This is a genomic window from Nocardioides sp. Root682, from assembly GCF_001427795.1.
Lineage (GTDB): Bacteria > Actinomycetota > Actinomycetes > Propionibacteriales > Nocardioidaceae > Nocardioides.
Genome location: NZ_LMHJ01000004.1, coordinates 287,605 through 401,999, shown reverse-complemented (window position 1 = coordinate 401,999; position 114,395 = coordinate 287,605). Strand labels below are relative to the sequence as shown.

Annotated in this window: 104 protein-coding genes (2 of these 104 only partly in view); 24 read left to right on the top strand and 80 right to left on the bottom strand. The window is 67.4% G+C overall.

Annotation, left to right across the window (positions count from 1 at the left end; all coding sequences use genetic code 11):
- The 4 genes in view from ASD84_RS22640 to hemL are tightly spaced (each overlapping or abutting the next) and all read right to left on the bottom strand, a layout consistent with a single transcriptional unit that may run on beyond the window.
- On the bottom strand, positions 1-272 hold the beginning of the coding sequence (locus ASD84_RS22640; RefSeq protein WP_056716011.1) for a cytochrome c biogenesis CcdA family protein. 493 nt of this gene lie to the left of the window's left edge; only the first 272 of its 765 coding nucleotides appear in the window; its start codon is at positions 270-272; its stop codon lies off the left edge, out of view.
- A complete protein-coding gene (locus ASD84_RS22635) occupies positions 272-841 on the bottom strand; it encodes a TlpA disulfide reductase family protein (protein WP_056716009.1) in 570 nt (189 codons plus the stop codon). Before ASD84_RS22635 ends, ASD84_RS22640 begins: the two co-directional genes overlap by 1 nt.
- A complete protein-coding gene (locus ASD84_RS22630) occupies positions 838-1,533 on the bottom strand; it encodes a histidine phosphatase family protein (protein ID WP_056716006.1) in 696 nt (231 codons plus the stop codon). Before ASD84_RS22630 ends, ASD84_RS22635 begins: the two co-directional genes overlap by 4 nt.
- Positions 1,530-2,879, bottom strand: a complete 1,350-nt coding sequence (gene hemL / locus ASD84_RS22625; protein ID WP_235531206.1) for a glutamate-1-semialdehyde 2,1-aminomutase — start codon at positions 2,877-2,879, stop codon at positions 1,530-1,532. The genes ASD84_RS22630 and hemL overlap by 4 nt, the downstream gene beginning before the upstream one ends.
- Before the next feature lie 275 nt (positions 2,880-3,154).
- Here hemL and ASD84_RS22620 point away from each other — a divergent pair, with 275 nt between their 5' ends.
- Positions 3,155-4,375, top strand: a complete 1,221-nt coding sequence (locus ASD84_RS22620; protein WP_056716000.1) for a lytic transglycosylase domain-containing protein — start codon at positions 3,155-3,157, stop codon at positions 4,373-4,375.
- Positions 4,376-4,438: 63 nt separating this feature from the next.
- Here the strand turns inward: ASD84_RS22620 and hemB are convergent, their stop codons facing one another.
- From hemB to ASD84_RS22565, 11 genes are all read right to left on the bottom strand, one after another.
- A complete protein-coding gene (gene hemB / locus ASD84_RS22615) occupies positions 4,439-5,437 on the bottom strand; it encodes a porphobilinogen synthase (protein ID WP_082573991.1) in 999 nt (332 codons plus the stop codon).
- Positions 5,438-5,517: 80 nt separating this feature from the next.
- Positions 5,518-7,194, bottom strand: a complete 1,677-nt coding sequence (locus ASD84_RS22610; protein WP_056715997.1) for a uroporphyrinogen-III synthase — start codon at positions 7,192-7,194, stop codon at positions 5,518-5,520.
- Positions 7,191-8,183, bottom strand: coding sequence for a hydroxymethylbilane synthase (gene hemC, locus ASD84_RS22605; protein ID WP_056715994.1), 993 nt, complete (start codon positions 8,181-8,183; stop codon positions 7,191-7,193). Before hemC ends, ASD84_RS22610 begins: the two co-directional genes overlap by 4 nt.
- Entirely contained in the window at positions 8,180-9,490 is a 1,311-nt protein-coding gene (locus ASD84_RS22600) for a glutamyl-tRNA reductase (protein ID WP_056715991.1), read from the bottom strand. Before ASD84_RS22600 ends, hemC begins: the two co-directional genes overlap by 4 nt.
- Entirely contained in the window at positions 9,487-10,197 is a 711-nt protein-coding gene (locus tag ASD84_RS22595) for a redox-sensing transcriptional repressor Rex (protein ID WP_235531205.1), read from the bottom strand. The genes ASD84_RS22600 and ASD84_RS22595 overlap by 4 nt, the downstream gene beginning before the upstream one ends.
- A 153-nt stretch (positions 10,198-10,350) precedes the next feature.
- Positions 10,351-10,818 carry a GtrA family protein gene (locus ASD84_RS22590; RefSeq protein ID WP_082573989.1) on the bottom strand — a complete coding sequence of 156 codons (468 nt, stop codon included), beginning with the start codon at positions 10,816-10,818 and terminating at the stop codon, positions 10,351-10,353.
- Entirely contained in the window at positions 10,815-11,882 is a 1,068-nt protein-coding gene (locus ASD84_RS22585) for a glycosyltransferase family 2 protein (RefSeq protein WP_056715976.1), read from the bottom strand. Before ASD84_RS22585 ends, ASD84_RS22590 begins: the two co-directional genes overlap by 4 nt.
- A 26-nt stretch (positions 11,883-11,908) precedes the next feature.
- Entirely contained in the window at positions 11,909-13,405 is a 1,497-nt protein-coding gene (locus ASD84_RS22580; protein ID WP_056715973.1) for a hypothetical protein, read from the bottom strand.
- A complete protein-coding gene (locus tag ASD84_RS22575; RefSeq protein ID WP_056715971.1) occupies positions 13,402-13,986 on the bottom strand; it encodes a hypothetical protein in 585 nt (194 codons plus the stop codon). The genes ASD84_RS22580 and ASD84_RS22575 overlap by 4 nt, the downstream gene beginning before the upstream one ends.
- A gap of 17 nt (positions 13,987-14,003) precedes the next feature.
- Positions 14,004-14,246 carry a glutaredoxin family protein gene (locus ASD84_RS22570; RefSeq protein ID WP_056715963.1) on the bottom strand — a complete coding sequence of 81 codons (243 nt, stop codon included), beginning with the start codon at positions 14,244-14,246 and terminating at the stop codon, positions 14,004-14,006.
- Positions 14,243-15,829, bottom strand: a complete 1,587-nt coding sequence (locus ASD84_RS22565; RefSeq protein ID WP_056715961.1) for a class I adenylate-forming enzyme family protein — start codon at positions 15,827-15,829, stop codon at positions 14,243-14,245. Before ASD84_RS22565 ends, ASD84_RS22570 begins: the two co-directional genes overlap by 4 nt.
- 56 nt (positions 15,830-15,885) lie before the next feature.
- On the opposite strand from ASD84_RS22565, the gene ASD84_RS22560 reads away from it, so the two are divergent.
- From ASD84_RS22560 to ASD84_RS22550, 3 genes are all read left to right on the top strand, one after another.
- Positions 15,886-16,773 carry an HAD family hydrolase gene (locus ASD84_RS22560; protein ID WP_056715958.1) on the top strand — a complete coding sequence of 296 codons (888 nt, stop codon included), beginning with the start codon at positions 15,886-15,888 and terminating at the stop codon, positions 16,771-16,773.
- A 145-nt stretch (positions 16,774-16,918) separates the two neighbouring features.
- On the top strand, positions 16,919-17,725 hold the full coding sequence (locus tag ASD84_RS22555; protein ID WP_056715955.1) for a sigma-70 family RNA polymerase sigma factor: 807 nt from the start codon (positions 16,919-16,921) through the stop codon (positions 17,723-17,725).
- A 115-nt stretch (positions 17,726-17,840) separates the two neighbouring features.
- Entirely contained in the window at positions 17,841-18,953 is a 1,113-nt protein-coding gene (locus ASD84_RS22550) for a DUF5667 domain-containing protein (protein WP_156392187.1), read from the top strand.
- Positions 18,954-19,143: 190 nt separating this feature from the next.
- On the opposite strand, the gene ASD84_RS22545 is transcribed toward ASD84_RS22550, so the two are convergent.
- From ASD84_RS22545 to ASD84_RS22535, 4 genes are all read right to left on the bottom strand, one after another.
- Positions 19,144-20,352, bottom strand: coding sequence for a lysophospholipid acyltransferase family protein (locus tag ASD84_RS22545; RefSeq protein ID WP_056715949.1), 1,209 nt, complete (start codon positions 20,350-20,352; stop codon positions 19,144-19,146).
- Positions 20,339-21,406, bottom strand: a complete 1,068-nt coding sequence (locus ASD84_RS22540; protein WP_056715946.1) for an NAD-dependent epimerase/dehydratase family protein — start codon at positions 21,404-21,406, stop codon at positions 20,339-20,341. Before ASD84_RS22540 ends, ASD84_RS22545 begins: the two co-directional genes overlap by 14 nt.
- Positions 21,407-21,471: 65 nt before the next feature.
- Entirely contained in the window at positions 21,472-21,573 is a 102-nt protein-coding gene (locus ASD84_RS24915) for a 30S ribosomal protein bS22 (protein WP_008356322.1), read from the bottom strand.
- Positions 21,574-21,759: 186 nt separating this feature from the next.
- Positions 21,760-21,975, bottom strand: a complete 216-nt coding sequence (locus tag ASD84_RS22535; RefSeq protein WP_056715939.1) for a helix-turn-helix domain-containing protein — start codon at positions 21,973-21,975, stop codon at positions 21,760-21,762.
- A 227-nt stretch (positions 21,976-22,202) separates the two neighbouring features.
- Between ASD84_RS22535 and ASD84_RS22530 the strand changes: the two genes are divergently transcribed.
- Positions 22,203-22,895, top strand: coding sequence for an HAD family hydrolase (locus ASD84_RS22530; protein ID WP_056715938.1), 693 nt, complete (start codon positions 22,203-22,205; stop codon positions 22,893-22,895).
- A 15-nt stretch (positions 22,896-22,910) separates the two neighbouring features.
- Here ASD84_RS22530 and proC read toward each other — a convergent pair whose 3' ends face one another.
- The gene (gene proC, locus ASD84_RS22525) at positions 22,911-23,717 is read right to left on the bottom strand and encodes a pyrroline-5-carboxylate reductase (protein ID WP_056715936.1); all 807 of its coding nucleotides are present in this window, start codon (positions 23,715-23,717) and stop codon (positions 22,911-22,913) included.
- Between the two features lie 176 nt (positions 23,718-23,893).
- Entirely contained in the window at positions 23,894-24,661 is a 768-nt protein-coding gene (locus tag ASD84_RS22520) for a hypothetical protein (protein ID WP_156392185.1), read from the bottom strand.
- Positions 24,662-24,862: 201 nt separating this feature from the next.
- Between ASD84_RS22520 and ASD84_RS22515 the strand changes: the two genes are divergently transcribed.
- From ASD84_RS22515 to ASD84_RS22500, 4 genes are read left to right on the top strand one after another with little or no spacing between them, the layout of a single operon-like run.
- On the top strand, positions 24,863-26,464 hold the full coding sequence (locus ASD84_RS22515) for a DUF3375 domain-containing protein (RefSeq protein WP_082573988.1): 1,602 nt from the start codon (positions 24,863-24,865) through the stop codon (positions 26,462-26,464).
- A complete protein-coding gene (locus ASD84_RS22510) occupies positions 26,464-27,114 on the top strand; it encodes a DUF4194 domain-containing protein (RefSeq protein WP_056715928.1) in 651 nt (216 codons plus the stop codon). Before ASD84_RS22515 ends, ASD84_RS22510 begins: the two co-directional genes overlap by 1 nt.
- A gap of 1 nt (position 27,115) precedes the next feature.
- Positions 27,116-30,535: an ATP-binding protein gene (locus tag ASD84_RS22505; RefSeq protein WP_162251586.1), complete on the top strand. Its 3,420-nt coding sequence runs from the start codon at positions 27,116-27,118 to the stop codon at positions 30,533-30,535.
- Positions 30,532-31,746: a Wadjet anti-phage system protein JetD domain-containing protein gene (locus ASD84_RS22500; RefSeq protein WP_056715919.1), complete on the top strand. Its 1,215-nt coding sequence runs from the start codon at positions 30,532-30,534 to the stop codon at positions 31,744-31,746. The genes ASD84_RS22505 and ASD84_RS22500 overlap by 4 nt, the downstream gene beginning before the upstream one ends.
- 85 nt (positions 31,747-31,831) lie before the next feature.
- Here the strand turns inward: ASD84_RS22500 and ASD84_RS22495 are convergent, their stop codons facing one another.
- The gene (locus ASD84_RS22495; protein WP_056715916.1) at positions 31,832-34,930 is read right to left on the bottom strand and encodes a hypothetical protein; all 3,099 of its coding nucleotides are present in this window, start codon (positions 34,928-34,930) and stop codon (positions 31,832-31,834) included.
- Between the two features lie 426 nt (positions 34,931-35,356).
- Between ASD84_RS22495 and ASD84_RS22490 the strand changes: the two genes are divergently transcribed.
- Genes ASD84_RS22490 through ASD84_RS22480 form a run of 3 tightly spaced genes read left to right on the top strand, consistent with a single transcriptional unit; the run spans position 35,357 to position 40,028 of the window.
- The gene (locus ASD84_RS22490; RefSeq protein WP_056715905.1) at positions 35,357-37,051 is read left to right on the top strand and encodes an SIR2 family protein; all 1,695 of its coding nucleotides are present in this window, start codon (positions 35,357-35,359) and stop codon (positions 37,049-37,051) included.
- Positions 37,051-37,620 (top strand): hypothetical protein, encoded by a 570-nt coding sequence (locus ASD84_RS22485; RefSeq protein ID WP_056715901.1) that lies wholly within the window; start codon positions 37,051-37,053, stop codon positions 37,618-37,620. The genes ASD84_RS22490 and ASD84_RS22485 overlap by 1 nt, the downstream gene beginning before the upstream one ends.
- The gene (locus tag ASD84_RS22480) at positions 37,617-40,028 is read left to right on the top strand and encodes an AAA family ATPase (protein WP_082573974.1); all 2,412 of its coding nucleotides are present in this window, start codon (positions 37,617-37,619) and stop codon (positions 40,026-40,028) included. The genes ASD84_RS22485 and ASD84_RS22480 overlap by 4 nt, the downstream gene beginning before the upstream one ends.
- 259 nt (positions 40,029-40,287) lie before the next feature.
- On the opposite strand, the gene ASD84_RS22475 is transcribed toward ASD84_RS22480, so the two are convergent.
- From ASD84_RS22475 to paaA, 10 genes are read right to left on the bottom strand one after another with little or no spacing between them, the layout of a single operon-like run.
- Entirely contained in the window at positions 40,288-41,067 is a 780-nt protein-coding gene (locus tag ASD84_RS22475; protein WP_056715893.1) for an enoyl-CoA hydratase/isomerase family protein, read from the bottom strand.
- Entirely contained in the window at positions 41,064-41,507 is a 444-nt protein-coding gene (gene paaI, locus ASD84_RS22470) for a hydroxyphenylacetyl-CoA thioesterase PaaI (protein WP_056715891.1), read from the bottom strand. The genes ASD84_RS22475 and paaI overlap by 4 nt, the downstream gene beginning before the upstream one ends.
- Positions 41,501-42,334, bottom strand: a complete 834-nt coding sequence (locus ASD84_RS22465; protein ID WP_056715887.1) for a 3-hydroxyacyl-CoA dehydrogenase family protein — start codon at positions 42,332-42,334, stop codon at positions 41,501-41,503. The genes paaI and ASD84_RS22465 overlap by 7 nt, the downstream gene beginning before the upstream one ends.
- Positions 42,334-43,074, bottom strand: a complete 741-nt coding sequence (locus ASD84_RS22460; protein ID WP_056715884.1) for an enoyl-CoA hydratase/isomerase family protein — start codon at positions 43,072-43,074, stop codon at positions 42,334-42,336. Before ASD84_RS22460 ends, ASD84_RS22465 begins: the two co-directional genes overlap by 1 nt.
- Positions 43,071-44,237, bottom strand: coding sequence for a thiolase family protein (locus ASD84_RS22455; RefSeq protein WP_056715873.1), 1,167 nt, complete (start codon positions 44,235-44,237; stop codon positions 43,071-43,073). Before ASD84_RS22455 ends, ASD84_RS22460 begins: the two co-directional genes overlap by 4 nt.
- 29 nt (positions 44,238-44,266) lie before the next feature.
- Positions 44,267-45,352: a 1,2-phenylacetyl-CoA epoxidase subunit PaaE gene (paaE, locus tag ASD84_RS22450; RefSeq protein WP_056715870.1), complete on the bottom strand. Its 1,086-nt coding sequence runs from the start codon at positions 45,350-45,352 to the stop codon at positions 44,267-44,269.
- 1 nt (position 45,353) lies between these two features.
- Complete coding sequence (paaD, locus tag ASD84_RS22445; protein WP_056715868.1) at positions 45,354-45,878, bottom strand: 1,2-phenylacetyl-CoA epoxidase subunit PaaD; 525 nt, start codon at positions 45,876-45,878, stop codon at positions 45,354-45,356.
- Positions 45,872-46,807, bottom strand: coding sequence for a 1,2-phenylacetyl-CoA epoxidase subunit PaaC (paaC, locus tag ASD84_RS22440; protein WP_056715865.1), 936 nt, complete (start codon positions 46,805-46,807; stop codon positions 45,872-45,874). The genes paaD and paaC overlap by 7 nt, the downstream gene beginning before the upstream one ends.
- Before the next feature lie 16 nt (positions 46,808-46,823).
- Positions 46,824-47,120: a 1,2-phenylacetyl-CoA epoxidase subunit PaaB gene (gene paaB, locus ASD84_RS22435; protein WP_056715861.1), complete on the bottom strand. Its 297-nt coding sequence runs from the start codon at positions 47,118-47,120 to the stop codon at positions 46,824-46,826.
- The gene (gene paaA / locus ASD84_RS22430; protein ID WP_056715859.1) at positions 47,117-48,070 is read right to left on the bottom strand and encodes a 1,2-phenylacetyl-CoA epoxidase subunit PaaA; all 954 of its coding nucleotides are present in this window, start codon (positions 48,068-48,070) and stop codon (positions 47,117-47,119) included. The genes paaB and paaA overlap by 4 nt, the downstream gene beginning before the upstream one ends.
- Positions 48,071-48,212: 142 nt before the next feature.
- Here paaA and paaZ point away from each other — a divergent pair, with 142 nt between their 5' ends.
- The 3 genes from paaZ to ASD84_RS22415 all read left to right on the top strand — a co-directional run bounded on the left by paaZ (position 48,213) and on the right by ASD84_RS22415 (position 51,323).
- Positions 48,213-50,264, top strand: a complete 2,052-nt coding sequence (gene paaZ, locus ASD84_RS22425; protein WP_056715856.1) for a phenylacetic acid degradation bifunctional protein PaaZ — start codon at positions 48,213-48,215, stop codon at positions 50,262-50,264.
- A gap of 12 nt (positions 50,265-50,276) precedes the next feature.
- The gene (locus tag ASD84_RS22420) at positions 50,277-50,576 is read left to right on the top strand and encodes an EthD family reductase (RefSeq protein ID WP_056715854.1); all 300 of its coding nucleotides are present in this window, start codon (positions 50,277-50,279) and stop codon (positions 50,574-50,576) included.
- Positions 50,577-50,702: 126 nt separating this feature from the next.
- The gene (locus tag ASD84_RS22415) at positions 50,703-51,323 is read left to right on the top strand and encodes a TetR/AcrR family transcriptional regulator (RefSeq protein ID WP_056715852.1); all 621 of its coding nucleotides are present in this window, start codon (positions 50,703-50,705) and stop codon (positions 51,321-51,323) included.
- A 6-nt stretch (positions 51,324-51,329) separates the two neighbouring features.
- On the opposite strand, the gene ASD84_RS22410 is transcribed toward ASD84_RS22415, so the two are convergent.
- Positions 51,330-52,865 (bottom strand): GMC family oxidoreductase, encoded by a 1,536-nt coding sequence (locus ASD84_RS22410; RefSeq protein ID WP_056715850.1) that lies wholly within the window; start codon positions 52,863-52,865, stop codon positions 51,330-51,332.
- Between the two features lie 178 nt (positions 52,866-53,043).
- Positions 53,044-54,351 carry a phenylacetate--CoA ligase PaaK gene (gene paaK, locus ASD84_RS22405; RefSeq protein WP_056715848.1) on the bottom strand — a complete coding sequence of 436 codons (1,308 nt, stop codon included), beginning with the start codon at positions 54,349-54,351 and terminating at the stop codon, positions 53,044-53,046.
- A 123-nt stretch (positions 54,352-54,474) separates the two neighbouring features.
- Here paaK and ASD84_RS22400 point away from each other — a divergent pair, with 123 nt between their 5' ends.
- The gene (locus tag ASD84_RS22400) at positions 54,475-55,407 is read left to right on the top strand and encodes a helix-turn-helix domain-containing protein (RefSeq protein WP_056715845.1); all 933 of its coding nucleotides are present in this window, start codon (positions 54,475-54,477) and stop codon (positions 55,405-55,407) included.
- Between the two features lie 58 nt (positions 55,408-55,465).
- Here the strand turns inward: ASD84_RS22400 and styD are convergent, their stop codons facing one another.
- Entirely contained in the window at positions 55,466-56,932 is a 1,467-nt protein-coding gene (gene styD / locus ASD84_RS22395) for a phenylacetaldehyde dehydrogenase StyD (protein WP_056715842.1), read from the bottom strand.
- 201 nt (positions 56,933-57,133) lie between these two features.
- Between styD and ASD84_RS22390 the strand changes: the two genes are divergently transcribed.
- A complete protein-coding gene (locus ASD84_RS22390; protein ID WP_156392181.1) occupies positions 57,134-57,376 on the top strand; it encodes a hypothetical protein in 243 nt (80 codons plus the stop codon).
- A gap of 24 nt (positions 57,377-57,400) precedes the next feature.
- Here the strand turns inward: ASD84_RS22390 and ASD84_RS22385 are convergent, their stop codons facing one another.
- The 25 genes from ASD84_RS22385 to gshB form a co-directional block, all read right to left on the bottom strand.
- The gene (locus ASD84_RS22385) at positions 57,401-57,826 is read right to left on the bottom strand and encodes a PAS domain-containing protein (RefSeq protein ID WP_056715836.1); all 426 of its coding nucleotides are present in this window, start codon (positions 57,824-57,826) and stop codon (positions 57,401-57,403) included.
- A 33-nt stretch (positions 57,827-57,859) separates the two neighbouring features.
- Positions 57,860-59,866: an acetate--CoA ligase gene (gene acs / locus ASD84_RS22380; RefSeq protein ID WP_056715834.1), complete on the bottom strand. Its 2,007-nt coding sequence runs from the start codon at positions 59,864-59,866 to the stop codon at positions 57,860-57,862.
- Positions 59,867-59,899: 33 nt separating this feature from the next.
- Positions 59,900-60,607, bottom strand: coding sequence for an enoyl-CoA hydratase/isomerase family protein (locus ASD84_RS22375; RefSeq protein ID WP_162251585.1), 708 nt, complete (start codon positions 60,605-60,607; stop codon positions 59,900-59,902).
- A gap of 35 nt (positions 60,608-60,642) precedes the next feature.
- The gene (locus ASD84_RS22370) at positions 60,643-61,317 is read right to left on the bottom strand and encodes an enoyl-CoA hydratase/isomerase family protein (RefSeq protein WP_082573970.1); all 675 of its coding nucleotides are present in this window, start codon (positions 61,315-61,317) and stop codon (positions 60,643-60,645) included.
- A gap of 98 nt (positions 61,318-61,415) precedes the next feature.
- Positions 61,416-62,846 (bottom strand): aldehyde dehydrogenase family protein, encoded by a 1,431-nt coding sequence (locus ASD84_RS22365; protein WP_056715825.1) that lies wholly within the window; start codon positions 62,844-62,846, stop codon positions 61,416-61,418.
- Positions 62,847-62,894: 48 nt separating this feature from the next.
- Positions 62,895-63,626 carry a glutathione S-transferase family protein gene (locus tag ASD84_RS22360; protein ID WP_056715822.1) on the bottom strand — a complete coding sequence of 244 codons (732 nt, stop codon included), beginning with the start codon at positions 63,624-63,626 and terminating at the stop codon, positions 62,895-62,897.
- Positions 63,627-63,637: 11 nt separating this feature from the next.
- A complete protein-coding gene (locus ASD84_RS22355; protein ID WP_056715819.1) occupies positions 63,638-64,360 on the bottom strand; it encodes a glutathione S-transferase family protein in 723 nt (240 codons plus the stop codon).
- Between the two features lie 46 nt (positions 64,361-64,406).
- On the bottom strand, positions 64,407-65,105 hold the full coding sequence (locus ASD84_RS22350; protein ID WP_056715814.1) for an SDR family NAD(P)-dependent oxidoreductase: 699 nt from the start codon (positions 65,103-65,105) through the stop codon (positions 64,407-64,409).
- A gap of 1 nt (position 65,106) precedes the next feature.
- Entirely contained in the window at positions 65,107-66,351 is a 1,245-nt protein-coding gene (locus tag ASD84_RS22345) for a CaiB/BaiF CoA transferase family protein (RefSeq protein WP_056715813.1), read from the bottom strand.
- A gap of 92 nt (positions 66,352-66,443) precedes the next feature.
- Positions 66,444-66,989 carry a MarR family winged helix-turn-helix transcriptional regulator gene (locus ASD84_RS22340; RefSeq protein WP_056715809.1) on the bottom strand — a complete coding sequence of 182 codons (546 nt, stop codon included), beginning with the start codon at positions 66,987-66,989 and terminating at the stop codon, positions 66,444-66,446.
- Positions 66,990-67,044: 55 nt separating this feature from the next.
- On the bottom strand, positions 67,045-68,169 hold the full coding sequence (locus tag ASD84_RS22335; RefSeq protein WP_162251584.1) for a peptidyl-prolyl cis-trans isomerase: 1,125 nt from the start codon (positions 68,167-68,169) through the stop codon (positions 67,045-67,047).
- Between the two features lie 29 nt (positions 68,170-68,198).
- Positions 68,199-70,427, bottom strand: coding sequence for a hypothetical protein (locus ASD84_RS22330; protein ID WP_056715802.1), 2,229 nt, complete (start codon positions 70,425-70,427; stop codon positions 68,199-68,201).
- On the bottom strand, positions 70,424-71,725 hold the full coding sequence (locus tag ASD84_RS22325; protein WP_056715799.1) for an MlaD family protein: 1,302 nt from the start codon (positions 71,723-71,725) through the stop codon (positions 70,424-70,426). The genes ASD84_RS22330 and ASD84_RS22325 overlap by 4 nt, the downstream gene beginning before the upstream one ends.
- Positions 71,725-72,960 carry an MlaD family protein gene (locus ASD84_RS22320; RefSeq protein ID WP_056715796.1) on the bottom strand — a complete coding sequence of 412 codons (1,236 nt, stop codon included), beginning with the start codon at positions 72,958-72,960 and terminating at the stop codon, positions 71,725-71,727. Before ASD84_RS22320 ends, ASD84_RS22325 begins: the two co-directional genes overlap by 1 nt.
- 1 nt (position 72,961) lies before the next feature.
- Positions 72,962-74,278 (bottom strand): MlaD family protein, encoded by a 1,317-nt coding sequence (locus ASD84_RS22315; protein WP_056715795.1) that lies wholly within the window; start codon positions 74,276-74,278, stop codon positions 72,962-72,964.
- 2 nt (positions 74,279-74,280) lie between these two features.
- The gene (locus ASD84_RS22310; RefSeq protein ID WP_056715792.1) at positions 74,281-75,540 is read right to left on the bottom strand and encodes an MlaD family protein; all 1,260 of its coding nucleotides are present in this window, start codon (positions 75,538-75,540) and stop codon (positions 74,281-74,283) included.
- Complete coding sequence (locus ASD84_RS22305) at positions 75,537-76,964, bottom strand: MlaD family protein (RefSeq protein ID WP_056715791.1); 1,428 nt, start codon at positions 76,962-76,964, stop codon at positions 75,537-75,539. Before ASD84_RS22305 ends, ASD84_RS22310 begins: the two co-directional genes overlap by 4 nt.
- On the bottom strand, positions 76,961-78,187 hold the full coding sequence (locus ASD84_RS22300) for an MlaD family protein (RefSeq protein WP_200954663.1): 1,227 nt from the start codon (positions 78,185-78,187) through the stop codon (positions 76,961-76,963). Before ASD84_RS22300 ends, ASD84_RS22305 begins: the two co-directional genes overlap by 4 nt.
- 3 nt (positions 78,188-78,190) lie before the next feature.
- Positions 78,191-79,003, bottom strand: a complete 813-nt coding sequence (locus tag ASD84_RS22295; RefSeq protein WP_056715788.1) for an ABC transporter ATP-binding protein — start codon at positions 79,001-79,003, stop codon at positions 78,191-78,193.
- A gap of 72 nt (positions 79,004-79,075) precedes the next feature.
- The gene (locus ASD84_RS22290; RefSeq protein ID WP_056715784.1) at positions 79,076-79,942 is read right to left on the bottom strand and encodes an ABC transporter permease; all 867 of its coding nucleotides are present in this window, start codon (positions 79,940-79,942) and stop codon (positions 79,076-79,078) included.
- 12 nt (positions 79,943-79,954) lie between these two features.
- Positions 79,955-80,698, bottom strand: coding sequence for an MlaE family ABC transporter permease (locus ASD84_RS22285; protein WP_056716186.1), 744 nt, complete (start codon positions 80,696-80,698; stop codon positions 79,955-79,957).
- Positions 80,699-80,819: 121 nt separating this feature from the next.
- A complete protein-coding gene (gene styB / locus ASD84_RS22280) occupies positions 80,820-81,362 on the bottom strand; it encodes a styrene monooxygenase NADH-dependent flavin reductase subunit StyB (protein WP_200954661.1) in 543 nt (180 codons plus the stop codon).
- Positions 81,362-82,588 carry a styrene monooxygenase subunit StyA gene (styA, locus tag ASD84_RS22275; protein WP_056715776.1) on the bottom strand — a complete coding sequence of 409 codons (1,227 nt, stop codon included), beginning with the start codon at positions 82,586-82,588 and terminating at the stop codon, positions 81,362-81,364. Before styA ends, styB begins: the two co-directional genes overlap by 1 nt.
- A gap of 120 nt (positions 82,589-82,708) precedes the next feature.
- Positions 82,709-84,106 carry an FAD-dependent oxidoreductase gene (locus ASD84_RS22270; protein WP_056715774.1) on the bottom strand — a complete coding sequence of 466 codons (1,398 nt, stop codon included), beginning with the start codon at positions 84,104-84,106 and terminating at the stop codon, positions 82,709-82,711.
- On the bottom strand, positions 84,103-85,128 hold the full coding sequence (gene gshB, locus ASD84_RS22265) for a glutathione synthase (RefSeq protein WP_082573968.1): 1,026 nt from the start codon (positions 85,126-85,128) through the stop codon (positions 84,103-84,105). The genes ASD84_RS22270 and gshB overlap by 4 nt, the downstream gene beginning before the upstream one ends.
- 151 nt (positions 85,129-85,279) lie before the next feature.
- On the opposite strand from gshB, the gene ASD84_RS22260 reads away from it, so the two are divergent.
- Positions 85,280-86,560: a glutamate-cysteine ligase family protein gene (locus ASD84_RS22260; RefSeq protein WP_056715772.1), complete on the top strand. Its 1,281-nt coding sequence runs from the start codon at positions 85,280-85,282 to the stop codon at positions 86,558-86,560.
- Between the two features lie 99 nt (positions 86,561-86,659).
- Here the strand turns inward: ASD84_RS22260 and ASD84_RS22255 are convergent, their stop codons facing one another.
- From ASD84_RS22255 to ASD84_RS22195, 15 genes are all read right to left on the bottom strand, one after another.
- On the bottom strand, positions 86,660-87,028 hold the full coding sequence (locus ASD84_RS22255; protein ID WP_200954660.1) for a hypothetical protein: 369 nt from the start codon (positions 87,026-87,028) through the stop codon (positions 86,660-86,662).
- 95 nt (positions 87,029-87,123) lie between these two features.
- The gene (locus ASD84_RS22250; protein WP_056716180.1) at positions 87,124-87,540 is read right to left on the bottom strand and encodes an SCP2 sterol-binding domain-containing protein; all 417 of its coding nucleotides are present in this window, start codon (positions 87,538-87,540) and stop codon (positions 87,124-87,126) included.
- Between the two features lie 397 nt (positions 87,541-87,937).
- Positions 87,938-88,978 (bottom strand): tyrosine-type recombinase/integrase, encoded by a 1,041-nt coding sequence (locus ASD84_RS22245; RefSeq protein WP_156392179.1) that lies wholly within the window; start codon positions 88,976-88,978, stop codon positions 87,938-87,940.
- Positions 88,979-89,079: 101 nt separating this feature from the next.
- Positions 89,080-89,262 carry a helix-turn-helix transcriptional regulator gene (locus ASD84_RS22240; protein ID WP_082574013.1) on the bottom strand — a complete coding sequence of 61 codons (183 nt, stop codon included), beginning with the start codon at positions 89,260-89,262 and terminating at the stop codon, positions 89,080-89,082.
- A 1,174-nt stretch (positions 89,263-90,436) separates the two neighbouring features.
- Complete coding sequence (locus tag ASD84_RS22235; protein ID WP_200954659.1) at positions 90,437-92,791, bottom strand: hypothetical protein; 2,355 nt, start codon at positions 92,789-92,791, stop codon at positions 90,437-90,439.
- An 824-nt stretch (positions 92,792-93,615) separates the two neighbouring features.
- Positions 93,616-93,807, bottom strand: a complete 192-nt coding sequence (locus ASD84_RS26205) for a helix-turn-helix domain-containing protein (RefSeq protein ID WP_082573966.1) — start codon at positions 93,805-93,807, stop codon at positions 93,616-93,618.
- Positions 93,808-96,083: 2,276 nt separating this feature from the next.
- Positions 96,084-96,260 (bottom strand): WhiB family transcriptional regulator, encoded by a 177-nt coding sequence (locus ASD84_RS26200; protein ID WP_162251583.1) that lies wholly within the window; start codon positions 96,258-96,260, stop codon positions 96,084-96,086.
- A 40-nt stretch (positions 96,261-96,300) separates the two neighbouring features.
- Positions 96,301-96,465 carry a helix-turn-helix domain-containing protein gene (locus tag ASD84_RS24900; RefSeq protein WP_082587109.1) on the bottom strand — a complete coding sequence of 55 codons (165 nt, stop codon included), beginning with the start codon at positions 96,463-96,465 and terminating at the stop codon, positions 96,301-96,303.
- Positions 96,466-96,536: 71 nt separating this feature from the next.
- A complete protein-coding gene (locus tag ASD84_RS22225; RefSeq protein WP_056715760.1) occupies positions 96,537-97,136 on the bottom strand; it encodes a hypothetical protein in 600 nt (199 codons plus the stop codon).
- 149 nt (positions 97,137-97,285) lie between these two features.
- Positions 97,286-98,218: a proline dehydrogenase family protein gene (locus ASD84_RS22220; protein WP_056715757.1), complete on the bottom strand. Its 933-nt coding sequence runs from the start codon at positions 98,216-98,218 to the stop codon at positions 97,286-97,288.
- 85 nt (positions 98,219-98,303) lie between these two features.
- The gene (locus ASD84_RS22215; RefSeq protein ID WP_056715755.1) at positions 98,304-99,038 is read right to left on the bottom strand and encodes an ABC transporter permease; all 735 of its coding nucleotides are present in this window, start codon (positions 99,036-99,038) and stop codon (positions 98,304-98,306) included.
- Positions 99,035-99,757: an ABC transporter ATP-binding protein gene (locus tag ASD84_RS22210; protein WP_235531204.1), complete on the bottom strand. Its 723-nt coding sequence runs from the start codon at positions 99,755-99,757 to the stop codon at positions 99,035-99,037. The genes ASD84_RS22215 and ASD84_RS22210 overlap by 4 nt, the downstream gene beginning before the upstream one ends.
- Before the next feature lie 28 nt (positions 99,758-99,785).
- A complete protein-coding gene (locus ASD84_RS22205) occupies positions 99,786-100,400 on the bottom strand; it encodes a TetR/AcrR family transcriptional regulator (RefSeq protein ID WP_056715748.1) in 615 nt (204 codons plus the stop codon).
- On the bottom strand, positions 100,397-101,212 hold the full coding sequence (locus ASD84_RS22200) for a sugar phosphate isomerase/epimerase family protein (protein WP_056715746.1): 816 nt from the start codon (positions 101,210-101,212) through the stop codon (positions 100,397-100,399). The genes ASD84_RS22205 and ASD84_RS22200 overlap by 4 nt, the downstream gene beginning before the upstream one ends.
- Positions 101,209-102,147, bottom strand: a complete 939-nt coding sequence (locus ASD84_RS22195) for an exopolyphosphatase (RefSeq protein ID WP_056715743.1) — start codon at positions 102,145-102,147, stop codon at positions 101,209-101,211. Before ASD84_RS22195 ends, ASD84_RS22200 begins: the two co-directional genes overlap by 4 nt.
- A 58-nt stretch (positions 102,148-102,205) precedes the next feature.
- Here ASD84_RS22195 and ASD84_RS22190 point away from each other — a divergent pair, with 58 nt between their 5' ends.
- The 3 genes from ASD84_RS22190 to ASD84_RS22180 all read left to right on the top strand — a co-directional run bounded on the left by ASD84_RS22190 (position 102,206) and on the right by ASD84_RS22180 (position 104,448).
- Positions 102,206-102,967, top strand: a complete 762-nt coding sequence (locus ASD84_RS22190; protein WP_056715740.1) for a hypothetical protein — start codon at positions 102,206-102,208, stop codon at positions 102,965-102,967.
- 102 nt (positions 102,968-103,069) lie between these two features.
- Complete coding sequence (locus tag ASD84_RS22185) at positions 103,070-103,708, top strand: VOC family protein (RefSeq protein WP_056715736.1); 639 nt, start codon at positions 103,070-103,072, stop codon at positions 103,706-103,708.
- Positions 103,709-103,719: 11 nt separating this feature from the next.
- Positions 103,720-104,448 carry a class I SAM-dependent methyltransferase gene (locus ASD84_RS22180; protein ID WP_235531203.1) on the top strand — a complete coding sequence of 243 codons (729 nt, stop codon included), beginning with the start codon at positions 103,720-103,722 and terminating at the stop codon, positions 104,446-104,448.
- Positions 104,449-104,451: 3 nt separating this feature from the next.
- Here ASD84_RS22180 and ASD84_RS22175 read toward each other — a convergent pair whose 3' ends face one another.
- Both ASD84_RS22175 and ASD84_RS22170 read right to left on the bottom strand, forming a co-directional pair.
- Positions 104,452-105,993 (bottom strand): S8 family peptidase, encoded by a 1,542-nt coding sequence (locus ASD84_RS22175; RefSeq protein ID WP_056715734.1) that lies wholly within the window; start codon positions 105,991-105,993, stop codon positions 104,452-104,454.
- A gap of 95 nt (positions 105,994-106,088) precedes the next feature.
- Complete coding sequence (locus ASD84_RS22170; RefSeq protein ID WP_056715730.1) at positions 106,089-107,123, bottom strand: LacI family DNA-binding transcriptional regulator; 1,035 nt, start codon at positions 107,121-107,123, stop codon at positions 106,089-106,091.
- A 72-nt stretch (positions 107,124-107,195) separates the two neighbouring features.
- Here ASD84_RS22170 and radA point away from each other — a divergent pair, with 72 nt between their 5' ends.
- Positions 107,196-108,632 carry a DNA repair protein RadA gene (gene radA / locus ASD84_RS22165; protein WP_056715728.1) on the top strand — a complete coding sequence of 479 codons (1,437 nt, stop codon included), beginning with the start codon at positions 107,196-107,198 and terminating at the stop codon, positions 108,630-108,632.
- Between the two features lie 110 nt (positions 108,633-108,742).
- Positions 108,743-109,813: a DNA integrity scanning diadenylate cyclase DisA gene (disA, locus tag ASD84_RS22160; RefSeq protein WP_414858607.1), complete on the top strand. Its 1,071-nt coding sequence runs from the start codon at positions 108,743-108,745 to the stop codon at positions 109,811-109,813.
- On the opposite strand, the gene ASD84_RS22155 is transcribed toward disA, so the two are convergent.
- Positions 109,810-110,568 (bottom strand): hypothetical protein, encoded by a 759-nt coding sequence (locus tag ASD84_RS22155; protein WP_056715722.1) that lies wholly within the window; start codon positions 110,566-110,568, stop codon positions 109,810-109,812. The two genes, disA and ASD84_RS22155, sit on opposite strands and share 4 nt — an antisense overlap.
- Positions 110,569-110,645: 77 nt before the next feature.
- Here ASD84_RS22155 and ASD84_RS22150 point away from each other — a divergent pair, with 77 nt between their 5' ends.
- Positions 110,646-111,536 (top strand): A/G-specific adenine glycosylase, encoded by an 891-nt coding sequence (locus ASD84_RS22150; protein ID WP_056715719.1) that lies wholly within the window; start codon positions 110,646-110,648, stop codon positions 111,534-111,536.
- Positions 111,537-111,613: 77 nt separating this feature from the next.
- Here the strand turns inward: ASD84_RS22150 and ASD84_RS22145 are convergent, their stop codons facing one another.
- On the bottom strand, positions 111,614-112,120 hold the full coding sequence (locus ASD84_RS22145; protein ID WP_056715715.1) for a nitroreductase family deazaflavin-dependent oxidoreductase: 507 nt from the start codon (positions 112,118-112,120) through the stop codon (positions 111,614-111,616).
- A 65-nt stretch (positions 112,121-112,185) separates the two neighbouring features.
- On the bottom strand, positions 112,186-114,395 hold the 3' portion of the coding sequence (locus ASD84_RS22140; RefSeq protein ID WP_056715711.1) for an ATP-dependent Clp protease ATP-binding subunit. Its footprint extends 358 nt past the window's final position; the window shows 2,210 of its 2,568 coding nt (coding positions 359-2,568); the start codon falls outside the window, past its right edge; its stop codon occupies positions 112,186-112,188.

The following is a 114,395-nucleotide window of genomic DNA, read 5'->3' as shown; positions in this document are numbered from 1 at the left end:
GCGATCCCGCCGAACGCCGTACCGGCGAAGACGAAGACGACCGCGAAGCCGAGCACGAACAGGACCGAGCCTGCGAGCATCCGGCCGCGGCGCTGTGCGGCCTCACCGCTGGCGAGGTCGGCTCCGGACAGTCCGGTCGCATAGGAGAGGTAGCCCGGCAGTAGCGGCAGCACGCACGGGGAGAAGAAGGAGACCAGACCGGCGATCAGCGCCACCGGCACGGCCAGGCCGAGCGAGCCGACCGCAGCCTGCTCCGTGAACCAGTCGCCCATCAGTCGCTCTCGGCCAGGGTGTCGTCGATCAGCGTGGACAGCGTGCTCTTCGAGGGGATCGGTCCGTTGATCAGCGCGGCGACCCGGCCCTCCTTGTCGAGCAGGATCGTGGCGGGCGTGGCGTGCGGTGAGAACTTGCCCAGGCGCAGCAGGGTCTCGCTGCCCGGGTCGTAGAGGGAGGGGTACTCGACACCACGGTCACGCTCGAACGCCTCGGCGTTCTCGGGCGCCAGGTCGCGGATGTTGATCCCCACGAACGCCACCTCGTCGGCGTCGACCTCGGCCTCGGTGTCGACCAGCATCGGCATCTCGGTGCGGCAGGGGCCGCAGCCGGACCACCAGACGTTGAGGACGACGACCTTGCCGCGGAGGTCGGTCACGTCCAGCGGGTCGCCCTGGACCGTCGTACCGGCGAAGTCGACGGGGTCCTCGCGGTCGGCCTTCGCCACCTCGATGACCTGGCCGTCACCCGGGACGTAGTCGAGGTCGCCGGTGCCGCCGATGTCCGAGCATCCGGCCATCAGCACCAGGGCAGCGAACAACGCCACCGCACGGGCGACAGGTCTCATTCCGGGGGCGTCCCCTCGGGCTTCTTCTCCTCGGGCGCGTCACCGGCCGAGAACGGAGCGGCAATGTCACCGGTCGGGATCAGGTCGATGGCCGGTTCGGCGTAGCTGACCTGGACCAGCTCCTCACCGGCGAAGTGGAACGAGGTGATCGAGCAGAGGGTGCACTGCCGCTTGCGCGGGTCGTGCAGGAAGGAGCGCTTCTCGGCCGCCAGCCGGGTGGTCCAGATCGGGAGCTGGTGGGAGACCAGGACGGCCTCGTGGCCCGTCGCGGCGACACGGGCGTCGTGGACCGCTGCCATCATCCGCTCGACGATGGCCTTGTACGGCTCACCCCACGACGGCTTCAGCGGGTTGTAGAGGTGGCGCCACAGCAGCGGGTTGCGCAGCGCGTTGTTGCCCTTGCCGAAGGTCAGCCCCTCGAACCGGTTGGTCGACTCGAGCACCCGCGGCTCGAGGGTGACCTCGAGGCCGAGCTTCGCGGCCAGCGGCGCGGCCGTCTCCTGGGCCCGCTCGAGCGGCGAGGAGCGGAGCACGGTGATGTCGTTGCCCCCGAGCGCCTCACCGATCCGGTCGGCCATCGCGCGGCCCCGGGTGGAGAGGTGGAACCCGTCGCGGCGGCCGTAGAGAACACCCTCGGGGTTGTGGACCTCCCCGTGGCGGACCAGGTGGACGACGGTGTCAGGCGTGCTCATGAGGTCGCTCCGGGAACGGCCGCGGCTGCCCGGGCAGCGGCGGGAAGGGCATCGAGGACGTGCTGCACGGCACGGTCGTCGTGGGAGGACGACACGAACCAGGCTTCGTAGGCCGACGGAGGCAGGTGCACCCCTCGGTCGAGCATCGCGTGGAAGAAGGCGCCGTACGCCGCCACGTCGGTGCGCTGCGCCTCGGCGTAGTTGGTGACCGGGTCATCGGTGAGGAACACCGAGAACATCGAGCCCGTCGACTGGATCACGTGGGGGATGCCCGCGGCGGTGAATGCCTCGGCCGCACCTGCGCGCAGGGCGTCCGCGACGACGTCGAGGCGTGCGTACACCGCGTCGTCGGCGGCGGCGGTGAGCGTGGCGAGCCCCGCGGCGGTGGCGATCGGGTTCCCGGAGAGGGTGCCGGCCTGGTAGACGGGGCCCTCCGGCGCGAGGTGGGCCATCACGTCGGCGCGACCGCCGAACGCGGCAGCAGGGAAACCTCCGCCCATCACCTTGCCGAAGGTCATCAGGTCGGGAGCCCAGCCCTCCACGGCGCCGTCGGTGCCCCACTGACCGGCGGCGGAGACCCGGAAGCCGGTCATCACCTCGTCGCTGATGAACAGCGCGCCGTTGGCCCGGCACGTCTCGGCGAGGAACTTGTTGAAGCCCGGCGCCGGCGGGACCACGCCCATGTTGCCGGGCGCGGCTTCGGTGATGAGGCAGGCGATCCGGTCGCCGTACTCGGCGAAGACGGCGGTGACCGCGGCCCGGTCGTTGAAGGGCAGCACCAGGGTGAGGTCGGTCGAGCTGGCGGGGACGCCGGGCGTCCCGGGGATGGAGAAGGTGGTCAGGCCCGAACCGGCGGCAGCCAGCAGCGAGTCGACGTGGCCGTGGTAGCAACCGGCGAACTTCACGATGACGTCGCGGCCGGTGAAGCCGCGCGCCAGCCGGATCGCCGACATGGTGGCCTCGGTGCCGGAGGAGACCAGGCGCAGCCGCTCGACAGGGGTGCGCGCGACGATCGCCTCGACCAGCGCCACCTCGCCCTCCGTGGGTGTGCCGTACGACGTCCCGCGACCCACTGCCTCGCGCACGGCATCGACGACGGCCGGGTGCGCGTGGCCCAGGAGCATGGGGCCCCACGAGCAGATCAGGTCGACGTAGGTGTTGCCGTCGACGTCGGTGAGCCACGGCCCGGAGGCCGAGGCGATGAAGCGGGGGGTCCCACCGACCGCGTTGAAGGCGCGGACGGGCGAGTTGACCCCACCGGGAGTCACGGCGCGGGCCCGGGCGAAGAGCGCATCGGAGCCGCTGGTGGAGCCGGTGCTGGGTCCGGTGGTCACGAGGTCGGGCACCGCGCCATTGTCACTGATCGACCCCAGCCGCCCGCCATCGCGGTCCGTTTGGCCCCCGCGAATGGTTCGTGGTGCACATACCATGCCGTCCGCTTTGTGAGCGGGAACATGTGACACCCGTAACTCGGGTGTGTCAAACTTCGTTGTCCAGGTGTCGTGCCATTCGGTTGGCCCACATCGTGGGTCGCCGGACAACGCGTGACGCACGGGTGGGAGCTGAGGGAGCGGCCCACAGGAAACTTGGCTGAGAAGCCTTGGGGAGAGAGACCGAATACATGTCGAGGAAGCGTCTGGGGCGTCTGCAGCGCGTCGCCACCATCATTCCGCTCGCACTGCTTTCGGCAGCGTGGACCGCATCCGTAGCCGGCATCGGCAACGTCGCGGCACCGATCGCGGCAGCCGAGGCACCCGGTCAGGTCTCTGACGGCACCAGCGTGCCCGAGGAGTCGATCGAGGACCCGGCCAGCTTCTCGGACCCGGCCAACGTCGAGGGCCTCAACGGTGGCAACGAGGCGGGCATCATCTCCGCCGCGTCGACCAACGCGATCCCGGCCGCCGCTCTCGCCGCCTACCAGCGCGCTGAGACGGTCATCAACTCCGCGGACGAGTCCTGCAACATCACCTGGCAGCTGATCGCCGCGATCGGCCGTGTGGAGTCCAACCATGGCCGCTTCGGCGGCAACGTCCTCAACGACGACGGTGTGGCGACGCCGGGCATCTACGGCCTCCCGCTCAACGGCACCAACAAGACCCAGGCGATCTCGGACACCGACGCCGGCGTCTACGACAACGACGCCAAGTGGGACCGCGCGGTCGGCCCGATGCAGTTCATCCCCTCGACCTGGCAGGTCGTCGGCGTGGACGCTGACGACGACGCCTCCCGCAACCCGCAGGACATCGACGACGCAGCCCTCGCGGCGGCCGTCTACCTCTGCTCGGGCGACGGTGACCTCTCCACGGTCGTCGGCCAGCGCGCCGCGGTCTACCGCTACAACCACAGCCAGGCGTACGTCGACCTGGTCCTCAAGATCATGAACGCCTACCTCGAGGGCGACTTCACCTCGGTGCCGAACAACTCGACCGCCGCGGGCTACGTCGTCCCCGAGCCGCCGAGCTTCAACTCGGGTGGCCACAAGAACGGCAAGGGCGGCCTCTCCGGCGGTTCCTCGACCGGCGGCTCCTCGACCGGCGGCAGCACGGGTGGCAGCACCGGCGGCACGGGCGGCGGCACAGGTGGTGGCACCGGCGGCGGCGACGGTGGCACCGACACCCCCGTGTCTCCTCCGACCATCCCCAAGACCAACACCCCGCTCGACCCGGTCATCGAGACCGTCGACGACGGTGTGGGCGCCGTGACGTCGAACCTGATCAGCGGCCTCCTCGGACCCCTGGTCAAGGCTGAGGCGGGCCCCGCGTGCAAGGCGGCCTACCCGAAGCTCACCCAGACCGTTCAGCTGCTGAACTGCCTGCTGAGCTACGGCCTCTCGACGCCGTAACAAGACCAACAGCGAAAGCCCGGACCTCGGTCCGGGCTTTCGTCGTTTTGGTCGGGGAGGGGCCTACATGCGGCGCAGCAGGCCCGCGGCCTCGGTCGCCCAGTAGGTCAGGATCATGTCCGCGCCGGCCCGGCGGATCGAGGTCAGCGTCTCCAGGATCGCGGCCTCCCGCTCGATCCAGCCGCGGGCGGCAGCGGCCTCGACCATGGAGTACTCACCGGAGATGTTGTACGCCGCCACGGGGATCCCGAAGTCGGCGGCGGCGTCGGCGACGCGACGCAGCACGTCGAGGTAGGCCAGGGCGGGCTTGACCATCACGATGTCGGCGCCCTGCTCGATGTCCAGGAGCGCCTCACGCACGCCCTCACGGGCGTTGCGGCCGTCCTGCTGGTACGTGCGCCGGTCACCGGTCAGCGAGCTGTCCACGGCCTCGCGGAACGGCCCGTAGAACGCGGAGGCGTACTTCGTCGAGTACGCCAGGATCCCGACGTCGGTGTGCCCGGCGTCGTCGAGGGCGGCGCGGATGACGGCGACCTGTCCGTCCATCATCCCGCTGGGGCCGACCAGCCCGGCGCCGGCCTGCGCCTGCACGACCGCCATGGCGGCGTACTGCTCCAGGGTCGCGTCGTTGTCGACCCGGCCGCGGGCGTCCAGGACCCCGCAGTGGCCGTGGTCGGTGAACTCGTCGAGGCACAGGTCGCTCATCACGACGAGCTCCTCCCCCACCTCGGCCACGACGTCGGCGATCGCGACGTTGAGGATCCCGTCGGGGTCGATCCCGCCGGACCCCGTGGCGTCCTTGTGCTCGGGGATGCCGAACAGCATCACGCCGCGCAGTCCGGCTTCGGCCGCTTCGGCCGCCGCCTTCCGCAGCGAGTCCCGGGTGTGCTGGACGACGCCCGGCATCGAGCTGATCGGCAGCGGCTCCGTTGCGCCCTCGCGAACGAACATCGGCAGCACCAGCTGGGCCGGGGACAGCGACGTCTCCGCGACGAGGTCGCGCATCGCTGCCGTCGTACGAAGGCGGCGGGGGCGGATCACGGGACGCTCGATGTCGGTCACGCCGTCATCCTAGGTTCTGGAAAAACAGTCGTGTGCCCGAGACCCCGCTGTTCGGGGGTCCCGGGCACACGATCCAGCAGCTACTCCGACGCGGTCTTGCGACGGCGAGCCGACGGCTTGCGGTCGCTCGGCTTGGTGACAGGGTCACCGGCCTCGAGCATCGCGACGCGGCGGGAGGCACCGAAGCCGGCGAGGGCCTCGACGAGCAGCTCGACGTCGGGCGCAGGGGCCATCACGTCGACCCGCAGGCCGTGCTCCTCGGCAGTCTTGGCCGTGGCCGGACCGATGACGGCGATGATCGTCGACGGGTGCGGCTTGCCGGCGATGCCGACCAGGTTGCGCACCGTCGAGGACGACGTGAACACGACGGCGTCGAACTTGCCCGTCTTGATCGCGTCGCGCGTCGGCGCCGGCGGCGGGGCCGCGCGGACCGTGCGGTAGGCGGTGACGTCGTCGCACTCCCAGCCGAGGTCGATCAGGCCCGCGACGAGGTTCTCGGTCGCGATGTCGGCACGCGGCAGGAAGACCCGGTTGATCGGGTCCAGCTGCTCGTCGTACTCGGGCCAGTCGGCCAGCAGGCCGGCAGCGGACTGCTCGCCCGAGGGCGTCAGGTCCGCACGCAGGCCCCAGTCGGCGATCGCCTGGGCGGTCTTGTCGCCGACAGCGGCGATCTTGAGGCCCGAGAACGCGCGGGCATCGAGGCCGTACTCCTCGAACTTCTCCCGCACCGCCTTCACGGCGTTGATCGAGGTGAACGCGATCCACTCGTAGCGACCCTCGACGAGACCGCGGACGGCCTTGTCCATCTGCTGCGGGTTGCGCGGCGGCTCGACGGAGATGGTGGGGACCTCTTCCGGCACGCCACCGAACTCGCGCAGCCGGTTGGACAGCGACGCGGACTGCTCCTTGGTGCGGGGCACCAGGACGCGCCAGCCGAACAGCGGCTTGGTCTCGAACCAGGAGAGCTTGTCGCGCAGGTCGACGACGGCACCGATGACGGTGATCGCCGGCGGCGTCATCCGCGCCGTGCGGGCGTCAGCGGCGATCCGCTCGAGCGTGGAGGTGATCGTCTGCTGCTCGGTGGTGGTGCCGACGCGAGTCATCGCGACGGGCGTCTGCGGGGAGCGACCGACGGCGATCAGCGCCTTGGCGATCTCACCGATCTGGCCGACCGCGGACAGCAGGACGAGGGTCGGGGTCTCGGCGTACCGGGACCAGTCGACGGCCTTGTCGCTGCAGGTCACCACGGCCACCTCGCGGTGGTCCTTGGTGGTCAGCGGGATGCCGGCGTACGCCGGAACCGCGCCGACGGAGGAGACGCCGGGGACGATCTCGAAGGGCAGGCCGGCCTTGGCGACCGCCTGCGCCTCCTCGGGGCCCGAGGCGTAGAGGAACGGGTCGCCGGCGAGCAGGCGCACCACGCGCTGCGGGCGCTTGGCCTGCTTGACGACCACCTTCGAGCGGGCGGCGTGCGTCAGCGGCTGGCCGTCCTCGCCGAAGCCACCGTCGACCAGCTCGGGAACGGAGTCCGACGCCAGCTCACCGGTCGCAGCGGCACGGGCCCGCACGACGTCGACGAGCGCGGCGTGGCCGGGCTCCTCGGTGATGATCACGTCGGCTTCCTCGATGAGCCGCACCGCACGCACGGTCAGGAGGTCGGGGTCACCGGGACCGGTGCCGACGAAGGCGACCCCACCGGGGCGGGCCGGGGGGGAGGCGGGAGTCGGGGCAGCCTTGGCTGTCGTGGCTCGCGTCATGCGTTGTGCACCTTTGCGGATCGTGCGGATGGGTCAGGGAGCGGGACCGTCAGTTCGGCCGCGCCGTCTTCGATCATTTCGTTGGCAAGGGCTGCGCCCAACGTTGCCGCGGCGTCGGACCAGGTCGTCGGGTCCTCCCCCAGCGGGGTCGATGCGGAGCGGCGGACCGCGAGCGCACCATCAGTGGACAACGCGACGGCCCGCAACCACAATTCGGGGCCGTCGTCACCTTCTGCTATGTCAGCGAGGGCACCGATCGGCGCCGAGCAGCCACCCTCGAGGGTGGCCAGCGCGGCGCGCTCGGCGGTCACGGCCGCCCGGGTCGCGGCGTCGTCGAGGCCCGCCAGCACGGCGAGCGTCGCGGTGTCGTCGCTGCGGCACTCGACCGCGAGCGCACCCTGCCCGGGCGCCGGCAGCACCTGGATCGGGTCGAGCACCTCGGTCGCCTCGTCCGCGCGGCCGAGCCGGGCCAGCCCGGCGCGAGCGAGGACGACGGCGTCGTACTCACCGGAGGTGACCTTGGCGATCCGCGTGTCCACGTTGCCGCGTACGCCGACGAGGTCGACCCCGAGGCCGAGGGCTTCGATCTGGGCGACCCGGCGGGGGGATCCCGTGCCGACCCGGCTGCCCGGCGGAAGCTCCCCCAGGGTCAGGCCGTCGCGCGCGACCACGACGTCGCGTGGGTCCTCACGCTGGGGAATCGCGGCGAGGGTGATGCCGTCCGCGGGGTAGGTCGGGAGGTCCTTGAGCGAGTGCACCGCGACATCGACCTCGCCAGCCAGGAGCGCGTCGCGCAGGGCACTCACGAAGACGCCGACCGAGGATCCGGGGCCTGACAGCGGCGTACCGGCGGCTTGGCTGCGGTCTCCGTCGGTGCTGATCTCGACGAGCTCGGTGGCGACACCGAAGCGCTCGCGCAGGGCGTCGGCGACGTGGCCCGACTGGGTCGTGGCCAAGGCACTGCGACGGGTGCCGATGCGCAGGGTCATTGCAGACCCTCCTCGACCACGACCGGGCGGGTGACGGCGTCGACGGCGTCGGGGTCGAGCGCGAAGAGCTCGGCCAGCGCGGCGGCGTACGAGACGGCGCCCTGGTCGTTGGCGAGCTCCTTGACCCGGACGGTCGGCTCGTGGAGGAGCTTGTCGGCAACCCGGCGCACCGTGTGGCGGATCTCGTCGCGGGTCAGGTCGTCGAGGTCCGGGAGCCGGCTCTCGAGACGCGTCATCTCGGCGTCCACGACACCGGTGGCCATCGACCGCAGGGCGACCACGGTCGGCGTGACACTGGCCTGGCGCCGCGCGGCGAGGAAGGCGGTGACCTCCTCGGCCAGGATCCGGCGGACCTCCTGGACCTCGCGGCCGGTGGCGCCGCCCTGCAGCACCTTGGCCAGCTCGGCCAGGCCCACCAGGGTGACCTGCGGCAGGGCGAGGACGTCGCGGGCGATGTCGTGGGGCAGGGCAAGGTCGATCAGCGCGAGCGGCCGCTCGGGGTCACCGGCGCGGGCGGCCTCGATCATCGCGCGGTCGATCAGGGCGCCCGAGGAGCCGGTGCAGCTGATCACGATGTCGGCGCGGGCGATCTCCTCGCCGAGCCGGTCGAGCGGGACGGCGTGCGCGCCGTACTGCTCCGCAAGACGGGCGGCGCCGTCGGCAGAGCGGTTGACCACTGCCAGGTGCCCGGCCTGCAGGCGGCTGGCGGTCGCGGTGGCGAGACCCGCCATGGCACCGGCACCGACCACGACGACGTACTTGCCGTCAACGGGACCGACGGCGTCGGCCGTGACGTCCAGGGCAGCACTCACGAGGGAGGGCGCGACCTGGTCGATCTCGGTCTCGGCACGGGTGCGCTTGCCGACGCGGAGCGCCTGCTGGAAGAGGAGGTTGAGCGCGGGACCGACGGTGCCGAGCTCCTGGCCGCGACGCAGCGCATCGCGGGTCTGGCCGAGGATCTGGCCCTCGCCGACCGCCATCGAGTCGAGGCCGGCCGCGACCTGGAAGAGGTGCGAGATCGCGCCGTCGTCGTAGTGGACGTAGAGGTGCGGCAGCATCCCCTCGGTGGACTCACCGGCGCGCTCGACGAGGAGGCGGGAGATCTGCTCGATGCTGCCGTGGAACCGCTCGACCTCGGTGTAGATCTCGAGCCGGTTGCAGGTCGCGATGACCGTGGCCTCGGTGACGTGCTCGCAGGCGGCGGCGTCGGCGACGAGCTTCTGCACGCCGTCGTCGTCGAGGGCGACGCGCTCGAGCAGCGACATCGGCGCGGAGTTGTGGGAGATACCGACGACCAGGACGCTCATGCTGCTCCTCCATCGACGGTCACAGCGGCGGCAGCAGCGGCCGCGGCGTCAGCACCGTTGGCCTTGCGCTGCTCGTGGTAGGCGAGGATCTGCAGCTCGATCGACAGGTCGACCTTGCGCACGTCGACGCCGTCGGGCACGGCCACGACGGCCGGTGCGAAGTTCAGGATGCTGGTGATGCCGATCGCGACCATCCGGTCAGCAACCGACTGCGCAGCGACTGCGGGAGTGGCGATGACGCCGATCGCGACGTCGTGCTCCTGCACGATCGCCTCGAGCTCGTCGAACGCGCGGACGGCGACGCCCGCGACCGTCTGGCCGATCAGCTGGGGGTCGGCGTCGAGCAGCGCGACGACCCGGAAGCCGCGGCTGCGGAAGCCGGAGTAGTTGGCCAGGGCGTGGCCCAGGTTGCCGATGCCGACGATGACGACCGGCCAGTCCTGGGTGACCCCGATCTCGCGGGCGATCTGGTAGCGCAGGTAGTCGACGTCGTACCCGACACCGCGGGTGCCGTAGCTGCCGAGGTGCGAGAGGTCCTTGCGCAGCTTGGCGCTGTTGACGCCCGCTGCGATCGCGAGATCCTCGCTGGAACAGGTGCGGATACCGCTGTCGGCAAGGGCCGTCAACGCCCGCAGGTACACCGGCAGGCGGGCGACCGTGGCCTCCGGGATGACCCGGTTGGCGTCTGTCGAACTCCGTGTGGTCACAGCTCCACTTTCCAGTCACGACCAGCAGAACTAGGTGGGTCGCGGCTCGATCACTGTAGGAGTTTGTGAACGTGAGAACAAAATTGGTGCGACCCCCTGCACGAGGTGCGCGGAGGGGTTTCGGCGTCTCGATACGCCGCTCGTACCTCGCAGCTACTCGACGAGCTTGGGCGCCGGTTCCCCTGGGTGCTCCACAGGCCAGACCACGAACCGGTACGCCGCGAAGTTCAGCACCAGGCAGCACGCGATGGAGGCGAGCTTCGCTCCCCAGATCCGTACGTCGGCAGCGGCCATGCCGGCCAGGGTGATGTCGGGCCCCTGCTCGAGCACCCACAGCCACCCGTGGATCAGCAGCGGCTGCGCGACCCACATGACCACACCGGTCGTGCCGACGAAGAGCGCCGCGTGGCGCAGCGTGAGCTTGTCGGACTTGAAGGTGAACAACCCGTTGACCACGAAGCTGAAGACCATGCCGGCGCTGCTCGAGATGAGGTTGGCGACCGTGATGCCGAGCTGGTCGTGCAGCAGCACGAACAGCACCGCGTCGATCGCGGTGTTGCAGAGTCCGACCGCGCCGAACCGGAGCGCTGTCGCCCGGTGACCCGGCGGATCCGGGCTCAGGACTCGACCCCGGCGTCCATGTCGCGGTGCCGGCGGGGTCCGCCACCCACCGAGGCCGCAGGTCGCGCCGAGGACGCATCCCGCGCCACCATCGCCACGGTGTAGAGCGGCCGGTCCTGCGCCTCGACGTAGATGCGTCCGAGGTAGCTGCCGATCACACCCATCATCACCAGCTGGATGCCGCTGAGCATGAACATGCCGACGCCGAGGAACGCCCAGCCGGGGACGGACTCGTCGGGCTGGAAGATGCGGACGGCCAGCACGTAGAGACCGAGCAGGACGCTGAAGGCGGAGATGGCGAAGCCGAAGCGGGAGATCAGCTTCAGCGGCGTGGTCGAGAAGCCGAGGATGCCGCTCGCGGCGAAGTTGAGCATCTTGCGGAACGGGTAGCCCGTCTCGCCCGCGAAGCGCTCGTCCCGGTCGAACAGGTGCGCCTCCTGGCGGAACCCGACGTGCGCCACGATGCCGCGCAGGAACCGGTCGTGCTCGCGGTAGCGGGAGATCTCGGCGACGACGCGGGCGTCCATCAACCGGAAGTCACCGACGTTGCGGGGGATCTCGATCGACGCGAGCCGGTCGAGCACCCAGTAGAAGCCGAACGCGGTGAACCGCTTGAAGGGCGTGTCCTTGCGGGTGCGGCGCTGCGCGTAGACGACGTCGACGCCGTCCTCCCAGCGCTCGATCATCTCGACGCTGACCCGCGGCGGGTCCTGCAGGTCGGTGTCCATCACGATCACGGCGTCGGCGGACTGCGCCTCGGCGACGAGGTCCAGCCCCGCGGTCACGGCGAGCTGGTGGCCGAAGTTGCGGGAGAACTGGACGACGGTGACCCGTGGGTCCTGGGCGCGCAGCTCGACCAGGCGTTCCAGCGACGCGTCACGGCTGCCGTCGTCGACGTACACGAACTCGAAGGTCAGGTCGGGCCGCTCCGCCGTCGCCTCGACGAGGGCCGCGTGGAAGACCGCGATGCCCTCCTCCTCGTTGTAGACGGGGAGGACGTAGGCGATCCGACGCGGACCGTCCTGCGTCGCGAGGGCGTCCGAGTCGCCGCGTGTGCCTTCCATGGGGCCGAACTCTAGATCAGGGCCAGTCACAGGATCACGGCGCCGAGAAGGACGACGGCCACGATCCCCGTCAGCACGCTCAGCAACACCTGCACCCGACCGAGCCAGGTCACCGCCGTGCCGTCCATCGCGGTGACGACGCCCTCGGGCGGCGGCACGGCCCCCTCCAGCGCCAGCTGGCGCTCGCGGAGGAACGAGAACGCGGCGATGGCCAGGATCGGGCCGGCCGTCGTCCAGTAGCGACCGCCGGCGATGTGCACGAAGGGCTGCACCAGCAGCGCGCCGAGGGCGAGCTTGGTCAGTACGTCGAGCAGCCGGGCCTCGAGGCTGCGCCGGGCATGGAACAGCAACGAGACGGCGCCGAGCAGGACCAGTGGCACGTAGAGGGCCCAGGTGACGGCGTTGGCCACCTGCGCGCCGGCGTTGCCGAAGGTGCCCCTGCCCTCCTCGGGCTCGAGATACCCGGTGAAGTTGTTCGGTTGCAGCGAGTAGGCACCGAGGTTGTGCACGACCTGGTCGAGGTAGTGCGACGGGGTCAGGTCCCGCAGGGCGTAGCCCGACATCTGCTTGAGGACCTCCACCTCGCTGGTGTCGGTCGCCCTCCCCACCTCGCGGGCGTAGCGGAGCGGACGGAACCACTGGGTGCTGTCGGGGTCGCAGTGACCGAAGCAGACGTCGCTGCGGTTGCCGAAGGTGTTGGCCATGACGGTCGGGACCGTCGTGGTCGTCACCACCCGGCCACCGAGCGCGTCCGACGCGAAGTAGGACCACGGCGCGAGGAGCAGCACGAAGACCACGCCGGCCAGCACCGCCGAGCCGACGGCCCGCAACCGCACCCGGCCGCGCAGCATCACGATCGCGGTGGCCAGGGTCGCCACCCCGAGGGCGGCGAGCAGCAACGACGTGCTCGATCGCAGGTAGAGCTCGGCGGTCGCGAGCAGGCCGAGCACCAGCCCTTCCTTGAGGGTCGGCGCCTCGCCCTGACGGAGCCCGCGGTACATCTCCACGAGGTGGACGATCAGCAGCACCAGGACCAGCCCGGCGCACAGGTCGCCCCAGGCGCCGTACGAGAAGACGACGTAGCTGGGGATCAGGCCGGGTACGACGACCAGGACGCACGCCCAGCCGGGGCTGAGCCGACGCGCCACCGAGCGCACCACGATCAGGAAGAGCACCAGCGTGAACAGGCCGAGGTAGGCGCGCACCAGCCACAGCGGCGCGTCCGGGAACAGCAGGTAGATCGGCGCGATCACGACCGGCATGCCGGGCATGAACCACCCCGACGCGACCACGTTGCGCTCGAGCTCGGCCGAGTCCGGGGAGGTGAAGGCGAAGGAGTCGCGCAGCAGGTTGGACAGCGCGCGGCCGCCGTTGAGGTACGCCGACTCGTCACCGACGGGCGCGGCGTGCATCACCAGCGGGAAGATCAGCAGCTTGAGGACGACGTGGGCGACCACGAGCCAGCCGAGGAGGATCTCGGGGCGTGGCAGCCAGGCCGGTCGGGTCAGCAGGAAGCGCGTCACTTGATCGGAGTCCTCCGCTTGTAGCCGGCGTCGGGCCAGCGCTTGGTGGAGGAGGGGAAGTCACAGACCGGGTCGTCCTTGGCCTTCGCCACGACCGGCAGGTCGAGGACGAAGTCGCCCCGGACGAGGTCGTCGGCGGTGGTGTCGACCAGCTCGGTGACAGTGATGCCGACCGCGACATCACCCTTGACCAGCAGGCGTTCGCCGCTGACGACGCCGATGGGCAACTCCGAACTCGACCGCACCTCGCGGAAGCCGACGTTCATGAACGCCTGGATGAGCAGGCCCTCCGCTTCGTCCCGGTCGACCAGGTCGTACTGGCCGTAGAGGTGCCGACGCTTCCCCTCGGGCGTCTCGACGTCCTCGTCCCAGCGCACCTGGTAGGCGAGGCCGTCCAGCCGGGCGTCACCGGGCAGCGGGTAGCAGCCGCTCTCGATCGCGTCGGTGGTGAGCAGCGGCCGGTAGTTGTTGGTGGGCACGGCGCGGCCGAAGCCGTGGCTCAGGAGCAGCAGGACGAGGACGGCGACGACACCGACCGCGACACCGACCCGACGGCGCAGCGGCGAGACGAGTGGGGGCATGGTGGCCCCGAGAATAGTCAGCCGCGCAGAGCGCGTCGCAACCGCTCGGGGTCGACCCGCCAGAAGTCGTGCTGCTTGCCGTCCACGAACGTCACCGGGATCTCGTCGGCGAACCGGTCGCCCAGAGCGGGGTCGTCGTCGATCGAGACCTCCTCGTAGGACTCCCCCGTCTCGGCACAGACCGCCTCGATGACCGTCCGCGCGTCGTCGCAGAGGTGACAGCCGGGGCGGCCGTAGAGCGTGATCCGGGCAGCGCTCACGGTTCGAGGAGGCCCATCGCGAGGCGGCGATGCTCGCCGCGGAGCACGCCCTTGCGGATCTTGCCGGTGATCGTGCGGGGCAGCGCCTCCACGACCTCCACCCGCTCCGGTCGCTTGTACGGCGCCAGCCGCTCGGCACACGACGCGTGGACCGCCGCCACCAGGGCATCGGCACCGAGCGCCGGGTCGCTCGCGACGACGTACGCGATCACGGCCTCGCCGGTGCGCTCGTCGGGGGTGCCGACGACGGCTGCCTGGCGGACGCCGGGGACCTCGTTGATCACCGCCTCGACCTCGCTCGGGTAGACGTTGAAGCCGGACACGATCACCAGCTCCTTGACCCGGTCCACGAGGTACAGGTCGCCGTCACCGTCGAGGAAACCGACGTCGCCGGTGGACCACCAGCCGTCGTCCCCGGGCCCCTCGGAACCGTCGGGCCAGTAGCCGCTGAACAGGTTCGCGCCGCGGATCTGGATCTCGCCCGGGTCGTCAGCCTCGGTGCCGGCGAGCGGGCGACCGTCCTCGTCGACCAGGCGCACGTCGATCCCGTCGAGTGCCGTACCGACCGAACCCGGCTTGGACGCGACGGACAACAAGGTGCTGGTCACCACCGGCGAGGCTTCGGTCAGGCCGTAGCCCTGGTGGACCGGTACGCCGGCCAGCGCGGTGAACTCCTCGACCACCTCCGCCGCCAGGGGGGCCGAGCCGGACAGGATCATCCGGACCGGACCGAGGCGCTCCGCGAGGGCGTCGATGTCGCGCCAGGCCGCGAAGACGGGCGGTGCCACCGGGATCACGCTGCAGGCCTCGTCCTCGATCAGGTCGAGGGTGCCCTCGGGGTCGAAGCGTTCCGCAAGGACCAGCTTGGCCCGGTGCCGGATCACGCCGCCGAGCACCGCGCCGAGGCCGTAGACGTGGAAGAGCGGGAGCACGCCGAGCACGACGTCGTCGGTGTGGATCATCGGCGGCTCGACACCGGCGACCTGCGCGACGTTCGCGAGCAGTGCCCGATGGGTCAGCATCGCGGCGCGCGGGACTCCCGACGTACCACTGGTGAAGAGCAGCACCGCCAGCTTCTCGGGGTCCTGGAGCGGCGGGATCGGTCGACCCGGTTCAGCGCGGAGCGCGTCGTAGAGGGTCTCGCCGCCGCCAGCCGCCGCGCCGACGGCAACGACCTGGGGCACGCGGGTGCCCTCCAGCCGCGCAACGGCCGCCCTGACTGCGTCGAGAGCGGTGCCGTCGGCGACCACCAGCCGTGCTCCGGCGTCGGCGATCATTCGCGCGAGCTCCTCGGCCGTGGAGCCCGGGTTCACCGGGACCGCGACGGCCTGTGCGCGCAGGATGCCGAGATAGGTGGCGACGAACTCGAGACGGTTGCCCATCGCGATCATCACCCGGTGGCCGGCCAGGACGCCCGCAGCACCGAGTCCGGTCGCGACCCGTCCGACCTCGTCGTCCAGCTCGCGCCACGTCAGTCCGCGGCCCCCGGCCTCGACGAGCGCGAGCCGGTCCGGCAGGTCCTCCGCGGCCGCGGTCACCAGCGCGGCGACGTCCGGCGCAGCGGCGGCCTCGGAAAACGACATGGGGGCGATCCTACGACCGGTGGTCGTTCGTAACGATGAATCCCTAAGGTTGGGGCATGACTCCGCCCGCTGAACGTCCGCGCCGGCTGAACCTGCAGCAGCGTTCGACGCTCGCGGGCGAAGCCGCCGCTGCCGCAGCGGAGGTCGAGAACGCCCTGGCCCTCCCGTCGGACACGAAGGCAGCGGCGTTCTTCGACGTCGACAACACGGTCATGCAGGGCGCCAGCATCTTCCACCTGGCGCGCGGCCTGCACCGCCGCAAGTTCTTCACGACCCGCGACATCGTGGGCGCGGCCTGGAAGCAGGCGTACTTCCGGATCACCGGCAACGAGGACCCCGAGCACGTCGCCGAGGCCCGCAACTCGGCCCTGGCGTTCATTGCCGGCCACACCGTCGCGGAGCTGGAGGAGGTCAGTGAGGAGATCTTCGACGAGGGGATGGCCCACCGGATCTGGCCCGGCACCCGCGCGCTCGCCCAGATCCACCTCGACCAGGGCCAGCGCGTCTGGCTGGTGACGGCCGCGCCGATCGAGATCGCGAGCATGATCGCGCGACGCCTCGGACTCACCGGTGCGCTCGGCACGGTCGCCGAGCACGTCGACGGCGTGTACACCGGCAGGCTCGTCGGCGACATGCTGCACGGCCCCGCGAAGGCAGTCGCCGTCCAGGCGATCGCGGACCGCGAGGGCCTGGACCTGTCGGCCTGCTCCGCCTACAGCGACTCCTACAACGACCTTCCCATGTTGAGCCTCGTCGGCGACCCGTGCGCGATCAACCCCGACGCCAAGCTCCGGGCCCACGCCCGCGCCGAGGGCTGGCGCATCCGTGACTACCGGACCGGGCGCAAGGCGGCCCGTGCCGGACTCATCGCCGGGTCGGCCGCGACCGGCGCGGCGATCGCCGGCACCGTCGTACGACGCCAGGCACGTCGCTTCCTCTCCTGACCGAGCCACGATCCGGCGCCCGGACCGCTCGTGGTGACCAGCAGGATTCGTCCGATCGGACGTCTCAACTGTTGCAGGTTTTGGGTAACACTGAGATCGGTTTCACCGTAGGATGCGACGTGGGGGTAAAGGGAGGGGACCGGGGATGACCTGGGAACGTAGTGGCACCGCGCGTGGGCTCGACGCCCTTCGCGCCGCTGTGCTCGCTGCGCTGACCCTCGAACCCGCTCTCGCTGTCGCCGGAACCGGCGGTTCCTCGACCGCTTCACACACGCGTCGGGACAACCCCTGGCTGCTCAGCGAAGCCCACGCCGAGCTCCCGAACGACGACTTCGACCGCACCTCCGGTCCGGCCGGGTACGGCGACGCCACCCTCGCCACGTCGTCGGAGGACTCCCCCGAGGCGCGCGAACGGCTGATCGGCCTCGTCGAGCTCGCCCGCGGCGGCGACTCCGAGGCCTTCGGCATGCTCTACGACCACTACCAGCCCTCGGTCTACCGGTTCCTCTACTACCGCACCCGCTCGGTCGTGGTCGCCGAGGACCTCTGCTCGGAGACCTTCTTCCGGGCCCTGCGCAACATGTCGTCGTTCCGGTGGCAGGGCAAGGACTTCGGCGCCTGGCTGATGACCATCGCCCGCAACCTCGCGACCGACCACTTCAAGGCCGGCCGCACCCGCCTCGAGATGACCACCGAGGACATGGGCCAGCACGACGACTCGACCGAGGGACCCGAGAACGCCGTTCTCGCCGGGCTCACCAACGAGATCCTGCTCCAGTCCCTCACCAAGCTGCCCAACGAACAGCGCGACTGCCTGATCATGCGCTTCCTGCAGGGCATGAGCATCGCGGAGACCGCCACCGCCCTGGGTCGCAGCGACGGCGCGATCAAGCAGCTGCAGCTGCGCGGCGTCCGCAACCTCGCCAAGCTGATGCCGGAGGGCCTGCGATGAACGCCCTCGCCCCGCTCTCCCCCAGCTCCGCCCGCGTAACTTCTGTCGTTGCTCCCTCGTTCACCAGGTGTACGGATGGACGGGTCCGATGGACCCTGCTCGAGCGAGGATGGACATGGTGATGCGCCCGAACGCCTGGTCGCGACGCGCCGAGGAGTTCGATGCCCTGGTGACCGGCAAGACCGGTGACGTCGAGGGACATCGCGAGCTGCTCGACGTGGTGGCTGCGCTGCGCTCCGTGGAGCCCGTCACCGCCCGACCCGACTTCGTCGCGTCCCTGCGCACCCAGCTGATCGCCGCTGCCGAGCGCGAGCCCGCTCGCGTCGACGAGGCCCTCGCTGCCCGACTCACCCCGCGGCAGCGCCGCGGCTCCCGTGAGCGCCGTCTCGCGGCCGTCGTCGGCGGCTTCGCCGTGGTGTCGGCCACCGGTTCGATGGCCATGGCCTCGCAGAGCGCCCTCCCCGGTGACGTGCTCTACCCGGTCAAGCGTGCGATCGAGAACGCCCAGAGCAACCTGCAGCCCGACGAGGCCTCCCGGGCCGAGACGCTGCTGGCCCACGCCGAGGCCCGCCTCGACGAGGTTCGCGAGCTGACCGCCCGCGACGCCGACCCGGACGTGATCTCCTCGACGCTGCAGGACTTCACCGACCAGACCGAGCAGGCCTCCGAGGCCACCCTCGACGACTACGCCACGACGGGCCAGGGCGATCGGATCGCTGACCTGCGGGCCTTCGCCGCCGACAGCATGGACGTCCTGAGCGCCCTCGGACCGGTCGTCCCGGCCGAGAGCCGCTCGATCCTGATCACTGCCACGCAGACCGTCCGCCAGGTCGACGTGGCTGCCTGGGAAGCCTGTGCGACCTGTGCCGACGGCGACCTCACCGAGGTCCCCGGCTTCGCACTGCAGTCCCTCAGCAACGTGCTCAGCGGCACCATCCCTGACACCGCCTCGGTCACCTCACCGGGGACGACGGTCAAGCCGAACGACAAGCCGAGCAAGGCTCCGGTGCTTCCGACCGAGACGCCGACCGGCCCCGCATCGCCCGTCGACCCCACCGAGGTGCCCACCAAGGTCACCGAGGGTGTCGGCGAAGTGATCGACAAGGTCACCGACGGTGTCACGGACGGGCTCAACGGCGACGGCTCGACCCCGTCCACGGGCGACGAGACGCTGACCGGCACGCTGGTCGACGGCCTCGGCGGTCTTCTGGGTGGCTTGCTGAAGTAGTTGCCTCACCGGCAACTGTTGTTCGTAGCCGACCGGCCGCGTTGAGACGCGCTCGGTGACCGGCACAGCTGGCTTGCCGCCATGCCAACTCGGGCTGCACTCGAGGCAACTGCGCCGCCGGCAGCGCGGCGGGAGGCGTCGACGGGCAGCTTGCTGCCCCGGATCTGCGCCGGAGACGCGCTCGGCGAAACTACTTGAAGACGGACTGGCGCTGCATGAGCAGGCTGTAGAGCGTCTGCTGGATCGTCTCGCGCACCTGGTCGGTCACGTTGAAGACCAGCATCGGGTCCTCGGCCGCGCCGGCGTCGTACTCGTCGGTGCGGATCGGCTCGCCGAACTCCAGCAGCCACTTCGAGGGCAGTGGAACCAGGCCGAGCGGGCCGAGCAACGGGAAGAACGGCGTGATCGGGATGTAGGGCACCCCGATCAGGCGCGCCAGCGAGGGGATGTTGCCGACGAGCGGGTAGATCTCCTCGGCGCCGACGACCGAGAGCGGCACGATCGGGACACCGGTGCGCAGGGCTGCGGACACGAAGCCACCGCGGCCGAAGCGCTGCAGCTTGTAGCGGTCCGAGAACGGCTTGCCGATGCCCTTGAAGCCTTCGGGCCACACCCCGACGAGCTCGCCGCCGCGGAGCATCCTCTCGGCGTCCTCGGTGCAGGCCAGCGTGGCGCCACCCTTGCGGGCGAGGGCGCCGACCACCGGCAGGCGGAACACGAGGTCAGCACCGAGCGGCCGCAGGTGGCGCCCGGTCTGGTCGTGGATCGAGACGATGGTCATCAGACCGTCCATCGGGATCGTGCCCGAGTGGTTGGAGACGACCAGGGCGCCGCCGGTGGCGGGGATGTTCTCCGCGCCGCGGACCTCGATCCGGAACCACTTGTCGGCGATCGGACGCAACGCGGCCATGAAGAACCGGGTGGTGACCTCTTCGTCGAAGCCGTACTCGTCGACGGTGTAGTCGCCGGTGAGCCGGCGACGCAGGAAGGCCAGGAACCGGGCCAAGTGGGGCTCCCACTGGTCCCCGAACATCTCGCGGCTGGCGTGCTGGAAGGCAGCGAGCCAGTCGCCGATCGGGATCCCAGCCAGCGGGTTGGTCGAACGCTCGTCGGTGCGCGCCGCCGTCAGACCGGTGGGTACGTCGGCCGCGTCGTCGAGCAGGGACGAGGTCGCGATGACCGGCTGGTCATCGGGCCGCGTGGGGGCGAGGACGTCGTCGGACGACGAAGTGTCGGCCTCGGCGACCGGCTTGTTCGCGGGCGCGGGCTTCGCGGGCGGAGTCTTCTTCGTCGTACCGCCCTTGGGCGCGAGGCCCCGGGCAGCGGAGGAAGGACGGGTACCGGTGCCGCGGCCGGGCTGGCCGCGGGTTCCGATCGGGATGATGTCAGCGTCGGCCATGGTGGTCTCCGGCAAGCGTGAGCTGGGCGGGACGGTCCTCGTCGACCGGGGGCAGGTGATCGGCCAGGGCGCCGAGGACGCGGTCTGCGCGTCCGCCGGCGGGTGGCAGGGTGGCAATGAATTCGGCCAGCGCCTCGGCCGTCGAGTACTGCGGCTCGAACCCGAGCTCGGTGCGCATCCGGGTCGTGTCGACGCCGCGGCCGTAGGTCAGGAACGCGATCAGCTCGGGCGAGAGGTCAGCCACGCGGGCCGATTTGAGGACCGAGCCGAGGCCGCCGAAGGCAATGCCGGGCAGCGGGACGCTGGTGCGTCCCATCCGGCGCAGCGCCTGGGACAGCATGACCAGTCCGTCTCCGGCAACGTTGAACGTGCCGCCCTGGTCGGACAGGACCGCGTGGCGCAGTGCGCGGTTGAGGTCGCTCTCGTGCAGGAACTGCAGGCGCGGGTCGAATCCCAGCACTGTCGGGATGACCGGCATCCGCAGGTAGGAGGCCAGCGGGCTCACCACGCGCGGCCCGAGCACGTTCGCGCACCGCAGCAGGGTCACCTGGACGTCGGGACGGCGACGAGCGAAGCCACGGACGTAGCGCTCGACCTCGTTGACGTCCTTGGCGTAGCCGGTCCGCGGGGGACGCCGCGGCTCCATGTCCTCGGTGAACATCGCGGGGTCGCGGCTGCTGGCGCCGTACGCGATGGTCGAGGACTTCACGACGAGCTGGCGCACCTGCTCGGCCTTCTGGCACGCCGCGAGGAGCTGCATCGTCCCCATGACGTTGAGCTCCTTCATCGTGCCGCGGGCCCCGGCCGAGCCGGGCGTGGCGATGACGCTCATGTGGACGACGGTGTCGACGTCCTCCTTGGCGATCACCTTGGCGATCACCGGGTTGCGGATGTCGGCGCGCACGAAAGTGACGTCGCCGAGATCACCGCGGGGCGGGATCACGTCGACGCCAATGACGCGGTCGACTCCGGGGTCGGTGGCGAGGGTGCGTGCGAACGTGCGTCCGAGGTCACGCGAAACTCCCGTGACCAGGACCGTGCGACCGGTGCTCATACCCGACTCCTTGGTTCAGGCCGGCGCGCAGAGCGCGCGCGGCTTGACCACCAACTGCAGAAGAACTACTTGCCGAGCTTGCGACGCTGCACGCGCGTCTTCTTCAGCAGCTTGCGGTGCTTCTTCTTCGCCATCCGCTTACGGCGCTTCTTGATGACAGAACCCACGTGGAACCTCTCCAGATCGCCGGGCGTCACTGCCCAGCGGAACGTTCGACGCTCCAGGTAGTCCCCGGAGCACCCGGTCAGCCTATCGGTGACCGGGTGACCCCGGTGAATCTGCGTGGGAGATGGGATGAAGAACACGCACGGCCCGGGCGCGTGCCCGGACCGTGAATGAGGAGACAGCCAGGATCAGCCGGCGTCGTAGAAACTCTTTCGGAGGTACTCGTTGACGTTGTCCTCGGTGACCCGGAACGACCGCCCGACCCGCACCGCGGGCAGCTCGCCGTTGTGGACCAGTCGATAGACGGTCATCTTGGACACTCGCATGACCGAGGCGACCTCGGCGATGGTGAGGAATTTCGGGTCCGGAAGGGACTCGGCGCGCTCGCGCGACGAAGGAGCCATGACAACCACCGCTTTCTGCGCGCCCGTCACTGCCTTCCCCAGCAGTGAACTCTGCGGACGCCTGAGCGTGACAATAGGGCCAGATGTGACGCATGGGGAAGAGATTCACCAGTGAAACTTTTGAGGCGGCGGCGTGTCGTCTTGACCAGGCCGGTTAAACGACAGCTGTGTGGTTCGGGTGCGGCCCGCTGCGCGGTGATGTCGGTGGGCTTTGAAAGACTGACGACATGACGATCCAGGCACTGCTCCTCGACCTGGACGACACGCTCGTGGACCACCGCGGCGCGGCCGATCGCGGCCTGCGCGCGTGGCTCACGGGGATGGGCCTGGCGCAGTCACCGGCCGAGCTCGAAGACCACGTGGAGCGGTGGTTCGTGCTCGAGGCGCGCCACTACGAGCGGGCCCAGCGCCGCGAGCTGACCTACACCGAGCAGCGACGGGTACGGATCCGTGCGTTCCTGCCCGGCTGGGACCTGGCCGACGACGCGCTGGCCGACGACGTCTTCGCGGGCTTCCTGGGCTGCTACCAGGCTGCCTGGCGCGCCTTCGACGACGCAGCGGCCGTGATTGACCGCGCCCGTCGGGCCGGCCTCCCCGTCGGCATCCTCACCAACGGCGACGAGACGATCCAGACCAACAAGCTGCGCCGTACCGGCCTGCTCCGCGACGACGTCCCCGTGTTCGCCTCCTCGGCGCTCCCGGCCGCCAAGCCGGACCCGCGTGCCTATCTCACGGCGTGCGACCGACTGGGCGTCTCGCCCGCCGCGACACTGATGGTGGGCGACTCACTGCGCCACGACGTCGTCGGCGCCCAGCGGGCCGGCCTGCAGGCGCGCCTGCTCGACCGCCACGGCCGCTACGACGGCCCCCAGCCAGGAGCGGGAGTGCGCACCGTGCGCAGCCTGGCCGAAGTGGCCTGACGCAGGCTCGTCGAGCTAGGAACCGAGCTCCCGCGAACGGTTCCGGGCAGCTTCCAGGGCGGCCAGGAAGGCCGCCCGCACGCCGTGCACCTCGAGCTCGCGCAGGGCCGCCGCCGTCGTACCACCGGGCGAGGTGACCTGTTCGCGCAGGACGGCGGGGTGTTCGCCCGTCTCGCGCAACATCAGCGCCGAGCCGACCAGGGTCTGCACGGCCAGCTCGTGGGCAGTGGTGCGGGGCAGGCCGAGGTGGACGCCGGCCTCGATCATTGCCTCGACGACGAAGAAGAGGTACGCCGGACCGGAGCCGCTGATCGCGGTGACCGCGTCCTGCTGCTTCTCGGGCACGCGCAGGACCTTGCCGACCGAGCCCATCAGCTCCTCGGCCTCGACGAGGTGGCCCTCGTCGCAGTGGGTGCCCGGCGAGATCGCCGCCATCCCCTCGTCGATCAGTGCCGGCGTGTTCGGCATGACCCGGACGACAGCGATGCCCTCGGGCACCTTCGACTCGATGAAGCCGGTGGTGATGCCGGCCGCGAGCGAGATGAGCAGCTGGCCCGGGCGCAATGCGGGACCGATCTCGGCGAGCACGTCGGCCATGTCCTGCGGCTTGACGACCAGCAGCACCGTGTCCGCCTCCGCAGCCGCCGAGACCTCGGCGACGACCGAGACGCCGTACTTCTCGCTGAGCTCGGCGGCGCGCTCGGCCCGCTTCTCGACGACGACCAGCTGCTCGACCGCACGACCGGAGCGGATCAGGCCCGAGAGCAGGGTCTCCCCCATCACACCGGCACCGATCACGGCAGTCCGCCTGGACTCAGTCATGCGTCACTCACTTCCTGGAGCAGTGAGGACTGCACGGCTCTGACCTGCGGGTTTACGGATGAAACGGTACGCGAGGCCTCACCTCGGCCACAAGTCGGTACGCACGGCAGTCCTGAGATAACGCCCGTTGATCCGGGCTCACTACAACTGCGGCTGGACCGCGGGACGCAAGGCTACTAGTGGGTGACGATCAGTCTGCTCAGCTCGCGCAGGTAGTCCGAGGCCATCACCGCAGTCCCGCCGGGCCTTACCCCGAAGTCGGTGTGCAGCTTCATGTTCGGCCAGTTCGGTCCAGGAGCGCCCGTTTGCACTCCACGCATGACCTCGATGGCGCGGTGAAACTTGCGAAGATCCTGTGACAGCTCGATGTACCTGATCGACTCGTCACCGATGACTGCATGCCGATTGGCCAGTCGCAGAGCGATCGGTTCGTGGCTATCGAACTTCCTGATCTTCTTGGACTTGAACGTTCCGAGGATTCTTTCATCGGAGTGTTCGATTGCATTACGGATGAAGGCAAGTCGCTCCTCCTGGGTCGGGGTGAGCCGGGGCGCGGCCCGTCCATACCCACGCTCGCGCAGGGCTCTGATGATGACGGCGGAGCGACTGGCAGCGCTTATGCAGTTCTCCAGGTGGTCGACGGCCACGACGTAGCCCGTCGTACGCAGTTGCTCGTCCGGCGGACTCAGGTAGTTGATGAGCGCCGCCCGCGAGGCTTCGTACTCGCGGAGGGCCTTGTCGACCAGGCGGGTCAGATTGACGAAGAGACTGACATGTTCGCGAGTGAGGCGCTTGGCTGCGGCAGCCGAGTTAGTGCGCAGGACCGGGCCACCGCCCAATGCGCGGTCAAGCAACACGTTTTGGAAGCCTTTGTTCGACAGGTCGTCGACCGTTGGCATCGCCAAGTCTGCTGCACTGAGGCTGATCCGGCCTGCGTTCGGCATGCACCACATAGTGCCTTCGCACGCCCGCCAGACCCAGAGGACTGACTTCTCGCAAGGTCCCCGTCCAGGAGTGCGAAGGGGGTGCGTTTGGTGCCGGGCTCCGCGACGTCGTCAAGTCCAAGTGTGCCGGGTGGGGCTGGTGACTGACAAGGATCCCGACGGTGGGGTGCGAAGCGGTCACCCAGGCGATCTTGCTGAGCAATGAATGCCGCCGGTCTTCACCAGAACCTCCTCCATCTGTCGGACCGGCGTGGCAACCTGAATCATCCGGAACTGGGAGGGCCGAAGGTGACAACGCGAGAGCGACATGACGAGCTTTTGTCGTTGCGCCAATACAGCCCCGCCTGGCGTCTCCTAGGTGCCGATAACGCTCCGCTCATCATCGGATTTCTCGAAAGCGCGTTCCTGTCTGGCAACGTCCGACGACTCCCCGCGCACCAGATTCGCGACCTCCTCGACGACCACCTCGAAGCAGTGCGCGCGATCTCGTTGGAGGGTGCGTACCCGAAGACGGCCGACGCGTATCTGGCCGACTGGTCCGACGCCCGCGCAGGGTGGCTCCGCCGCTACTACCCAGCAGGCACCGATGTCGCCCACTACGAGCCGACCTCTCCTGTGGAGACTGTCGCGGCATTCGTCCGCGGGCTCGGCCCTCGGGAGTTCCTAGGCACGGCGAGCCGCATTCTGACCGTCCGCGACCTTCTCCGCCAGATCGCCGGCGGAGCCGGCGTCGACCCAGACGTCCGCCTGGCAGCGCTAAAACGGCAGCGCGATGAGCTCGACGAACAGATCGCCGCCGTTAGAGCTGGCGAGGACGTCGGCCTCGACGAGACAGCCGTCCGCGAGCGATACCAACAGGCGCTAGCCACCGCCCGAGAGCTCCTGGGAGACCTCCGTCAGGTCGAAGAAAACTTCCGAGCCCTCGACCGCGACGTTCGCCTCCGGGCAACGACTTGGAACGGTCCCCGCGGCGAGTTTCTGGAGAGCGTCTTCGGAACCACGACCGAAATCGGTGACTCCGACCAAGGTCGTTCCTGGGCTGCGTTCTGGGCACACCTGCTCGCACCCAAGGACCAAGCTGAGCTTGACGAACTCTTGACCGTGCTCGCCGACATTCCAGCACTCAGCGGTGACAGCGGGGCCATCGGCACGGTCTTGAAGACTGACCTCTTTGTCGCCGCTGAGGCAGCCCAGCGCACAGTGGCCTCGCTGTCGTCGCAGCTTCGCAGGTTCTTGGACGAGCAGACGTGGGCTGAGGGCCGCCTCATTCACGCGAGCATCCGCAACACCCTCACGCTGGCGCTCGCCGCACGCGACCAACTGCTCAAAGCCCCGGGGGCCGACATCACCTCGTTGAGGGCCGACATCTCCCTTCCGCTCGAGCGTCCTCTATACACACCCCGCGCCGCTGCCGAACTTCATACAGTCGTTGAGCTTCCGAGCGACACGGAGGAGCTCGACGATCTAGAGGATCTGCTCGAGGTAACCTCAGTGGACCTCGACCACCTCCGCAATCGCATTCACGAAGTCGTAGCTCGGCGCGCCGGGAACGCGACCCTGCGCCAGGTCGTCGACACTCACCCGATTGCCGACGGCCTCGCTGAACTCGTCGGCTATCTGCGCATTGCCGAGACTGAACCCGGCACCTACATCGACCCTGGCCACACCGAACAGGTTTCTTGGGACACAGACCCTGGAGCCACGCGCCGCGCAACCGTGCCGCTGGTCGTGTTCGGTGAGGCTGACGACGCCGAGGAAGACGAACCTGTGACCACGGTGAGACCCGGAGGCGGTGACTCATAATGGCGACACCAGAGATCTCAATCGCGCTCGCGCATCTTCTTCGGGGCCCGATTCACGCCGAAGACCAGCCGGCGGCGTGGACCACCATCTCCACGTTCACTAAGCAGTTGCGCGACCACCTCGATGTCCTTGGCCTGCGGCTCGTCATCGACGACACCGAGCGGTACGCGTACCTGCGAGCACATGACGAGCTGCCTGACGGAATGCCTCGCCTCATTCGCCGACACACGCTTACGTTCAGTTCGAGCGTTCTGCTGGTCATGCTGCGGCAACAACTGGCTACCGCTGAAAGCGATGGGCAGATGCCGCGCCTCGTGATCACCGGTACCGACATGGTCGAGATGCTCCGCCTGTACCGGCACGACGACTTGACCCGGGACCAGATCAACGGCGACATCAGCGTCCTCGACAAGCTCGGCTACATCCGCACACTCCGTGGCCAGGACGACACTTGGGAAGTTCGCCGCATCATCAAGGCCATCGTTACCGGTGAGTGGATCAATACCTACGGTCAGGAACTCCTCGCAGCCATCACAGCCATCGAAGGCAAGGACGAATCGAACGACCACGGCGTTGACGGCGACGATGCACGGGATGGTGCGCCAGCAGACGCGGCGCTGCCCGAAGCATCCGCACCAAAGGGCGCCTGACGTGGCCATCATCGAAAGCGGGCAAACGCAGCTCGACACGGAATCCCTCGAGACCAACGATCTAGAGGGGGTGCGCCTGGCCGAGTTTCAGATCCTCAACTGGGGCACCTTCGACGGACAAGTCGCACGACTCCCGATGTACGGCCAAAACGCTCTCCTGACCGGCCAAGTCGGGTCCGGGAAATCCACCATTGTCGACGCCGTCACCACCCTCTTCGCACAAGCCAGTCGAGTCACTTTCAACCGCGCTGCCGGCGCAGAGTCTCGTGAACGAACTGTCACGAGCTATGTCCTCGGCCACCATCGAAACACTTACGACGAAATCACCGGCACACAGAAGCCGGAAGCACTTCGGACCCCGAAGACCGCGTTCAGCGTCATCCTCGCTCGGTTCACAGGCGTACCGACGAGCGCCACCAACACATGCACAGCAGGCGTCATCTATTGGTTCAGCGACGGCGCCAGCGTGCCCAACCGCTTTTACTTCACCAGTCCGGCCGCCATCGACATCGCGGACCACCTCATCGGTCACCGAACCATGCGCGATGTTCGCGCTGCGCTCCGAGATCTCGACGCCAAGGTCGAAGACACCTTCACCAACTACGCGCGCAACCTGTGCCGCGCGCTCGGCACCAGCCGACCCGCCTTCGATCTCCTCGTCCAAACCATCTCCATGAAGCAGGTCGGCAACCTCACCGAGTTCGTGCGCGACCACATGCTTGAAGCAAGCGACGTCGACGAGCTCATCACCAGAATCCTCGCCCATTACGCGGATCTCGTCAGGTCCCACGAACTCGTACAAGATGCACGCAGGCAGCTCGACAAGCTCGCTCCCGTCGTCGAACACGCCAACCGGTTCGACCGAGCCGACGAACGCATCACCCTGCAGAGCGCAGCGCTGCGCGCCGTCCCCCAAGTTGTCGCCGGCCGACGTATCGATCTTCTGACCATGGAAATCGGAGTTCTCGACGAAGAACTACCGAAGCTCGACCACAGCCTCATCCGGCTGGCGAAGGAGCTCCAGAAGCGCGAAGGCGAGTACCTCCAGCTCGAGATCGCCGTCGCGAACGAAGGGGGTGCCGAGCTCAGCGAAGCGGAGCATGGCATCTCCAACGCCAAAGCGCGCCTCACGAGCACCCGGATCGCAGCGGCCGAGATGCAGGAGTTGGCTGCAACGGCCAGTGTTCAAGCGCCAGAGACTGCCGCTGACCACCCCGCCTTCACCAGGCTGCTCACGCAGCATCTGGAGCAGCTAACAGTCGACGAAGTCGCGGCGAACGAGCAGGTCTTCTCAGCGCGAACCAATCGCGACCACGCCCAGCAAGACGTCGAAGCGCTCGAACGCGAGCTCCAACAGACCGGAACCCGTCCGTCGAATGTCCCGGAGGCCGAAGACCGTATCCGCGAACGCGTCGCGCAGGGCGTCGGGATCGACCCGGCCGAGCTGCCGTTCATTGCCGAACTCGTCATGGTCGCCCCTGAGCACGCCGCCTGGGAACTTGCAGCCGAGCGACTCGTCCGGGGCTTCGCACTCTCCATGCTCGTCCCGACGGAGCACTACCCTGCCGTGGCTTCATGGGTCGACGAGAACAACCTCCGCGGCAAGCTCGATTACTACCCAGTCGCCGATGACGTCCGCACCCCTCGGCCCGCAGCCGAGGGCACCATCGCAGCGTGCCTTCGAGTCAGGCCTGACCACTGGATGGCCGCTTGGGTGGCTGGAGAACTTGCCCGGCGTTTCACCCATCTACTGCTCGAGGACCCCACCCAGCTCCGAACTCACTCCAGAGCAGTCACTGTCGCCGGCCAGATCAAGGAACGCGACCGGCACACCAAGGATGACCGCGGCACCGGCCGCCGAAGCTACGTTCTCGGCTGGGACACAGCCGCCCGCCGCGACGCCATCATCGAAGATCTTGCAGTCAAGAAGCCTCAGTTGGGCGAGCTAGACGCAGAGCTGGGGGAGCGGCACAACCGGGCCCGGAGTCTGCGTGAACGTCAATACGCGACCAAACAGCTCACGGCTCGTTTCAGCGACCCCGACACCATCGACGTCGCATCAGCAGTCAGGGCTCTCGTCGAAGCCGAACAGCTCTTGGCCGACCTCAAGGAGATGGCCAAGGACCTCGCCGCGCTCACGGACAGGCGCGACAAGGCACTGGAACTGGTTGACGCGCTCAAGGAACGCGAAGGTCGACTCCGCGACCGTCGCGGTGGCGCCCGTGAACGTCGAAGCCAATACCAGCGGCAACTCGACGCCGCACACGCCGAGATGACGGGCGCGCTCCGCGTCGCGCTCACCGATGAAGTTCAGGTGGCATTGGACGAGGCCCTCGCGCGCGCCGGCCAAGAACCCGCCCAGGTTGTCGACGTCCAAGCGTGGGCAACAAAACTGACTGCCGACATTCAAGGACGCATCGACTCCGCAACAGCGACGCGTGAACGGTCGGGTCGCGACCTTGTCGGCGCAATGAAGGACTTCGCTGGCTTGTGGGAAGCCCTCGTCACCGAGCTCGATCCAACACAGGTCGTGTCTCGGGACGGGTTCCGGGAGCTGAAGGACCGCATCGAGAACGATGATCTGCCGCGCTTCGAGAAGAACTTCCGGGAGCAACTCGAAACGAACGCAATCCACGAACTCGTCGCGTTCGCCAAGTTCCTCGAGCGTGAGGAGAAAAGCATGACTGGTCGCATCGAGACCATCAACCAGGCGCTCAACGACATCGACTACCACCCCGGCACGTACATCCGGCTCGAACCAGATCCGACCCCAGACCCGACCGTCCGTGAGTTCAGGGGCCAACTCCGGAACATCACCCAAGGCGCCCTGCTCGGCGACGATGACACCTACGCCGAGACCCGATTCCTACTGGTCAAGGATCTTCTCGACCGGTTCGCGGGACGGGAAGGTTCGACCACCCAGGACAAGGCCTGGACCGACCGCGTCACCGACGTCCGCAACTGGTTCACATTCGCTGCCGCCGAGCGCCGCCGAGGCGACGGTGACGCCCTCGTTGAGCACTACACCGACTCCGGCGGTAAGTCCGGCGGCCAGAAGGAGAAACTCGCCTACACCGTCTTGGCTGCGGCGCTGTCGTATCAGTATGGCCTCGCCAGTGGAAACCGCGATGCGTTCCGTTTCGTGATGATTGACGAAGCCTTCGGCCGCGGGTCCGACGAATCGACCAGGTTCGGGCTCGAGCTTTTCACGCGCCTCGGGCTCCAACTCATGGTCGTCACCCCGCTGCAGAAGATCGAGGCGATCGAACCTCATGTGAAGGCCGTCGGGTACGTCCGCGCTGGAGACCCCAGGAGCCGACTCCTTTCGCTGACCATCGAAGAGCTCCGCAAGAAGCGTGAACTTTGGCGTCGAGCCTCCCGTGCCGGCGACGCGTTCACGGTGGTCGCGGAGGACGCGTGAGATCCGACTGGGCAACGCCTGCAACGGTTACCGACGCCGTGCGCCGGAAGTGGGATAGCGGCCAGTTGCTCGCAGCGCTCCACGCCGCCCCGCACGACCAGACTCGGCTGTTCCCGCTGCGAGTTCGGCTCCCACGTCCTGATCGCGACGAACTGTCGAACGACTTCAAGGCTGCCACGGCCTGGGCGAGAAGACTTCAGGACGCTGCCATCGCCAACGGATGGACACTCGACACCCGGCGGACGAACGTCCCTGGGCTCGGTATGCAACCGGTCCCCTACGCCGCCATCGTGCCGAGCGGCGAGGTTGCTCTTGCGCTCCTCAGCAGTGCCGAACGCAAGCAGGCCCAAGTATTCGCATCAGCCATCGCCGTGACCGAGTGCCACCCGGTCATCGCAGACGCGGCCCGTGCAGTTGCGCTCCAGCGCCCGCATGACGTCGTTGCGGCCGGCGACGCCTGGGCTCTTCTCCTCTCGGCCGCCCTATGGGTCGCCGACAACCCTCGCCCCGGCGTATACGTCCGCGAGATACCGGTTGCCGGGATGCACACCAAGGTGGTCGAAACCAACCGAGCCCTCTTCGGCCGGCTCCTCGAAACCACGACCAACCCGGCCTCGGTCCCGGTCGGCGCGAAGACCATGGAGGAGAAGTACGGATTCCGGGTGCCACAGCGACGAGTCCGTATCCGCGGCCCGCGACACGTCCTCGGCATGCAGGCCGGCCCGGGAGACGCAGACGTGACCTGGCCGATCCCCGACCTCGGAGCGTTCATTCCGTCGTCCGACGTCACCGAGGTTGTAGTCGTTGAGAACCAGACATCGTTCCTTGTCGTACCGGACGCACCGAATCGTCTGGTCATCTGGGGCGCGGGGTACGGCGCCGACGAGCTCGTCGCGTCCTTACCGTGGCTAGCGCACGTGCGGCTTCACTACTGGGGCGATATCGACACTCATGGGTTCGCCATTCTGGACGCTGTCCGGTGCGCCGTTGAGCACACGGAGTCAGTTCTCATGGATGTCGAGACGCTGACGGCCCACCGTGACTTCTACGTCACGGAAGCCAGACAGTCCACGCGAGAACTGAACAACCTCACACCGAATGAGCGCAGGGTGCTCGACGGTCTGCGGATCGGGGCATGGGGTCCACGCGTTCGCCTTGAACAGGAGTTCATTCGGTTCGACCGGGTTCGGGCCGCGTTCCAACAACCCTGACCCGCCTCAGAAGCGGTCGCTTACGACGAAGACCTGACAGGCGCATCGACCCGTGCATCGCACGCTGGGCGGCTCGAGTCAGCGCCTAAGAGCCAGCGGCGACCCTTACGCTGAAGCGTGGGTCTGCCTGGAGTTTCGCCAGCAAGATCGCGCGCGTATCGCGACGAACCGCATTCGCCCGGCTCGTCGCGCGATCGCCTCGCCTGGCCGCGTCGTCTCTGGTTTGGCACGCCACCAACTCGGCGGCAAAGGCCCGACGAACCCGCGGATCAGGGTCCGACGCGAGCCGGTCACCTACTGCCACCGGCTCCACCGTGCGAGCCCAAAGGATGGCTGCGAGAGACTTGAAGGCCCAGCCTTGACCGCTGAGAAACCCGATGTCGGGTGTCATCGTGTCGCCCAGCCGCTGGATTGCGCGCGCGGCCCAAACCTCAGCGACCCGGTCGTCACCGATCAGCGCCAAACTCGCTGAACGTGCGCCCTCCTTCTCCCTCTCTGTCTGCGCAAGACCTGCCGCGACGTAAGCGGCCTCGGCACGGCTGTCGGTCTTGCCAGTGATCCTGAAGCCCCCAAGCGGATGGGCAAAGCGTGCGTCGGATGCGTCAGTCACATAGAGGGGCGGCGAGATGGCTAGCGCTAGCGCCTGCTCAAACAACTCCTTGCGGTCCACCCTGGTGGGAGGCGATGCAAGGTTTGACGCGGCGAGCAGGTAGGCGGCGCGGTCCGCCGCGTCAACGTGCAGGTTTGAGGCATTGATCAAGAGCCGCCGGAGCGACGCCTGCTGACGCGACGGCGGCAGCGTGCGGGCGAGGACCGAATCAGAAACCGCGCTCGAACCTGCTCCGATCGTCGTAACCCCAGCGATGATTTTTAGCGGTGCCTCCAAGCGCGCCCGAGCCTCCTGCGCCTCCTCGGCTGTCACTTCGTTCGGGCTGTCGGTGAACAGCACCTCCCGTGCCCACGAGTTGCCACCCTCAGCGAGCGCAGCCAGCAGCGGTCGAGCCATTGTCATCCGGCTTGTGACGGCATCGTGAGCGTAGGTCTTTCGGGACGTCGAGGAACGCGCCAAGAGGGTCACCAGATGGGCAAGTGCCCTGTCCTCCAACGCCTGATGCGTAAGCAGGATGCCCGCGACTGCTCGAGCCTCGTCGTCGTCATGGTGGCGGTAGCGGTTCTCTTCAACAGCGGGCTGGGACTCGAAGAATGCTAGAACATTCTCCGCCTGCACCTCGTTCAAGCGCTCTGACAATCCAGCCACCGCAGCGATCGCACCCAAGAACCTCGAACCTGTGGTCACCGTCATATCGACCAGCGTTCCGGCTCGAGCCGCTCCCAGGTCCCGCACCACAGCATCTGCTACAGCGGACACGTCGGCGTCTGGGACTAGGTCGGCTTGGTTCGTAACGAAGCGGTACGCCGCTCCGACAATCCAATACGGCTTTGCATCTAGATACTCAGTTACGTCGAGGTAGAGGTCGCCCACGTTGCCGGCCAGCCTTTTGAGTCCGTCGACGTCGCCAGCGCGCACTAGGTGATGTGCGGCTTGGCGCGGCTCCCCCGATGCTTGGAGAACCTCGGCTAGAACCCGACGGGCCTGTCCCTCGCCGGCCCAGTCGCTAAGAGTCACAGCATCCCGAAGTGCTCGTTGTCCAGCGATGGCCGCTGAGCGGAGTTTGCGGGTGCTCAGCTGACTGAGCGCCTGCTCGAGGGCATCCTCATCTCGGGGAAGGATCGTCGCGTCGGGCCCCTTCGAAAGAAGTGCCGTCTGGATCGGTAGCAACTCCTCTGTCGCGAAGAGTCTCCACCTCGTTCGGAAGGCGCGGCGGCTGAAGGTCCACCTAGCGGCGTCCGTCCAGTGGTTGGCCAGACATGCGGCTCCGGACGCTTCGTCCCACGCCAAGTCGGCGCCCTCGAAGTTCTGCTGACCTGCGAGGTAGCGTGCATGTCTCGCGTTCACGAGTCCGATGAGCTCGTGTCCCAACATGAGTGTCCTGGCGTCCTTCAAAATCTCGCTCCAGCGGCCCGACCCCTCGGCTGCCAGCAGTCGGAGCCGGACCCGCAAGATGTCCGCGTCAGGCTCTCGGTCGATCTTGAGCCCCAGCCGACGTAGCTTCGCCGAGTTCCCGGCGAGCCAAGCAAGGTTCCCGTCAGCCAGTGCAATCTCTCCGGCTAGGGCTGCCAACCGCGCGCGGTCAGCCGTCTCCCCAATCATGAGTTGCTCGAAAGGGGGAACGTAGGCGACCGGATTTTCGTACAGCTCGAGAGCCGTCTCAGCTGCGTTGGCGTGGTCGCCGGCGGCCTTCTCCTCGACCTGACCTGCCAAGGTGCGGATGTCGTTTCCTGCGATGCTGGCGTGGATACTCTGGCCACGGCCAAGAGCGACCCAGAACTGGTCCAGCCGCCGACGCGTCGCGTCAACACCTCGCCCGACCTCGACCAAGAGCGAAGCGCGAAGCGCATCGTGCTGAGCGGCATGGCCCGCGAACCCGGCCTCCTCCAGAGCCAACTGAGCGCTCTCGACCATCGCTAGGGCGTCAACCGGGTTGGCGTCAGCAATGCGTTTGGCTTCTTCGATCTTGGCGCCCGCACCGGTGGTGACTTCCGGCGTACGTGCTATCGCCTCGCGGATCGCTACGACGTCGTGTCTCGGCACAATCGGGTTTCCAACGACGAACGGCCGGCAGAATGCCTCGGCGACGTGGCTACCGAAGTACTCGATGACGATGTGCGGCGCACCCTTGAGCATCACGGAGAGTTCACGCTTGTCCCACATCACGAGTTCAACTGGCCTGAGCTCTGCGCGGAGCTCCTTGAATCTGTCGACCGCGGGCCTGCTTTTCACCTCGCAACTGACACCGATGATGAACTTCGAGACCGGGAACGGTCGCGTCGTCGAGCGGAAAGCGTCGACGGCTGCAGTGATTCTGGCAGCACCGAACTGCCTGACGTCTTTGCTCTGGAGCGCAACACCGGAACCATCACTTTCCTCCGCGACCATGTCGAGCCCGAGCTGCTTCTGGCCCGGCAGGCCGTAGATCTGGGGGTTCCGGAGACCTTCGACGTCGCGGAGCACACGCCACAGCAAGCCTTCAAAGTCCGTCCAGTGAAGAGCGTCGAGGGGAAGGAGGTCCAGGGTTCCACGAACGGCAACCAGCGGCTTGTCGAGCGGAGCGCGCTCGAGCACCGAGTCGATCCCTACTCGTCCCCAACTACCGGTTCTTGCTGTGGCCATCACGTTCCCGATCTTCGCTTGTTTAAGCAACCAGCGTGGCGAGACGATGATGTCGTGTCGGCAGTGAAAGTTCGCTAAGCAGCGAAAGGCGCATCCCCGCTGATCATGTTGCATCGCCGCACCCGAGGCGACGTATGACACTGAACCTAAGCCGATGTCTGGTTCGGTTCGATCAACCGGCCCAGTCGCGGGTTGGTTCCATTGATCCGATGCGAAGGTCGCTCGAACTCGAGTCGGCTACTCACCGAAACGACTGACGAGGTCGCCCCGCCCCGGTAGGTTTACGCTCGCCGAAGACCCCAGCCCTCGTCCGCCGAAAGCACTCCGTTGCAGACTTCTATGTTCAGCGCTTGGTGCGACCGGACGGTAGGTGCGTAAGTGCCTCTTGAGGATGTTGCACAGGTCGTCGGAGCGCTCGGCTCTGACTTTTCCGACTTCAGCGACGCATTCACCAGCGGCCAGTACGCATTCTGGGTCGGGTCGGCAATCTCCCGAGATGTCGTCCCTGACCTCAAGGTTCTAATGGAGCGCGTTCTCGAAGTTCTGCGCGGAACCATTGACCCGTCGAACGCTGCTTGTCCGTTCCGAGAAGCACTCGAAGAGGTGCTGGAAGTTGCCGGCATCACGAAGGCAGTTCGGGCGACGGTCGACTTCAATGAGCCTGTCAACGCCTGGGCAGCTGCTGAGTCCATCGTCCAGAGCGTCATCAACAAGTACTCCGACGTTCTCAACATCTACCCGAGCGGCCAGGCCGAGGACTTCCTAGTCTGGACCGGGTTGGACGTGCCGAACACGTACGGCGACCCAACTCTCGAGCCCGACGCGGAGCATTACAGCATCGCAATCTTGATGCTCGAAGGCATCGCGCCGTCAGTGCAGACAACGAACTGGGACGGTCTGATCGAGGCCGCGCTCCAAGCGCTGACACCTGAGCCGGACAACATTCTCAAGGTGGTGGTCACTGCTGAGGACCTTCGGAAGCCGACCCGTCGTAGCGAGCTAGTCAAGTTTCACGGTTGCTCGGTTCGCGCCCGCGATGACGAGAACACGTACCGGCCGCTTCTTATCGCGCGTACGGTACAGATCTCGGGTTGGACCACCCAGCATGCATTGATGAAGGACCAGCTTCAGCTCATCTACTCCACCATGCCTGCTCTTCTGGTCGGCCTTTCGGCGCAGGACGCAAATATCCACACCGTCTTCCATCAGGCGATCCAAAACCTCAACAGGAGCTGGCCGTCATCGCCCCCTGCTGTGGTGTTCGCCAACCAGCGGTTGGACTACCACCACAAGCACGTCCTTCAGGTCACGTACGGCGGCGACTTGGCCTCAAATGACGCAGCCATCAAGGCGGCCTCCCTTCTCGGTGCCTACGCCAAGCCGGCTCTTGCCGGCCTGGTGCTGTTCTCCCTCGCCGACAAACTGAGGGCGGTCCTTTGGCAAGTGCCCGAACTCGACGTTGGCGAGATCGCTGCACTGGAGTCAGACCTCATGTCGCTTCGCGACACGATCGCGGCCGCAGCTGGATCTGACGAGCGGACCTTCATCGAGGCCGTTATCGGGGCTGTGCGACTCGGTTCATTCATGTTTCGAAAGGGCAAGTTGCCACCCGGCTTTGTGCCTTACGAACCGATCTCTCCCCGCCCCATTGGCGAGGCCATCCAAGAGATCGACTTCCCGAAGGAAGCACTCGGCCGTGTCGCCCTTGCGCTCGCGCTGCTCTCCCGGGCATGCACAAAGGAAGGGTGGAAACTCAGTCCTGGTACGTGCACGGACCCGGGCTCGGGGGTTCTCACCGTCATCACCAGTACGGGCACGTCGAAGGTGTTTCTCGTGCACGACGCTCGCGAGGAAGCAACCTTCAGGGCGGCCGGGTACGCCGATGCAGATCCGGGGTCTACTGTCCTTATCCTCGCGAACTCCGAGCCGCCTCGCTCGACCAGATCACCACGCCCTCGGTTTGGAAGAACGGGCCGTACCGAGATGCGACGGATGAGCATGGAGGATCTGGCCAAGACCACATCGACTGCAGACGAACTTTTCGAGGCGTTCACCCTCCAAGGAGCCTTCTGATGGAATCTGCGACACAGCTTGTGCTCGATGAGCTCAAGGCCGTCGGGTTCGCGGTACTTGCCATGCCTTTGCAGGTGGCTGGAGCAGAGCTCGAGTTCGAGGCCGCCGCGATAGGAACTGGCGTTTCGCACGATTTGGTCGTGGTGGCAACTGCAGCGACTGCGCATCGCCGGCTAGTTCGTCTCACCGAGGGACTCAGCCGTGCGCTGGACCACGCCAAGTCCACTCGCCCCGTGACGGTCATCTATATCGGTGACCCACCAGTCCTTGCGACCCAGGACCAACTTGAACGGAACGCTCGCCTACTTCTGGTCGGAATCGATAGCCTAGATGCCGTCGAAATCAGGAGGGCCATATCGGTCTTAATGCCACTCACCCTTCCGGCCGAACAAGCGGACGGCAAGGAACCGATAGCCGAGGTACTCAAGGCGCTCGGATCAACAACCACAGTCGAGCACCTAAACCTCGTGCGGGCGGCACAGGACGGAACCGATGCAGTGCGAGACGCTCTTCAGGCATACATCGACGACGTGTTCGACGGCGATGAGGATGAGCTGAGCACGCAGTGAACAACCTTCCTTTGCAAAGCATCTCCATTTCTGACTTCCGCCGCCTTTCAGGGCATCGAACTTTGGAACTGGACGCACCCATCGTGCTCCTCCACGGTGCGAACGGCACCGGTAAGACCAGCATTCTGGCGGCTCTTGAGATGGGCTTGACGGGCCAGATTCGAAGCATGCGGCGCCACGATCCTCGATACACCGCCTACCTCCCTCACATCGGTCAGGATTTCGCCACGATTCGCGTGGACCTGGACGAGAAGTACGCGGCGAATAAGGATGCCGGCCCGCTCACGGTCGGCGGAAGCCGTGTCGAGGGTGCCGCGGCCCTCAGCGAAACCGCATCAGCGTTCTTCTCGGAACGCTGCTACCTCGATCAGGTCTCATTGGGCCAACTGCTTGAGCTTTACCAGTACAGCGAGGGCAAAGAAGAGTCGGCCCTCGCAAGGTTCGTCAATGAACTTCTCGGCCTCGAACAGCTGGACGCTCTCCGGTCAGGACTTGACCACGCGGGTCATTGGGGCCGCCTCAAAAACCTCTCGGACCTTCTCGAGGCCGCAACCAAAGCGGCAGACCGCTCCGCGGATGTCCTCGCCACTCAAACAACGGCGCTTCAGCAGACACAAACCGAACTCACTCAGGCGAAACTAGACCTGCGCGCCGCCTTGAGTGAGCTCGGCGTGGAGGCTCCGACCAACGACGACCAAGAGCTCCTCGAGATAGCCGCCGCCGCGTTGCGGACCCAGCACCTTGAAACCGACAAGTCATCGGCTTCAAGCGTCTTCCAAGAGTTGCTGGCCCTGGGCGGACGCATCGCGGCTGTGTCAGACCGAAAGAGCACTGTGCGCCTCGACGCTGCTCGTGGCGGGCTTGAAGTAGCTGAGGTCGCATATCAGGCATGGCAGCGCGACAACGAGCCTGCGATTCGCGCCGTTCATCTGGAGGCTGCAGCTCTCGAACTCCGCACCGAAGACGGCCTGTTGGACTCCGCAGAGTTTGAACTCCAAGCCGCACAACGAACTCTTGTCCGGCAATCCAAACTCGTTGAGGAACTGCTGCAAGCACAGCGCCAGCACTCCGCGAGCAAGGCCCAGCTTGAGGAACTGTCCGTCGTCCTCGCGTCCGAACACGAACAGGCGGGTCGACTGGTCGAGGGGCTCGCGGCCATTCGCGCCTCCATGCCGGACGACGCTGACAAGTGCCCTGTCTGCGAGCGCGACTACGGTCAGGTTTCTACGTTGCATCTGAGCACCCGCATCGACCAGAGACTTGCAGAGCTCACCACCCAAGGCGAGCGCTTGATGAGCCTGCGAGCTGATCGTGACGCCAGCGTGACAGCGGAGGCTCATGCCAGCACTCGGCTGAGGCAACTCACGGCTGAGGTTCTAAGCGACGAGCAACGCCAGCAGCTCGCCGAGCGTCGCAAAAGCCTCACGTTGTTTCGCCAGCGCCTGGTCGATATTCAACCGCTCGTACAAGAGGGTCGCGACCTGCGGCGCGTATACGAGGAGGCTCGCGACTTGGCTCAGCAGCTTGAGGAAGCTGCAAAGGAAGTGACCTACATCAGCGACGAACTCGACCGGCTGGCTCGTATCCTCGGCGTCACCAACGATCCAGCTGAGTCCATCCACAGGCGCTCGCAGATGCTTTCCTCCGTTGCGGCCAGCCGCTTGGCCGAGATTGAGACTCGTGAGCGCAGGGTGAATGCGGTTGGGTCAGCCCAGGCAACGCTAATCGAATGTCGTAGTCGGCTCGCGCAGTCCACACAGACGGTGGCCGACGCGGCCCAGAAGAGGAAGCATTGGGACGACCGCGTCGCAGAGGCGCGCCGACGTCAGTCCGTCGCGAAGGCAGTGCACACGGCGGCTGCGACGGCACGAAGCGAGGTCGTCCGGCACGTTTTCACCGACTCACTGAACCAAGTTTGGCGCAGCGTGTTCGCGCGTCTTGCGCCGCGCGAGCAGTACATTCCCACCTTCGGTGACCCAAACACGACCAGAACCGCGCTCGAGTTGAAGCTTCAGACAATCCACATCTCGGGGGAAGTCGGCGGGTCCCCTCAGATGATGTTGAGCGCTGGCAACTTAAACACGGCAGCGCTTTCGTTGTTCCTCGCTCTGCATCTCGCGGTTGAACCGACTCTTCCGTGCCTAGTGTTCGACGACCCGGTCCAAGCGATGGACGAGGTTCACGTTTCTCAGTTCGCAGGTCTGATCCGGATGCTGTCCAAGCACCACAATCGGCAGGTCGTCATCGCTGTCCACGAGCGTGAGTTGTTCGAGTACCTGTCTCTCGAACTCTCGCCTGCCTACGAGGGCGACGAGCTCATCACCATCGAGCTAGGCGGCCGCGGCGAAAACCAAGAAGAGCGGGTCACACGTCACCCCTGGCGTCCCGACCTCGCTATCGCGACCTAAACGACGACACTGCAGCGGACCCGCCTCCCAGACCCGACCACCGGCCCCCTTTGGCACACTCTCCGCCAGCGGCATTCTGGGCGGAATGCCCCGAGGCGGATGCAAGCAAGCATTCGCAGCGACAATCGCGTGCGAAGACCCCACGATGTCTGACCTTCCACTTGGCCCCAAGCGGTTGGCAACGCGTGGGTCCTAACGAGTGCCGGCATTCATCCTGAGCGGATTTGCGACATTCAGGGCGGCCTGCGGATCAGGCGCGCTATAAGCCGACGAACACCGGCTTCTCCCGATTCAAGAACGCCGTGACGGCGCCCGTGTGGTCCGTGGTTTCGCCACACCTCCTCTGTGCAAGCGCCTCGGCCTCCAGCGCCGCCTCAAGGCCAAGGCCGCCGCCTTCGAGGATCAGCTTCTTGCTCTCTGCAAACGCAACCGTCGGGCCCTGGGCCAACTGGCGGGCGAGGGCGATCGAGCGGTCGAGGACCCGGTCGGCTTCGACCGTCTCCCCAGCGATACCCCACGCAATCCCCTGCTCGGCCGTGAACATCTCCCCGAACAGGATCAGTTGCTTTGCTCGGGCGTCCCCGACGGCGCGGGGCAGGGTGAACGAAAGGCCGGAATCGAAGGTCAGTCCGATACCCGTGAACGCGGTGCCGAGCTTGATGCCGGTTGCGAAGACCCGGTAGTCGCAGGCGAGGGCGAAACCGAGACCAGCACCCACGCAGGCACCGTTGACCGAGGCGATGACCGGCTTCGGCATCGTCAGCAGGTCGCGGACGATTGGCGAATAGTGCTCGCGGACGGTTGCGAAGGCAGCCTCAGCCCCGTCGGCGAGACCGGCACTGTGCTCGCCGAGGTCTTGGCCGACACAGAACGCCTTGCCTCCGTTGGCGAGTACGACGGCGCGCACGCTGTCGTCCTTCGCCACGTCGGCGAGGGCGTCCCGAAGTGCCTCCTTGGACTCCCGCGCGAGCGCGGACACGGTCAGGGTGATGGTCGCGACCCCAGCCGTGCGGTCGACGAGAACGGTCTGCTCGGTCATCGTTCCTCCTCCAGAATGGGTCGTCCCAGCGAACGGCTGCGCCCGCGGAACTCTGCGATCACGGTGTCGTCTCGACGCACCGTGACGTCGTAGATCCCCGATCGGCCGCGCAAGGCCACCTCCCGGGCTTCTGCAACCAGGACGTCGCCGAAGCGGGCCGGCTCCAGGAAGCTGATGTCGAAGCCGGACGCCACCGTGACGGTGCCCCTGCTGTTGCAGGCAAAGGCAAACGTGCTGTCGGCGAAAGTGGAGATGAAGCCGCCGTGACATGCGCCGTGGCCGTTGACCATCTCGCGACAGACGACCATCGTCATGCGCGCCCGGCCCGGACCGACGTCTTCGAGAACGATGCCGAGCGCCTTGCTGGCGTGGTCCCCTGCCCACATCTTCTCCGCGCAGTCCCACGCAAGGCTCGTTGCGTCGGGTGCCGTGGTCACCATGAGTAGAAACCCTGACCGGTCTTGCGGCCCAGCTCGCCGGCCGCGACCTTGTCCCGCAGCACCTGGGGCGGTGCGAAGCGCGGCCCCAGCTCCCGCTCGAGGTGCTCCGCGATGTTGAGGCGAACATCAAGACCGACGATGTCGGTGGTCTTCAGAGGCCCGACGGGATGGCGATAACCCAGCGTCATCGCGGTGTCGATGTCCGCTGCGCTCGCGATACCCTCGTCGAGCATGCGCATCGCTTCAAGCGCGATCGCTACGCCCAGACGGCTGCTGGCGAACCCCGGAGAATCTTGGACGGTGATGGCGGTCTTGCCCAGACCGGCCACCCATCCCTGGGCCTCGGCCACGAGGGCAGCATCTGTGCGCTTGCCGACGACGATCTCGACGAGATCGCTCACCGGCACGGGGTTGAAGAAGTGGAGTCCGATGAGTCGCGAGGGGTCTTCGAGCACACCGGCGAGGTCATCGATCGACAGTGAGCTGGTGTTGCTACCGATGACGGCATCGGGCGCAGCAACAGCAATGCGCTTCAGCACGTCGTGCTTCAGGTCGACGAGTTCGGGGACGGCTTCGATGATGACGGGACACGCGGCGAGTGCGTCTGCGTCGGTGACGACCTCAAAGGAGCCCGTGACTTCAGCACCCTTGGCAACCGCCTTCGCGAGGCTCTCCTCGATGCGTTGACGAGCGGCTTCGGCGGAGTCGGCGCTGCTCTCCACGACGATGACCTTGGCGCCGACGACAGCGAAGGCGTGGGCGATTCCGCCGCCCATGCGGCCTCCGCCGTACACGCCGACGAGGGGAGGAACAGTCGTTTCGGTCATCACGTCACCTTGCGCTTGTCGAGGAAGGAGGTCATCCGGTCGTACTTGTCCGGCGTTTCGAAGAGCACCGCCTGGGCGATGTCATCGATAACAGGGTGGGCCTCGCGAGGCGCGTGGAACACGGTCTTGGTCAGTCGTACGGCGAGCGGACCCTGGGCCGCAATCCGGTTGGCCAACTGGTGACCTGCCGTCTCGAGGTCGTCGGCCGGAACGACCTCGTTGAGCAGGCGCACCGCCAGCGCTTCCTCGGCGGTGAGTACCCGGCCCGCGAGCAGAATCTCCTTGGCGAGGGGCTCTCCTACCAACTCCTTCAGTCGCCAGGACGCTCCGGCAGCGGCGAGGATTCCCAGCCCGGTCTCGGGGTTCCCGATCTTGGCGGCGGGCGTACCGATGCGGAAGTCACAGGCGTAAGCGAGCTCGGCGCCACCGCCCAGGCAGTACCCGTCGATTAGCGCGATCACGGGCATCGGCAGTTTCCGGATGCGGTCGAAGATCCCGGAGTTGATCCCGGCGAGCGCGTCCTTGGAGCGCCGTTCGCGCAGTTGGGCGATGTCCGCACCAGCGGCGAAGGTTCCGCCGGAACCGATCAGCATGGCGATCTTGGGCGTCTCCTCGAGCTGCGCACACACCGTGTGCAAGGCGTCGACGGTTGCCCGGTCGATGGCGTTGCGGACCTCCGGCCGGTTGAGCCGGATGACGAGACGGTCGCCGTACTCCCCCAGCAACAGCGGCGTGGTCATGGGCGCTCCAGGAGAAGTGCGGAACCCTGGCCGACCCCCACGCACATCGCGGCGAGACCGCGCCGACCTCCGGTGCGCTCGAGCCGGTTCAGCAGGGTGATAGCGATCCGCGTGCCCGAACATCCGAGGGGGTGTCCGAGCGCGATGGCGCCACCGTCAGCGTTGACGATCTCCTCGTCGAAGCCGAGGTCGAGCGTGCAGGCGAGCGCCTGGGACGCAAAGGCCTCGTTGAGCTCAACAGCATCCAGGATTCCGGAGGCCCAGCCGGCACGCTGGAGCGCCTTGCGGGTCGCCGGCACGGGACCGATGCCCATGATCTCTGGTGCCACACCGGCGTTGGCTCCAGCCACGACGCGGGCTCGGGGCTGGAGACCCTTGGCGGCGGCGTAGCGGTCACTGACGAGGATGACTGCGGCTGCGCCGTCATTGAGGGAGCTGGAGTTGCCTGCCGTGATCAGTCCACCGGGGCCGTGGATCGGGTGCAGGTTGGCGAGCCGCTCGGCGGTGGTGTCCGCTCGCGGACCTTCGTCCTGCGTCACCTCGCCCACCGCGACGATCTCGGCGTCGAAGTGCCCGTTCTTCTGCGCCTCGAGCGCGCGGTGGTGGGACCGCAGCGCGAAGGCATCGAGCTCTTCGCGGGTCAGACCCCACTGCTCAGCAACTCGCTCGGCTGTCTGCGGCATCGAGAGCGTGATCTCGGGACCGAAAGCCGGGTTGGTGAAACGCCACCCGATGGAGGTGTCCCAGCTCTGACCGGGCTTCGCCCAAGACCGGGAGGGCTTCTCGGTGACCCACGGGGAGCGGGTCATCGACTCAACCCCACCCGCGATGACGACATCTGCGTCACCCGACGCGATCATCTGCCGCGCGGTCGTGATGGCCGTGAGCCCCGATGCGCACAGGCGATTGACCGTGAAGCCCGGGATCGTCTCCGGCAGGCCAGCGAGCAACGTGGCCATGCGAGCGACGTTGCGGTTGTCCTCGCCGGCTTGGTTCGCGGCGCCGAAGACGACCTCGTCGATGTCCTCGGGGTCGATCCCTGTGCGCTCGACGACGGTGCGTACGACGAGCGCGGCCAGGTCGTCGGGACGCGTGCCGGACAGCGCGCCGCCGTACCGACCGATCGGGGTGCGGATGCCGTCGAGGATGTAGGCGTCAGGCATGGGTTCTCCTAGGGGAATCTGACGTGGGGTCAGGCGTCGAAGTCGACGGTGACCTCGTCGCTCACCGCGAACGTCTGGCAGGTGAGGATGAAGTTCTGTGTGACCTCGTTGGGCTCGAGCGCGTAGTTGCGCACCATGTCGACCTCGCCGTCGCAGACCTTGGCGCGACACGTTCCGCACACGCCGCCCTTGCAGGCGAACGGCAGGTCGCTCCGGGTCACCTGCGCGCCGTCGAGGATCGACTTGTCGCGCGGCATGGGCGTGGTCGTCGATCGACCGTCGAGCACGACGGTCACGCTGCTGGTCTCGCCCTCGACGATGCGGTCCTTGTGACGAAGCTCGGGCGGGGGCTCGTCAACGTAGAAGAGCTCGAAGTGCACCTTGTCGGCAGGCACACCGAGCTCTGCCAGCACTTCCCGAGCCTCGGTCAGCATGCCGAACGGTCCGCAGAGCCAGACATGGTCCATGTCGGCGGCCGGCACCAGGAGCGTGAGCAATGCGGTGAGCCGCTCGCGGTCCAGGCGTCCCGAGAACAGCTCGACGTCGCGAGGTTCGCGCGACAGCACGTGGATCAGGTCCATCTGGTGGTGGTGCGCGTTCTTGAGGTCCGCCAGCTCCTCGGAAAACATCACCGAGCCGCTGGTGCGGTTGCCGTAGAGCAGGGCCACGCTGGCGTCCGGATGGCTGAGCACCGTCGCCGCGATCGAGAGCATGGGCGTGATCCCCGAACCGGCGGCGATGCACAGGTGGCGACCTCCCTCGGCGGGATCGGCGCGGAAGCTGCCGGTCGGCGGTTGCACCTCGATCGTGTCTCCGGCGCGGACCTCACGCACCAACCACGTGGAGAACAACCCGTCGGGGATCTCGCGCACCCCGATCCGTGGCGCGGTGCCCGCGGGCGAGCAGATGGAGTAGGAACGTCGGTGCTCGACCCCGTCGACGGTGCGGCGCAGGGTCAGGGACTGACCGGCGGCGAAGTCGTAGAGGTCGGCAAGTTCGTCCGGGACCGCGAGGCTGATCGCCGCGGAATCCTCAGTGAGGTGCTCGACACCGGTGACGGTGAGGGTGTGGAAAGCGGTCCGAGCGCCGGCGCTCTCGGTCAGGGTCGCGGTCACGTCAGATCTCCTTCACGTGGTCGAAAGGCTCGAGGCACCGCTGGCACTGGTACATCGCCTTGCAGGCAGTGGAGCCGAACTCTGAGGTGAGCTCGACTTCGGACGAGGCGCAGCGCGGGCAGCGCAGGGATCGTCGGGTGGGCGTCAACTGCAGCACCACCGGTCCGTCCCTATAAGGAGCCGGACCCGGTGCAGAGATGCCGGCGGCGGTGAGCGCCGCGCGACCCGTGGGGGTGATCCAGTCAGTCGTCCATGCCGGGTCGAGCTGCACCCGAACTCGTACGTCGTCGAATCCGGCCGCTTGGAGACTGCGCACCAGGTCATCGCGCATTGTTGCCATGGCTGGGCATCCCGAGTACGTCGGCGTGATTGCTGCGACGACGCCACCGGCGCCTTCGAGCCCAACGTCGCGCAGCACGCCGAGGTCAAGGAGCGTGAGCATGGGAAGCTCCGGGTCGACGACCCGAGACGCGGCGGCCCAGGCTCGTGCCAGGACCTCCTCACGGTGCAGTACGGCGATCACCATTGCCCCTGCGGGTGCGCTCGGGCGGTGACCTGCATCTCCGTCAGCACTCGGCTGAGGTGCTCGGTGTGTCCGCCGTCGCGGCCCTTGCGGCCCTGGACACCGGCGAGACCGCCACGCTGGGGGCGGTCGACGCCGCTGGCGGCAAGGACCTGCTCGATGACGACCTCGACCTCGGCCGCGACCTCGGCCGGGTCAACCCCGACACCCGCCTTGGCCACGACATGTTCGACATCGTGCGTCTCGAAGAGTTCAGGCCACAGCGGCCAGATCTCGCCCAGTCCGTGGACAAGCCTGCGACGGGACTCCTCGGTGCCCCGGGCCAGGGTGACGAACCAGCGACCCGCGAAGTCGCGGTGATAGGTCAACTCCTTCGCGCCCTTGGCAGCAACGGCTGCGAGCACGGCGTCCCGACTGTGCGAGAGCCGTTCGAAAACTGCAAGACGCCAGGTCGAGAAGAGAAGGACTCTGGCGATGGTCTCCGCGAAGTCGCCGTTGGGCAGCTCGGTGAGGCGGACGTTGCGGAACTGGGCGTCGTTGCGGAAGAAAGCCAGTCGGTCCTCGTCGGGAACGGGCGATCCCTCCGGCAGAGCCGGTACGAGGTCCGGATCTGCGGCGGCCGCCCGAGCGAGCAGGAGCCGCGCCTGGCCGAGGAGGTCCAGCGCGATGTTAGCCAGGGCAATGTCCTCCTCGAGGTCGGGTGCGTTGCTGCACCACTCGGCGAGACGCTGCGAGAGGACGAGCGCGTCGTCCCCGAGCATCAGGCAGTACGCCGCCAACGCCTTGGCGTCGACGCCGTCCGGCACCGTCGTGTCGACGCCCGCGAGCGGGTCCTCGAAGTCGGTACCGAACGCCCAGTGGGCGTCGTTGACGAGGAGTCCGGAGTACGCGCTCTCGTGGTCATCCGGTTCGTGAGTCTGCACATCTGACATCGCTGGACTTCTCCTCTCACATGTGGGGAACGTTGTCGGGGATCTCGTAGAACGTCGGGTGGCGGTAGACCTTGTCGCCGCTCGGCGCGAACAGCGGGTCCTTCTCGCTGGGGCTCGAGGCGGTGATGTCGGTGGAGCGCACGACCCAGATGCTCACGCCCTCGTTGCGCCGGGTGTAGACGTCGCGGGCGTGCCGCAGGGCAAGCGCGTCGTCGGAGGCATGAAGCGATCCGACGTGGACGTGGTTCAGCCCGCGCTTTCCACGGACGAAGACCTCGTACAGGGGCCACTCGCCCCGGATCTGCTCGCTCATGCGGACTCACCCTTCCGTGAAGAATCGTTGGCGAAGGCGAGTGCCGCCTCCCGAACCCAGGCACCCTCGTCCCAGGCTCGCTTGCGGTGCACGATGCGCTGGGCGTTGCAGGGACCGTCGCCCTTGACCACGGCCCAGAACTCGTCCCAGTCGGGCTGGCCGAAGTCATGCTGACCGCGCTCTTCGTTCCAGACCAGCTCGGGGTCCGGGAAGGTCACGCCCAGAGCCTTGGCCTGGGGAACGGACATGTCGACGAACCGCTGCCGGAGCTCGTCGTTGGTGTGGGTCTTGATGCCCCACGTCATCGACTGCTCGGTGTTCGTGGAGTCCTCGTCGGGCGGACCGAACATCATCAGCGCCGGCCACCAGAACCGGTTCACCGATTCCTGCACCATGGCGCGCTGCTCGTCAGTGCCCCGCATCATCGTCATCAGCAGCTCGAAGCCCTGCCGCTGGTGGAAGGACTCCTCCTTACAGATGCGGATCATCGCGCGCCCGTAAGGACCGAAAGACGTACGACAGAGCGGAACCTGGTTGCAGATCGCGGCGCCGTCGACCAGCCAGCCGATGGTGCCGACGTCGGTGTACGACAGGGTCGGGTAGTTGAAGATCGAGGAGTACTTCTGCTTGCCCGAGATCAGCATCTCGGTGAGCTCGTCACGGCTGACGCCGAGGGTCTCTGCAGCTGAGTAGAGGTACAGGCCGTGGCCGGCCTCGTCCTGGACCTTCGCCAGCAGGATCGCCTTGCGCCGCAAGGACGGGGCTCGCCCGATCCAGTTGCCCTCGGGTTGCATGCCGATGATCTCGGAGTGCGCGTGCTGCGCGATCTGGCGCACCAGCGACTTGCGGTAGCCGTCGGGCATCCAGTCGCGGGGTTCGATGCGATCTGCGTGCTCGATGGTCGCGTCGAAGTGGGCTTCGAGCTCGTGATCAGCGACTGCCGATGACATGGCGCCTCCAGGTGCGGGTCGACAAACCGAATGTTCGGTCGTTATATTACACAGCATCATCCGAATGACAAACCGAATGTTCGGTTGTGCGTGGCACTCTCGAGGGTCACTTGCAGCCGGGCGATCCGAAGGGAGACCCACAGTGACTGCACTGATGGAGAGCTACGTGGCGGGCGCCTGGTTCCGCGCGCAAGACGAGGGCGATGCCGTCCTCGACGCGATCACCGGCAAGGAGGTGGCCCGGGTCTCGACCCGCGGCCTCGACTTCGCCGCCCTCGTGGCACACGGCCGTGATGTCGGCGGGCCCGCACTGCGTGCGCTGACCTTCCACGAGCGCGCCGGCCTGATCAAGGCCCTGGCCAAGCACCTGGGCCAGTTCAAGGACGAGTTCTACGCCCTGTCCACCCGCACCGGTGCGACCAAGCGCGACTCAATGGTCGACATCGATGGCGGCATCGGCACGATGTTCTCCTACGCCAGCAAGGGCGCCCGGGAACTGCCGAACGACACCGTTGTCCTCGACGGAAACCTCGAGGGACTCAGCAAGGGCGGCACCTTCGTCGGACAGCACATCTACACCTCGCGCACGGGTGTCGCGGTCCAGATCAACGCCTTCAACTTCCCCGTCTGGGGCATGCTCGAGAAGCTCGCGCCGGCATTCATCGCAGGTGTTCCGAGCATCGTGAAGCCGGCCAGCCAAACGGCATACCTCACCGAGCTCGTGGTCCGGCGGATCATCGAGTCGGGCATCCTGCCGGAGGGCACGCTTCAGCTCGTCAGCGGCAGCGCCGGCACCCTGCTGGACGAGCTCAGCGAGCAGGACTCCGTCGCGTTCACCGGTTCGGCACACACGGCCGGAATCCTTCGCAACCACCCCTCGGTCCTGCACCGCGGCGTCCACCTCGGAGTCGAGGCGGACTCCCTCAACTGCTCGATCCTCGGCCTCGACGTCACCACCGAGGACCCGGAGTTCGACCTGTTCGTCAAGGGCGTCGTCAGCGAGATGACGGTCAAGGCCGGACAGAAGTGCACGGCCATCCGGCGGGCCATCGTGCCGGAGGGCATTGCCGACGCCGTGGTCGAGGCCATCAGCGCGAAGCTTGCCAAGATCGTCGTCGGCGACCCGACGAACGAGTCGGTCCGGATGGGCGCACTGGCCAGCCTCGGTCAGCGCGATGAGGTCCGCAAGGCAATCTCGGCCCTGCGCAGCAGCGCGGAGATCGTGTACGGCGACCCCGACGACGTCGAGGTCGTGGGCGCGGACGCCGAGAGCGGCGCGTTCCTCTCCCCCGTCCTGCTGCGTGCCCGCTCCGGCGCCACCGAGCCCCACGACGTCGAGCCCTTCGGCCCGGTCAGCACGGTGCTCACCTACGACAACACCGAGGAAGCCATTGCGCTCGCGGCCCGCGGCAAGGGCAGCCTGGTCGCGTCACTGGTCACCCACGACCCGCAGATCGCACGTCAGGTGACCCTTGGCCTCGCGCCGTGGCACGGGCGCGTGCTGGTCCTGGACCGTGACGACGCAGCCGAGTCGACCGGTCACGGCAGCCCGCTCCCGGTCCTCGTCCACGGCGGCCCCGGCCGCGCGGGTGGCGGCGAGGAGCTCGGCGGAATCCGCGGCGTGCTGCACCACATGCAACGCACCGCCATCCAGGCCTCCCCCGACATGCTGACCGCGATCACGGGTCGTTGGACCACTGGCTCGCAGCGTCTGGTCGACGACGTGCACCCGTTCCGCAAGAGCCTTGCGGAGCTCCGCATCGGTGACAGTGTCGTGTCCGGGTCGCGCACTGTGACGTTGGCCGACATCGACCACTTCGCAGAGTTCACTGGCGACACGTTCTACGCGCACACCGATCCGGAGGCCGCTGCCGCCAACGACCTCTTCGGCGGCATCGTCGCGCACGGCTACCTGGTCGTGTCGCTCGCAGCCGGACTGTTCGTCGAGCCCAACCCGGGCCCGGTCCTCGCCAACTTCGGTGTCGACAACCTGCGCTTCCTGACCCCGGTCAAGGCGGAGGACACGATCAAGGTCACCCTGACCGTCAAGCAGGTCACCCCGCGCACGTCGGCCGACTACGGCGAGGTCCGCTGGGACGCCGTCGTCACCAATCAGGACGACGCGCCCGTCGCGACGTACGACGTGCTCACCCTCGTCACCAAGACCTGGCCCCGCACCACCACTCAGAGCTGAAGGAGAACCACCATGTTCCGACTCACCGTCCAATACGACGTCCCCTCCGACCCGGCCACCTTCGACACGCAGTACTTCAGTCAGCACGTGCCGCTGTGCGCGTCGATCCCGGGCCTGCAGGCGACGACCTTCTCCAAGCCGAGGGTCGTCGGCCCGGGCACCGCGCCGTACCTGGTCGCAGAGCTCGACTTCGAGGACGTCGACTCCTTCAAGGCGGCCATGGCCTCGCCGGAGATGGGCGCCGTCGCAGCCGACGCCGACACCCTGCCCGCCGGCCGCGTGATGTTCACCGGCCAGCTCAGCGACGGCTGATCCCGAACTCCCCGTCCGGGCGCAGCCGGGGGCCGACGCCCGGACGGGGATTCCACTTTGAACTCCGCCTTCCCCGACCCGCACTCCTTCAGCAACCTGCAAGATCGAACATGGGACGATGACCAGATGAGCGAGCGCGTGGCACGAACCGGGCGAACGCTGCCCTCAGGTGAGCAGCGGCCGGTCTACAACCTCGACCGACTCCTCGAAGTGGCCGTCCAGGTCTTCACCGAGCGTGGGTACGACGGCACCAGCTTCGCCCACCTCGCCGAGGCCTCGGGCCTGTCGAAGTCCTCGATCTTCCACCACATCGAGAGCAAGGAGCAGTTGCTCCGCCTCGGCCTCGAGCGCGCCCTGGACCCCCTCATGGCGAGCACCGAGGAGGATGCGGCTCTCCAGGGACCTGCGATCGACCGCCTGACGTACCTGATCCGCCGGAACATCGAGATCCTCGCCGACCGCCTCCCGTACGTCACGCTGCTGCTGAACGTCCACGGCAACACCGAGACCGAGAGGTGGGCTCTCGAGCAGCGCCGCGCCTACGACAAGTTCGTCTCCGACGTGGTCGAGGACGCGATCGCACAGGGCGATGTCCGTGCGGACATCGACGCACGGACGACGGCCCGGTTGCTGTTCGGCATGATCAACTCGGTCCGTGAGTGGTACCGCCCCGAGCGGCACACCAAGCCCGCGAAGCTCGCCGAAGAGATCGGCTCTCTGATCCTGGACGGCATCCGCAAGCGCTGAGCCTGCTCAGTGGCCGCCGAGGATCAGGTCGGCTGCCATCTCCCCCACCATGATCGCGGGAGCGTTCGTGTTGCACGACGGCACCACCGGCATGATCGAGGCATCCACGACGCGGAGTCCATCGACGCCGCGCACCCGGAGCTGGGGGTCGACGACCGCCAGGTCATCGACGCCCATCCGGCAGGTGCCCACCTGATGGTGGTAGGTGCCGACGGATCGGCGCGCGAAGGCGCGTACGTCGTCGCGCGTGGTGGCTTCGGGCCCCGGAGCAACCTCGCGCTCGCGCCAGTCGTCGAGCGCGGCCTGGGCGCCGATGTCGCGGCACATCTCGATGGCATCGCAGAGTGCCTCGAGGTCGTAGGGATCGGCCAGGATGTTGGGATCGACGAGCGGCTGCGCCTCCGGGTCGGTCGACGCCAGTCGCAGGGTGCCGCGCGACCGCGGCGCCACGATGCCGGCAGCAATGGTGAAGCCGTGCTCGGGCATCTCGTACCCCTCGGCCGGGTAGACCAGGTGCAGGAACAGCGGCTGGAGGTCAGGAGCCTCGCCTGTCCAGCCCTGGCTGTCGGCGTAGAACTGGGCTTCGAGCAGGTTGTTCTCGCCAACAGGCAACGGCCTGCTCGACTCGTAGACCACGGAGATCAGCGGGTGGTCGTGCAGGTTCTCTCCCACGCCCGGCAGGTCCACGATGACGTCCACCCCGACGTCGGCGAGATGGCCGGCGGGGCCGATGCCGCTGCGCAGGAGGATCGCAGGCGAGCCGATGGCGCCGGCCGAGAGCACGACCTCCGACGCCGCTGAAGCAGTACGCCGCTCACCGTCGACGACGTACTCCACACTGACGGCACGGCCGTTCTCGAGGACCACCCGATCGACCAGGGCACCTGTCGTGACCGTGAGGCCAGCGCTGCCCTCCACCGGCCCCACGAAGCTGCGCCACGCGCTCATCCGCCGGCCATCACGCACCGTCATCTCGTTGAACCCGACGCCGCGCATGTCGTCGCCGTTGAAGTCGTCGTTGCGCTTGTGCCCGGCCGCGACAGCCGCGTCAACGAAGGCCTGCGCGGTCGGGTGCGGCGACGTGATCGGACTGACCGGGACCGGACCACCAATGGCGTGGTGTGCGTCGGCACCGGCGAGGTGGTCCTCCGACCGCAGGAAGAGAGGCCGTACGTCATCCCAGGCCCAGCCGTCACAGCCCTGCGCCGCCCATCCGTCGTAGTCCGAACGGTGGCCGCGCATGTAGATCATCCCGTTGAGGGAGCTGCTCCCACCGAGGACCTTGCCCCGCGGCCAGAACAGTGACCGTCCGTCGGCGTGCTCCTGCGGCACGGTCATCACCGCCCAGTCATGGTCACTGCCGAGCAGGAGCGGCCAACCCTGGGGCGAGTGCACCTCCTCAGAGGTGTCCACGGGACCTGCCTCCAGGACATGCACCGTCCTGCCGGCATCGAGAAGTCGGCGCGCGAGCGCGCTCCCGGCCGAGCCGGCGCCGATGATGACGTAGTCGGAGGACTGGTCGGTGGATCGTTCGTCGTTCATGAGGGTTCCTTGCTCGCTTGGGTTCGTGGCACCTTCAGTTTCCGATCGGCGCTCCCGTCCGACTTGCCCTCTCGCGAACACCACTTGACGCGGGGCGCACACGATTCGTCGTCCCTGTCGGACGCAGAACGGCCCCGACAGGAGTGCTCCCATCGGGGCCGTTCATGAGCGGTTCGGACTAGCGGCGCGGCCGATTGTCGACGATGCGTCGCATCTTGCCGACCGAACGCTCTACGGTCTCGGGCGGTACGACATCGACAGCAACGGTGACTCCGATGGAGTTCTTCACCAAGCGACGAAGCTCCATTCCAGCATCGCGAGCGGCGTCGGATGCGACGCCTCCGCGGTGCTCGACGAGGACAGTGAGGTCGTCGAGGTTGCCGGATCGGGACAGCACGCACTGGAAGTGCGGCGACAGCGACGGTGTCTTGAGGATCAGCTCCTCGATCTGGGTCGGGAACAGGTTCACCCCACGCAGGATGATCATGTCGTCCGTGCGGCCGGTGATCTTCTCGATGCGCCGCATCGTGCGAGCTGTACCCGGCAGCAGGCGAGTCAGGTCGCGGGTGCGGTACCTGATGATCGGCATCGCCTGTTTGGTCAATGAGGTGAGGACCAACTCACCCTCCTGCCCGTCAGGCACGGGCTCGAGCGTCACCGGATCGACAACCTCGGGGTAGAAGTGGTCCTCCCAGACGGTCAGGCCGTCCTTGGTCTCGACGCATTCACTGGCGACACCGGGACCGATGACCTCGGAGAGCCCGTAGATGTCGACCGCATGCATGTCGAGCCGCTGCTCCATCTCGAGGCGCATGTCATTCGTCCACGGCTCGGCTCCGAAGATCCCCACCTTCAGCGAGGTCGAGCGTGGGTCGATGCCCTGGCGCTCCATCTCGTCGATGATCGAGAGCATGTACGACGGGGTCACCGTGATGATGTCGGGCTGGAAGTCCTGGATCAACTGGACCTGACGCTCGGTCATTCCTCCCGACACAGGCACGACGGTGCAACCCAGTCGCTCTGCCCCTGCGTGGGCGCCGAGTCCGCCGGTGAACAAGCCGTAGCCGTACGCGTTGTGCAGGACGTGTCCCGCCCGACCGCCAGCGGCACGGATGCTCCGGGCGACGACGGTCGCCCAGATCTCCAGGTCGTCGCGGGTGTAGCCCACGACGGTGGGCCGACCGGTCGTGCCCGACGAGGCATGGATGCGGGAGACGTTCTCCCGCGGGACGGCGAACATCCCAAACGGATAGTTCTCCCTGAGGTCGGACTTGACCGTGAACGGCAGCTTCGCGATGTCCTCGAGAGACTTCACGTCGTCGGGGTGGACTCCGGCCAGTTCGAAGGCGGCCCGGTAGTGCGCCACGTTCTCGTAGGCGTGACGCACGGACCAGAGCAACCGGTCTCGTTGCAGATCGCGCAGCTCGTCGACCGATGCTGTCTCGATCGGCTCGAGCTCGCCCGGGCGGGGACTCAGGTCGTCCATGTGCTCACTCCCACGGTTCTCGTTGCTGTCGCCCCAGAGTTCCGGCGACGCGCTCCTCGAAGTTGGATTCAGACGCACGACTGTTGACCGACCGAACATTCGGTGCGTGTTACCCTGTGACGCGTGTCACCTCGAGAAGGATTCGAGTCCTGGGAGGACCGGATCTGCCACACGTTCGTGCCCCTGCGCGCGCGCTGCGCCGACGACACCGCCAGTTTCCACGGCGACGTCGACTCGACCACCTTGGGCGCGGTGGTGTTGGCGGACGTGGTCGCATCCCATGCCCAGGTCGAACGCACGCCCCGGCTGATCAAGGCCGACGACCCCGAGCTCTACAAGTTCGGGCTCCAGACCAGTGGGTCCAGCATCATCGAGCAGGACAATCGACAGGCGCACCTGCTGCCGGGCGACCTGGCAATCTACGACACCTCCCGCCCCTACCGGATCACCTTCAGTGACGACTTCCGGATGACCGTCGCCATGTTCCCGCGCTCACTCGTCCGGCTGCCCGAGCAGCAGATGGCGGCCCTCACAGCCGTACGACTGGCCGGTGACAACGGCCTGGGCGCACTGGTGGCACCCCTGATGCGCGGCCTGAGCGCACAGTTGAGTGCGACGCAGCCGATCATCGCCACCCACCTGGGCGACGCGGTCGTCGACCTGGTCACCGCCGCCTTCGCCCAGCAGCTCGACCTTCCCGTCGACCCGACATCCTCCACCGGGCACCGCACGCTCGTCGCACAGGTCCGCAAGTTCGTCGATGAGCGGCTCCGGGACCCGGACCTCACGCCCCAGATGGTGGCGGACGCACACTTCGTGTCGGTCCGCTACCTGCAGAAGGCCTTCGAGACCGAGGGAACCTCGGTGTCGGGCCTGATCCGGACACGCCGCCTGGACCAGTGCCGCCGCGACCTGACGAACCCGGGGTGCGGGCACTTCTCCATCGCCCAGGTGGGCCACCGCTGGGGATTCCCGGACGCGGCCCACTTCTCGCGACTGTTCCGCAGTACCTATGGGCAGTCACCGAGAGAGTTCCGGAAGACGCACGCCGCGTGAGGACGGCGAAGGGGCGAGCGCCTCGCGCCCGCCCCTTTGCCGTACAACCTCGAGAGCGTCACAGCACGACGGTCACGACCTTCTCCTCGGTGTTCGCGACGATGCCGGCCCAGCCGAGCTCACGGCCAATGCCGCTGGCCTTCATTCCGCCCCAGGGCAGGGCCGGGTCGATGGCCGCCCAGCCGTTGACCCACACCGCACCGGCACGGACCTTGGCGGCCAAGGTGTGGGCAAGTGAGACGTTCTGCGTCCAGATCGTCGCCGCGAGTCCGTACTCGGTGTCGTTGGCGATGGCGATCGCCTCCTCGACAGTGTCGAAGGGGATCACCGCGCCGACCGGACCGAAGATCTCCTCGCGAGCGATCGTCGAGCGGTTGTCGACGTCAGCGAAGATCGTCGGTCGCACGAAGAACCCGGGCTGGTCGGGCTGGGTGCCGCCGGCCACGAGTCGCGCCCCCTCAGCCTTGCCCTTCTCGATGTAGTCGAGGACGCGCTGCTTCTGCTTCTCGCTGACAAGAGCACCCATGGTGGTCGTCTCGGCGAACGGGTCACCCAGAACTTGAGCGTCTGCGGCCTGCGCAAGAGCATCGACGACGGTGTCGTAGTGGGAACGGTGGACCAGGATGCGGGTTCCGGCGGCGCACACCTCGCCCTGGTTGAAGAACAGGCCCATCGCGATGCCGTTGATGGCAGCCACCACGTCGGCGTCCTCGCACACGATCTGCGGGGTCTTGCCCCCGAGTTCGAGGGTGACGCGCTTGAAGGTGTCCGCGGCCGACTTCTGGATCTGGCGACCGACCTCCGGCGAGCCGGTGAAGCTGATCTTGTCAACGCCGGGGTGCGCCACCAGTGCGGCGCCCGCGGTGGACCCGAGACCGGGAACGATGTTCACGACGCCGGCCGGGAAGCCCGCCTCCTCGATCAGCTTGCCGAGGTGCAGGATCGAGAGCGGGGCGTCCTCCGGCGGCTTGACGACGATGGTGTTGCCGGCAGCAAGGGCAGGCCCCAGCTTCCAAGCAGCGATCATCAACGGCGTGTTCCACGGGACGATGGCGCCGATCACACCCACCGGCTCACGGACCGTGTACGAGTGGGTCTGCGCCATGCCCAGGTATCCGGCCGTGGGAATCGTGGTGCCCTGGATCTTGTCCGCCCAACCTGCGAAGTGCCGGAACGTGGCAACGGCGTTGGGGATGTCGAGCATGGCGGGCTGCCCCACGGGCTTGCCGACGTCGAGAGCCTCCAGCCGCGCCAATTCGGCGGCGTCGCGCTCGACGAGATCAGCGAGGCGGTAGAGCAGCGCGCCGCGTGCGGCGCCCGGCGTGGCAGCCCAAGAACCCTCCAGCGCCGCACGCGCAGCGGCCACAGCGCGGTCGATGTGCGCGGCGTCGCCGCTCGACACGCGGGTCAGCAGGTCGCCCGTCGCGGGGTTGATGTCATCGAAGGTCTGGTCCGCATCGGACCAGGCTCCGTCGATGAAGAGTCCGGTCACGAAGCTCGTCTGGGGCTCGGCTACAGCAGTCATTGCATCTCCTTGGGAAGTACGTGAGACGACCGTCCCAAGGGGACTCGCAGACGAGTTGCGCGTTCACGCACGGGCCTTGCCCATCCGCGACTTCTTCTTTGTTCTGAACTATTGACGTCTAAGATATTTAGTCACACACTAGTTGTGACGCCGCACACACCCACCACCGAAGGCGCCACTACCGAAGGCGAGGCAGTCATCATGAACACCACCACCCCCAACGACATGCTGGCCCAGTTGTGCCGGCAGCTCCACGACCTGGCCAAGGCCGAGGAGAACGCCGCTTCTCACGAAGCGGCCCGTGTCCCTTACTGGTCGGCCTGCCCGCCGAGCGTCACCGCTCACCGCGAGGCGGCGCGATCGCTCCGGGCCACGGCTCACAGCGTTGAAGCGCGGATCGGCATCTACGTGCCGTCCGCGTTCCCCGCACAGCTCGCCGGCTGAGAGGCGCAGACAGACCGGCCTCGCTCAGCGAGCCGCCCGGCGCAGTTCCTTCAGCTCGTCGAACGTCTTGCTGACATCGCGCAGGACGGCGACCGTCCCGTCGACGGAACCGGCATCTGAGAGCACCACCGCCAGCGTGAACTCCACCGAGATGCGACGGCCGTCCGATGTCAGGGCCGGCACGCTGAGCATCCGATCGGCGCCGTACCGGCTTTCGCCGGACTTCATGACCTCGACGTAGCCCTTCCAATGCGCCTCGCGCAGCTTCTCCGGGATGATGATGTCCAGGGACTTCCCGAGGGCCTCCTCGGACGTGAAGCCGAAGATCCGTCGGGCACCGGGGTTCCAGAGGGTGATCGTACCCTCCACATCGGTGGCGATAATCGCGTCAGATTCCATGCCCAGCAGGGCCGCCGCGATCTGTGGGTGTCCGTGGAAGTCACTCGTCATCAGAATCCTCCTGGCAGCATCACGGGCGGATGCTCAGTCGTCGGTCGAGGTGGTCTGGCCGGCGGAGATGAGATCCATGATCGAGGAGTCGGCCAGGGTCTGCGTGTCGCCGACGGTGCGGCCTTCTGCGACGTCGCGGAGCAAGCGACGCATGATCTTGCCCGAGCGGGTCTTGGGGAGCTCGGGGACGATCATGATCTGCCGGGGCTTGGCGATCGGCCCGATCTCCTTGCGGACGTGGTCGGACAGCTCCTTGATGATCCCTGCGTTGTCTGCTGCCGCCGCGGCCTCGAACTCCTCGCGCAGGATGACGTAGGCGACCACGGCCTGGCCGGTGTCGGGGTCGTTGGCCCCGACGACGGCCGACTCGGCGACCTTGGGGTGCGAGACCAGTGCGGACTCGATCTCGGTGGTGGAGAGTCGGTGGCCCGAGACGTTCATGACGTCGTCGACGCGGCCCAAGAGCCAGATGTCGCCGTCGTCGTCCTTCTTCGCGCCGTCGCCGGCGAAGTAGAAGCCCTCCTTGCGGAACCGCGACCAGTACGTCTCGGCGTAGCGGTCGTCGTCGCCCCAGATGGTCCGCAGCATCGAGGGCCACGGGGAGGTGATCACGAGGTAGCCACCGTAACCGTTGGGGACCGAGTGGCCGTCGTCGTCGACGACGTCGGCGTCGATGCCGGGGATCGCGGTCATCGCGGAGCCCGGCTTGCCGGCGGTCACACCCGGGAGCGGCGAGATCATCACCGAGCCCGTCTCGGTCTGCCACCAGGTGTCGACCACGGGGGTCTCTCGCCCGTCCACGCCACTCCCGCCAATCACCGTGCGGTACCAGATGTAGGCCTCGGGGTTGATCGATTCACCGACCGAGCCGAGGATCCGCAGCGAGGACAGGTCGAACTTGTCGGGGATCTCGCGGCCCTGCTTCATGAAGGAGCGGATCGCGGTGGGGGCGGTGTAGAAGAGCGTGACCTTGTAGTCCTGGATGATATGCCACCAGCGCCCACGCTCAGGGGCATCGGGAGTGCCTTCGTAGACGACCTGCGTGACGCCGTTGGCGAGCGGTCCGTAGACGATGTAGGAGTGCCCGGTGACCCAGCCGATGTCGGCGGTGCACCAGTACACGTCGTCGGGCTTGAGGTCGAACACCGCGTTGTGCGTGTACGCCGACCCCGTCAGGTAGCCACCCGTCGTGTGCAGGATGCCCTTCGGCTTGCCAGTGGTGCCCGACGTGTACATGACGTAGAGCGGGTGCTCGGCGTCGAAGGCCTGCGGGGCGTGCTCGGTCGAGGCCGTGTCGACGGCGTCGTGCCACCACACGTCAACGCTGTCATCCCAGGCAACCTCCTGGCCCGTACGACGGACGACCAGGACGGTTTCCACCCTGTCGGTCTTGGTGCGCGCCTCGTCCACAGCTGACTTGAGGGGCGAGGCGGTGCCGCGCCGATAGCCGCCGTCGGCGGTGATCACGACCATCGCACCGCAGTCCTCGATCCGCGAGGCCAGCGCGTCGGCGGAAAACCCGCCGAACACCACCGTGTGCGGTGCACCGATCCGGGCACAGGCCAGCATCGCGATGATCGCCTCGGGAATCATCGGCATGTAGATCGCGACCCGGTCACCCGCCTCAATGCCCAGCGCTGTCAACGCATTCGCCGCCCGGGAGACCTCGTCCTTGAGCTCGGCGTAGGTGATGTCGCGGGTATCGGCCACCCCATCTGTCACAGGTTCGCCGACCCAGTGGATCGCGACCTTGTCACCGCGCCCGGCTTCGACGTGCCGGTCGACGCAGTTGTACGACGCGTTGAGCGTGCCGCCCACGAACCACTTGGCGAACGGGGGGTTCGACCAGTCGAGGACCTGGTCCCACTTCGTGGCCCAGTCCAGCCGGTCGGCCTGGGTGGCCCAGAACCCCTCACGGTCGGCCTTTGCCGCGTCGTACGCATCAGCCTTCACGTTCGCGTCCGCAGCGAGGTCGGCCGGGGGTTCGAAGCAGCGTTCCTCACGCGACAGGTTGGCGAGGGTCTCCTCGGAGTCAGTCACGAACTACCTTCCAGCACAGAAGCAACAGGGTCATCAGTGAATCAAGATCGGCGCACACTGCTCGGCTCGGCGTACCCGGTCGGTACGGGCACCGAGGGCGCGCTCCAACTCCCCGGCAGCGGCACCCGGGAGCGTCATCTTTGCCCCGGAGAGCGCGGCGAAGGGAAGTCGGGCGAGCATGGCAGCCTGACCGAGGGCCATGTCCACGACGCGGTCAGCCGGGACCACATCGGCGACCAGGCCCCAGTCCACGCCTTCGCGGGCTGTGAAGACGCGGCCGCTCAACACCAGTTCGCGGGCGTGGTCTGAACCGAGGCAGCGCTCGAGCGCGTCGCGAACACCGCGGCCACGATGAGCGCCGATGGCGGATGTCGCGGCACTCAACTCGGCATCATCGGCGATCACCCGGAGATCACAGGCCAAGGCCAGGGCAAGCCCTTCGCCGCGGCAGCGTCCCCGCACCGCAGCAATCACGGGCTTCGGCACTGCAGCGAGACTGCTCACCAGCTGATCGGCTTGGAGATCGATCTCCTGTGTGCCGCGGAAGGAGTCAAGTGCGAGGCGACCGCCGTACTCCGCGAGATCATGGCCGTCACAGAAGTCGGAGCCGCCCCCGTGGATGACCACGGCACAGACATCCGGGTCATTCGCGACGGCGGAGAGTGCAATCACGAGCTGTGCACGAGCGGCGGAGTCCAGCGAGCTGTGCGACCAATCCGCACCGATCACGATCGTCGCCACGCCACCCTGCACATCGAGAGCGACGTCGGCCGACCTCATCGAACGCCGCCGCTGATCGTGGAGTCGAACGGCTGCTCGATCGGCCACACGTTGCGAGGCGCCGTAGCCCGCCGAGATGGTGCCTTTCGCGGCGGCATGGTTGTGCAGATACCCGCGGGCGGAGTGCCGCGCAGCGCAGTCTCTTGGGCTCGCGCAAGCAGAAGATGTCCAGGCACGATGGTCGCAGCGACGCCCCATGCGACGAGGGCGGCAGGCTCGACCGCTCCCAGCCCCAGCATCCGCTGACCGGCATCCGGTCCGATCTCGTCGTAGACCAGCGCTCGGGCAGTGCCACGCGAGCCAGTGCCCGGAGTCGCGCACAGTACGGCGTCACCGGCAATCACTCGGTGCCGGCAGGCCAGAGCAAGCGCCAGGCCCGCGCCGATGCACACCCTCTGCACCGCCGCGACGGTGACGAAAGGCACGGCTTGAAGGACAGCCACCAACCGAGCGACCTCCGGCAAGTCGTCGCGACCCGTCGCGAAGACATCGCCCGTGCCCGTGATGACAACGGCCCGGACGGCAGGATCGGTCGCGAGCTCGATCAGCAGGTCAGTCAAGCGGTCGGCCAACCTGGCGTCGATCGGGCCGGCGTGGCCGGACCAGTCGAGCGCAACGGTCACGACACCCTCGTCCCGGGAAACGGCCAGGTTCACGCCTCTCGCTGTCATGGCCCCGCCCCTTCGGTGTAGTCGTTCTCATCGTTGGAAGCGGACGCCGCCCCGGCGCCACGAGCCCGGGCGGCGTCCACGCTGTGGTCGGCGCTGGGTCAGCGCTTGACGTTGATGACGCGGATGTTGGTGTAGGCGAGGAGGCCATGCTTCGAGCCCTCGACGCCCACGCCGGACTGCTTGATGCCACCGAACGGCACCGACGCGGTCACCACGGGGTGCTGGTTGATCCAGACAGAACCCGCCTCGAGGCGCTCGGCAACCTCGACGGCTGCCTCCGGGTTCGAGGTCCAGACCGACGCGCCGAGACCGAACGACGTGTTGTTGGCACGCTCGATCGCGTCGTCGAGGTCGGTGTAGGTGAGGATCGGCAGGACCGGACCGAAGGGCTCTTCATCCACAAGCGCCACGCCCTCAGAAACATTGCGCACCAGGGTGAAGGGGAACCAGTAGCCGGGACCCTCGGGGATCTCGCCCTCGAAGAAGACGTCGGCACCGTTGGCACGCGCGTCCTCGGTCAGGCGCTTGACGTGGGCGAGCTGAGCGGCGTTCTGCACAGGGCCGGCGACCACGCCCTCCTGCGTTCCCGGTCCGACAACGACCTTCGCCGCTTCCTCGGCCAGCACCTGGCTGTACTCCTCCAGCTTGGACGCCGGGACGTAGAGCCGCTTCAGCGCCGCGCAGACCTGGCCGGTGTTGGAGAAAGCTGCCCAGAACAGGTCCTTGCCGATGACCTGCGGGTCAGCGTCCTCGAGGACGATGCCAGCGTCGTTGCCGCCGGCCTCGAGGGTGACGCGCTTCAGCGTCGACGAGGCAGCACTCATGATGGCCTTGCCGGTCGGAACCGAGCCGGTGAAGGCGATCTTGTCGATGTCGGGGTGGGTCGTGAAGGCACGGCCCAGTTCGTCGCCACCAGCCAGCACCTGGAACACACCAGCCGGCAGCGCGTCCTGCAGCAGCTCACCGAGACGAAGCGTGGCCACGGGGGTGTACGGCGACGGCTTCATGATCATGACGTTGCCTGCCACCAGCGCGGGCACCAGCTTGAACATGGCCGCGAGGACCGGGTAGTTCCACGCCGTGATGGCACCGACGACACCGATCGGGTCGTGCCGGACCTCGACCCGGCCCGTCTCGTCGTCCTTGATGACCTCGGGATCGAGCGTGATGGCGCCGAAGAACTCGACCTGCCGCAGGGAAGCCATGATCTCGCCCCGGGCGTTGCCCAAGGGCTTGCCCTGCTCGCGCATCACCAGCTCTGCGAGCTCGTCGATGTTCTCCTTGACGACCTCACCGACGCGGCGAATGGCGTCCTGCCGCTCTGTGAGCGGGAGCTTGCGCCAGATCTTCAACGCAGCCCGCGCCGCGGCAACCGCTTCGTCGAGCTGTTCGACGCTGGCAGCAGGGACCTCGATGAACGGTTCGCCCGTGGAGGGGTCGACGACCGAGATGGTTTCGGGCGAGGACACGAAGGCCCCGTTGATGGTCAGCTGCGGGACCTTGTAGTCCGTAGCGGGAGCGGAAGTCATGAAACGCCTTTCACAGTGGAGTGCGGTCATCGGTTCACCGAGCCGTGGTCAGACCGACGCCGGCAAGGGCGACGGGGTGGAGGTAGGGGCGACGCCGAAGAGTCGCTGGTACTGCTCACTGGACAGACCGGTCGGCATCCCCGATGCGGCGGGACGTTCCGCCACCCTCGACTTCGCCGACGGCCGATCCGAGATGCGCTGGGACCACGCTTCGAGAGCCGGGTAGTCGGCAATCGCGACGTTGTACGCCTTGAGTACCCGGGTCCATGGAAAGCAAGCCAGGTCGGCGATCGAGAACTCGGTTCCGACCAGGAACTCGCGGCCGTCCGCGAGCAGGGCCTCGAGCACCTCGCAGGTCCGCTTCGTCTCGTTGACGAAGCGCGCGGTGCTGTACTCGTCGTGCACACCCGCGTCGGGCGCGTAGGTCGTGAAGTGAGCCGCGTTGCCGGCCGCAGGCCCCTGGTTGGCCACCTGCCAGGTCACCCAGCAGATGGCCTCCCAGCGCTCAACCGGGTCGACCGGCAACAAGCGCCCCGTCTTCTCCGCGAGGTACTGGAGGATCGCTCCGGACTCGAAGATGCGGACTGGTCGACCACCGGGACCGTCGTGATCGACGATGGCGGGGATCTTCGCGTTGGGGTTCACCCGCACGAAGTCCTCGGAAAACTGCTCGCCCTCCTTGACCGCGATCCAGTGGACCTCGTAGGGAAGCTGGAGCTCCTCGAGGGCCATGTGGATCTTGCGCCCGTTCGGCGTGAGGTCGTAATAGAGGTCGATCATGAATGTGTTCCTCAGACTCCGAAGCGCTCGCGCATGCGGTTCTCATAGGCCACCAGGCCCGACTTGCTGAGCGCGTAGTCCTTACCTGCCCAGTCCCATGCCGTGGGGTCGGTGATCTGACGAAGAGTCGAGTAGACGGTCGCGTCGTATGACGTCGGCTCGTCGCCGAGCAGGAACTGCTTGTCCCCGATGAAGGCCTCGATCGCGTCCAGGTCCTCCTTGAGGGAGACCAGGACGTCCTCGTCCGACCGCTTGCCGGTGCCCTGCTTGTCCTGCTGGTCGGCGATCCGGTCGCGCAGGCCGTAAAGGAACTCGCGGACCGGCGGCGGCGGGTCGTCGGTGCCGACCATGAAGGGGATGTACTTCTCGAACTCGGCCGGGTAGCGCCAGCGCGGCTGGATGATGCCGGTCCAGTATGTGTACTCCTCGACCATGCGCTGGAAGGCCAGGCCCTGGGCGTGCTCTGCCGGGCTGAGCGACGCGTCCAGCTTGTCGCCGTACTTGTCCTTGAGGTACTGGATGATGCGGGTCGAGTCGTGGACCTGGGTGCCGTCCTCGTCCACGATCCGCGGCAGCTTCGCGGTCGGCGAGTCCTTGTGAAGGGTCGTCGGGTCCTGCTGAACGAACGTGAACGGGATCTCGGCCATGGTCAGGTAGTTGGTGACCTTGGTGACGAAGGGGCTGACACACGCCAGGCCCCAGGCCGGGCCGTAGCCGTAAAGGGTGATCGTCATTGCTCTTACTCCTTGGATGCGAAGCGGTAGGGAGGGTGGTTCGAGATCACCAGGGCAGGATGTCGCCGTTGGCGTGCTGGAACTTGCCGCCGGACTCGACGGTCAGGGCGCCGAGAACCGAGATCAGGTTCGAGGCCGCCTGCTGAGGAGTCACCAGGATGCTGGCGGCCCTCTCGCGGTCCTCGTCCGTCATGGCGTCGAGGAGACCGGTGTTGACCATGCCGGGGTGGAGCGCCTGCACGGCCACTCCCACCTTCGACAGGTCGTGATGGAGGTTGAGGGCGACCATGTTCGCCGCCGCCTTGGAGATGCGGTAGGCGTAGTCGCCACCGCTGGTGTTGTCGTTCATCGAGCCGACACGGCTGGTCAGGATGCCGACCTTGCCGCCGTCGACCAGAAAGCCGCGAAGGGCGCGTACGACCCGCAGCGGCCCGATCGTGTTGATCTCGAACTGCTTGCGGACGTCGTCGTAGTCGACCGTGTCGATGTTGTCGAGGTACATCACCCCGGCGACGTGGACGAGCCACTCGATCTCGACGTTGTCGTTGGAGAGACGCTTGACCAGCTGGTCAACGGCGTCGTCCGAGGTGACATTGATGCCGGATTCGACAGCGATCCCGCTCGCGGCGAGCTCGCTGCCATCACCCATGGTGACGGCAAGGACGTCGTCGCCCGCGGCGTGGAGTTGCTCGGCGATGGACCGGGCGATTCCGCGGTCAGCTCCGATGATGACTTTGGTGGGCATTTCAGGCTCCTTGGGTGATCACGTGGGTTTCGTCGTCCGAGGCAGGCGGCTGGCTTGCCTCGTGACCGATGACGCCGTCGCTGAGAAGGCGGTCGATCCTGGTCTGGTCCATGCCGGCCTCGGCAAGGATCTCGAGGCTGTGCTCACCCAGAGCCGGAGCTCCGCGCGGCGGCACGACGGGTGTGTCCGAGAACCGGGCTGCCGTCCGCGCCTGGCGCAGGCGACCGGCGAGCGGGTGATCGGTCTCGATGATCGTGCCGGAGGCAATGACCTGCGGGTCCTCGATGACCTCGAAGCGGCGCAGAGCCGGGGCGCAGGGCACGTCGTGGGCGGTGAGCAGTTCGAGCCATTCCTTGCCGGTGCGCTCGAGGAGCACCTTCTGGATCTCTTCGAGGCGCTCGTTCACATTGGCGTCGCGCTTCGCGGGGGTGTTGAAGCGCTCGTCCTCGAGAAGGTCGGGCCGCTCGGCGGCACCACAGAAGGCCACCCACTCCTTGTTGCTCATGGTGGAGACCGTGATGAAACCATCAGCGGTTTCGTAGATGAGGTCGATGAAGCTGGCCGCCTTCTCGGGCGTCACCGGCTTGTCCACGAAGGTGTAGGCGTTCATGTCACTGGCCCACATGAACGACAGCACGCTGTCGAGCATCGAGAGCTGGACGTGCTGGCCCTTGCCGGTGGCGGCGCGGGCGACGAGTGCGGCGCAGACGGCCTGGGCGGCGGTGATCGCCGTGAGCTTGTCCGGGAGGACCGTCCGGATGAGCCGCGGACGGTCGTTGTCCGAGCCGGCCTGGATCGTGGTCAGGCCCGAGACTGCCTGGACGATCGGGTCGTACGCCCGTCGGTCGGCGTAAGGACCGGACTCGCCGAACCCGCTGATCGAAAGGTAGACGAGCCGCGGGTTGATGGCGCTGAGCTCGTCGAAGGAGATGCCGAGCCTCTCGACGACCCCAGGACGGAAGTTCTGCACCAGGACGTCGGCCCTCTCAACGAGCTCTCGCAGGACCTGCTTGCCCTCGTCGGACTTCAGGTCGAGCGTCAGCGACCGCTTCGATCGGTTGACGTTGAGGAACATCGAGGCGAGCCCGCCGACCCTGTTCGGCAGGGACCGTACGTGGTCCCCCTTGAGGGGCGGCTCAACCTTGATGACCTCGGCGCCCTGGTCTCCCAGCAGGTCCGCTGCCCAAGGGCCGGACAGCATCGCCGAGAGATCCAGTACGCGGATGCCAGTCAGTGGACCAGCCATTGTTTACCTCGCTAAGGGGGGTGTGACGTCGATTACAAGAACACCTTAGCGAAGTAACTTCTTAGGAGTCAAATACTTTCTTGGAAAAGATTTCAGCTGGCCCGCGTCGAGGCCGGCGACTCGAAGTGCAGGAGGAACTTCCGCAGCAAGACTCGGAATGCCTCCAGCTCCTCAGCGTCGAAAACCTCGTCGAGCAGGTCGTTCTCGGCGTGCACCACGTCATGGAGAACCGAGTCGATGAGCTTCATCCCGGCCGGAGTCAGCTGGACGTCGACCCGACGACGGTCGCTCACGTCGAGGTGCCGTGAGACCAAACCGGCCCGCTCCAGCTTCTCCAGGCGCTGCGAGACGCCGCCCGACGTGATCAGCGAATGCTTGGTGAGCTGTCCGGCAGACTGCCGGTACGGCTCGCCCGAGCGCCGCAGCATCGCCAGGATGTCGATCGTGGCTCGGTCGGTGTCCCAGCGGCCGAGGCGGTCGTTGCGGACACGGTCGAGGTAGCGCCCGACGCGCCAGATCCGGGTCACGATGCCGATCGAACTGACGTTCACGTCGGGACGCTCCCGGCGCCAGTCCTTCTCGACTGCGTCGACGCCGTCGAGCTCGATCCGCTCCGGGGGGGAGAGTAGGTTGTCCATAGTACTAAGAATCTCACACCGTCGACGATTTTGTGGTGAACCCTCGCGACCAACTTCATTGCTTTTCGATGTCCTGAGGCAATGACGTGGGGTCGGCAGGACGGAAGTCCGCGTGGTATTGCACGTCCGACTCGGCCAGGAGATCCCCGAGGAAGGCACGCCAGAGATCCACGGCTTCCTCGGTCTCCAGTGCCTGCTTGAGCTGCGGCTGGATCACGGTGAGGGATGCCGGCGTGGACGGGACGGCCTTGGCAACGCGTCCCACGTGCCAGCCCGTCTCAGTCTCGACGGGCCCGAACAGTCCGCCCTCGCGAGCGCCGAACGCAGCCTTCGCGTAAGCGTCATCGAGATCAGCCGCCGTGGCCAGACCGAGCTTTCCACCCTGGGCCGCCGTGGCCGAGTCGATGCTGTACGTCTTGGCCACCTCTGCGAAAGGCTTGCCCTGCCGCAGCAGCCGGAGCACCGCCTGCGCTTCGGCCTTCGTCTCCACGACGACGTTGAGCAGCTCACGCTGCTCCGGCGTCGCCAACTCGTCGCGACGATCCAGAAAGGCGTCGCGCACCTCGTCGTCAGTGACGTCGGCTCCGGCCGTGACATCGTCGAACAGAGCTGCCACGATCGCCTGCTGCCGCAACTCCTCGCGAACCTGTTTCTCGTTGGCGCCCATGACGCCGAGAGCCTCCACGAAGGCTCGGCGCCCTCCGTCCGGATACCGCTCGCTGATCAGCTTGGCGAGAATGTTGTCGACCTGCTTGTCGGTCACGACGATGTCGCGCTTCTCGGCAGCCTGCTGGATGAGCATTGACACGACCGCCGACTTGGCCGCGTCCCGTTGGAACGTGTCTCGTTCCTTCTTCGCGGTCGGTTCCTTGAGGCCGTACAGCGCCTTCAGCGCGTCGATCCTCTGATCCAGCGCTGCCTCGGTGATCTCGGTGTCACCCACCTGGGCAACGATCCCGTCAGCGACGCCCCGGTCCCGGACGAGGTAACCCGTACCGGCGGCGAGGAGGAGCGAGACTGCCACCGCGATGCCGAGAGCGAACCGGGGACGCGCGGAGGCGCGCTCCCTAAGCCCTTGGATGACCGACCCGATGGTGATCGGCGACCTGGGCGCGTCGGCCGTCTCCAGATCCTGATCGTGATCGAGGTCGGAGTCGTCAGTCGGGACGGCGTCGTCCATCAGGCTGTCGTCGATCAGATTCTTGGTCATCAGCTGACTCCTGCCAGTTGGGGTTGCTTCACGGACTTGGCAGGGGTGCGGACCTGCCGCGGGACAGTGAGGGAGACGAGGTGGCCGGCTGCCAGTGCCAGTGCCACTGCGGCAACGAGCGTTGCGCTGAACTGACGGAGGAGGTCCAGGTCAGAGATGGAGAGCGCCGAGTAGCCCGCAGCGGACACGGCCGCCGCGATGTACACCGAACGCCGCAATCGACGGTCGCCGGACCTTCGTGCCTCAGAGAGCATGACGGCGAACTCGCAACCGACGGCGGCGGTCAGCGAACCCAGCGCGACCGTGATGGGGTTGAGCGCAACTCCGAGGAACGTGACCAGCAACAGGCCCCAGCCGGTTGCCAGCAGAGCGGCGGCGACTGCCCGGCCTGCGTCCGAGCGCCGGCGCAGACCCGCCGCGAGCACCAGGCCAGCCACGCCGATGCCAGCGAGGTTGGACCAGTGACGGTCGCGCGTGAGCACGTCGTAGCCGTCGGCCGCGAGCACCGGGATGCCGGTGACCCGAGCCGTGTAGCCCGGGGGCGGGTCCGCGATCCGTTCCTGGATGGACTCGATCGTCGCGTGTTGCTCACCGAGGTCGTCGAGATCAGCGCCCAGCGCGATCAGGGCCCGGTCGCCTCCCACAGTCACTGCGGCACCAGTGATGTACGACGGAAGGATCTGCATCGCAGCATCGATCTGCGCCACCGACGGGTTCTCCCCCAGGAAGGCGAGGAGTTGCCCGGGGCTGACCACGGGCTGGAGCCGGTCGCCGTGCTCGCGAAGGACACCCTCCTCGGTCGTGCGTAGCCAGGCCAACGCTGCCGGCGTCAATACGTCGGCGCCGTCCAGGACGATGTCGATCTCACCCGCGAAGCCCATCCGGTCCTGCACGGCCACGGCGTCGTCGTAGCCGACGGCACCGCTCAGCAGCGCGTCCGGAGCGGTCTCCAGTTCGACGGCGGAGAGTGCGAACCAGCCCAGGAGAGCAGGGGCGGCGACGGCGAGCGCGACAACGATCTGGATCGGGCGGGAGAAGCTTCGCGACCCGACGCCGGCGACGGCGAGCGACGTCGATCCGGACACCTCGGTCGGCACGGACCGGTAGACGAGCAACGCCAGGACGGTCGTCGCCGCGATGCCCAACACCATGGCCAGCCCGAGGTCCTGGACGAACTGCACCGGCGACACCATCAGGCATCCGAAGGCACCGGCAGCGGCTGCCGCCACGGTGATGACGGTTCGGCGGTGTCCGCTCTGCGCGAGGTAGACCGGGTAATAGCTGCCGATGCCGAGCATCAGCGGGAGGAAGAGGACGGCTCCGAGTGACAGGGGCGCGCCTCGCCAGCCGAAGTACGAGAGGCTCACCGCGACAGCGCCCAGCATCGGGACGAGCGGGAGCAGGCGCTGGAGAACCCTCCGGCGCCATCGGGAGAGCACAAGCGCGCCCCCCACCAACACGGCAGCGCAGCCGCCGACGAGCGGGAGCTCGGCGCGGACCTGCTCTGCGAGGTTCGCACTGATCACGGGGACTCCGGTGACCGTGACCTTGTCGGCCTGCAGGTCCGTCTCCGCGGCGACGGCCCGCTCGACGCTGGTGACGAGGGCCTGGGTGCCGGCCTGGTCCAGCCCCGAGCGCGGTCGAACGAGGACGCTGACCGCGTGGGAGTCCGGGACGAACTGACGCCACTGCGACCGCGCCTGGCCATCGGGGCCGTAGACGACGCTGCGAACGAAGCCGTCGTTACGAAGAGTGGGCAGGCCGGCGGGCATTCCGCGAACGAGGAGGGACCCGTACCGACGCTCGAAGCGATCGAGGTCCTTCTTGCGGTCTGCCTCGCGGAGTCCGTCGCGGCGCCCGCTGATCGTGGCCAGCAGATCCTGCACCTGGATGGCCGTCTGGTTTAGTGTCGTGGCCGGCCCGTAGACCACCGCGACGTCGCGGAGCCCGGCCAGCGTGCCCTCGAGCGACAGCAGTGCAGCGAGGCGGTCTCCGACCAGGAGACCGTTCTCTTCATCGGTCTCCAGCATGACGACGATCGGGTCGCCGCCGAAGCTGTCGGCCACATCGCGCAGGTCGTGGGCGGCTCGCCCCTCGTCCGGGAGGAACGCGGAGTAGTCCGTGCTCACTGTCATCCGGCCGATGCCGGCGATGACGAGCGCGCAGACCCCGACTGCCATCGCCAGGACGACGATGCGGACTCCCCACGACCTGCGCGGCGACGTCATTGCGGCGCTTCCTCCACCCGTGGATAGGTCCCGTTGAAGGGTCCGGGCTTCAGGTTGCCACCGGGCGCCGGGTACGAGTTGCGCTTGTCGAGCACGCCCACGTGAGTGTCGAACGGCAGGTTCTTCAGCGAGGTCTCGTTGAAGACCAGGAAGACGCGCAGGTAGTGGCCGTTGGCGTCCGAGCTGGCCATCATCGCGGCCCAGTTGGTGAAGAACGACGTCAGCTCCCGGTTGTACGGCGCCATGTAGCCGAGCATCGGATTGACGTCGGCAAGCGCGACCCTTGCGTCCGGCACGATGCTGGCGACGTCCGAACCGAAGTCATCCACGCGTTTCAAGGTCGCGGGGGCCCTGTCCAGCGCGACGTCGAGCGAGGGAAGCAGACCCTTGACGTCCTGGGTGATGGACGGGAGGTTCTTGAGCGCCTTCGAAAGCGCGGGTCCCGCCGCACGAAGGTCCTTGGCGATCGGGGACAGGGTCTTTGCCAAAACCCGAAGGTCTCCGGCGGCCAGGTTCGCCGAGTCGAGCAGACCGGGCAGCTGGCGCACACTCGCAGCAAGGTCCTCGTGATTGGCCGCCGTAGCGGTCGTCAGCTTGTCGGCCGAGTCGACGAGATCGACGATCTCGCCCTGCCGGTGATCGAGACTGCGAACCACGATGCCGAGCGAGCGCGTCATCTCGTCGAGATCCTTGGACTGGTCTGCGATGGCATCCAGGACGTCGTAGCCCTGGTCACCGAGATCGCCGACGCCGTTCATCAGGGCAGCGACGTCCTTCTCGCTGCCCTTGGTCCCCTTGCCCAGAGCCCGGAGGGTACGGCCGAGCGAAGCGCGGGTGGGCTCATCGAGGCTGGTCAGGACGTCGTGGAGCTGCACGGGCTCGGCGACGGCGCTGGCAGTGATCGCGCCACCGTTGGCGATCTCTTCCCCATCGCCGTCGACGACCTCGATGTAGGTCTCCTCGACCATCGACTTCGCCCGCAGATGGACGGTCATTCCCTGGTGCAACGGGATGACCGAGTCCTCGTCGAACTGGAGGGTTACCTCAGCGACACTGTCCTTGACCTCAATGCCCCGAACCTTGCCCACCGGGACACCAGCGACACGGACGTCGGAGTCGAAGACCACGTTGTCCCCGTCCTTGATCGGAACGATGACGCGGTAGCCCTCGCTGGTCACGGCCGGAATCGAGCCACCCATGTTGACCCAGAGGTAACCGAAGATCAGGGCGCAGAAGACGATGAAGGCGCCCAGAACTCCCAGCCGGAGGCGGGGTTCGAGAGCATGCGGAATCCTCATCAGTCGACCTTTCCGATCACGAACGGGAGCGATTCAGCGCTCACTTCTGCTTGACCACGGAGGATTCCGCCGTTGGCATCGCCAAGGCTGAAGATCGACGTGGTGTTGTAGACGAAGGCCGAGATGTCCTGGCGGTAGTCAGCAACGGTCCGCGTCAGGTAGTCGAGCTTTGCGGTGACGACGGACGCTTCGGCCAGGGCCGCGCCGTACCGGGGCACGACGGGACGCAGATCGGCGAGGACCGGACGCGCTTCCTTGACCACAGGAGTCGCCAGCTTGGCCGTCTCGTCCAGGTTGTCGGCGAGCTCGGCGAGTCGCGCGAGCGCCGTCGGCAGGGTGCCGGAAGCACCCTCGATGGCTTCGAGCGTGGGATCGAGCTGGTTACCCAACGCGGTGATGTTGCGCGTCGCTCCCTTCAGTTCTGACACGAAGCCGGGGAGGGTTGCGAGGGCCCGCGTCAGCTCGTCATCGCGACTACTGATGACACCGAGGGTGTCCGCGAGGGAAGTGGTGAGGCGGGCCAGACGGGCTTCGTCGCCGCCCGTTGCGCTGGCCACCTGGGACAACGCTGTGACGAGCCTTCGGATCTGCTTGCGCCGACCGTCCAGTGCGTCGACGACCGGCTTGAGGTCGGCCAGAACCTTGTCGGTGGCGTCGAGGCCCGGGCCCAGGTGCTTCGGAGCATTGGCGAGTGCCACGTCACTCTCCTGCAGGAGCGAGGCGAGGCCAGCACGAGCGTCCTCGTCGAGATTCTGGACCACCCGGTCGACCTGCACCGGGCTCGCCGTCTGCGCGAGCGGGATGATGTTGTCCTCGCCCAGCTTGCCGGCGTCGGCGTTGCCCTGGCTCATCTCGACGTACATGTCGTTGAGCGGGGTCTTGGCCCGAAGAACGAGCTGCGTGTCCTTGTAGACGGTGTGCCCGGGCTCCAGCGAGAGCGTGAGACGCGAAAGCCCGTCGTCGGTGACGTCGGCGCCGGTGATGGACCCGACGGTGACACCCGCGATGCGGACCTCCTGCCCGTTGCTGGGGCTGATACCGGGGGTCTCCGCAAAGTCGGCCTGGAACACGAACTTGTCCTGCCAGGGCCAGTCATAGCGCTGGTTGATCAGCACCACGCTCGTGGTCAGGGTGCCGAGAGCGATGAGCATCACCAGGGCCGTCACGTCGCGCCCGAGACCCGGGACCGTCTTCGTGCGCTCCCAGGCGCGCTTCACCTTGTGCATCGTGGTCATGTCAGCGACTTCCCTCGGGACGGAGGAGCATGCGGAACAGGTCCTCGAAACTGATCGGGAGACCGGTGACCGTTCCCGGTCCCGCCCCCGGCTGGAAGTGCAGCGTCGGGCCATTGCGGTCAGTCATGTTGCCCGACGCGCTTCCGCCGGCTGCCATGTAACCAAGCTCCTTGTAGAAGGGTGTGTCGTTGCCGTTGCCCTCGTAGAGGCTGCCTTCACGGCCCTGCCACGGCGAGAGCACCATGTCGGTGATCGGTCCGTTGAGGCGATCGAGGGGGCGCCCATCGATGTCGCCCAGCACGTCCTTGGCGCGGACCGCCGTCGGCAGCAGGTCCTGAACCACAGGACGCAGGTCCTGCAGGGTCGGGACCAACTCAGCCATGAGGGGCCGGGACGAACGAAGCGCCGGTTCCAGAGCAGCAAGGGCACCGTCGAGCTCCTGCACGACTGGCCGCGCCGACTCGGAAACCTTGCGGACACTGGCCAGGGAGTCGTCGAGCGCGTTGAGACCCTCACGGGTCGTGCGCAGCGTGTCGGGCAGGTCGGCGACCGCGTCGCGAAGAGCCGGGCCGTTGCGTCCGATCGTGGCGCCGGTTCCGTCGAGACCAGCGAGCGCGCGGTCCAGTGAGCCATCGTTCTTGGTCAACGCCCGGGCAGTTCCCTCGAGGCCGGAGACCAGGACACCCAGATCCTTGTCGGGTTGCTCGCCCTGGAGTGAACGGAGTACGGCCGCCGAACCGTCAAGCGACTCGGGCGCATTCCGGAGGAGCTCCTTCAGTTCCTTGCGGGTCGGCTGCCCGAGCGCCTTGCGGGAGTTCTCGATCGTTCCCTGCATGCTGGCGCGGACGTCCGGCTGGAATGCCTCCAGCACACGGTCGAGCTCGATCGGCACACTCGTGCGGTCGAGCGGAATCGTGCCCTTAAACTTCGCCGCGTCGCCGCCCGGCTTGAGATCGACGTAGTAGTTGCCGCCCAGCAGCGTGGCGGGCCGGATGGAAGCCGACGGCGTCGACCCGAGCTTCTTCGCCGTTCCCGAGTCGAGCTTCATCTTGACCATCGCGCTCTCGTCGCCGGTCGGCTCGACTCCGGTGACGACGCCGACGGCTACGCCGGACACCTTGACCTTCGTCACGAACGGACGCAGCCGGTAGTCCCCGGCGAACTCGGCGCTGACGGCTTCCATTCCCGGCGTGAGGTAGGTCGCGATCTTCTGCTTCTGGAACAGACCGACCCCCAGAAGCATGACGAGCACGACTGCAATGGCTCCGATCCGGACAGGATTGGCTCGCTCGAGGCGCTTGAGGATGCGAGTCACCATGGTCAGTTGCCTCCGAGGAGCCCAGTGGCGCGATCCTGCTGCGCCTGGCCGGGTGCCGGATAGGGGTTGCGGTGGGTGAAGGGGTCAGCGATCGGGAGGACACCGGAGATCGACTCGGGCCGGACGACGAAGCCCAGTCGGAGGTAGTGGCCGGACTTGTCGCTCTTGCCGTTCGCCGAGGACCAGTAGTCGAAGTACTGCGAGATCTCGGATGCGTACGGGGCCATGTACGTCGCCAAGGTTTCGGCAGAGTCGAAGGTGCTCTCCATGCGCAGGGCGAGGGGTCGAGCATCGTCGACGGCCGAGGCCAGCTCGGAGAACGCGGGATCGGCGAGATCGGCGACGCCAGGCACCTTGTCCAACGGCGCTTGCGCGTCGCGCAGCACGGCTCGAAGAGCAGGGGTGGCCCTGCCCAAGGCGGCCGTGCCTGGCTCGAGCGATCGGGACGCCGCCTCGATGTCGACGAGCGGCCCCTCAAGAGCGGTGAGGCCTTCGTCCGTCTTCCGGAGCGCTTCGGGTGCCTTGTCGAGAGTTCTGCTGATGGCCTGGCCGTTGTCCGCGCCGAGAGCGCGCAGTGTCTTGTCCATCTTGCCGAGCATCGAGTCGATCCGGTCTTCCCGTCCCTCGAAGCGCGACGCGAGAACCGATGTGGACTGCAGGAGCCCGGCCAGGTCTGCCCGCTGGCTGGCAGTCGCGGTGGAGATCGTGCCCAGGTCCCCCAAGATCTCGGGAGCGTGAGCCAAGAAGGTCGCGAGCTCGGTGCTCTTGCCCTCGACTCCCCCGCCGACTTCACGCAACGTGCTGGCGAGACCGTCACGCGTCGGCTTGTCCAGGACGGACAGCAGCTCATCGAGCTGCGACGCCGGGAGCGTCTGCGCAGGGGGAAGCTCGCCGGACTCCAGCTGGCCAGCCTCCTCGTGGCCGCGGTTGAGCTCGACGAAGTTCTGGCCGAGCCCGGACCGAGCCCACACCGCCGCCGTGGCGTCGGCATAGACGTCCATGTCCGTGTCGCCCGTGAGCTGCAGGCGTACGACGGCCTGCTCTCCGTCGAGCTCGATGGAGTCGACACGACCCACGCGCACGCTTGCTTCGCGGACGTCGTCGCCCTCACGAAGGCCGCCCACGTCCGCGAACCGAACCGTGACGTACTCGCGGCTCGAACCGGGCAGGCCCGAGCTGGCGAAGAGGGCCGCATAGAGCGACACCCCGAGCAGGCCGAACACCGCAAGCGCAGCGGCGATGGACTTCGAACGGGCGTTCATCGTGCGCCTCCGACGAGATAGGTGACCATGTCCTGCTCCTGGCGGGCGCTGAGGCCCGTGACGTTCACCGGATCAGCCGCGCCGGCGGCCCGGCCGGACTTGCCGCCACTGAGCAGACCGCTGAGGCCGGAGACCAGTCCATCGGTCAGGTCGCCGATTCCGGAGAGGTCGCCGAGCAGGCCGTCCCCGAGCAGGCCGCCGAGCACGTCGGCTTTGGGGGCTCGATCCGTCTTGGCCTTGGCCGTCGCTGCGGGCTTGGGAAGCAGGCCGGTCACGGGGTCGGTGTTGACGATCGCGAGAGAGCGGAAGTAGTTCGACAGGCCGTCTTTGTTGTTGGTGGTGAGTGCCCAGAACTTCGCGAAGTCGAGCACGTTGCGGAGGTTTCCGATCAACTCGGTTCCGATCGGCTGGAGACCGCGCGCGGTGGCGACCACGTTGCCGGACGAACGGCGCATCGACTCCGCCACGGGAGCGGCTGCCTTCAGCAGCGTCCGGGCCCGGCGGAGCACCGGGTCCAGGTCGCGCAGCGCCGGTGCTCCGGCCTTGGCGAACGCCGAGAGCTCCTTGGACAGCTCGGTCAGCACATCGGTGGTCGGGCGCAGGTTCGCCAACGTCGGGGTGGTGGCGCTGGCCGCTCCGCGCAGTGCCCGCAGGGCCTTGCGGCCCGCGGACAGGGTTCCCGGGAGGGCAACCAGAGTGGCGTCCAGCTCCGTCTGCTTCGCCGCCGTGGACTTCAGGAGTCGGTCGGTGGCATCCAGGAGCCGGTCGAGCTTCTTCCCGTTGTCGGCTGCAACCGAGCTGACGACGGGCTCAAGCTCGCTCACCATCTCGGCGAGCACGTCGCGTTGGCCGTTCAGCACCTTGACCAGGGCATCGGTGTCCTCGAGCGCAGGCTTCAGTGCCTTGATCGCACCGTCGACCTTCGCTCCGCGGTCGGTCATGCCGTTGCCGACCGTGGTGAGCAGCGCCGCCAGTGCCTGCCCTGTCGGTTCGTCGAGGGCGTTGAGTACCTGGTCGATGTCGACTGAACTGGACGTGTTCTCGACAGGGATGGCCGCACCGCTCTTCAGGACATCGCCGTCCGGAGTGCCACGGTCGATCTCGACGAAGCGCTCGCCGAGCAGGCTGAGCGGCCGGATGATCGCCTTGGCGTCGTCGTGGAGTGGCAGAGCCTCCTCGTCGAGGCTCATTCCGACGAGTGCCTTGCCGTCCTTGACCTCGATCGACTCGACCTTGCCGACGGTCACGCCGGACACCTTGACGTCATTGCCCTCGATCAACGGGCTGGCGTTGGCGAAGACGGCATAGACGTCGGGCGCCTCGTCCTTGGTCATCGCGCGGTAGCCGGTGATGCTGGTCGCGAGGAGCAGCACGGCAACTCCGCCGATGATCAGCCGGTGCGACTGCCTGACTCGAGCCGTCATCGCAGCTCACTCCCATTCGCGTCGGTCCAGGGCTGCTTCTCGTTGTCACCGGGAAGTCGCTGGTGCTGGTTGGTCACGCCGGGTGGCATGACGCCAGGGTTGATGTTGAGGCTCGTTGCGCCGAACTGGATGAACGCGCGGAGGTAGTGGCCGTTGCTGTCGTAGTTCCCCGCCGCTGCTCCCCAGTTCCCCAGCCAACCCACCAACTCGGGGGTGTAAGGACGCAGGAAGTCCAAAGCAGGGGCGAGGGCCGCCAGCGTGTTCTCGGCCTGCGGCAGGACGGAGTGCGTGCTGTCCAGCAGGCCGGGAGTCACGCGCAGCAGTGGGGCCAGCGCCTCGAGTGTCGGTCGCAGCTGGTTCGCCACCGGACGGAGGTCGGCAAGCACGGGAGCCAGTTGGTCGGCCACCCCGGGAAGTCGAGCAGCAGCGGGCTGCAAGTCCTCGAGCAACGGCGTGGCCATCTCCACCGTCTCGGGGACGCTGTCGAGGGTCTTGCGCGCCTGCCGCAGAGTCGAGGGGAGTTCGCTCAGCGCGTCGCTGAGCTCGCTCTGACGAGTCGAGACGGCTCCGACTCCGGTATTGAAACCGTCGATAGCACCACGAACCTCTTCGTCGCGGGTCGCCACGATCTCAGCCATGTCGGCCGTTCGCGTGACCAGCTTCCGGATCGCAGCGCCGTCGTCACCGACCGCGCTCAGCACCTGTCCGAGCGCCTCGAGCGAGGGGCCGGCCGCAGCAAGCGTCTGCTGCAGGTCGGATTCGCTGCCGCTGAAACTGGCATCCAGTCTGGCGATCAGGCCGTTTAACTGCTGACGGGTGGGCTGATCGAGCGCAGCGAGGACCTGGTCGAGCTCGACCCTGTCCGTTGCTCCCTCGATGATCGCGCCATCAGGGAGCTCGGCGCCCTCGGTTTCGCCTGGTGTGATGTCGAGAATCCGCTCGCCGAGCAATGCCTTCCACGAGATCCGTGCGGCCGCACCGTCGTGCAAGGGGGCGAAGTCCTCGGACACTTCCACGGTGACGACGGCCTTGCCGTCCCGGACGTCCAGGTTCTTGACCTTGCCGGCATCAAAGCCGTCGATCTTGACGGGCGAGCCAGGAACCAGGTTCGTGGCAGAGGGCAGCACGACCTGGACCGTGTAGTCGTCGGTCGCCTTGGCAGTGCCAACGACTCCGACGAGCAGCACGGCGGCCGCACCACCGATGAGCAGATTCTTTCGCACAGGTCAGTCCATTCCGAGCGGGCCGGCGGACTCGCCGGCGAGGAACTGCCGCACGAAGGGGTCGTCGCTCGCGAAGGCTTCTTCACAGTCGCCGTAGTGCACGAGCTTGCCCTTCCAGATCATGCCGACGTAGTCGCTGCATGCCCTTGCTGCGGAGATGTTGTGGGTGACGAGGAGGTAGGTTCCGCCGTGCTCCTCGTGCATCTGCTTGATGAGGTCGCAGAGCAGGCTGGTGCGCACCGGGTCCAGGCCGGAGTCGGGCTCGTCGAACAGCACGATGTCGGGGTTGAGGATCAGCCCACGGGCGAAGCCGGCGCGCTTGCGCATACCGCCGGAGACCTCACTGGGGAACTTGTGTGCGGACCGCTCGAGGCCGACCTCCTGCATGCGGGCCATCACGAAGTCACCGATCTCGGACTCCGCCATGTCGGTGTGCTTGCGCAGTGGGAAGGCGACGTTGTCGAAGATGTTCATCGAGCCGAAGAGCGCGCCGTCCTGGAACAGCACACCGAACCGCTTCCGCAGTTCGTAACGCTCCTGCTCGCTCATCGACCAGATGTCCTGCCCGAAGACACGGACCTCGCCCTGGTCGGGCTCGAGGAGGCCGACCAGGTGCTTGAGCAGGACGCTCTTGCCCGTGCCCGAAGGCCCCAGGACCGTGGTGATGGCGTCATCGACGAAGTCGATGTCCAGTCCCTTCAGCACCTCGAACGATCCGAACTTCTTGTGCAGGCCGCGCACCTGCATGCTGTGGTGAGGAGCGCTCTCGGGAGCGGTCTGGCGGATGTCCGGTGCTGCGGTGAGGACGGCAGTCATGGCGACTCCTGGGTTCTCGTTTTGGGCAGGCTGACGCTGGGGTACCGACAGTGGAACGTCGGGATGAGGTAGCTAGTTGGCGATGGGCGCGTTGGGCGCCATTCCCCAGAAGAGTTGGGTGGTGAGAAGTCCGATCACGTGGATCAGGACCATGTTCACCATCATCGATTTGGCGGTGTTGATGCCGACGCCGACTGGTCCGCCACGAGCGGTGAAGCCGTAGTAGCAGCCCACCAGGACGATGGTCGTGCCCATGATCATGGCCTTGGCCATGGAGTAGCCGTAGTCGAGCGGGTTCTGGAACATCCAGAAGATCAGGGAGTAGCCACCCGGTGAAACCGTGCCGTACTGGACGACACAGACGAGCCACTCAGCGACATACATGGCAGCCAGGCCGACGCTGTAGAGGAACGGCATCGTGATCCAGGCCGCGACGAGACGCGTCCCGACGAGATAGCTGCGGGAGCGAATGCCCATGACTTCCATGGCGTCGATCTCTTCGGCAATCCGCATGGAGCCGATCTCGGCGACCAGGCCGCAGCCGATCTTCGCCGCGACGATGTAGGCGAACATGTAGGGACACATCTCGCGCAGACCGCAGTAGACCGTGAAGACGCCGGTGTAGAGCGGCGCACCAATCGCCTTGAGGGTGTAGCTCGCCTCGGTGCCGCACATCGTGCCGATGACGAACTGCATCGACCAGATGATCGCGCCACTGGCGATGATGAGGATGCCGCACTGGCGGAGGATCTCGCTGACGTACAGCCGCAGGGTGGGCAGCTCCCGAACGGTCTCGGCCGAGAAGCGCGTGATGTCGCCGGCCGTCGCCAGGGACGACTTCCAGGAGTCCCATGAGGAACGCAGCGTGATGTTCTTGTCCTCGGGCTTCGGCGGAGTCAGGTCCGCCTGCTGTTCGGGACGTGGTTCGAGAAGAGTCATGACGAAGCCCCGCTACTTGTAGACCTGCATGTCGGGGTTGAGCCCGAGCAGGATCGCGGTGAACAGGAAGTTCGTGATGTAGATCATCGCGAACGAGATGACGACGGCCTGGTTGACGGCCTTGCCCACGCCGATGGGCCCGCCCTTGGCGTGCAGGCCCTTGTAGCAGCAGACGACTCCGATGATCAGTCCGAACATCGTGGTCTTCAGGACGCTGCCCCACAGGTCAGGCAGGGTCGCGTTGGCGTAGAAGTTCGCCATGAACGCACCGGTGCTGGCGCCGAGGACAGGGACGCTGGCCAGGTACCCGCCGATCACGCCGAAGGTCAGAGCGACGAGGTCGAGCAGGCCGGTGATCAGGGTGATCCCGATGACGCGGGGCACGATCAGGTCGCGGACGGGGTCGACACCAAGGACCTCCATGGCGTCGATCTCCTCGCGAACCCTTCGGGCACCGAGGTCAGCGGTCATCGCGGCGCCGACGACGCCGGCGACGATCATCGCGTTGATCCACGGCGCGAACTCACGCACGCTCGCCATCACGAAGAATGAGCCGAGGCGCTCCGGGATGCCGAACAGCAAGTAGATGTTTCCGCCCTGAAGGCCGGGAGCACCGAAGCCGAAAGCCACCGTCGAGATCGTCAACGGAATCCAGCAGAGCTTCAGTGCATCGAACATGACGTCGCGCACGTCGCCCCAGTAGCCGCGCGGGTGTCGAACGGCGCTCCAGAGCACCTGGACCCCAAGGATCGCCATCTCCCCCATTGGGAGCAATGTGCGTTCCCCGAACTTCGGCCTCACGCGGGCTTCCCGGGATCGCGAAGGAGACTTCTTCGCGATCCCGGACCCTCCCCGCGTCCCCTCGGTGGTAGCCATGTCAGTGCCCTTCGGCGGTCATGTCGACGGGCACCGGCGGCCCGTGGTACTTGCTGGCGTAGAAGATGAGCGGCGTTCCGTCACCACTGCCGCAGGCGGTAACACGAGCAAGGAACAACATGTGGTCGTGAACCGGCACCTGCTCGAACACCTCGCACTCGAACCAGGCAAGACAGTCCTTGAGCGTCGGCACCGTGCCGCGCTTCAGGAAGTCCGGAGCTGCCGACTCGTCACGAGCACGTGCGAAGTAGTTCGAGGCGTGCTGCTGGCCCTCGAGCAGGATGCTGGCGCCGTACCGCCCGGTCGAACGGACGATGTCGTACGCACGACCGGGGCGGAGCGAGACCATGACAGTCGCCGGCTCCAGGCTCAGCGAGACGAAACTGTTCACCGTGGCGCCGTGACTGGTGCCGTCCGAGTCCTCGCAGCTGATGACGGCCACGCCCGTGGCAAACCGGGAGACGTGCCTGCGAAACTCGGCCGCGTCGACCGTCTGCTCTCTCACGAGGTCCCGTTCCTTGGTCTCCATGGCGTGGCTCGACATCAGGCGCTCGCACAGAAGGCCGCGACGCGCTCCGGCGAGGAGAAGACGTCCCACTGGTTCTCGGGGTAGTTGAAGTTGTTCGTGAAGGTGTCGGCAAGCGTGGGGCTCTGCGCGACAGCACCCACGAAGGCGCCGAACTCGGGCGGGAAGTTCTCGAGGTTGGCCATCATCACGTTGGTCCAGCGGGTCGCCGAGTGAACCCGCTGGTTGCGTCGGGAGTCGACCTTCTCCACGAACCGGGCGTCGAAGACGTCGTTGGCGACGATCTCCTCACCGAGCACGAATGCGGCGTGCGACGCGGCATTGGCACCCTGACCCAGCATCGGGTCCACGGTGTTCTGGACGTCACCGAGGGCGATCGCGATGGTGCCGTTCTCGAGCTCGATCGACGTCTGGCGCACGGCCGGCACGACGCCACCCTGGAGGATGTCGAGACTGCTGTTGGCCAGGTCGAACTCGGCCTGGTCGATACGCTCGAAGCAGGTCGGGTAGTGCTTGGCCAGCTTCTCGAGCAGGAGAGTCTTGAACGCCTCGGGGTCGTCGTCGTACTTGGTCTGGACCAGGATCTCGAGGTCGCCGCCGGGCAGGTTCTCCATGACGAGGGCGTTCTGCATGCCGTTGAACGTCAGGGTCGGGATCTCGATCATCTCGCCGGCGCCCGGGGAGAAGTACATGGTGACCGAGCGGGACGGCAGCTGCGCGATGCCCTTGAAGATGCCAACGCAGAGCTGGCGCTGCGGCGTCGTGTGCGGCGAGAGCTCGGGGATCTTCGGGAACATGTCGCCGGTGCCCTTACCCGTGGAGACGACCACGAGGTCGAACTCCTCGGCGAGTGCGGCGTAGTCCTCCTGCTGGATGGCGCGGTACTCGACGTTTCCGCCACGCTCCACGAAGTCCGTCAGGAGCGCCGGAAGGTAGAGGCGGTAGTCGACCGCGCGGCTCGGCGAGCGGAGGTCGCCGTAGAAGCGCATCGGCTCAGGGAGACCGATGTAGTAGTGGTGACCGAAGTAGCCGACATCGCCGGTCTGCCAGTGATTGACACCCAGTGCCTTCTCACGGTCGATGGTCACGGAGAAGTGCGCAACGGTGTTCGGGAGACGCATCGATGCGTACTCCTCGGCGCGCTTGTCGCTGAACAGCGTCACGTCGACGTCGTTCTGCTGCAGGTACAGAGCCAGGTGGAGTCCCGCCGTACCGGCCCCCACGATTCCGATCTTCTTGGACATCCCTACTCCTGTGTGTGATCTCGGTCTCGACATGATTGATTAAAACTAAGATAGTGCTAAGTAACTTATTTGTCACGCATTTTTGTGGCCGCCGTCACTACGGCATGCAGGACGAAGGTCCTAGAGGGAGTCGGCGAGCCGACGAGCCGCGAGCTGGACGATCTCCCAGACCGTCGCAAATGGCGGCGCATAGGCGAGATCCGCCTCGGCGAGGTCGTCGATACTGGCTCCCGACCAGAGCGCGGCTGCGACAGTGTCGATCCGCTTGGCGGCCGCGCGTCCTCCGACGATCTGGGCTCCAGCGAGAGCCCGGGTGTCCGGGTCTGCGAACACCTTGACGGCGACGGGTGCTGCTTCGGTCATGTAGCCGCTGGCCGTCCTGCCCTCAGTGACCATTGAGGAAACCCGAAGGCCGGCAGCCTGAGCTTCGCGGGTACTGAGACCCGTCCTCGAGATCTCGAGATGAGTGTCGCCATGGACGTAGCGGGTGATAGCGGTGCCGAGGACGCCGCCGAACGAGCGGGACCCCGGAGTGATGAGATTGGTTCCGACGATGCGTCCTTGCTTGTTGGCATGGGTGCCCAAGGGGCTGAAGGTCCAATCCCCCGTGAGCCGGTGCCGCACTTCACAGCAATCGCCGGCGGCCCAGATCCCCGACGCGACCGAGCCGTCCGGTTGCGCCCGAAGGCCGCCCCACTGACCCGTCTCCAGCCCGGCTCCAACAGCGAACTCCGTGGCCGGAAGGACGCCCGTTGCAAGGACGAGCAGGTCACAGCGATGGACGTCGCCGTCGACGGTCTCGACACTCGTGACCCACCCGCGGTGGTCGACTTCGAGGCCTACGACCTGAGCGCCGCCCACGACCTGGACACCGGCCTCGGCCAACTGCTTTTCGACACGAGAACTCATGTCCACATCGAGGCTGCTCATCACAGCTGATCTGGTGAGGAGGGTGACCTCAAGACCTCGGGCTCGCGCAGCTTCTGCCATCTCAACGCCGATGTATCCCCCACCGGCAACGACGACACGACGAGGCGACTCTGCCCCGGCGGCAGCGACCAGCAGATCGATCCACTGCTGCCCGTCCACCAGAGTCTTGGCCGGCGCAACGCCGCCGACGAGCTGACCGTTGGGCCGAAGCGCCCAGTCGGGCACGATCGGCGACGCTCCGGTCGCGATGACCAGTTGGTCGTAGCCCACCGACTTGTCGACACCGTCGTGGGAGTAGTGAGCGACGCCCGCGTCACGGTCGATCCCGGTCGCCAAGGCGCCGGTGATGAGGTCAACCCCCATCTCCCGGTGCCGTTCAGGACTGCGCGCGATGAGTTCGTCGGAGGACTCGACTTCGCCCGAGACCCAGTACGGAATGCCGCAGGCCGAGTACGACGTGTGGACCGTCTTCTCCAGTGCAATGACCTCGATCTCCCGGCCGACCTGCTTGGCCATGCGGAGCGCCTGGTGCGCAGCGCTCATGCCGGCAGCATCGGCGCCAAGGACGACGATCCGCTCGCGCGTCACAGGTCCACTCCTGCAGCCTGTCGACGGGCCACTGCACTTTCCATCCACTCGACGATCTCGGCCGAGAGGTTGGTGCCGCTGAGGGCATCGATCTCGCGCACGCCCGTTGGGCTGGTGACGTTGACCTCGGTCAACAGCCCACCAATGACATCGATGCCGGCGAAGACGATCCCGTTCCGCCGCAACAGCGGAGCCAGCTCAGCGCAGATCCTCCGGTCGTCATCGGTGACCTCGTCGGCCACGGTGACCGCACCGGTGGCCATGTTGCAGCGGAAGTCGGTGCCACACGCCACGCGACGGACCGAGCCGAGCGGCCGTCCGTCCAGGACGATGATGCGGCGGTCGCCGTCGACGACTCCCTCGATCCATTGCTGTACGACGACCAGATCGCGCCCTCGGCCGGTCGCCTGCTCGAGCAGGGACACCAAGTTCGGGTCACCGTGGGCGAGAATCATGATGCCGCGACCAGCCATGGCGTCGGTGGGCTTGAGCACCGCGCGGCCCCACGTCTCGACACGCTCGAGGACCGTGCTGATGCTCGCCGTGATCAGAGTCGGCGGCCCAAGGTGCGGAGTCTGGAGCGAGAAGAACTTCTCGTTGACGTTCCGCAGACCGGCGGGCTCGTTCATCACGAGCGTCCTGGCCGGATCGGCGAGATCCAGGACGTAGGTGGCCCGCAGGTACACCTGGTCGACCGGCGGGTCGGTGCGCATCATGACGACCTGGAAGTCGTCGAGGGAGCAGTGTTCGACCTCGCCGAGCTGGAACCAGTCCGTCGGGGCGACCCAGCGACCCTGGTCGAGCCGGCAGGCACGAACCTGCAACGCCTGGCATCGGGCCAGGGGCCGGCCGGCGTCCACCGACAGGTCAGATGCCGTCGTCACCCACACGCGATGGCCCTGGAGTTGAGCGGCCTCAATGATGGCGACGGTCGTGTCATGTGCCGGATTCAGGTCCGGGACGGGATCAGCGACGACCAGCACGTCGAGCGGAGCGGAGGCCCGCGACGGCAGGGAATCCATCAGTTCTCCTTGGTGATCGACCTCTGCATCTTGTCACTGCAAAGGTCTTGCGTGACGGAGGTCACTCTGCTGTATGGTGTGGATCAACATAGGGCTAACTTTCTTAGCAGTCAACTGTTACGTGACCCGGTTATCTTGAAGGAGGGCAGGCATGCCCACTGCAGTTCGTGGCGTCACCCTCGACGATCTGATGGCGGTCTGCCGTCAGGTCTTCGCCTCGACCAGCGAAGACCTCATCGGCCTGGAGTGCGAGTGGCCGGTGCGCCGCATCGACGACCCCTTGGCGCGACCGGACCTCCACGTGCTGCAGCGCATGGGCGACGGTCCCCTCCCCTCCGCCGGCATCGTGACCGTCGAGCCAGGCGGTCAGATCGAGTTGTCCTCGGCGCCCGAGCGCTCCGTCGGAGATGCGATTCGCGCCGTCGAAGCCGACGCCACGACCCTCCACGCCCGACTGAGGGATGCCGGGCTCGAGCCTGACTCCGTGGCGGTCGACGCAATCCGGTCGCCACGCAGGATCTTGGACCGTCCGCGCTACCGGGCCATGGAGGCCCACTTCGACCGGTCCGGAGCCGCTGGACGATGGATGATGTGCAACACCGCGTCGGTCCAGGTCAACATCAGCAACGACCCGGTTGACCCGTTCGCACGCTGGCGCGTGCTCAACCACATCGGCCCCGTCCTGCTCGCCATGTTCGCGAACTCCGCGGCACGCGACGCCGGAAAGACGACCTGGGCCTCGGCCCGTCAGGGCATCTGGTGGAACATCGATGCTTCGCGGACCCGCCCCGTTGCAATGACGGCCGACCCGGCGGCCGATTGGCTGGCCTACGCCATGGCAGCCAAGGTCTTCTTCATTCAGACCCAGGGTCCGACCAGCCCCTGCGGTGTCGGCGTCACCACCGACATGACGTTTGCCGAATGGTTCGAGAACGGCCACCTGCTCGGTTGGCCGACGGTGGACGACTTCCGATACCACCTCACCACCCTGTTCCCGCCGGTCCGCCCACGCGGCTGGGTTGAGCTGCGCGTGCTCGACGCACTGCCTCCTCAGGTTCGCGGTGCGGCAGCCTTGGCAGTCGCCACGGCGTGCGCCGACGGCGTACGCGACCAGGTCCTCGCCACGGTCCCCGCGACCGACGATCTCTGGATGGTCGCCGCGCGCGATGGTCTCGCCTCGCGGCGACTCAACACCGCAGCGCAAGTGCTCGCGAGCCTGGTGGCGACGGGCGTTCCGCGCGTCGCCGACACCGACCATGTCGAGTTGCTCCGCGACTTCCTCGACGCCTACACCCGCAAGGGCATGACTCCCGGCATGCACAGCTGGCTCCCCTTGCCCGTCAGCCTGGCAGGACCGTCGGCCGGAACCATGCTGCCGATGGAGGAGAGCCCAGTGACAGCTGTCCAAGACGACTTCGTCTGGACGAACTGAGACGCCGACCCGTCAGGGTCGCGATCGGGGACAAACAAGGGGACCGCAGGTCGAATACGACCCGCGGTCCCCTTGTTGCTGACCGAGACAGTGCGTCGGTCAGACGACCGACATCAGTGCGATGAACCGGAGCGCCATCACCGGATGAGTGAGCAGTCCCTTCACCACGAGCTTGTGACGAAGGATCTGTCCGAGCACCGACATCCCTCGCTTGGTGAAGAACCCGACGGGAACGAGTCCTCCGCGCTTCATCTCCAGTTGCGAGACGGCAAGGATCTGATCGACCGTCGCCTTCACCGTGACCACGGGACGACCGACAAGGCCGTCATGGATGACCGCACCGGACTTCCGGAACATGATCGTGCAGGACTGGTCGGTGTCCGCGCTCACGACCGCCATGGGTCGCAGGACTCCCTTCGCGAAACCAACACGATCAGGGAAGGTCTCGAAGTTCTGGCCCAGGAGCATCCCCACAATGCTCGCAACGCCGTTCGCGCCGTCGCCGGCCTTGAGAGTGACCGGGTAAGTCGTATCTGAGGCAACAGGCATGTCTGTGACCAGCCTCAGACGTCGTAGTCGATCTCGGGCGCCGCAGAACCCCACGACTGCAGGAAGTGATGCAGCGCGGGAGCGTTCTCGATGGCCGCAGCCATCGGGCCCTTGACGAACTTGATCTTGCCCATCACCAGGGACTTGCCCGCCTCGGCACGACCCTCGGCGAGGTCCTTCCAGGTCGAGAGGTCTGCCTGAATGTTCAGCCACAGGTCGTCGTCGGAGAACTCCGGACCGGAGGTCCAGGACGCAACCTGGCCCTCCTTCCACTCAACATGGGTCACGAGGTCGTCGCGGCCGAGGACGCCGAACGCCATCCGGTTGGTGAAGGTGCTGGCGTTCTTGAAGCCTTTGAGCATTGCCACGCTGGCGTTGGCAGCATCGGTGGCGCCATCGCACCACTCCTGCGAGAAGAACTTGGTGGTCATCTTGCGACTCCTGACGATCAGCGGCACAGCAGTGAGTGGCACCGCCATCGGTCGACGGTGCCTGTGTGCCAGGGACGGGGCCGGCGCTCACAACGCTCACGAAGCGTTGTGACCCGGGTCACCCCATTGAACCCCAAATCATCTTAGTGGTCAACAACTTGATCCTAAGAAGACTTGGAATGCCGTTACTCGCGCTCTTCGGTCAACTTCGTGCGCGCGCCTGCACGGCGGAAAACGGCGGAACGCGCTTGCCCGCGAAAGCATCCGGGCCCGCTCGAGAATCGTCACTGGCGAACGCCTACTGGCCATGGTCGCCGGTGCGTGTAAAGGCGGCTTTTGGGGCCGACGCAGGGGTCACTCAACTGGCTCGCGAGGCGGATGACGTGCCTCGTGCTGGTCACGATGCAGAGATCGCTGCGAACATCTCGTTGACAGCCGTCTGTGCCTTGATGCCCGCCTCCGGCATGAGGTGGGCATAGACGCGCATCGTGAAGCCTGGGTCGGCGTGACCCAGATAGTCGGCCAGCGCGCGGGGGCTGATGCCGTGTTCGAGTTGCAGGCTGGCATAGAAGTGTCGTCCACCGTGGGCCATGAAGTCCCGCGTCGGAGGCAACCCAGCTCGGCGAAGAGCCGGCTTCCACACATGGGCGTTCACACAGTTGCGGTTGAGTGCGTTCCCTTCAGTGGTCGTCACGAGGAGACGTGCAGACTCGGAGGGTCCGTCCAGGCCACCCATCGGCATCGTCACCTCCCTGGCCGGATGCCTCTGCAGGTGCGCCGCGATCTGATCGGCCACGCTGCTCGGGAGCGGCACCGTCCGAACCTTTCGGCCCTTCGGCAGCGCGAACAACCGCTGGTTCCTCAAGATGATCACTTGCCGTCGAACCGTGACAACCCGTCGCAAGAAGTCGATGTCATCGACGGCGAGCCCGAAGATCTCGCCCTGACGCAGACCCAGGCCGGTAGCGAGCGTGAGGAGCAGCCGATAGCGCTCCGGGAGCTCTCGCTGAAGCGCCGCGATCTGTGCAGACGTCCACGGCACAAGGGGCTTGTCGTCTGGTCGAGGGGCTCGCACAGAAGCTGCCTTGCAGGGGTTCTTCACGATCCGATCGTCATCGACCGCGGCCGACATGATCGATGACAACAGACGCAGAAGGAGGCGCACCGTCTGCGGTCCGAGATGGTCCGAGAGCCCGCGGACCCACGCCTGGACTACCGACGGCCGTACGGCAGTCAGACGGTGGTGCCCCAGGGTCGGCACGATGTGAAGCCGGATGTCGTGCTCACGCCGCTCCCTCGTGGTTGGCCCGAAGGTCTGAACTTCGAGCCAACGGCCGGCGTACTCGCCCAAGGTCATCTGCCCGCGACTGAGATCGAGGTACGTCCCCCGCAGAAGGTCCGCCTGGACGGTCGACCGGTAGGCGCGAGCCAGCGCCAAGGTCGGAAACTGCCGAGAGACCTGTCGCCCGCTAGGGTCCCGCCACCGCACACGATGGACGGTCTTCCCTCCGGAGACGCGCTTCTGAATGCTGGCCACGGCTACCGTGCTCCGGTCTCGTGCGACGCCTCGGTGCACTCGTCGAGCCAGCGCTCCACCTCGTCGACCCGCCAGTGCAGCGCTCGGCCGAGGCGGATCGCCCGCGGCCCGGCACCCACCGTCCTCCACTTATACAGAGTTTGCAGCGGCACTCCTAGGTAGGCCGCCAGTTCCTTACTGTCCATCAGCGCCTTCATCGATTCGTCGTCCCTTCGCGCAGGACCTCCCTGCTTCGCTCTGTACTTCGACCGCGGTCGACGATGACGCTTTCGACGGCTCAGCAAGAGCGATCCGGGTTCTGTGGGTCGATCGTGCGCGGACGCGCAAGGGGTTGGGACGAGCGAGAAGGGCCCAAGCCCATCAACGAGTTCCACTCAAGTGGTGGAACTTGCCGTTCCCTTCCGCAAACCGGGGCCCGCACCACCGGAGCGACAGCTCCCGGCACCCTCTCTACATGTTCTAACGGGCGTTACTTTGATGACGACTTGGCTTTGAACCCCACAACAGGAGAACGGAAGGGGCGCGTTGCACTTGTCGGTCTACAGAGCGACCGAGTTGACGATGGCTCGCTGAGGTCCTTCGCTTTCGCCTGCTCAAGCGCGCCGATGAGCTCCTGCAGGCCGTCGTGTGTGCCTTCCGGGCCTGCGGAGAAGTTGGCACTTCTGTCCTGCGACCCATCGGACCTGACCTTGATCACGGCTGACGAAGGGGCCGGGCTTCACCGGAGGACAACGTTGTGCACGATCCAAGCCAGGTCCGCAACCTGCGAAACGTTGCACTTTGCTGGTGCAACGCGATGGATCGTGGCTACAAGTTCTCACCATGAATCGCTGCGCACCGGCCGTGGGGCCGCCGGCGTTGGGGCATCAACCGGGCTGCCGGCCGATACCGTCCCCGCCGAGCGGGCTCGTATCTCCGCATGGCCAACGTGCGTTGAAGGGCGGCAGGTTCTCGACCTGGAGAGGACCATGATCCACAGCGAGCGGCGGTCGCTCCGTGCCTCCGCGACCGCCGAGATAAGCGTAACGCTCAGCGCAATGCCTCCAACGCACGTTACTTGCCCATCGAGTTTCGTCCGGCCTACTTATCGCGAGAGAGGGGCGGCCGTTGGAGACATGCACCCTTCTCGAATCTCGCGCGAGTAACGGGGGGGGTGGGGTCTGTCTGGGTGCCGACATCCTCAACACGGTTCTGCGCCCTGGATCAGGCGCATCGTTGCAAAAAATCCCCACCAATCCTCGTGGGCAGTGCCGCCTCGCGCGCGCACGCGTTTGGACTAGAACGATGGTCCATCAAGTAACGGCCGTTACTTGGTCGGGCACCAGGTTTTCGCACTACCTCGCGGCCCGCCGGAACCAGTTACCGACGCTTCCTCCCGGATCGCTTGCCACGCAACTGCCTGGTCGCGCGCTTCGCGCTCGGCGGCACAGTCGCAAACGTTCGCGCGAGGCTTCGCAACGGAGCGATCTCCATCTCCGCGTCGCGGGCGACAGTCCGGACTTCGGGGTGCCCAATAAAGCGAGATCCGTATAGCCGACCGTCCGTGCGGTAGAGCAGAACCATCGACCGACTGGCTGCGGTCTGGTACTGCTTGGCGCTGACGTAGTCGGGGACGTGATCGATATCCACCCCGGCAGGAACCGCACATGCAGTGAGCAGCCAAGGGCCCTCCGAGGTGGTCCCATGGGTAGTCAAGCTTCTCTCGCGTTCGCCACCGCGCGACCTACGGCACATCGCCTTGATCTCTCGTCCCAGCGACTGCTGCGCAGGCCCGCTCAAGCCCACCAGATCAGCACCGAACCGGAGCCAGCCTGGCGACTTCGACTGCTGGCTGGCGGACAAGAAGTCCTCTACCCAGTGTTCCTCCCGCCGAGTCGGCTTGGGCACCTCGGTGTCTGAAAGCCCTTCTGTCCAGTAAAACCATGCGTCCAAGGGATCTGTCAGAGTGCCCATTCGGACCTCGACCTGCTCGTCGAAGGCCCGTCGACGATGGAGGTCTTCGGGAACCTCGATTGGCAACTGAGCGGCTACATCACTGGGGTCCAACTCGAAGTACATCCCGCCGCTCAGGAACCACATGAACAGATCGAGTTCGTCTGCCCCACTGACCATCGTCGCCAAACGACGACCGCGGCGACGCCGCACGTACTCCAAGAAGTGCGCCGGACGTTCGACGACACGGCTCAACACGGTGAGGTCGTGCATGCTCACGATCCACGGGATCTCGCTGGACTGGATCACGCCCTTGGTCGCAAGGTCGTTCATCGACAATGAGAGCGGACCCATGTCGTCGAGCATCACGATGATTGAGTGGATCTCCTGCACTGCCGAGAGATCGATCCACTTGCCGTCGATGGTCCAGACGCCCTCGTTGCGGCCGATGAGGTGCGCCAGACGACCGGCCTGGTCGCTGCCCTCCTGAAGTGTCTTCTCGAGATCGGTGGCCAACCGCTTTGCGTTCCCTGCGCGGGCCTTCTCGGTCAGCGAGCCGGCCTTCACCTCGACGCAGAGCGCGACACCATCGACCACGACCAGAAGGTCGGACTCGTACTCACGTGACTCCACGCCCGACAGGTCCGCGTTGCGCCCGAAGTGGCCCGAGTCTGCCAACGACTCCGGACCGAGGTACTTCTGCCCACACCAAGTCGCTGGCGAACCCGCGAGCAGCAGACCCATCGCTTTTGCAGCCTTCGACTCTGAGAAGACTGCTCGTCGACGGTTGTACTTGGCCCATGCTCGCGCCGCCAGCCCGCCTCCTTGCCCAGCGGCAATCATCGCCCGCTCGATGCCGCGTCGCAGCTCGTCCTCCCCGAGGAATCCATTGAGGATCAGGTACTCGTCACCATCTGCGATACAGCCGCCCGGCGAGACTTTTCTGCCCTCGACGAACGCGTAGCGCAGATCAGCCGCATCCGACGCGGCCCTCTTCGAACTGAAGACGTCGAGGACGTTGCGCACCGTCGCTTCCGGCAGACCCGCGTGGTCAGCGACATCCGAAGCGGTCACGGCACCGAACAGTCGGCATTCATTCAGCATGAGGTTCATATCGCTTCGGAGTTGCTCTCGATCTGAGGCCCCGAGATCTCCACCGCCGCTTCTTACGACGAGGTCGCCTGATCGATCACGCGCACCGAAGAATCTCTCGTTGAGTAGGTCCACCGCAGCATCACGAAGCGCACGCGCGTCGTCGAGCGTGAAGCCGAGGCTCGCGCTAACCAGTGCCGTCACCGACGGATCGTTGAACAACTCGGTGTTCATCGCCTCCGCGACCGACTGGTACTGCCTGCCACGGACGGACAACTCGTAGCCGAGGAACCTGCCAGCGAGCGAACCGAGGGGTTGCTGGACAGAGTCGCCAATGAGCAGCGCCCGCACACTTGCAGCGTCGATGACGGCACCGGCGCACCCCATGAGCTTGCCGAGGTCAGGCTGGCCAGAGTTCTCACCTGTCAGCGGCTTTCGAGGCAGACCCATGCCAAGCAACACCAGGCCCACGACGTCCTGCGCGGCTTGCGACGTCTCGACTCGGCTGTCGCTCTCACGGACATCGGAGAAGTCCCACGGACCGGCGACCATCCGCAAGAAGGCCAGCGCGTCGAAGGAGTCGTGTCCCTCCAAGGCGGCCTCGAGCTCATCCCAGCTGCTCTCAATCGTGCGGTCGAGGTGCGCGATCGCGTCTGCACGACCGGAAGTGTGGGCGAGGAGTTCGGTCATGTAGCGGTCCGCACGCGCAAGATTGACGCCGGTCCCGGCTCCAATAAATCGCACGCTTTCAGGCCCTGTGGTCACGCTCTCGATTGTTCTGCATACGTCCGACAGATTCGGCGTCGCGACGGCTGGGCCGCCGTAGTCTTGTGCTCCGAGCTCGCAGAGTAAGGCTGTTCCGACGCAATGAAGGCATGCACTGCGTGTTCGCGGTGTGTGTCAGTTGGCTGGACAGGGGTCCAGACAAAGTCCTCTGCGACTCCTACGGCGCTTCAAGGCGTGCAGTGCTATCAACGCACTGAGCCCGTACACGTAGTGGGTGCCGCGCGGCAGACCCGGTCCCACGAGGTAGCCGGTGGAGCGCGGGTCGTGGAGTCAGTCGTCCGAGGGCGTCTCACTGCACGTCTGGGCGGTTCCACCCGGACCCGGCCTCATCGGCGCCGGCGTCGCTTCGCTTCGCGAGAGGTTCCAAGATCAACGTATCGGCGTGCGTCAACGACCGAGTCAGCTGCGGTCGTCAGCCCCCAAGGATCGATCTGACGAGCGACGGGCGTCGGAAACCGACCCGATCACGACACAGCCCCGGGACTGAGCTGGCCCGACATCCACTATGTGCCCCGTCCACTCCCCAGTCCTTTCGTCGCCCTGCTCCTTGTAGTAACGGGCGTTAGATGGGCGACTGACTCCAATCCGGTCCCGAACGACGGGCTCGAGCACGCTGGAGAGCCGTTTGGAGCACTTCGCTCCGACGACCGCGCTGCTGCGGAGGCCCGCCGCACACAAGCAAGTTCAGGTCAGTCCGAAGGTTGTCTCGGTGTTGGATGAGCGAGCGGTTACCCCTGCACGGGTGTCGACGGTTCCTTGTTGGGGATCTGTCGCAGTGCGTCCACATCTGAACGCCGAATCCTGAAGCAGCGACCCAGCCTGATCGCTGGCAACTGCCCCGCGTCGATCTGACGACGAACGGTCGCGCGGTGGCAACGGAGCAAGTCGGCGGCTTCCTGGACTGTCAAGTATTCGCTCATGACAGGTACTTCGACACGAACAGTCTGCCTCGATGTGGAACGTCATGCTGGTCTCTGTCACTCGGTGTCGAAGTACGTCGCATGCCTGGTTATGGGGAATGGTTCGAACAAGCCGCCTATGGACAAGGGAGCGTCTGCATGCGCAGGGTTCCAACTCAGATCGTCGATCTCCGTACAGGGGAGCTGCGGCCGGCCTCCTGCGGTAGCCACCAATGCCCTGCGTGCGTGATCAGCAACGCGCGCCGCTCGGCAGTGGCGATCGGCCGTAGTCGTCCGACTGTCGCGGTGCTCCTGACCGATGTCAGCTCAGACTGGGGCGACGTGCGGGACTCGATGAAGAGCTTTCGCCGAAACATGAACCGCAAGGTGGCCGGCTGGCAAGACTGCTACCACGTCGAGCGAAACCCGTCGGGCGTCGGGAACCATATCCACGCTTGGGCTTGGTCTGCATCTGGATCGCTAACGCGAGACGTTGTGCGAGACGCCGCGGCACGCGCAGACATGGGGTGGGCGGATGTGCAGCCGAGGCGCGCGCCGGAAGGCGCCTCATTGAGTTACGGCCTGAAGGCAGTCCTTCAGGGTGATCCCACCGCGGCACTCCTACCCCCTGCGACCGCAGACTTCCTGTCCATCAACGGCGGGCGTCTCCTTCATGCCACTCGCGGATTCTGGCGTGACGGGCGAGGCAACGCGATCAGCGGCCTCCACGAGGCGATCGGGAGGCGTCGATCGGCGTAAGAACGCGCTCGCGAAGCTCAGCAGTCGAGAGTGAGCGCAACGCAACATCTCCGAAGGACATGCACTGCGTGTTCGCGGTGCCCGTCTTTTGGGGAGCGCGACATCCGTGTCAGTGAGGCACCGGGGCCGCCCTTCGGCCAGTCATCGCTGTGGGTACGCGCAAGGGGTGGGGGGTGTCATGACCCGGTCGCACGACCAGAAGTCCCTCGCGCGGAGGTTCTCTATCGGAGAACGTTTTGGGTTTACCCCGCTGACCAGAGAGAGGACAAGGAAACGGTGGGGATACGCCCCCCTACCCCCAGGATCAGAGATTCCTGGTGGCAGGGGGGCGACTTCCAGAGTTCTGACCGTCACTGAGTCTGAGGTGTCCGGCAAGTCCTTAGCCCCGCGGTCCTTGCGGTACCGCGCATCCCGGAGGGATGCCACGCCCACTACGGGCGCAAGGTCAACTCTGGTGCCCAAGTCAAGGGCGTCGGCCCTGTAGGCGAGTCCCAGACGACGGTTCGCCTCCGGTCGCGCGAGGATCAGCTCGAAGTCCGCGAACTAACGGGCGTTACATGCCTGGGCTGATAGCGGAGCCGGCGCAGATTGCTGCTACCCGGTCGAACCCGCGCGCCGGTCCTTCCACCCTGTGGCGCTTGCACTCTCCCCCGGCCCACCTCTGACTGCTGAAGATCCGCAGGTCCGGTTTGGGAAACCCTCCTTACCCCAGAGGGAACCCCTGCGGCTGGGAGGCTTTCGGGGCTGACCGCCGTGAGTCCTTGGCCGGCCCGCTATTAGCCCCGCAGGGTCTCGCGATCCCTGCAACCCCGCGTGGGAGCCCGTTCCACTACGGCACGAAACCATTCTTTCGGATCGAAGCACCGGATTCCATGGGGCGACCCGCGTATCGCACGAAGTCGGCAGGTACTCGCTCCTCGTTCCCCAGGTCGACAAGTGGGCGACGCCCTTGACCAGACGACAAGGCTGGGAACAGCGACCAAGAGGGCGCTCCTCCACCCACGAAGGACCTGCCATGAAACTCACCTGGTGCCTCGACGCGCATAGCGTCATCTGCCCGACCTGCGGCGCCCTCCCCATGCGGCACTGCCGCGAACTCAGCGGCAACCTGCGTGAGGTCACGCACCTGGACCGCTATCGCGCGTTCACCCACCAGCGTGCCATCTCCGAGGGCCGCGCTCCGGGGCGAAGCCCAGGCGAGCGCGAGGAGCACCGGGCGCAGATCCGAACCGTCGACTGCCCCACGTGCCACGTCGCGGCACACGAATGGTGCCAGTGGCGCAGCCCGAGGGGCAGGCGAGCAGTTCACCCCGCCCGAACCGAGGCGTACGAGACGGCCACGACCTCATCGACCCGACACCCCGTCGTGTCGACCAAGTAACGGGCGTTCAAACAATGAGAGCGGCGCACGACCGACTCGGAGGTTGCGCCACCTCCGAGTTCGTTCGAGCTCGATCGCCTTGCCAGGGAGTTCCGCCGCGTTCACAGGCCTTCACCAAGGTTGTCCCCAACCGAATGCTCGCACTGATTCCGGTCTCCTAACCGAACGAACGGCCGCCCCAGACGCCTACGAGACTGCGACCCTCCGCGAACTCACGGCACTCGGCACGGACCGGACAGGTTCCGCACGGGAGACCCCGCAACGACACTCGCCCTCCTCGACCCGAGGAAAAGAACCGGTCTGGCTCTGCCCCGATGCAGGCAGCCCGGTACATCCAGTCCAGGTCTGGATCGAATCGCCACCCAATGCCCCACCTACTCATCGAACGCCAACCCGTGGTCACGAAGCTCGCGGATGTCCTCCGGGCGGAACCTGACATTGCGGCCCATTCGGACCGAAGGGATGCGGTCAGCCCGTGCGGCCCGGTACAGCCAGTCCGGCGCAACACGAAGGATGGCAGCGGCCTCCTCGACGAGCATCAGGGGCTCGATCGACGCGTGAGCCTGAGGCTCAGAGGAACCCGGGCCAGGCTGGTCAGTCGATTGCCCGGTCACTTGGTGACCTCGGTCTGCCCGAGTTGATCGACCTGTTCGGCCAAGCGCCGGCGAGCGTCCACCCACTCGCGACGGTGGTCGGCGTGGAATCCCGAAGCGAACTGCTTGAGGTATTCAGTCGGCGGAGTCTTCGGAACCTCCCTGACCCACCTCTTGAGCAGCGTCCTGGCCGCGCGTAGGAGCCGGTCGGCGGCCGCAGGGTCGGTCGTTGCCAAGCGACGCGCATCCTGCTGAACCGATACGAGCGTCCGGTACTGGACCCACTCCCTTTCGAGGTCGAGCCGGTAGGGCCGGCGAGCGCGTCCCATCAGGTCCCGCAGGTCGTTGTGCGACACCCACCCGCGGAACTCGACAATCATCCATCTCGGGATTCCGGCAGCGAAGGCCTCGGCGATGACCTCGACCAGAACCTCATCAAACACAACCCGCGTTGCGGTCGCTTCGTTGTGGTGGGCCGCCACGTCGATGGTGCGGCCGAGCTCTGCCTCAAGCGCAGTGCGTTCCAACCTCGTGTCGCGGTCGTACCACTCGCCAAAGAGGGCCACGATCCGGTGATACTCGTCGAGCGCGCTCTGGCGGGTCTTGTCGTTGTCCATTCTAATCCTGCTTCCTGGTCACCTCAGGGCCACATCGGGGCCACCGAAGGTCGACGAACGCCGCCATGCGGCGACAACCGTCGATCAGTGTTTATGCAGGTCAGAGCCAGTTTTGCTCAGGAATCACGCTTGACTGCGCTCCTGCTGAGTCACTTCCTGGAGATCAAGGACGTGAGAAACAGTGACAGGTTCTGCGGACGCTCCGCCAGTCGCCGCATCAGGTAGCCGTACCACTGCTCGCCGTAGGGCAGGTAGACCCGCACCTTCTCGCCGCTGGCGGCCAGGCGCTGCTGCTCGAGCGGCCGAATTCCGTAGAGCATCTGGAACTCGTAGGTGCCGGGCGCCTTGCCGTAGCGACTCGAGAGGGAGGCGGCGATCTCGATCAACCGCGGGTCGTGGGTCGCGATCATCGGATAGGCCTCGCCCGCGAACAGCACCTTGAGGCAGCGGACGTAGGACCGGTCCACGTCACGGGGGTCGGTGAAGGCGACGTCGGAGGGCTCGTCGTAGGCGCCCTTGCACAGACGCACCCGACTGCCGGCGTACGCCAGGGTCCGACAGTCGGCCTCGGTGCGGTGCAGGTAGGCCTGCAGCACCGCGCCGGTGGAGGGGAACTCCTCGCGCAGCGCCAGCACGATCCCCAGCGTCGCGTCGGTGACCGTGTGGTCCTCCATGTCGATGGTGACCGTGGTGCCGGCGCCGGCCGCCGTGCGGCAGATCTTGCGGGCGTTCGCGAGGGCGATCCGTTCCCCGTCGGGCAGCAGCAGGCCGATCGCGGTGAGCTTCAGCGACACCTCGGCGTGGCGCGCGAGGCGGTGGTCGGCGATCTTGTCGAGCAGGATCCGGTAGGCCGTCACCGTTGCGGTCGCCTGCGCCTCGTCGAGGGTGTCCTCGCCGAGGCGGTCGATCGTGGTGTGAATGCCCCGGGCCGCGAGCTCCTCGACCGCGGCCAGGGCCTCGCGGACGGTCTCCCCGGGCACGTAGCCGTGCACCATCGCGGAGGTGATCGGGAGCGTCGTGACCAACTTCTTCACGGTCCCGCTGCGCGACAGCAGCAGGAGGGAATCCCGGACCGGTCGCATGGCTCCAACCTACGCAAAGGGCCCGCGGAATGGGGGTTTCGGCTCTCGGGCGGGGGTGAGATCAACCCCACGCCTTCCGTCAGTTTCAGTCCGTACGACGCCGCAGGGTTGCCGCACCGAGGGCCAGCGCCGCGACGGCGAACCCGGCCACGATCGCCACGTCGCGCCACACGTCACCCGGCCGCGTGCTCGTCGCGAGCTGCTCCATCGCGTCGACGGCGTAGGAGAGCGGCAACAGGTCGGCCACGACCTCGAGCGTCCGCGGAAGCCGGTCGCGTGGCACCAGGAGGCCGCACAGCAGGATCTGCGGGACGACGATCGCCGGCAGGAACTGGACGGCCTGGAACTCGGTACGGGCGAATGCGGAGACGAACAGGCCGAGCGCCGTACCGAGCACGGCGTCGGCCACACCGACCACCACGAGCAGGCCGGCGGCGCCGCGGACGTCGAGGTCGAGCAGACCGATCGCGACGCCCGCCGCCAGGGCTGCCTGCACCGCTGCCACGGCACCGAACGCCAGGGCGTAGCCGAGCAGGAAGTCGAGGCGCCCCATCGGCATCGTGAACAGGCGCTCGAGGGTCCCGCTCGACCGCTCCCGGAGCGTGGTCACGCTGGTCACCAGGAACATCACGAAGAAGGGGAAGATCGCGAGCAGGGCCGGCCCGATCCGGTCGAAGACCAGCGGCGTGTCCTGGAAGACCCACCACAGCAGGGCCTGGAGCAGGCAGGGCAGCACGAGCAGCATCGCCAGGGTGCGGTGGTCGCGGCGCAGCTGGGTGAGCACGCGGGTGGCGATGGCCAGGGTGACGCGGGGACTCATGCCGCATCCCCGGACCCGGACTCGACGAGCGTGAGGAACGCGCTCTCGATGTCGGCGGCGCCGGCCCGCTCCTTGACGGCTGCGGGCGTGCCCTGGGCAAGGATCCGGCCCTCACGCATCAGCAGCAGCTCGTCACACCGCTCGGCCTCGTCCATCACGTGGCTCGACACCAGCACGGCCGTGCCGGCGTCCGCGATCCGGTGGAACAACGCCCACAGGTCGCGCCGCAGGACCGGGTCGAGTCCGACGGTGGGCTCGTCGAGGACCAGCAGGTCGGGCTTCCCGAGGAGTGCGACCGCAAGGCCCACTCTCGACTGCTGGCCGCCACTGAGCCGGGACACGACGCTGTCGCGGTGACTGCCGAGGTCCACCGCGTCGACGGCCTCCTCGACGGCCTCCCCAACGGCACCGGCCGACCTGCCGAGCACCCGGGAGAAGAAGCGGAGGTTCTCGGTGACCGTCAGGTCGTCGTACACGCTGGAGGACTGGGTCTGGTAGCCCACCCGGTCGCGGACGGCGGGACTCCCTGCCTCGGCTCCGAGGACGGTGACGGTGCCGGCTGCCGTCTTCTGCACTCCGACGATGCTGCGCAGCAGCGTCGACTTCCCGCACCCGGACGGGCCGAGCAGCCCGGTGACGCCCGGCCCGATCACGAGGTCGAGGCCGTCGAGCACCGGGCGCCCGCCGCGGACGACGTGGAGCCCCTCGATCCCGATCACGGAATTCACCATACGTTGAATAATGCGCTCACGGGAGCGGCGGCGCAAGGGGCAACGGGCCCGTGAGGAACCCGTCCAGCGCCGGCGCGTAGATCGCCACGACCTGCTCGATCGGCATTGACGCAAGGGGCTCCACCAGGACGACGTAGCGCATCAGGATCACCCCGATCACCTGGCTCGCGGCGAGCGGCATCCGCGTGGCCGCGTCCTGCACCCCGAGCAGCGCGCCGACGGGTTCGAGGACCACCGGCAGGAAGCCGTCGCGGACCAGGCGGTCGCCGCCCGGCTCGAGCAGACGTCGTACGACGGCGAGGAGCCCGGGTTGCAGCGACGGGTCGTCCCACACCCCCAGGATCGCCCGCAGGATGCGCTCACCGGGACCGTGATCGGGAGCACCGGCAGCGATCCGCTCGGCGATGACCTGCCGCGGATCGACCGGCAGCTCGAGGGCGGCGACGAACAGGTCGTCCTTGGAGCCGAAGTAGTGGTGAACCAGCGCCGGGTCCACACCGGCGTCGCCCGCGACGGCCCGGATCGTCGTACCGCTGAAGCCGACGGCAGCGAACCGTTCGCGCGCGGACGTCAGGATCGCGGCGCGCGTGTCGGGGCTGCCGCGCCGACGCCCGCGGGCCGGGGCGCTCATGCGTCCGGCGACTTCGTCTTCGCCGTCAGGTGCTGCTTGGCGAACTCGAGGGACTCGAGCAGGTCGGCCTCGCGTTCCTCGCGGGTCGTGCAGCGCCGCGTGTTGATCTCGAGGATGACCTCCCCCGCGAAGCCGGTGGTGGCCAGGTGCTCGAGGAACGCCGCCGCGCCGATGTCACCGCGGCCGGGCACGAGGTGCTCGTCCTTCGCGGAGTCGGTGCCGTCCGTCAGGTGGATGTGGCGCAACCGGGGGCCGAGCCGCTCGGCCATCGCGATCGGGTCGGAGCGCGCGATCGACGCGTGGGAGAGGTCGATCGTGGTGTTGGCATAGGGCTCCGCCGACGGATCCCAACCGGGGAGGTACATCTCCATCTGGCGGCGGGACGCACGCCACGGGTACATGTTCTCCACCGCGAACGCGATACCCGTCGACTCCTCGAGGGCGGCGATCCCGTTGACGAAGTCGCGGGCGTACTCCTTCTGCCACCGGAACGGCGGGTGCACGACGACGACCTCGGCACCCACCTCGCGCGCCATCGCAGCAGAGCGCTCCAGCTTGCCCCAGGGCTCGACGCCCCAGACCGCCTGCGTGAACAGCAGGCAGGGCGCATGGATCGCGCTGATCGGCATCTGGTGGTGGTCGGAGAGGTGCTTGACCGCACTCACCTGCTGGGAGAGGGCGTCGATCCCCACCATCACCTCGACCGCCTCGTAACCGACGCTGGCGGCGTAGGCGAAGCCGTGTGCGGTCGACTCGGGATAGACCGAACTGGTGGACAGTCCGATCCGAGGGCGGTTCGCCGGGACCGTCACGGTCCGTCGGCCACGCCGAGCTTGTCGATGCGCTCCAGGATCACGCCTTCACGCAGCGCCCACGGGCAGATCTCCAGCTCGGCGAGGTCGAAGATGTCCATGCACGCCTCGGCGACCAGCGCCCCCGGGACGATCTGGTGGGTGCGGCTCGGCGAGACGCCGGGAAGCTCGGCCAGCTCCTCGGGCGTCATCGCCACCAGCTTCGGGATCCAGTGGCGCAGCTCGGCCAGCGGCAGCGAGCGCGGCACGAGCGGGCCGTCCCCCGACGGGGCCGAACCGCAGATCCTCGCCAGCGAGCGGAACGTCTTCGAGGTCGCGGCCGCGCGGTGGGTGGTGCCGGCCCGCAGCAGGTGGCCCGCGTCGCGAGCGATCTCGGAGCGGATGCGTCGCCGGATCTGGCGCAGCTGCTCCTCGTCCGGAGCAAGCGCGAAGTCGGCGCGCGCCAGCCGGGCAGCGCCCAGCGGCAGGGACCAAGCAACGGTCGGGCGTTCGTCGGAACCGGCCGCGATCTCGAGGGAGCCGCCGCCGATGTCGAAGACAGCGAGTCGCCCCGCCGACCAGCCGAACCACCGTCGTACGGCCAGGAAGGTGAGGCGCGCCTCGTCCTCCCCCGGGAGTACGGCGATCCGCACGCCGGTCTGCTGCTCGACGTGTGCGAGCACGGCCTCGGAGTTGCCGGCGTCGCGCACCGCGGAGGTGGCGAAGGAGAGCATCTCCTCGCAACCCTTCTCCTCGGCAACGCGCACGGCCTGCGCCGTGAACGCGGCGAGCGCGTCGATCCCGGTCTGCGACACGTCGCCCGACTCGTCGAGGTGCTCGGCCAGGCGCAGCGGCTCCTTGTAGGAGTACGCCGGCAGCGGCGCGGCACCGTCGTGTGCGTCGACCACGAGGAGATGACCGGTGTTGGAACCGATGTCGAGGACGCCCAGCCGCATGCGTCCAAGGTACTCGTCGCGGCGCGGAGAACCACCGGAAGTCCTCTAGATTGGGCGGATGCCTGAGGTCCCGCTCGACTTTCCCCGCGCGTGGGTGGAGTTCACCAACCCCGCCGACGAGACCGAGGTCCTGCGGTGTGACCTGACCTGGCTCACCTCGTCGTACACCTGCATCTTCGGCAATGGTTGCGCCGGCATCTACGCCGACTCCCCCGACGTCGGCTGCTGCACCCTCGGCGCGCACTTCGCCGACAAGGAGGACGAGGAGCGGGTCGCCGGCTTCGTCGAGCAGCTCACCCCCGAGCAGTGGCAGCACCACCCGGGCCGCCCGGTGAAGCGCAAGGACTGGGTGGAGAAGGACGACGACGGCGAGCGCAAGACGCGCGCCCACAAGGTCGACGGCCAGAGCTCCTGCGTGTTCGCGAATCGCGAGAATTTCCACGCTGGAGCGGGATGCGCGCTCCACGGCCTGGCACTGGACCAGGGCCGCAACCCGCTCGAGACCAAGCCGGACGTCTGCTGGCAGCTGCCCATCCGGCGCACCTTCCGCGAGGTCGAGCGGATGGACGGGTCGTCGTACACGGAGGTCTGCATCAGCGAGTACGACCGCCGCGGCTGGGGTCCCGGAGGCCACGACCTCGACTGGTACTGCTCGGGCAACACCGAGGCCCACGTGGCCCTGGAGCCGGTCTACGTCTCCAACGAGGCCGAGCTGGTCGCCCTGATGGGCCGCAAGGGGTACGACGAGCTGGTCCGCCACTGCGAGGCGCACCTGCGCTCGCGATCGGCGCTCGCGCTGCATCCGGCTGACCCGCGCTGACCTTGTTCGGTCACCCCACCCGGCGTGACGACCACCTCTCGACATCAAGAAACCCGGACCCCGCCGGTTTCGCTCTCTCAGGCGAAGTTCAGAATGTCTGACATGCGCCTCGACCATCTCTCCTACGCAGCAGGGCCCGACGGACTCGAGAGCACCGCTGCGCGGCTCGGAGCAGCACTCGGGCGTGAGTTCGTCGATGGTGGTGTCCACCCCCGCTTCGGCACGGTCAACATGATCCTTCCGCTGGCCGACGGCATCTACCTCGAGATCGTCCAGGCCCTCGACCACCCGGCGTCCGACAAGGCGCCGTTCGGCCAGGCCGTCAAGGCCCGCTCCGCCCTCGGTGGCGGCTGGCTCGGCTGGGCCGTCGCGGTCCCGGACATCTCGGTCGTCGAGCAGCGCCTCGGTCGCTCCGCAGCTCCCGGTTCGCGGCACCGCCCCGACGGCACCTCGCTGAAGTGGCAGCAGATCGGCATCAACGGCCTGATCGCGGACCCGCAGCTCCCCTTCTTCATCAACTGGGACGTCCCGGCCGAGCTGCACCCGTCCGCGGGCGCCGATGGCACCGTGTCCCTCGCGGGCATCGAGATCGCCGGTGACCCGCAGCGGGTCAGCGAGTGGCTCGGCGAGACCGTCGAGGCTCCGCTCGAGGACGTCAAGGTCGAGTGGGTCGCCCCGCACGGCACCCCCGGCATCCTCGCGGCCCAGGTGCTGACCCCGAACGGCATCGTAAGGATCTGAGCGACTTCCCGGTGGTTGAGGTGCGAGCGCAGCGAGCCTCGAAACCCCCGGGCACCATCCCGAGCCCGAACATCTGGCACCACACGGCCACCTACGAGCTCGAGAACCACGCCGCCGACCCCGACGGTCGACTCTGGTCGGCCATGGAGGCTCGGGCTGACTGGTCCGGTCGCGTCGTGCTCGACCTGGGCTGTGGCTCCGGCTTCCACCTGCCCCGTTTCGCCGCGACCGCCGCGAGGGTCGTCGGCGTCGAACCGCACCCGGGCCTGATCCGGTTGGCCGAACGGCGACTCCGCTCGCGCGACGTCACCAACGCCGTGGTGCTCTCCGGCACCGCACAGGCGATCCCGTTGCCGGACTCGTCGGTCGACGTCGTCCACGCGCGCTGGGCCTACTTCTTCGGACGCGGCTGCGAGCCCGGGCTCGTCGAGCTCGACCGGGTGCTGCGCCCCGGCGGGACGGCACTGGTCATCGACAACGACGGGTCCCGCTCCACCTTCGGCGCCTGGTTCCGGCGGGGCTACCCGCACCTGGACTCCCCTGCCGACACCGAGCGGTTCTGGAGCATCCGGGGCTGGACGCTCGACCGGGTCGACATGGGTTGGCGCTTCGAGAAGCGTGCCGACCTCGAGGCCGTCGTGCGGATCGAGTTCAAGCCCGACATTGCGGACGAGATCCTGACCCATCACGAGGGCCTCGAGGTCGACTACGCGGTCAACCTCTGGTCACGCACTCACTGACCATCACTGGACAGCGTCGAGTGCGTCGACGACGCCCTCTCCGTAGTAGCTGTTGTCCTGGTCGGTGCCCACGCACGGCGCACCGGCGGTCGCGACGACACAGGCGTGGTCGTCGGCCTGGACGCGCAGCTTCTCGATCATCTGGGCCGGCGACCAGTCAGGGTGCACCGACTTCATCAGCGCCAGGACCCCCGCGACGTGCGGTGAGGCCATCGACGTACCGGACTTCAGGCCGTAGCCGTTGTTGGTGACGACGGTCGACAGGATGCGCGAGCCGGGCGCAGCGACGTCGATGACACCGAGGCCACGGTTGCTGAAGCCCGAGAGGCGGTTCTCGAGGCCCGTCGTCGGGAAGCGCTCCAGCGACGAGACGGTGACGACGCCGTCCAGCTCGGTCGGGATGTCGTCGCACTCGCTGTTGAGGGTCCGCAGGATCGGGGTGCTGTCGTCCGGGCTGGTGTCGTCGGTCGTCTTGTTCGCCAGGTCGTACGACGAGTTGCCGGCCGCGGCGGCGTGCACGACGCCCTTGCCGGTGGACCAGGTCACGGCGCGTCGTACGGCTTCCTTGGCGGCGTACTGGTCGGCCTGGTCCTCGCAGTAGAACTGGAACGGGTCGACGTAGTAGCTGTTGTTGGTGACGTCCATGCCGTGCTGGCCGGCCCAGACGAAGCCGCAGACCGCGAACTCGGGATAGATGAAGCCCTCGTCGCTGACGACCTTCACGGACGCCATCCTCACGCCGGGGGCGACACCGACGATGCCGGTGCCGTTGCGGGCGGCGCCGATCGTGCCGGCGACGTGGGTGCCGTGGTCGCTGGTGGTCGGGTACCAACCGGTTGCCGAGGTGTCCGGCCGGCCGGCGTCGGTGCAGTTGACCGAGTCCTCGACGTCGATGTTGGCCGCGAGGTCCGGGTGGTCGGGGTCGATGCCGCTGTCGAGGACGCCGACCACGACGTCCCTCGAACCATCGGTGATCTCGTGCGCCTGGTCGGCCTTGATCATGGCGAGGTCCCACTGCTCGGACTCACGCGGATCGGGCGCGACGGCGAGGGTCGCCTCGGCGCCGGTGTTGTCCTCGCTGCGATCAGCCGTGCTGCTCCTGCCGATCTGGCCGTTGCCCGGTCCCCACGGAGCAGGGACACCTTCGGGCGTGCCCTCCAGCACCGGCACGGTGCGGGTGGCACCGACGGACTCGAGCGCGTGGCCCGCCAGCGCACGGACCTGGTCGCGGAAGTCGGCCTGGTCGCTGTGGGCGACGATGACACCGATCTGCGGCCAGGTCTGGACGACGACGCCATCCGCTGCGCGGACCGCTCGCTCGACCAGACGGACCTGGCCGGGGTTCACGATCTTCGTGTTGAGCAGGTACGCCGACACCACGCCGTCGGGCGTGCTGATCGGGACCGGGGTGGACGGCGGTCCGTCGAGAGCACCGGTCGGTGCGGCGCTGGCACCGGATCCGAACGCGGCGAGACCGGCCAAGGTGAGGCCGGTCGCGACCGTGAGGGCGGCGACGCGGCGTCGCCGATTGACACCTGAGGACATGGGTGTTCCTTCCGAGTGGGATGCAGGATTGCTGCGTCGACATCCTCACACCCGCACAGCGTCCTTGTCGCCCCTCACGGGACAGGAAATTCTGCTCAGCCCGAGGTCGTACGCCGAACGGCGAGCGTCGGCGCGAGCAGGACCCCGGCGGCGTCGTACCCGGTGGCACCGAGCAGGCCCGTGAGCGCGTCGACCAGCTCCACGGCCACCTGCTCCAGCGGCTGTCGGACCGACGTCAGCCCCAGCACCTGCGCGACCTGCGAGTCGTCGAACCCGACGACCGCGACGTCGCGACCGGCGAACTCCCCACGATCCGCGAGCGCCTGCAGGACGCCCACGGCGAGAGTGTCCGAAGCGCAGATGAAGGCCGACGGGCCGACCGCGTCGAGCAGTTCTGCAGCCGCCTGACGGCCCGCTTCGACGGTGTCCTCGACGGCGGCCTCAAGGCCCGAGGTCGAGAGTCCGTGCGCGGCCATGGCCCGGTGCCAACCTGATCGCCTGTCGTCACCCAGCCTGGATCCGGGGACCCAACCGACCCAGGCGACCCGCTCGTGGCCGAGGTCGCGGACGTGGTCGGTGGCGGCCTGCACACCCGCCGCGCCGTCGACGTCGACCCAGGGGTGGGTGGCGCCCGGGTCGTCCCAGGGCCGCCCGAACGCGACGAACGGCGCGCGCCGCTCGGCCAGTCCGACGGTCTGCTGGTTGCCGAGGTAGGTGTCGGTGACGACGAAGGCGTCGACGGCCGTGGAGCGGAGCAGGTCGTCGTACCCGGCCATCGCGTCGGGCCGGGACCCTTCGACGACGGGGCCGGTCGAGAGCAGCAGCACGTGGTAGCCGACCACCCGCGACGCCTCGACCAGGCTGCGCACGAACCGGTCCATCGCCATGTTCGCGGTGAACTCCTGCGGAGGCGTCAACCGCAGGCCGATCAGCCGCGAGGAGCGGGTGCGGAGCTGTCGCGCGGCCTGGTTGGGGGTGTAGCCGAGCTCGTCGATGACCGCCCGGACCCGCTCGAGGGTGTCGGCCCGCAGCAGGTCGGGGCTGTTGATCGCGTTGGAGACGGTCTGCCGGGACACGCCAGCCCGTTCGGCGACGTCGGCGAGGGTCGCCGGGAGCCGAGGGATGTCCACCGGCCCATGATCCCATGCACCGCCGGGCGTGCCTGCCGCGTCGTGTCGGAGGCATGTCCTAACGTCTGGAACATGGCTGGTTCGAAAGTACGTTCGACTTACCGATGCGGCGAGTGCGGCTGGTCCACGGCGAAGTGGGTGGGCCGGTGCGGCGAGTGCCAGGCGTGGGGCTCGGTCTCCGAGGTGGCGACCGCCGGCGCCGCCACCAGCCGTACGACGGCTTCACCCGTGACCTCCGCCGCAGTGCCGATCGGCCAGATCTCGGCCGACACGGCCGTGCACCATCTCTCGGGCGTGCCCGAGCTGGACCGGGTGCTCGGTGGCGGCCTGGTGCCGGGCGCCGCGGTGCTGCTGGCCGGCGAGCCCGGCGTCGGCAAGTCGACACTGCTGCTCGAGGTGGCCGCTCGCACGGCCCAGCGCTCGCAGCGCACGCTCTACATCACCGGCGAGGAGTCGCCGGCCCAGGTGCGGCTGCGCGCCGACCGCACCGGGGCGATCCACGACGAGCTCTACCTCGCCGCCGAGACCGACCTCGGCGCCGTCCTCACCCACATCGAGCAGGTCCGGCCCAAGATGGTGGTGATCGACTCCGTGCAGACGATCAGTGCCTCCGAGGTCGACGGCGTCTCCGGTGGTGTCACCCAGGTGAAGGAGGTCGCCCAGGCGCTGGTGCGGATGGCGAAGAGCCGCGACATCACGGTCGTGATGATCGGCCACGTCACCAAGGACGGCGGGATCGCGGGGCCCCGCGTGCTGGAGCACCTCGTCGACGTCGTCCTGCACTTCGAGGGTGACCGTGACTCCCGCTTCCGGATGCTGCGCGCGGTCAAGAACCGCTTCGGTCCGGTCGACGAGGTCGGTTGCTTCGACCTCGGTCCCGACGGCATCCGCGCCGTCGACGACCCGACCGGCATCTTCACCGAGCGCCACCACGGACGCGTCGCCGGCACCTGCGTGGCCGTCACCATGGAGGGCCGCCGACCGCTGCTCGCGGAGGTGCAGGCGCTGGTGACCGTCTCGCCGGCCGAGCGCCCCCGTCGTACGACGTCCGGGCTCGACGGTTCACGCCTGGCCATGGTGCTCGCCGTGCTCCAGCAGCACTGCGGGATCAAGCTCCACCAACACGACGTGTTCGCCTCGACGGTCGGCGGCGCCCGGCTCACCGATCCCGGCAGCGACCTGGCCGTCGCGGTCGCCGTCGCCTCGGCGACCTTCGTCAGCGCGCCACCGGCCGGGGTCGTGGCGATGGGCGAGATCGGGCTGTCCGGTGAGCTGCGCCGGGTGCGCGACCTGCCGCTGCGGCTGGCCGAAGCCGCCCGGCTCGGCTTCGAGATGGCCGTCGTGCCCGCCGATCCGGGGGCCGCGCAAGGCGTCCGCCGCGCCAGCACTGATCGGATGGTCGAAGGGATGCGGGTCGTGGAGGCCCCCGACGTCGCGACCGCCCTGCGCCTGCTGCACCTCGACCGTCGTACCAAGCACGCCCTGGAAGTCCTCGAAGCGGCCGACTGAACAGTCCCGTCCCCGATAAAGCACCGCACCTTGGGGGGTGGTGATGGATAAGGTGGTGTCGTCCCCGTTCCATCGTCGTCAGGCCCGCACCGCAGGGAGGAGCCCTCGTGATCACGTCGGCCGATCCCCGACTGCGCGAGACCCTCGCACTGATCGCCCCGGGCACGCCGCTTCGTGACGGCCTCGAGCGCATCCTGCGCGGCCGCACCGGTGCGCTGATCGTGCTCGGTCAGGACAAGCTCGTCGAGACGCTGTGCACCGGTGGCTTCGAGCTCGACGTCCCGTTCACCGCCACCGGCCTGCGCGAGCTGGCCAAGATGGACGGCGCGATCATCGTCGACAGCGACCTCACCCGGATCATCCGGGCCGCGGTGCACCTGATGCCCGACCACAGCATCCCGTCGGAGGAGACCGGCACCCGGCACCGGACCGCCGACCGGGTCGCCAAGCAGACCGGCCGACCCGTCATCTCGGTGTCGCAGTCCATGCAGATCATCGCCGCCTACGTCGGCGACGTACGCCACGTGCTCGAGGACTCCGGTCAGATCCTGTCCCGCGCCAACCAGGCGCTGGCGACGCTGGAGCGCTACAAGCTGCGCCTCGACGAGGTGTCGAGCACCCTGTCGGCCCTGGAGATCGAGGACCTCGTCACCGTCCGCGACGTCGCCGTCGTGGCCCAGCGTCTGGAGATGGTCACCCGGATCGCCCGTGAGATCGAGGACTACGTCCTCGAGCTGGGCACCGATGGCCGCCTCCTGGCCCTGCAGCTCGAGGAGCTGATCACCGGCGTCGACACCGAGCGTGAGCTCGTGATCCGCGACTACGTCCCCTCCCGTCGCCGCAGCCGGGACCCGAACGAGCTGCTCTCCAAGCTCGAGGCGCTGTCGGCGACCGACCTGGTCGACCCGTCCGCCGTCTCGAAGGTGCTCGGCATCGGCACCGGCGAGCACCTCGACGGCGCCGTGGCACCGCGGGGCTACCGGCTGCTCACGAAGGTCCCGCGGCTCCCCACGAACGTCGTGGAGGGCCTGGTCGACCACTTCGGCACCCTGCAGAAGCTGCTGTCCGCCGGGATCGACGACCTGCAGGCGGTCGAGGGCGTCGGGGAGCTGCGTGCCCGCAGCGTCCGCGAGGGTCTCAGCCGGCTGGCCGAGTCGACGATCCTCGAGCGGTACGTCTAACCGGCAGGTTCCCACTGCGGGTTGTCGGACGAGGCCGGCTCGGTGCTCGGCTCCACCTCGACCGTCTTCGTGCCCGGCCCGACGAGGCTGAAGTCCGCCTCCGCGGGCTCCCCACCGAGCGCGGCGGCCGCGATGGTGAAGTCACCGGGCAGCACCCACTCGGTGCGCCTGGTGCAGCCCTGGTTCGACTCGCGGGCATTCCACGCCATCGTGACGACGGTGGCCACCGCGCGTCGTACGACGACGGACTGGGACGGCACGACCTTTCCGCACTGGCGGGTCGTCCAGATCTCCTCGCCGCCCTGGGCGATCCGGACGGTGACGCTCTTGCTGGAGACCTGCCAGGTGCAGGCCTCGGAGGTGAGGGTCTGCAACGACAGGGTGAGGGTGACGTCCTCGCCCGCGACCTGCCCTGCTGTCACCGACGGCGTGACCGCGATGTCGGCGGCGTCGCAGGTGCCCTCGGGCGCAGCCAGGGTCGGTGAGGCCGTGGCCCCCGGGGAGGCGGCTTCCGTCGCGGCGTCGTCGCCAGCGGTCACGGTCCGGGTCGCCGACACCTGGGCGCCGGCCTGCTCGGCGACGGGCGTCTCGTCGGAGGATCCGTCACTGCCGCCGGTGAGCCAGCGGGCGATCACGAAGACGAGCGAGAACGCGACGGTGCCGACGAAGAGACGCCGGCGCCAGTAGACGTCGGCGGGCAGCGGCCCGCGGGTGGTCCGGCCGCGGGCGCTGGAAGGACGGCGCTGCGACGACATGCGTCCGACGGTAGTCAGCCGCGCACCGCGATCCCGGCTGACCCGCCGGACAGGGCCGAAGTCACAATGGGTCTGCGATGACGACAAGCCCTGTGGACCCAGGCGAGCGCCTGGTCACTCCGATCCTGCGGTGGTACGACGAGCACGCCCGCGACCTGCCGTGGCGCCGCCCCGAGGCCTCCGCCTGGTCCGTGCTGGTCAGCGAGTTCATGCTCCAGCAGACGCCCGTGGTCCGGGTGCTCCCCGTCCACGCCGCCTGGCTGGATCGCTGGCCCACTCCGGCGGCACTCGCGGCGGACGTTTCCGGCGAGGCGGTCCGGGCCTGGGGACGACTCGGCTATCCCCGGCGAGCCCTGCGCCTGCACGCGGCGGCTGTCGCGATCACTGAACACCACGGCGGCGTCGTGCCGGCGTCGTACGACGACCTGCTGGCCCTGCCCGGCGTCGGGGACTACACCGCAGCGGCCGTCGCCGCGTTCGCCTACGGGCAACGGCAGGTGGTGCTCGACACGAACGTGCGCCGGGTGCTGGCGCGCACGGTCACCGGCGTGGAGTTCCCCGCGCGGTCGGTGAACCGTGCCGAGCGCGACCTCGGCGCAGCCCTGCTGCCGGAGGATGCGCCGAGCGCCGCCACCTGGTCGGTGGCGGTGATGGAGCTGGGCGCGCTGGTGTGCACTGCCGATCGCCCGCGTTGCGCCGACTGTCCGGTGCGTGACGCGTGTGCCTGGCAGCAGGCCGGCGCGCCGCCGTACGACGGACCGCCGCGGCCGGTGCAGGGCTACGCCGGCACCGACCGCCAGTGCCGCGGCCGGCTGCTCGCCGTGCTGCGCGATGCCCCGGGCGCCGTCCCCAAGGCGCGACTGGACGCGGCCTGGGACGAGCCGGTGCAACGCGAACGCGCGCTCGCCTCACTGCTCGCCGACGGCCTGCTCGTGCGCTCCCCCGACGGCCACTACGCCCTCCCCTGATCGGGATAGTCCCGGGCCAAAAGCACCGCGGAACGCGGAATTCCGGTGCTTTTGGCCAGGGACTATCCCCTTGGAGGTCAGGAAGGCGTCAGGCGGAAGACCCGGATCTCCCGATCGGTGCGGGTCTTGTAGACGGCGTAGTTGCCGGCCAGATCGACCATCTTCTGCCACCCGGCGTCCGCCTCGGCTCCCTCGAGGAGAGCGGCGACCACCGGGATCTCCGTGCCGCCGCTGATGACGCGCGCCTCGGGCTGGGCCAGCAGGTTGCCGGTCCAGGCGGGGTGGTGCGCCTGGCCGAAGTTCGAACCGACCACGATCACCGATTCACCCTCGTCGCGGGCGTAGAGCAGCGGGCTCAGCCGCTTCTGGCCCGACTTGCGGCCGACGGTCTCCAGCAGCAACGTGGGCAGGCCGATCGGCCCGAGCACCGTACGGCGCCCGCGGCTGCGCAGCAGGACCTTGCGGTCCAGCGGCATCAGCTTGCGGATCACGAACGACCCGGCCTTGCTGGAGGCGACCCGGACGGCCACGCCCTGGACCACCGCGTTCTCCGTGCCCCAGCGGTAATCAGGAATGCTTGCCATCAACCGATCAAAGCAGAACCGCCCCGGCCCGTCGATGACGGGCCGGGGCGGATCAGCGAAAGGTGCTACTCGTTGCTGGCGAGCGGGTCGGCGTCGCCGGACAGCTCCGCGACGTCACCCGACGGCTCGGAGACCGTCTCGAGCGGCGGCATGTCCGGCACGCTGTTGACCTTCTGGCCCTCGAACGTGAAGGACGCGTCCGGGCCGTCGCCGTCGACACCGACGAGCACGATCTGGCCGGGGCCGACCTCGCCGAAGAGCATCTTCTCGGCGAGGGTGTCCTCGATCTCGCGCTGGATCGTGCGACGCAGGGGCCGCGCGCCCAGCACCGGGTCGAAGCCCCGGGTGGCGAGCAGGTTCTTCGCCGCCTGGGTCAGCTCGAGCTGCATGTCGCGGTCCTTGAGCCGGAGCTCGACCGACGCGATCATGTTGTCGACCATCGCCACGATCTGCGCCTGCGACAACGGCGGGAAGACGATGATCTCGTCGACGCGGTTGAGGAACTCGGGACGGAAGTGCTGCTTGAGCTCGTCCTGGACCTTGTTCTTCATCCGCTCGTAGGAGCCCGCGGCGTCGTTGCCCTGCTGGAAGCCGAGGTTGACGGACTTGTTGATGTCCTTCGTACCGAGGTTGGTGGTCATGATGATGACGGTGTTCTTGAAGTCCACGACCCGGCCCTGGGAGTCGGTCAGGCGACCTTCCTCCAGGATCTGCAACAGCGAGTTGAAGATGTCGGGGTGGGCCTTCTCGACCTCGTCGAACAGGACCACGGAGAACGGCTTGCGGCGCACCTTCTCGGTGAGCTGGCCACCCTCTTCGTAACCGACGTAGCCGGGAGGCGAACCGAAGAGCCGCGAGACGGTGTGCTTCTCGCTGAACTCCGACATGTCGAGCTGGATCAGCGCGTCCTCGTCGCCGAAGAGGAACTCGGCGAGCGTCTTGGACAGCCACGTCTTACCGACACCGGACGGACCGGCGAAGATGAACGAGCCACCGGGACGCTTGGGGTCCTTCAGGCCGGCCCGGGTACGACGGATCGCCCGGCTCAGCGCGCGCACGGCCTCTTCCTGGCCGATGACCCGCTTGTGGAGCTCGTCCTCCATCTTGAGCAGTCGCGTGGACTCCTCCTCGGAGAGCTTGATGATCGGGATGCCGGTCGCGACCGCCAGCACCTCGGCGATCAGCTCCTCGTCGACCTCGGCCACCTCGTCCATGTCACCGGAGCGCCACTGCTTCTCGCGGTCGGACTTGGCCAGGATCAGCTGCTTCTCCTCGTCGCGCAGACGCGCGGCCGCCTCGAAGTCCTGGCCGTCGATGGCGCCCTCCTTGCGCTGGCGCACGTCATTGATCTTGTCGTCGTACTCACGCAGGTCGGCGGGGGCCGTCATCCGGCGGATCCGCAGGCGCGAGCCGGCTTCGTCGATCAGGTCGATGGCCTTGTCCGGGAGGAACCGGTCGGAGATGTAGCGGTCGGCCAGGGTCGCGGCCGAGACGAGCGCCAGGTCGGTGATCGTCACCCGGTGGTGCGCTTCGTAGCGGTCCCGGATGCCCTTGAGCATCTCGATGGTGTCGGCGACCGACGGCTCGGGGACCTGGATCGGCTGGAAGCGGCGCTCGAGCGCGGCGTCCTTCTCGAGGTACTTGCGGTACTCGTCGAGGGTGGTCGCTCCGATGGTCTGCAGCTCGCCACGGGCCAGCATCGGCTTGAGGATGCTTGCCGCGTCGATCGCGCCCTCGGCCGCACCGGCACCGACGAGGGTGTGGATCTCGTCGATGAACAGCACGATGTCACCGCGGGTGCGGATCTCCTTGAGGACCTTCTTCAACCGCTCCTCGAAGTCACCGCGGTAGCGGGAACCGGCGACGAGCGCACCCAGGTCGAGGGTGTAGATCTGCTTGTCCTTCAGCGTCTCCGGCACGTTGCCCTTGACGATGTCCTGGGCGAGACCCTCGACGATCGAGGTCTTGCCGACACCGGGCTCGCCGATGAGGACAGGGTTGTTCTTGGTACGACGCGACAGCACCTGCATGACCCGCTCGATCTGCGGCCCGCGGCCGATGATCGGGTCCAGCTTGCCCTCACGGGCGTCCTGGGTCAGGTTGCGGCCGAACTGGTCCAGGACCAGCGAGGACGACGGGGTCTCCCCACCGCTGGTGCTTCCCGAGGCCGAAGCGGACGCGCCGCTCTCCTTGCCCTGGAAACCGGACAGCAGCTGGATGACCTGCTGGCGGACCCGGTTGAGGTCGGCGCCGAGCTTCTGCAGGACCTGGGCGG

What these genes read in the sequence shown, in the direction of transcription:
- ASD84_RS22635 (WP_056716009.1), bottom strand. Translation starts at nt 841, where the DNA reads ATGAGACCTGTCGCCCGTGCGGTGGCGTTGTTCGCTGCCCTGGTGCTG.
- ASD84_RS22630 (WP_056716006.1), bottom strand. Translation starts at nt 1,533, where the DNA reads ATGAGCACGCCTGACACCGTCGTCCACCTGGTCCGCCACGGGGAGGTC.
- ASD84_RS22620 (WP_056716000.1), top strand. Translation starts at nt 3,155, where the DNA reads ATGTCGAGGAAGCGTCTGGGGCGTCTGCAGCGCGTCGCCACCATCATT.
- ASD84_RS22610 (WP_056715997.1), bottom strand. Translation starts at nt 7,194, where the DNA reads ATGACGCGAGCCACGACAGCCAAGGCTGCCCCGACTCCCGCCTCCCCC.
- hemC (WP_056715994.1), bottom strand. Translation starts at nt 8,183, where the DNA reads ATGACCCTGCGCATCGGCACCCGTCGCAGTGCCTTGGCCACGACCCAG.
- ASD84_RS22600 (WP_056715991.1), bottom strand. Translation starts at nt 9,490, where the DNA reads ATGAGCGTCCTGGTCGTCGGTATCTCCCACAACTCCGCGCCGATGTCG.
- ASD84_RS22585 (WP_056715976.1), bottom strand. Translation starts at nt 11,882, where the DNA reads ATGGAAGGCACACGCGGCGACTCGGACGCCCTCGCGACGCAGGACGGT.
- ASD84_RS22575 (WP_056715971.1), bottom strand. Translation starts at nt 13,986, where the DNA reads ATGCCCCCACTCGTCTCGCCGCTGCGCCGTCGGGTCGGTGTCGCGGTC.
- ASD84_RS22565 (WP_056715961.1), bottom strand. Translation starts at nt 15,829, where the DNA reads ATGTCGTTTTCCGAGGCCGCCGCTGCGCCGGACGTCGCCGCGCTGGTG.
- ASD84_RS22560 (WP_056715958.1), top strand. Translation starts at nt 15,886, where the DNA reads ATGACTCCGCCCGCTGAACGTCCGCGCCGGCTGAACCTGCAGCAGCGT.
- ASD84_RS22555 (WP_056715955.1), top strand. Translation starts at nt 16,919, where the DNA reads ATGACCTGGGAACGTAGTGGCACCGCGCGTGGGCTCGACGCCCTTCGC.
- ASD84_RS22550 (WP_156392187.1), top strand. Translation starts at nt 17,841, where the DNA reads ATGGTGATGCGCCCGAACGCCTGGTCGCGACGCGCCGAGGAGTTCGAT.
- ASD84_RS22545 (WP_056715949.1), bottom strand. Translation starts at nt 20,352, where the DNA reads ATGGCCGACGCTGACATCATCCCGATCGGAACCCGCGGCCAGCCCGGC.
- ASD84_RS22540 (WP_056715946.1), bottom strand. Translation starts at nt 21,406, where the DNA reads ATGAGCACCGGTCGCACGGTCCTGGTCACGGGAGTTTCGCGTGACCTC.
- ASD84_RS22535 (WP_056715939.1), bottom strand. Translation starts at nt 21,975, where the DNA reads ATGGCTCCTTCGTCGCGCGAGCGCGCCGAGTCCCTTCCGGACCCGAAA.
- ASD84_RS22530 (WP_056715938.1), top strand. Translation starts at nt 22,203, where the DNA reads ATGACGATCCAGGCACTGCTCCTCGACCTGGACGACACGCTCGTGGAC.
- proC (WP_056715936.1), bottom strand. Translation starts at nt 23,717, where the DNA reads ATGACTGAGTCCAGGCGGACTGCCGTGATCGGTGCCGGTGTGATGGGG.
- ASD84_RS22520 (WP_156392185.1), bottom strand. Translation starts at nt 24,661, where the DNA reads ATGCCGAACGCAGGCCGGATCAGCCTCAGTGCAGCAGACTTGGCGATG.
- ASD84_RS22515 (WP_082573988.1), top strand. Translation starts at nt 24,863, where the DNA reads ATGAATGCCGCCGGTCTTCACCAGAACCTCCTCCATCTGTCGGACCGG.
- ASD84_RS22510 (WP_056715928.1), top strand. Translation starts at nt 26,464, where the DNA reads ATGGCGACACCAGAGATCTCAATCGCGCTCGCGCATCTTCTTCGGGGC.
- ASD84_RS22485 (WP_056715901.1), top strand. Translation starts at nt 37,051, where the DNA reads ATGGAATCTGCGACACAGCTTGTGCTCGATGAGCTCAAGGCCGTCGGG.
- ASD84_RS22475 (WP_056715893.1), bottom strand. Translation starts at nt 41,067, where the DNA reads ATGACCGAGCAGACCGTTCTCGTCGACCGCACGGCTGGGGTCGCGACC.
- paaI (WP_056715891.1), bottom strand. Translation starts at nt 41,507, where the DNA reads ATGGTGACCACGGCACCCGACGCAACGAGCCTTGCGTGGGACTGCGCG.
- ASD84_RS22465 (WP_056715887.1), bottom strand. Translation starts at nt 42,334, where the DNA reads ATGACCGAAACGACTGTTCCTCCCCTCGTCGGCGTGTACGGCGGAGGC.
- ASD84_RS22460 (WP_056715884.1), bottom strand. Translation starts at nt 43,074, where the DNA reads ATGACCACGCCGCTGTTGCTGGGGGAGTACGGCGACCGTCTCGTCATC.
- ASD84_RS22455 (WP_056715873.1), bottom strand. Translation starts at nt 44,237, where the DNA reads ATGCCTGACGCCTACATCCTCGACGGCATCCGCACCCCGATCGGTCGG.
- paaD (WP_056715868.1), bottom strand. Translation starts at nt 45,878, where the DNA reads ATGGTGATCGCCGTACTGCACCGTGAGGAGGTCCTGGCACGAGCCTGG.
- paaC (WP_056715865.1), bottom strand. Translation starts at nt 46,807, where the DNA reads ATGTCAGATGTGCAGACTCACGAACCGGATGACCACGAGAGCGCGTAC.
- paaB (WP_056715861.1), bottom strand. Translation starts at nt 47,120, where the DNA reads ATGAGCGAGCAGATCCGGGGCGAGTGGCCCCTGTACGAGGTCTTCGTC.
- paaA (WP_056715859.1), bottom strand. Translation starts at nt 48,070, where the DNA reads ATGTCATCGGCAGTCGCTGATCACGAGCTCGAAGCCCACTTCGACGCG.
- ASD84_RS22420 (WP_056715854.1), top strand. Translation starts at nt 50,277, where the DNA reads ATGTTCCGACTCACCGTCCAATACGACGTCCCCTCCGACCCGGCCACC.
- ASD84_RS22415 (WP_056715852.1), top strand. Translation starts at nt 50,703, where the DNA reads ATGAGCGAGCGCGTGGCACGAACCGGGCGAACGCTGCCCTCAGGTGAG.
- ASD84_RS22410 (WP_056715850.1), bottom strand. Translation starts at nt 52,865, where the DNA reads ATGAACGACGAACGATCCACCGACCAGTCCTCCGACTACGTCATCATC.
- paaK (WP_056715848.1), bottom strand. Translation starts at nt 54,351, where the DNA reads ATGGACGACCTGAGTCCCCGCCCGGGCGAGCTCGAGCCGATCGAGACA.
- styD (WP_056715842.1), bottom strand. Translation starts at nt 56,932, where the DNA reads ATGACTGCTGTAGCCGAGCCCCAGACGAGCTTCGTGACCGGACTCTTC.
- ASD84_RS22390 (WP_156392181.1), top strand. Translation starts at nt 57,134, where the DNA reads ATGAACACCACCACCCCCAACGACATGCTGGCCCAGTTGTGCCGGCAG.
- ASD84_RS22385 (WP_056715836.1), bottom strand. Translation starts at nt 57,826, where the DNA reads ATGACGAGTGACTTCCACGGACACCCACAGATCGCGGCGGCCCTGCTG.
- ASD84_RS22370 (WP_082573970.1), bottom strand. Translation starts at nt 61,317, where the DNA reads ATGACAGCGAGAGGCGTGAACCTGGCCGTTTCCCGGGACGAGGGTGTC.
- ASD84_RS22365 (WP_056715825.1), bottom strand. Translation starts at nt 62,846, where the DNA reads ATGACTTCCGCTCCCGCTACGGACTACAAGGTCCCGCAGCTGACCATC.
- ASD84_RS22360 (WP_056715822.1), bottom strand. Translation starts at nt 63,626, where the DNA reads ATGATCGACCTCTATTACGACCTCACGCCGAACGGGCGCAAGATCCAC.
- ASD84_RS22355 (WP_056715819.1), bottom strand. Translation starts at nt 64,360, where the DNA reads ATGACGATCACCCTTTACGGCTACGGCCCGGCCTGGGGCCTGGCGTGT.
- ASD84_RS22350 (WP_056715814.1), bottom strand. Translation starts at nt 65,105, where the DNA reads ATGCCCACCAAAGTCATCATCGGAGCTGACCGCGGAATCGCCCGGTCC.
- ASD84_RS22345 (WP_056715813.1), bottom strand. Translation starts at nt 66,351, where the DNA reads ATGGCTGGTCCACTGACTGGCATCCGCGTACTGGATCTCTCGGCGATG.
- ASD84_RS22340 (WP_056715809.1), bottom strand. Translation starts at nt 66,989, where the DNA reads ATGGACAACCTACTCTCCCCCCCGGAGCGGATCGAGCTCGACGGCGTC.
- ASD84_RS22335 (WP_162251584.1), bottom strand. Translation starts at nt 68,169, where the DNA reads ATGGACGACGCCGTCCCGACTGACGACTCCGACCTCGATCACGATCAG.
- ASD84_RS22330 (WP_056715802.1), bottom strand. Translation starts at nt 70,427, where the DNA reads ATGACGTCGCCGCGCAGGTCGTGGGGAGTCCGCATCGTCGTCCTGGCG.
- ASD84_RS22325 (WP_056715799.1), bottom strand. Translation starts at nt 71,725, where the DNA reads ATGAGGATTCCGCATGCTCTCGAACCCCGCCTCCGGCTGGGAGTTCTG.
- ASD84_RS22320 (WP_056715796.1), bottom strand. Translation starts at nt 72,960, where the DNA reads ATGACCACGATGCACAAGGTGAAGCGCGCCTGGGAGCGCACGAAGACG.
- ASD84_RS22315 (WP_056715795.1), bottom strand. Translation starts at nt 74,278, where the DNA reads ATGGTGACTCGCATCCTCAAGCGCCTCGAGCGAGCCAATCCTGTCCGG.
- ASD84_RS22310 (WP_056715792.1), bottom strand. Translation starts at nt 75,540, where the DNA reads ATGAACGCCCGTTCGAAGTCCATCGCCGCTGCGCTTGCGGTGTTCGGC.
- ASD84_RS22305 (WP_056715791.1), bottom strand. Translation starts at nt 76,964, where the DNA reads ATGACGGCTCGAGTCAGGCAGTCGCACCGGCTGATCATCGGCGGAGTT.
- ASD84_RS22295 (WP_056715788.1), bottom strand. Translation starts at nt 79,003, where the DNA reads ATGACTGCCGTCCTCACCGCAGCACCGGACATCCGCCAGACCGCTCCC.
- ASD84_RS22290 (WP_056715784.1), bottom strand. Translation starts at nt 79,942, where the DNA reads ATGACTCTTCTCGAACCACGTCCCGAACAGCAGGCGGACCTGACTCCG.
- ASD84_RS22285 (WP_056716186.1), bottom strand. Translation starts at nt 80,698, where the DNA reads ATGGCGATCCTTGGGGTCCAGGTGCTCTGGAGCGCCGTTCGACACCCG.
- styB (WP_200954661.1), bottom strand. Translation starts at nt 81,362, where the DNA reads ATGTCGAGCCACGCCATGGAGACCAAGGAACGGGACCTCGTGAGAGAG.
- styA (WP_056715776.1), bottom strand. Translation starts at nt 82,588, where the DNA reads ATGTCCAAGAAGATCGGAATCGTGGGGGCCGGTACGGCGGGACTCCAC.
- gshB (WP_082573968.1), bottom strand. Translation starts at nt 85,128, where the DNA reads ATGGATTCCCTGCCGTCGCGGGCCTCCGCTCCGCTCGACGTGCTGGTC.
- ASD84_RS22260 (WP_056715772.1), top strand. Translation starts at nt 85,280, where the DNA reads ATGCCCACTGCAGTTCGTGGCGTCACCCTCGACGATCTGATGGCGGTC.
- ASD84_RS22255 (WP_200954660.1), bottom strand. Translation starts at nt 87,028, where the DNA reads ATGCTCCTGGGCCAGAACTTCGAGACCTTCCCTGATCGTGTTGGTTTC.
- ASD84_RS22250 (WP_056716180.1), bottom strand. Translation starts at nt 87,540, where the DNA reads ATGACCACCAAGTTCTTCTCGCAGGAGTGGTGCGATGGCGCCACCGAT.
- ASD84_RS22240 (WP_082574013.1), bottom strand. Translation starts at nt 89,262, where the DNA reads ATGGACAGTAAGGAACTGGCGGCCTACCTAGGAGTGCCGCTGCAAACT.
- ASD84_RS22235 (WP_200954659.1), bottom strand. Translation starts at nt 92,791, where the DNA reads ATGACCGAACTCCTCGCCCACACTTCCGGTCGTGCAGACGCGATCGCG.
- ASD84_RS26205 (WP_082573966.1), bottom strand. Translation starts at nt 93,807, where the DNA reads ATGAGCGAATACTTGACAGTCCAGGAAGCCGCCGACTTGCTCCGTTGC.
- ASD84_RS26200 (WP_162251583.1), bottom strand. Translation starts at nt 96,260, where the DNA reads ATGTACCGGGCTGCCTGCATCGGGGCAGAGCCAGACCGGTTCTTTTCC.
- ASD84_RS24900 (WP_082587109.1), bottom strand. Translation starts at nt 96,465, where the DNA reads ATGCTCGTCGAGGAGGCCGCTGCCATCCTTCGTGTTGCGCCGGACTGG.
- ASD84_RS22225 (WP_056715760.1), bottom strand. Translation starts at nt 97,136, where the DNA reads ATGGACAACGACAAGACCCGCCAGAGCGCGCTCGACGAGTATCACCGG.
- ASD84_RS22220 (WP_056715757.1), bottom strand. Translation starts at nt 98,218, where the DNA reads ATGCGACCGGTCCGGGATTCCCTCCTGCTGCTGTCGCGCAGCGGGACC.
- ASD84_RS22215 (WP_056715755.1), bottom strand. Translation starts at nt 99,038, where the DNA reads ATGAGTCCCCGCGTCACCCTGGCCATCGCCACCCGCGTGCTCACCCAG.
- ASD84_RS22205 (WP_056715748.1), bottom strand. Translation starts at nt 100,400, where the DNA reads ATGAGCGCCCCGGCCCGCGGGCGTCGGCGCGGCAGCCCCGACACGCGC.
- ASD84_RS22195 (WP_056715743.1), bottom strand. Translation starts at nt 102,147, where the DNA reads ATGCGGCTGGGCGTCCTCGACATCGGTTCCAACACCGGTCATCTCCTC.
- ASD84_RS22190 (WP_056715740.1), top strand. Translation starts at nt 102,206, where the DNA reads ATGCCTGAGGTCCCGCTCGACTTTCCCCGCGCGTGGGTGGAGTTCACC.
- ASD84_RS22185 (WP_056715736.1), top strand. Translation starts at nt 103,070, where the DNA reads ATGCGCCTCGACCATCTCTCCTACGCAGCAGGGCCCGACGGACTCGAG.
- ASD84_RS22175 (WP_056715734.1), bottom strand. Translation starts at nt 105,993, where the DNA reads ATGTCCTCAGGTGTCAATCGGCGACGCCGCGTCGCCGCCCTCACGGTC.
- radA (WP_056715728.1), top strand. Translation starts at nt 107,196, where the DNA reads ATGGCTGGTTCGAAAGTACGTTCGACTTACCGATGCGGCGAGTGCGGC.
- ASD84_RS22155 (WP_056715722.1), bottom strand. Translation starts at nt 110,568, where the DNA reads ATGTCGTCGCAGCGCCGTCCTTCCAGCGCCCGCGGCCGGACCACCCGC.
- ASD84_RS22150 (WP_056715719.1), top strand. Translation starts at nt 110,646, where the DNA reads ATGACGACAAGCCCTGTGGACCCAGGCGAGCGCCTGGTCACTCCGATC.
- ASD84_RS22145 (WP_056715715.1), bottom strand. Translation starts at nt 112,120, where the DNA reads ATGGCAAGCATTCCTGATTACCGCTGGGGCACGGAGAACGCGGTGGTC.